General features: G+C 69.4%; 95 protein-coding genes and 2 tRNA genes (1 of these 97 cut by a window edge). 29 read left to right on the top strand and 68 right to left on the bottom strand.

Going from position 1 to position 115,343, the window contains the following annotated elements:
- Positions 1–24: 24 nt before the first annotated feature.
- The 22 genes from rbfA to tpiA form a co-directional block, all read right to left on the bottom strand.
- Positions 25–438, bottom strand: a complete 414-nt coding sequence (gene rbfA, locus RAB71_RS07495) for a 30S ribosome-binding factor RbfA (RefSeq protein ID WP_010344204.1) — start codon at positions 436–438, stop codon at positions 25–27.
- 112 nt (positions 439–550) lie between these two features.
- Complete coding sequence (gene infB, locus RAB71_RS07490) at positions 551–3,259, bottom strand: translation initiation factor IF-2 (protein ID WP_104609477.1); 2,709 nt, start codon at positions 3,257–3,259, stop codon at positions 551–553.
- A gap of 95 nt (positions 3,260–3,354) precedes the next feature.
- On the bottom strand, positions 3,355–4,866 hold the full coding sequence (nusA, locus tag RAB71_RS07485; protein ID WP_010343021.1) for a transcription termination factor NusA: 1,512 nt from the start codon (positions 4,864–4,866) through the stop codon (positions 3,355–3,357).
- Positions 4,863–5,468, bottom strand: coding sequence for a ribosome maturation factor RimP (gene rimP, locus RAB71_RS07480; protein WP_010343020.1), 606 nt, complete (start codon positions 5,466–5,468; stop codon positions 4,863–4,865). The genes nusA and rimP overlap by 4 nt, the downstream gene beginning before the upstream one ends.
- A 206-nt stretch (positions 5,469–5,674) precedes the next feature.
- Positions 5,675–5,751: transfer RNA gene (locus RAB71_RS07475), tRNA-Met, on the bottom strand.
- A gap of 207 nt (positions 5,752–5,958) precedes the next feature.
- Entirely contained in the window at positions 5,959–7,434 is a 1,476-nt protein-coding gene (gene nuoN, locus RAB71_RS07470) for an NADH-quinone oxidoreductase subunit NuoN (RefSeq protein ID WP_010343019.1), read from the bottom strand.
- Positions 7,435–7,470: 36 nt separating this feature from the next.
- Entirely contained in the window at positions 7,471–8,973 is a 1,503-nt protein-coding gene (locus tag RAB71_RS07465) for an NADH-quinone oxidoreductase subunit M (RefSeq protein WP_010343018.1), read from the bottom strand.
- Positions 8,974–8,993: 20 nt separating this feature from the next.
- Positions 8,994–11,195: an NADH-quinone oxidoreductase subunit L gene (gene nuoL / locus RAB71_RS07460; protein ID WP_010343016.1), complete on the bottom strand. Its 2,202-nt coding sequence runs from the start codon at positions 11,193–11,195 to the stop codon at positions 8,994–8,996.
- 7 nt (positions 11,196–11,202) lie between these two features.
- Entirely contained in the window at positions 11,203–11,508 is a 306-nt protein-coding gene (gene nuoK / locus RAB71_RS07455) for an NADH-quinone oxidoreductase subunit NuoK (RefSeq protein WP_010343015.1), read from the bottom strand.
- Positions 11,505–12,152: an NADH-quinone oxidoreductase subunit J gene (locus RAB71_RS07450; RefSeq protein ID WP_010343014.1), complete on the bottom strand. Its 648-nt coding sequence runs from the start codon at positions 12,150–12,152 to the stop codon at positions 11,505–11,507. Before RAB71_RS07450 ends, nuoK begins: the two co-directional genes overlap by 4 nt.
- Positions 12,153–12,161: 9 nt before the next feature.
- Positions 12,162–12,650, bottom strand: coding sequence for an NADH-quinone oxidoreductase subunit NuoI (gene nuoI, locus RAB71_RS07445; RefSeq protein ID WP_010343013.1), 489 nt, complete (start codon positions 12,648–12,650; stop codon positions 12,162–12,164).
- A 3-nt stretch (positions 12,651–12,653) separates the two neighbouring features.
- Positions 12,654–13,745, bottom strand: coding sequence for an NADH-quinone oxidoreductase subunit NuoH (gene nuoH, locus RAB71_RS07440; protein ID WP_010343012.1), 1,092 nt, complete (start codon positions 13,743–13,745; stop codon positions 12,654–12,656).
- Positions 13,742–15,991 carry an NADH-quinone oxidoreductase subunit NuoG gene (nuoG, locus tag RAB71_RS07435; protein WP_010343011.1) on the bottom strand — a complete coding sequence of 750 codons (2,250 nt, stop codon included), beginning with the start codon at positions 15,989–15,991 and terminating at the stop codon, positions 13,742–13,744. The genes nuoH and nuoG overlap by 4 nt, the downstream gene beginning before the upstream one ends.
- The gene (gene nuoF, locus RAB71_RS07430; protein ID WP_010343010.1) at positions 15,988–17,331 is read right to left on the bottom strand and encodes an NADH-quinone oxidoreductase subunit NuoF; all 1,344 of its coding nucleotides are present in this window, start codon (positions 17,329–17,331) and stop codon (positions 15,988–15,990) included. The genes nuoG and nuoF overlap by 4 nt, the downstream gene beginning before the upstream one ends.
- 5 nt (positions 17,332–17,336) lie before the next feature.
- Complete coding sequence (nuoE, locus tag RAB71_RS07425; RefSeq protein WP_010343009.1) at positions 17,337–17,864, bottom strand: NADH-quinone oxidoreductase subunit NuoE; 528 nt, start codon at positions 17,862–17,864, stop codon at positions 17,337–17,339.
- Positions 17,861–19,168, bottom strand: coding sequence for an NADH-quinone oxidoreductase subunit D (locus RAB71_RS07420; RefSeq protein WP_010343008.1), 1,308 nt, complete (start codon positions 19,166–19,168; stop codon positions 17,861–17,863). Before RAB71_RS07420 ends, nuoE begins: the two co-directional genes overlap by 4 nt.
- Positions 19,165–19,914 (bottom strand): NADH-quinone oxidoreductase subunit C, encoded by a 750-nt coding sequence (locus RAB71_RS07415; RefSeq protein WP_010343007.1) that lies wholly within the window; start codon positions 19,912–19,914, stop codon positions 19,165–19,167. Before RAB71_RS07415 ends, RAB71_RS07420 begins: the two co-directional genes overlap by 4 nt.
- A gap of 33 nt (positions 19,915–19,947) precedes the next feature.
- Entirely contained in the window at positions 19,948–20,502 is a 555-nt protein-coding gene (locus RAB71_RS07410) for an NADH-quinone oxidoreductase subunit B family protein (protein ID WP_010343006.1), read from the bottom strand.
- Positions 20,493–20,849 (bottom strand): NADH-quinone oxidoreductase subunit A, encoded by a 357-nt coding sequence (locus RAB71_RS07405; protein WP_010343005.1) that lies wholly within the window; start codon positions 20,847–20,849, stop codon positions 20,493–20,495. The genes RAB71_RS07410 and RAB71_RS07405 overlap by 10 nt, the downstream gene beginning before the upstream one ends.
- 107 nt (positions 20,850–20,956) lie before the next feature.
- A tRNA-Leu gene (locus RAB71_RS07400) sits at positions 20,957–21,041 on the bottom strand.
- Between the two features lie 50 nt (positions 21,042–21,091).
- Positions 21,092–21,517 carry a preprotein translocase subunit SecG gene (secG, locus tag RAB71_RS07395; protein WP_010343004.1) on the bottom strand — a complete coding sequence of 142 codons (426 nt, stop codon included), beginning with the start codon at positions 21,515–21,517 and terminating at the stop codon, positions 21,092–21,094.
- A 62-nt stretch (positions 21,518–21,579) separates the two neighbouring features.
- A complete protein-coding gene (tpiA, locus tag RAB71_RS07390) occupies positions 21,580–22,341 on the bottom strand; it encodes a triose-phosphate isomerase (RefSeq protein WP_010343003.1) in 762 nt (253 codons plus the stop codon).
- 112 nt (positions 22,342–22,453) lie between these two features.
- Between tpiA and RAB71_RS07385 the strand changes: the two genes are divergently transcribed.
- On the top strand, positions 22,454–23,263 hold the full coding sequence (locus RAB71_RS07385; protein WP_010343001.1) for an SDR family oxidoreductase: 810 nt from the start codon (positions 22,454–22,456) through the stop codon (positions 23,261–23,263).
- A gap of 96 nt (positions 23,264–23,359) precedes the next feature.
- Here RAB71_RS07385 and RAB71_RS07380 read toward each other — a convergent pair whose 3' ends face one another.
- From RAB71_RS07380 to trpB, 5 genes are all read right to left on the bottom strand, one after another.
- Positions 23,360–24,298 carry an isopenicillin N synthase family oxygenase gene (locus RAB71_RS07380; RefSeq protein ID WP_010342999.1) on the bottom strand — a complete coding sequence of 313 codons (939 nt, stop codon included), beginning with the start codon at positions 24,296–24,298 and terminating at the stop codon, positions 23,360–23,362.
- A 117-nt stretch (positions 24,299–24,415) separates the two neighbouring features.
- Positions 24,416–25,759, bottom strand: coding sequence for a phosphoglucosamine mutase (glmM, locus tag RAB71_RS07375; protein ID WP_010342998.1), 1,344 nt, complete (start codon positions 25,757–25,759; stop codon positions 24,416–24,418).
- Between the two features lie 124 nt (positions 25,760–25,883).
- A complete protein-coding gene (gene accD, locus RAB71_RS07370; protein ID WP_010342997.1) occupies positions 25,884–26,774 on the bottom strand; it encodes an acetyl-CoA carboxylase, carboxyltransferase subunit beta in 891 nt (296 codons plus the stop codon).
- A 332-nt stretch (positions 26,775–27,106) separates the two neighbouring features.
- On the bottom strand, positions 27,107–27,910 hold the full coding sequence (gene trpA / locus RAB71_RS07365) for a tryptophan synthase subunit alpha (protein WP_010342996.1): 804 nt from the start codon (positions 27,908–27,910) through the stop codon (positions 27,107–27,109).
- 146 nt (positions 27,911–28,056) lie between these two features.
- The gene (trpB, locus tag RAB71_RS07360; protein WP_010342995.1) at positions 28,057–29,274 is read right to left on the bottom strand and encodes a tryptophan synthase subunit beta; all 1,218 of its coding nucleotides are present in this window, start codon (positions 29,272–29,274) and stop codon (positions 28,057–28,059) included.
- Between the two features lie 97 nt (positions 29,275–29,371).
- On the opposite strand from trpB, the gene RAB71_RS07355 reads away from it, so the two are divergent.
- Positions 29,372–30,265: a LysR family transcriptional regulator gene (locus RAB71_RS07355; protein ID WP_010342994.1), complete on the top strand. Its 894-nt coding sequence runs from the start codon at positions 29,372–29,374 to the stop codon at positions 30,263–30,265.
- A 34-nt stretch (positions 30,266–30,299) separates the two neighbouring features.
- On the opposite strand, the gene RAB71_RS07350 is transcribed toward RAB71_RS07355, so the two are convergent.
- From RAB71_RS07350 to prmB, 7 genes are all read right to left on the bottom strand, one after another.
- On the bottom strand, positions 30,300–30,962 hold the full coding sequence (locus RAB71_RS07350) for a phosphoribosylanthranilate isomerase (protein ID WP_010342993.1): 663 nt from the start codon (positions 30,960–30,962) through the stop codon (positions 30,300–30,302).
- On the bottom strand, positions 30,959–31,732 hold the full coding sequence (gene truA, locus RAB71_RS07345) for a tRNA pseudouridine(38-40) synthase TruA (RefSeq protein WP_041500052.1): 774 nt from the start codon (positions 31,730–31,732) through the stop codon (positions 30,959–30,961). The genes RAB71_RS07350 and truA overlap by 4 nt, the downstream gene beginning before the upstream one ends.
- 211 nt (positions 31,733–31,943) lie before the next feature.
- Positions 31,944–34,046, bottom strand: coding sequence for a FimV/HubP family polar landmark protein (locus RAB71_RS07340; protein WP_104609476.1), 2,103 nt, complete (start codon positions 34,044–34,046; stop codon positions 31,944–31,946).
- 416 nt (positions 34,047–34,462) lie between these two features.
- Positions 34,463–35,488, bottom strand: a complete 1,026-nt coding sequence (locus tag RAB71_RS07335; RefSeq protein WP_010340528.1) for an aspartate-semialdehyde dehydrogenase — start codon at positions 35,486–35,488, stop codon at positions 34,463–34,465.
- A 100-nt stretch (positions 35,489–35,588) separates the two neighbouring features.
- Complete coding sequence (locus tag RAB71_RS07330) at positions 35,589–36,626, bottom strand: D-glycerate dehydrogenase (RefSeq protein WP_029561758.1); 1,038 nt, start codon at positions 36,624–36,626, stop codon at positions 35,589–35,591.
- Positions 36,619–37,722, bottom strand: coding sequence for a chorismate synthase (aroC, locus tag RAB71_RS07325; protein WP_010340525.1), 1,104 nt, complete (start codon positions 37,720–37,722; stop codon positions 36,619–36,621). The genes RAB71_RS07330 and aroC overlap by 8 nt, the downstream gene beginning before the upstream one ends.
- Before the next feature lie 10 nt (positions 37,723–37,732).
- Positions 37,733–38,659, bottom strand: a complete 927-nt coding sequence (prmB, locus tag RAB71_RS07320; RefSeq protein ID WP_010340524.1) for a 50S ribosomal protein L3 N(5)-glutamine methyltransferase — start codon at positions 38,657–38,659, stop codon at positions 37,733–37,735.
- A 79-nt stretch (positions 38,660–38,738) separates the two neighbouring features.
- Here prmB and RAB71_RS07315 point away from each other — a divergent pair, with 79 nt between their 5' ends.
- Entirely contained in the window at positions 38,739–39,389 is a 651-nt protein-coding gene (locus tag RAB71_RS07315) for an SCO family protein (protein WP_010340523.1), read from the top strand.
- Positions 39,386–40,231: an archaetidylserine decarboxylase gene (gene asd, locus RAB71_RS07310; protein ID WP_010340522.1), complete on the top strand. Its 846-nt coding sequence runs from the start codon at positions 39,386–39,388 to the stop codon at positions 40,229–40,231. The genes RAB71_RS07315 and asd overlap by 4 nt, the downstream gene beginning before the upstream one ends.
- A gap of 413 nt (positions 40,232–40,644) precedes the next feature.
- Here the strand turns inward: asd and RAB71_RS07305 are convergent, their stop codons facing one another.
- On the bottom strand, positions 40,645–42,243 hold the full coding sequence (locus tag RAB71_RS07305; protein WP_010340521.1) for a transglycosylase SLT domain-containing protein: 1,599 nt from the start codon (positions 42,241–42,243) through the stop codon (positions 40,645–40,647).
- Between the two features lie 334 nt (positions 42,244–42,577).
- Here RAB71_RS07305 and RAB71_RS07300 point away from each other — a divergent pair, with 334 nt between their 5' ends.
- Both RAB71_RS07300 and RAB71_RS07295 read left to right on the top strand, forming a co-directional pair.
- Positions 42,578–44,083 carry a helicase HerA-like domain-containing protein gene (locus RAB71_RS07300; RefSeq protein ID WP_010340520.1) on the top strand — a complete coding sequence of 502 codons (1,506 nt, stop codon included), beginning with the start codon at positions 42,578–42,580 and terminating at the stop codon, positions 44,081–44,083.
- A 124-nt stretch (positions 44,084–44,207) separates the two neighbouring features.
- Positions 44,208–44,594, top strand: a complete 387-nt coding sequence (locus RAB71_RS07295; protein ID WP_234006550.1) for a GFA family protein — start codon at positions 44,208–44,210, stop codon at positions 44,592–44,594.
- 129 nt (positions 44,595–44,723) lie between these two features.
- Here the strand turns inward: RAB71_RS07295 and RAB71_RS07290 are convergent, their stop codons facing one another.
- The gene (locus RAB71_RS07290) at positions 44,724–45,386 is read right to left on the bottom strand and encodes an NUDIX domain-containing protein (protein ID WP_234006549.1); all 663 of its coding nucleotides are present in this window, start codon (positions 45,384–45,386) and stop codon (positions 44,724–44,726) included.
- Positions 45,387–45,580: 194 nt separating this feature from the next.
- Between RAB71_RS07290 and RAB71_RS07285 the strand changes: the two genes are divergently transcribed.
- On the top strand, positions 45,581–46,861 hold the full coding sequence (locus tag RAB71_RS07285) for a membrane protein (RefSeq protein WP_010340517.1): 1,281 nt from the start codon (positions 45,581–45,583) through the stop codon (positions 46,859–46,861).
- 62 nt (positions 46,862–46,923) lie between these two features.
- On the opposite strand, the gene RAB71_RS07280 is transcribed toward RAB71_RS07285, so the two are convergent.
- Positions 46,924–48,363, bottom strand: a complete 1,440-nt coding sequence (locus RAB71_RS07280; RefSeq protein WP_010340516.1) for a rhomboid family intramembrane serine protease — start codon at positions 48,361–48,363, stop codon at positions 46,924–46,926.
- 108 nt (positions 48,364–48,471) lie between these two features.
- On the opposite strand from RAB71_RS07280, the gene greB reads away from it, so the two are divergent.
- Positions 48,472–48,978 carry a transcription elongation factor GreB gene (greB, locus tag RAB71_RS07275; protein ID WP_010340515.1) on the top strand — a complete coding sequence of 169 codons (507 nt, stop codon included), beginning with the start codon at positions 48,472–48,474 and terminating at the stop codon, positions 48,976–48,978.
- A gap of 42 nt (positions 48,979–49,020) precedes the next feature.
- Here the strand turns inward: greB and rimO are convergent, their stop codons facing one another.
- Positions 49,021–50,409, bottom strand: a complete 1,389-nt coding sequence (gene rimO, locus RAB71_RS07270) for a 30S ribosomal protein S12 methylthiotransferase RimO (protein WP_010340514.1) — start codon at positions 50,407–50,409, stop codon at positions 49,021–49,023.
- Positions 50,410–50,564: 155 nt separating this feature from the next.
- Between rimO and RAB71_RS07265 the strand changes: the two genes are divergently transcribed.
- From RAB71_RS07265 to RAB71_RS07255, 3 genes are read left to right on the top strand one after another with little or no spacing between them, the layout of a single operon-like run.
- Positions 50,565–51,227 (top strand): dienelactone hydrolase family protein, encoded by a 663-nt coding sequence (locus RAB71_RS07265; protein WP_010340513.1) that lies wholly within the window; start codon positions 50,565–50,567, stop codon positions 51,225–51,227.
- Between the two features lie 8 nt (positions 51,228–51,235).
- Positions 51,236–51,643, top strand: coding sequence for an HIT domain-containing protein (locus RAB71_RS07260; protein ID WP_010340512.1), 408 nt, complete (start codon positions 51,236–51,238; stop codon positions 51,641–51,643).
- A gap of 28 nt (positions 51,644–51,671) precedes the next feature.
- Positions 51,672–51,839: a LiaI-LiaF-like domain-containing protein gene (locus tag RAB71_RS07255; RefSeq protein WP_003467495.1), complete on the top strand. Its 168-nt coding sequence runs from the start codon at positions 51,672–51,674 to the stop codon at positions 51,837–51,839.
- 79 nt (positions 51,840–51,918) lie between these two features.
- Here the strand turns inward: RAB71_RS07255 and RAB71_RS07250 are convergent, their stop codons facing one another.
- The 3 genes from RAB71_RS07250 to apbC form a co-directional block, all read right to left on the bottom strand.
- Positions 51,919–52,446: an RDD family protein gene (locus RAB71_RS07250; protein WP_010340510.1), complete on the bottom strand. Its 528-nt coding sequence runs from the start codon at positions 52,444–52,446 to the stop codon at positions 51,919–51,921.
- 40 nt (positions 52,447–52,486) lie between these two features.
- Positions 52,487–53,059: a dCTP deaminase gene (gene dcd, locus RAB71_RS07245; RefSeq protein WP_010340509.1), complete on the bottom strand. Its 573-nt coding sequence runs from the start codon at positions 53,057–53,059 to the stop codon at positions 52,487–52,489.
- Positions 53,060–53,187: 128 nt separating this feature from the next.
- Positions 53,188–54,039, bottom strand: coding sequence for an iron-sulfur cluster carrier protein ApbC (gene apbC, locus RAB71_RS07240; RefSeq protein WP_010340508.1), 852 nt, complete (start codon positions 54,037–54,039; stop codon positions 53,188–53,190).
- Positions 54,040–54,804: 765 nt separating this feature from the next.
- Here apbC and RAB71_RS07235 point away from each other — a divergent pair.
- Positions 54,805–57,564: a TonB-dependent siderophore receptor gene (locus RAB71_RS07235; protein ID WP_010340507.1), complete on the top strand. Its 2,760-nt coding sequence runs from the start codon at positions 54,805–54,807 to the stop codon at positions 57,562–57,564.
- A gap of 312 nt (positions 57,565–57,876) precedes the next feature.
- On the opposite strand, the gene RAB71_RS07230 is transcribed toward RAB71_RS07235, so the two are convergent.
- A complete protein-coding gene (locus RAB71_RS07230; protein ID WP_010340506.1) occupies positions 57,877–59,442 on the bottom strand; it encodes a sulfotransferase in 1,566 nt (521 codons plus the stop codon).
- A 452-nt stretch (positions 59,443–59,894) separates the two neighbouring features.
- Between RAB71_RS07230 and RAB71_RS07225 the strand changes: the two genes are divergently transcribed.
- Together RAB71_RS07225 and RAB71_RS07220 are read left to right on the top strand one after the other, a co-directional pair.
- Positions 59,895–62,702, top strand: coding sequence for a TonB-dependent siderophore receptor (locus RAB71_RS07225; RefSeq protein ID WP_010340505.1), 2,808 nt, complete (start codon positions 59,895–59,897; stop codon positions 62,700–62,702).
- 79 nt (positions 62,703–62,781) lie between these two features.
- Positions 62,782–64,785 (top strand): S9 family peptidase, encoded by a 2,004-nt coding sequence (locus tag RAB71_RS07220; RefSeq protein WP_234006548.1) that lies wholly within the window; start codon positions 62,782–62,784, stop codon positions 64,783–64,785.
- Positions 64,786–64,913: 128 nt separating this feature from the next.
- On the opposite strand, the gene RAB71_RS07215 is transcribed toward RAB71_RS07220, so the two are convergent.
- On the bottom strand, positions 64,914–66,506 hold the full coding sequence (locus RAB71_RS07215) for an NAD(P)/FAD-dependent oxidoreductase (protein ID WP_010340503.1): 1,593 nt from the start codon (positions 66,504–66,506) through the stop codon (positions 64,914–64,916).
- Positions 66,507–66,708: 202 nt separating this feature from the next.
- Here RAB71_RS07215 and RAB71_RS07210 point away from each other — a divergent pair, with 202 nt between their 5' ends.
- Both RAB71_RS07210 and RAB71_RS07205 read left to right on the top strand, forming a co-directional pair.
- Positions 66,709–68,808 carry a M13 family metallopeptidase gene (locus RAB71_RS07210; protein WP_208625094.1) on the top strand — a complete coding sequence of 700 codons (2,100 nt, stop codon included), beginning with the start codon at positions 66,709–66,711 and terminating at the stop codon, positions 68,806–68,808.
- A 237-nt stretch (positions 68,809–69,045) separates the two neighbouring features.
- Complete coding sequence (locus tag RAB71_RS07205) at positions 69,046–71,058, top strand: M13 family metallopeptidase (protein WP_010341282.1); 2,013 nt, start codon at positions 69,046–69,048, stop codon at positions 71,056–71,058.
- A 135-nt stretch (positions 71,059–71,193) separates the two neighbouring features.
- On the opposite strand, the gene RAB71_RS07200 is transcribed toward RAB71_RS07205, so the two are convergent.
- The 6 genes from RAB71_RS07200 to RAB71_RS07175 form a co-directional block, all read right to left on the bottom strand.
- A complete protein-coding gene (locus RAB71_RS07200) occupies positions 71,194–71,850 on the bottom strand; it encodes a rhomboid family intramembrane serine protease (protein ID WP_010341283.1) in 657 nt (218 codons plus the stop codon).
- A gap of 788 nt (positions 71,851–72,638) precedes the next feature.
- On the bottom strand, positions 72,639–73,025 hold the full coding sequence (locus RAB71_RS07195) for an MGMT family protein (protein WP_010341284.1): 387 nt from the start codon (positions 73,023–73,025) through the stop codon (positions 72,639–72,641).
- On the bottom strand, positions 73,022–73,957 hold the full coding sequence (locus RAB71_RS07190; RefSeq protein WP_010341285.1) for a DMT family transporter: 936 nt from the start codon (positions 73,955–73,957) through the stop codon (positions 73,022–73,024). Before RAB71_RS07190 ends, RAB71_RS07195 begins: the two co-directional genes overlap by 4 nt.
- A gap of 88 nt (positions 73,958–74,045) precedes the next feature.
- The gene (gene gorA / locus RAB71_RS07185) at positions 74,046–75,407 is read right to left on the bottom strand and encodes a glutathione-disulfide reductase (RefSeq protein WP_010341286.1); all 1,362 of its coding nucleotides are present in this window, start codon (positions 75,405–75,407) and stop codon (positions 74,046–74,048) included.
- Positions 75,408–75,564: 157 nt separating this feature from the next.
- Entirely contained in the window at positions 75,565–76,788 is a 1,224-nt protein-coding gene (locus RAB71_RS07180) for a DUF418 domain-containing protein (protein ID WP_010341287.1), read from the bottom strand.
- Between the two features lie 160 nt (positions 76,789–76,948).
- The gene (locus tag RAB71_RS07175) at positions 76,949–77,428 is read right to left on the bottom strand and encodes a peptidylprolyl isomerase (RefSeq protein WP_010341288.1); all 480 of its coding nucleotides are present in this window, start codon (positions 77,426–77,428) and stop codon (positions 76,949–76,951) included.
- Positions 77,429–77,537: 109 nt separating this feature from the next.
- Here RAB71_RS07175 and RAB71_RS07170 point away from each other — a divergent pair, with 109 nt between their 5' ends.
- The 3 genes from RAB71_RS07170 to RAB71_RS07160 all read left to right on the top strand — a co-directional run bounded on the left by RAB71_RS07170 (position 77,538) and on the right by RAB71_RS07160 (position 80,051).
- A complete protein-coding gene (locus RAB71_RS07170; protein WP_010341289.1) occupies positions 77,538–78,080 on the top strand; it encodes a C40 family peptidase in 543 nt (180 codons plus the stop codon).
- A 107-nt stretch (positions 78,081–78,187) separates the two neighbouring features.
- Positions 78,188–79,021: a C40 family peptidase gene (locus RAB71_RS07165; RefSeq protein ID WP_010341290.1), complete on the top strand. Its 834-nt coding sequence runs from the start codon at positions 78,188–78,190 to the stop codon at positions 79,019–79,021.
- Between the two features lie 280 nt (positions 79,022–79,301).
- Positions 79,302–80,051: a nucleotidyltransferase domain-containing protein gene (locus RAB71_RS07160; RefSeq protein WP_010341291.1), complete on the top strand. Its 750-nt coding sequence runs from the start codon at positions 79,302–79,304 to the stop codon at positions 80,049–80,051.
- Positions 80,052–80,071: 20 nt separating this feature from the next.
- Here RAB71_RS07160 and RAB71_RS07155 read toward each other — a convergent pair whose 3' ends face one another.
- From RAB71_RS07155 to RAB71_RS07145, 3 genes are all read right to left on the bottom strand, one after another.
- Positions 80,072–80,551, bottom strand: a complete 480-nt coding sequence (locus RAB71_RS07155) for an acyl-CoA thioesterase (RefSeq protein WP_010341292.1) — start codon at positions 80,549–80,551, stop codon at positions 80,072–80,074.
- Between the two features lie 119 nt (positions 80,552–80,670).
- Positions 80,671–81,438 carry a class I SAM-dependent methyltransferase gene (locus tag RAB71_RS07150; protein ID WP_234006662.1) on the bottom strand — a complete coding sequence of 256 codons (768 nt, stop codon included), beginning with the start codon at positions 81,436–81,438 and terminating at the stop codon, positions 80,671–80,673.
- Positions 81,439–81,514: 76 nt separating this feature from the next.
- Positions 81,515–82,855: a dicarboxylate/amino acid:cation symporter gene (locus RAB71_RS07145; protein ID WP_010341294.1), complete on the bottom strand. Its 1,341-nt coding sequence runs from the start codon at positions 82,853–82,855 to the stop codon at positions 81,515–81,517.
- Positions 82,856–83,007: 152 nt separating this feature from the next.
- Here RAB71_RS07145 and RAB71_RS07140 point away from each other — a divergent pair, with 152 nt between their 5' ends.
- The 5 genes from RAB71_RS07140 (at position 83,008) to RAB71_RS07120 (ending at position 88,632) form a co-directional block, all read left to right on the top strand.
- A complete protein-coding gene (locus tag RAB71_RS07140) occupies positions 83,008–84,714 on the top strand; it encodes an alkaline phosphatase (RefSeq protein WP_010341295.1) in 1,707 nt (568 codons plus the stop codon).
- Positions 84,711–85,259 (top strand): WG repeat-containing protein, encoded by a 549-nt coding sequence (locus tag RAB71_RS07135; RefSeq protein ID WP_234006596.1) that lies wholly within the window; start codon positions 84,711–84,713, stop codon positions 85,257–85,259. The genes RAB71_RS07140 and RAB71_RS07135 overlap by 4 nt, the downstream gene beginning before the upstream one ends.
- Before the next feature lie 890 nt (positions 85,260–86,149).
- Complete coding sequence (tilS, locus tag RAB71_RS07130; RefSeq protein WP_244170790.1) at positions 86,150–87,466, top strand: tRNA lysidine(34) synthetase TilS; 1,317 nt, start codon at positions 86,150–86,152, stop codon at positions 87,464–87,466.
- A gap of 31 nt (positions 87,467–87,497) precedes the next feature.
- Positions 87,498–87,761, top strand: a complete 264-nt coding sequence (locus RAB71_RS07125) for an exodeoxyribonuclease VII small subunit (RefSeq protein ID WP_010344458.1) — start codon at positions 87,498–87,500, stop codon at positions 87,759–87,761.
- Entirely contained in the window at positions 87,751–88,632 is an 882-nt protein-coding gene (locus tag RAB71_RS07120; protein ID WP_010344459.1) for a polyprenyl synthetase family protein, read from the top strand. Before RAB71_RS07125 ends, RAB71_RS07120 begins: the two co-directional genes overlap by 11 nt.
- 190 nt (positions 88,633–88,822) lie before the next feature.
- On the opposite strand, the gene RAB71_RS07115 is transcribed toward RAB71_RS07120, so the two are convergent.
- Positions 88,823–90,379, bottom strand: coding sequence for a beta-xylosidase (locus RAB71_RS07115; protein ID WP_100224045.1), 1,557 nt, complete (start codon positions 90,377–90,379; stop codon positions 88,823–88,825).
- Between the two features lie 257 nt (positions 90,380–90,636).
- On the opposite strand from RAB71_RS07115, the gene RAB71_RS07110 reads away from it, so the two are divergent.
- On the top strand, positions 90,637–91,731 hold the full coding sequence (locus RAB71_RS07110) for a M35 family metallo-endopeptidase (RefSeq protein ID WP_010344461.1): 1,095 nt from the start codon (positions 90,637–90,639) through the stop codon (positions 91,729–91,731).
- A 93-nt stretch (positions 91,732–91,824) separates the two neighbouring features.
- Here RAB71_RS07110 and RAB71_RS07105 read toward each other — a convergent pair whose 3' ends face one another.
- From RAB71_RS07105 to pmbA, 4 genes are all read right to left on the bottom strand, one after another.
- A complete protein-coding gene (locus tag RAB71_RS07105; protein ID WP_010344463.1) occupies positions 91,825–92,958 on the bottom strand; it encodes a DUF1501 domain-containing protein in 1,134 nt (377 codons plus the stop codon).
- Between the two features lie 37 nt (positions 92,959–92,995).
- Positions 92,996–94,423 carry a DUF1800 family protein gene (locus RAB71_RS07100; RefSeq protein WP_010344464.1) on the bottom strand — a complete coding sequence of 476 codons (1,428 nt, stop codon included), beginning with the start codon at positions 94,421–94,423 and terminating at the stop codon, positions 92,996–92,998.
- A gap of 172 nt (positions 94,424–94,595) precedes the next feature.
- Positions 94,596–94,973 (bottom strand): DUF4870 domain-containing protein, encoded by a 378-nt coding sequence (locus RAB71_RS07095; RefSeq protein WP_010344465.1) that lies wholly within the window; start codon positions 94,971–94,973, stop codon positions 94,596–94,598.
- 312 nt (positions 94,974–95,285) lie between these two features.
- A complete protein-coding gene (pmbA, locus tag RAB71_RS07090; RefSeq protein WP_010344466.1) occupies positions 95,286–96,650 on the bottom strand; it encodes a metalloprotease PmbA in 1,365 nt (454 codons plus the stop codon).
- A 95-nt stretch (positions 96,651–96,745) separates the two neighbouring features.
- Between pmbA and yjgA the strand changes: the two genes are divergently transcribed.
- The gene (gene yjgA, locus RAB71_RS07085) at positions 96,746–97,342 is read left to right on the top strand and encodes a ribosome biogenesis factor YjgA (protein ID WP_010344467.1); all 597 of its coding nucleotides are present in this window, start codon (positions 96,746–96,748) and stop codon (positions 97,340–97,342) included.
- A 159-nt stretch (positions 97,343–97,501) separates the two neighbouring features.
- Here yjgA and tldD read toward each other — a convergent pair whose 3' ends face one another.
- From tldD to RAB71_RS07065, 4 genes are all read right to left on the bottom strand, one after another.
- On the bottom strand, positions 97,502–98,944 hold the full coding sequence (gene tldD / locus RAB71_RS07080; protein WP_104609472.1) for a metalloprotease TldD: 1,443 nt from the start codon (positions 98,942–98,944) through the stop codon (positions 97,502–97,504).
- A 184-nt stretch (positions 98,945–99,128) separates the two neighbouring features.
- Entirely contained in the window at positions 99,129–103,022 is a 3,894-nt protein-coding gene (locus tag RAB71_RS07075; RefSeq protein WP_104609471.1) for a YhdP family protein, read from the bottom strand.
- A gap of 157 nt (positions 103,023–103,179) precedes the next feature.
- Positions 103,180–104,670 carry a ribonuclease G gene (gene rng / locus RAB71_RS07070; RefSeq protein ID WP_010340444.1) on the bottom strand — a complete coding sequence of 497 codons (1,491 nt, stop codon included), beginning with the start codon at positions 104,668–104,670 and terminating at the stop codon, positions 103,180–103,182.
- Positions 104,670–105,236, bottom strand: coding sequence for a Maf family nucleotide pyrophosphatase (locus RAB71_RS07065; RefSeq protein WP_029561748.1), 567 nt, complete (start codon positions 105,234–105,236; stop codon positions 104,670–104,672). Before RAB71_RS07065 ends, rng begins: the two co-directional genes overlap by 1 nt.
- A gap of 132 nt (positions 105,237–105,368) precedes the next feature.
- Between RAB71_RS07065 and RAB71_RS07060 the strand changes: the two genes are divergently transcribed.
- From RAB71_RS07060 to RAB71_RS07050, 3 genes are all read left to right on the top strand, one after another.
- Positions 105,369–106,106 (top strand): SIMPL domain-containing protein, encoded by a 738-nt coding sequence (locus RAB71_RS07060; RefSeq protein WP_010340442.1) that lies wholly within the window; start codon positions 105,369–105,371, stop codon positions 106,104–106,106.
- Positions 106,107–106,409: 303 nt separating this feature from the next.
- Positions 106,410–107,081 carry an energy transducer TonB gene (locus RAB71_RS07055; RefSeq protein WP_010340441.1) on the top strand — a complete coding sequence of 224 codons (672 nt, stop codon included), beginning with the start codon at positions 106,410–106,412 and terminating at the stop codon, positions 107,079–107,081.
- 162 nt (positions 107,082–107,243) lie between these two features.
- The gene (locus RAB71_RS07050) at positions 107,244–110,006 is read left to right on the top strand and encodes a TonB-dependent receptor (protein WP_010340440.1); all 2,763 of its coding nucleotides are present in this window, start codon (positions 107,244–107,246) and stop codon (positions 110,004–110,006) included.
- A gap of 150 nt (positions 110,007–110,156) precedes the next feature.
- Here RAB71_RS07050 and rlmH read toward each other — a convergent pair whose 3' ends face one another.
- The 7 genes from rlmH to leuS form a co-directional block, all read right to left on the bottom strand.
- A complete protein-coding gene (gene rlmH / locus RAB71_RS07045; protein WP_010340439.1) occupies positions 110,157–110,627 on the bottom strand; it encodes a 23S rRNA (pseudouridine(1915)-N(3))-methyltransferase RlmH in 471 nt (156 codons plus the stop codon).
- 22 nt (positions 110,628–110,649) lie between these two features.
- Positions 110,650–111,804 (bottom strand): hypothetical protein, encoded by a 1,155-nt coding sequence (locus RAB71_RS07040; RefSeq protein ID WP_010340438.1) that lies wholly within the window; start codon positions 111,802–111,804, stop codon positions 110,650–110,652.
- Positions 111,797–112,216 (bottom strand): ribosome silencing factor, encoded by a 420-nt coding sequence (gene rsfS, locus RAB71_RS07035; protein ID WP_010340437.1) that lies wholly within the window; start codon positions 112,214–112,216, stop codon positions 111,797–111,799. The genes RAB71_RS07040 and rsfS overlap by 8 nt, the downstream gene beginning before the upstream one ends.
- Before the next feature lie 56 nt (positions 112,217–112,272).
- The gene (gene nadD, locus RAB71_RS07030; protein ID WP_081481885.1) at positions 112,273–113,010 is read right to left on the bottom strand and encodes a nicotinate-nucleotide adenylyltransferase; all 738 of its coding nucleotides are present in this window, start codon (positions 113,008–113,010) and stop codon (positions 112,273–112,275) included.
- Between the two features lie 53 nt (positions 113,011–113,063).
- Positions 113,064–114,098, bottom strand: coding sequence for a DNA polymerase III subunit delta (gene holA / locus RAB71_RS07025; protein WP_010340435.1), 1,035 nt, complete (start codon positions 114,096–114,098; stop codon positions 113,064–113,066).
- Between the two features lie 101 nt (positions 114,099–114,199).
- A complete protein-coding gene (gene lptE / locus RAB71_RS07020; protein WP_010340434.1) occupies positions 114,200–114,814 on the bottom strand; it encodes an LPS assembly lipoprotein LptE in 615 nt (204 codons plus the stop codon).
- 127 nt (positions 114,815–114,941) lie between these two features.
- A protein-coding gene (gene leuS, locus RAB71_RS07015; RefSeq protein ID WP_010340433.1) for a leucine--tRNA ligase crosses the window boundary here: on the bottom strand, positions 114,942–115,343 show its 3' end. It continues 2,241 nt past the right edge of the window; only the last 402 of its 2,643 coding nucleotides appear in the window; its start codon lies beyond the right edge, outside the window; it ends in the stop codon at positions 114,942–114,944.

Genomic DNA, 115,343 nt, shown 5'->3' with positions numbered 1-115,343 from the left:
GACGCCACGGCGTCGGCAGCGGACTCAGTCCTTGCGCGGCGCCGTGTCGCCGTCGTCGGCGGCATGGCCGTCGTCGTCCTGCGCCTGCTGCAGTTCCGGCATGTCGCGCAGCAGATTGTCGATGCGCTCGCCGCGATCGACCGAATCGTCGTAGTGGAAATGCAGTTCGGGCACGTGGCGCAGCTTCATCGCCCGCGCCAGCTCGCTGCGCAGCTGCGGCGCCAGTTCCTTCAGGCCCTTGACCGCCTCGGCCGAGCGTTCCTGCATCAGCGCGGTGACGAACACCTTGGCATGGGCCAGATCGCGGGTGACCTCGACATCGGACACGCTGACCGACGGCAGGCCATGATCGCGCACGGCCGCATGCACGATCGTGCCGAGGTCGCGCCGAATCTGCGCGGACACACGATCGGTACGGTGAAAGGATTTGGTGGGCATGACTGAAGCTCTCTCTTTTGCAAAGACCGGATCGGGAGAGACTCGCAAAAGCGGCACGCACGTGGCGCACCGCTTTTACGAATCCCCAATCCCGATTCCCGAATCCCAGCTCTTAAAGCGTGCGCTGCACTTCGATGCGCTCGAAGCACTCGATCTGGTCGCCGGCCTTGACGTCGTTGTAGGCCTTCACGCCGATACCGCACTCGGTGCCGTTGCGCACTTCGTCGACGTTCTCCTTGAAGCGACGCAGCGATTCCAGCTCGCCCTCGAACACCACGGTGTTGTCGCGCAGCACGCGGATCGGCTTGTTGCGCTTGACCACGCCCTCCACGACCATGCAGCCGGCGACGGCGCCGAACTTGGAGCTGCGGAACACGTCGCGCACCTGAGCGACACCGATGATCTCTTCGCGGATCTCCACGCCCAGCAGGCCGGACGCCACCTGCTTCACCTGGTCGATCACGTCGTAGATGATCGAGAAGTAACGCAGGTCGATGCCGTTGGTCTCGATGATGCGCCGCGCCGAGGCGTCGGCACGCACGTTGAAGCCGATCACCGTGGCCTTGGACGCCAGCGCCGAATTCGCATCGGACTCGGTGATGCCGCCCACGCCGGAGTGGATCACGTTGATGCGGATCTGCTCGTTGGACAGCGCGGTCAGCGACTGCTTCAGCGCTTCCACCGAACCCTGCACGTCGGCCTTGATCACCAGGTTCAGCGACAGCTGGCCTTCGCCCTTGCCGAGCTGCGACATGATGTCTTCCATGCGGCTGCCCGCCGAGGACACCAGGCGCGACTCGCGGCGCTTGGTCTCGCGCTGCTGCGCCACGTCCTTGGCCAGGCGCTCGTCGTCGACGACCACGAAGTCGTCGCCGGCATCCGGCACGCCGGACAGGCCCAGCACCTGCACCGGGATCGACGGACCCGCCGAATCGGGCTGCTTGCCGGTCTCGTCGAACAGCGCACGCACGCGGCCGTACTGGATGCCGCACACCAGGTAGTCGCCCTTCTTCAGCGCGCCCTGCTGCACCAGCACCGTCGCCACCGGGCCGCGGCCCTTGTCCAGCGAGGACTCGATCACCACGCCGCTGGCGCGGCCTTCGGCCACCGCCCGCAGTTCCAGCACTTCGGCCTGCAGCGAGATCGCGTCCAGCAGCACGTCGATGCCCTGGCCGGTCTTGGCCGAGAGTTCGACGAACTGGGTGTCGCCACCGAATTCCTCGGCGACCACGTCCTGCGCCAGCAGTTCGTTCTTGACCCGCAGCGGATCGGCGCCGGACTTGTCGATCTTGTTGACCGCCACGATCAGCGGCACGCCGGCCGCCTTCGCATGCTTGACCGCCTCGACCGTCTGCGGCATCACGCCGTCGTCGGCCGCGACCACCAGCACCACGATGTCGGTGAGCTTGGCGCCGCGCGCGCGCATCGAGGTGAACGCGGCATGGCCCGGGGTATCCAGGAAGCTGATGACGCCGCGGTCGGTCTCGACGTGGTAGGCACCGATGTGCTGAGTGATGCCGCCGGCTTCGCCGGAGGCGACCTTGGTGCGGCGGATGTAGTCCAGCAGCGAGGTCTTGCCGTGGTCGACGTGGCCCATGATGGTGACCACCGGCGGCCGCGGCAGCTTCTCGCCCTGCGCGTCCTCGGTGTGCGCCAGCAGCGCGTCCTCGGCGTCGGCACTGCCGGCACGCACCGGCTTGTGGCCGAGTTCCTCGGTGACCAGCGCGGCGGTGTCGTGGTCGATGGACTGGGTGATGGTGGCCATCACGCCCATCTTGAACAGCGCCTTGACCACGTCGCCGCCCTTCAGCGCGAGCTTCTGCGCCAGGTCGGCCACGGTGATGGTGTCGCCGATCGCCACTTCGCGCACCACCGGTGCGGTCGGACGTTCGAAGCCGTGCGCGCCGCCGCCGCTGCGCGACGGTTCGGCCTGGCGACGGCCACCGCTGTGGCTGCCGCCGCGCGGCTTGCCGCGCACGTTGGAACGGCGCGCGCGGTCTGCCGCGGACAGGTGCAACTGGCCGGCGAAGCGGCTGGTGCTGTCGTCGTCCTCGACCCCGGCGACCATCACGTGCGAGCCGCGGGTCTTGTGCTTGTTGGCAGCGTTGTTGCGATCGTCGCTGCGCGGCGCCGCCGGCTTGGCCGGATGCGCGGCACCGGCCGGACGCGGCGCCACGGCCGGGCGCGACGCGCGCGGCGCAGCGGCGGCGTTGCGGTCGGCGGCAGGCGCGGACGGGGCCGCGGCCGGCGGTGCCGACTCGGCTTCCAGCGCGGCCTGGGCCGCGCGTTGCTCGGCCTCGGCGCGCTCGCGCGCTTCCTGCTCGGCCTTGCGCTTGCGCTCGATTTCCTCGGCGCGCGCCCGGTCCTGCTCGGCGAGCTTCTGCTGTTCGGCCAGGTTGCGCTGCTTGGATTCCTCCAGCTTGCGCAGGATCTCGGCGCGCTCGTCGTCCACCCGTCCGCCCGCGGACGGCGCCGCACGCTCGGCGGCCAAGTCCTCGGCCGACTTCACGTAGGTGCGCTTCTGCCGGACCTCGACGTTGACCGTGGTCTTGCTGCGCCCGGCGCTGACCGTCACTTCCTGCAGCTTGCGCCGGTTCAGGGTGATCTTCTTCGGCGCCGCCTGAGCCTCTTCCTCGACCGGCTTGTCGGTCTTGCCGTGGGTACGGCGCAGGAAGCCCAGCAGCTTCATCTTTTCGGTGCTGGTGACGACCTGGTCGGGACCGCTGAACTTCATCCCGGCGTCGGCCAGTTGAACCAGCAGTTTCTCGACCGGCGTGTTCACCAGTTCGGCCAGCTTGCGGATGGTGGTTTGCTGCGACATTCGGATCCTATGATCTGGTTGGCGCCCCCTCGCCGCGTGCGAAGGTAGCGCGGATTCTAAGCCCTGATCGGGTCAGGGCGGCATTCATCGCTGACTCATTCGCCGCGCTCCAGGCGGGCGATCTCCTCGGCGCGGGCGGCCAGGATCAGGGCCGCGGCGCGGTCCTTGTCCAGGTCCTCGATGCCGAACTCGAGGATTTCGTCGGCAGCCAGATCCGACAGGTCCTCGCTGGTGCGCACGCCATGGCTGGCCAACGCGTAGGCGGTGCCCTCGTCCATGCCCGGCAGCGACAGCAGGTCCGCCGCCGGCACGCCGTCGTCGTCGCTCTCCTCGGCGGCCAGCGCCTCGTTGAGCAGCGCGTCGCGGGCACGCGCGCGCAGTTCCTCGACGATGTCCTCGTCGAAACCTTCCACCGCAAGCAACTCGCCGACCGGCACGTAGGCGATTTCCTCGACCGAGTTGAAGCCCTCGGCGACCAGGATCGCGGCGATCTCCTCGTCCACTTCCAGCTTGTCCATGAACAGCTGGCGGGCCACGGCCTGCTCGGCCTCGGACTTGGCCGCGACCTGCTCGGCGGTCATCACGTTGAGCTGCCAGCCGGTCAGGCGGCTGGCCAGGCGCACGTTCTGGCCGCCCTTGCCGATCGCCTGGGCCAGGCGGTCTTCCGCCACCGCCAGGTCCATCGAGTGCTTTTCTTCATCGACGATGATCGACTGCACCTCGGCCGGCGCCATCGCGTTGATGACGAAGTTGGCCGGGTTGTCGTTCCACAGCACGATGTCCACGCGCTCGCCGTTGAGCTCGTTGGACACCGCCTGCACGCGCGACCCGCGCATGCCGATGCAGGCGCCGATCGGATCGGTGCGGGTGTCGTGCGCCAGCACCGCGATCTTGGCGCGGTCGCCCGGATCGCGTGCGCAGGCCTTGATCTCGACCAGGCCCTGGCCCACTTCCGGCACTTCCAGCTTGAACAGCTCGATCATGAATTCCGGCGCGGCGCGGCTGATGAACAGCTGCGGGCCGCGCGGCTCCGAACGCACTTCGGCCAGGTAGCCGCGCACGCGGTCGCCGGCGCGCAGCACGTCGCGCGGAATGCCCTTGTCCTTGGGGATGAAGGCCTCGGCGTTGCCGCCCAGGTCCACGTAGATGTTGCCGCGCTCGGCGCGCTTGACCACGCCGGTGACCAGCTCGCCGACGCGATCCTTCCACGCGTCCACCACCTGCTGGCGCTCGGCCTCGCGCACGCGCTGCACGATCACCTGCTTGGCGGCCTGCGCGGCGATGCGGCCGAAGTCCGGATTCTCGATCTGCTCTTCGATGTAGTCGCCGACGTCCACGCCCTCGGCCTCGTCGACCGCGTCCATCAGGCGGATCTGCCGGTCGGGCGACTCCATCACCACGTCGTCGGCCACCACTTCCCAGCGCCGGAAGGTCTCGTAGGTGCCGTCCTTGTGGTCGATGGTGACGCGCGTCAGCACGTCCTGGTCGGGGTAGCGCTTCTTCGCCGCCGACGCCAAGGCGGCCTCGATCGCGTCGAAGATCACTTCGCGCGGCACGCCCTTCTCGTTGGCCACCGCGTCGACTACCAGCAACAGTTCCTTGCTCATTCTTTCGCTCCGCGCGCAGCCTCGTCGGCCGCCGGTTCGTTGGATGGTTTCTTATTGGATTTTGCGTTCTTGCCGGCCGGCTTCGGGCCCTTGCCCGGCTTGGTCGGCGCCAGACCCAGCGCCGCCCAGTCGGGCATGATCCGCGCCTTGTCGATGTTGTCGAAGTCCACCGCCAGTTCGGCGCCATCGACCTCGAAGGTGATGCGGCCGGCAGCGGCGTCGGCCTGCACGATGCGCCCCTGCAGGCGACGACGGCCCTGCTGCGGCAGCTTCAGCACCACCTTGGCCGATTCGCCGAGGTGGCGGGAAAACTGTTCGGCGCTGAACAGCGGCCGGTCCACGCCCGGCGAGGACACTTCCAGCGTGTAGTTGCCGCTGATCGGGTCTTCCACGTCCAGTTGCGCCGAGACCTCGCGGCTGACCCGCTCGCAATCGTCGATGTTGACCACGCGTTCGGGCTGCTCGGCCAGCGGCACGTCGATGTACAGGCGCAGCGTGGCGCCGCCGGGGGCCGGCAGGTATTCCGCGCCCAGCAGTTCCAGGCCCAACGCGTCCACGGTCGGGCCCAGCAGAGTCGCGATTTCGTTTGCCTTGTCGCTCACAGCCTGCCTTGCATCTGAAAGAGTTGAAGAGTCGTTGCGTGCATTTCCCGGACCCCGGAAACGACAAAGGGCCCTCTGGGCCCCTTGTCCGGTAAAACTCCGGTCACGCTGGATTCCGGTTGCGACGACGGGAACATGCGTCATCGCGAAGCCCAAACTTTCCTGCCGCAGACAACCGATGCACTGGTTGCCGCTGCAGACAAAGATGGTAGCGGGGGCAGGATTTGAACCTGCGACCTTCGGGTTATGAGCCCGACGAGCTGCCAGACTGCTCCACCCCGCAGCAGAAGCGGAATTATGAAGAATCAGTGCGTCGATTGCAAGCCCTGATTTTCATCTCGATGCGGTAGCGACGCTGCCGATCGAAGGACGCCATGATAACCGCACGCGATGGAAAACGAAACAGCAATCGCATCGCCAAATGCTAAAACGCCAACGCCGCCTTGCGGCGGCGTTGGCGGAAGCAGCGGGAAACCCGCGAATTTCGCGATCAGGCCAGGTGCGCGAAGGCGCGCTGACACCACGCCATCAGCGGGCTCCAGGCCAGACCGAAGGCCAGCAGGCCCAGCGCGTTTACGCCCAGCGCCACACCCAGCACGCGGTCGTCGTTGGCCGGCAGCGGCGTACCGACCGGCTCGTCGAAATACATCACCTTGATCACGCGCAGGTAGTAGAACGCGCCGATCACCGCGCACAGCACCGACAGCACGGCCAGGCCGGTCCACCACAGGTTCTGATCCGGCACCGCGACCACCGCGCCCAGCACAGCCAGCTTGGCCCAGAAGCCCAGGAACGGCGGCACACCGGCCAACGACGCCATGATGCACAGCACCAGCAGCGCCATCCACGGGTTGCGCGCGTTCAGGCCCTTGAAGTCGTCGATGTTCTCGGCCTCGAAGCCCTTGCGCGACAGCGCGATGATCGCGCCGAACGAGGCGGTGGACATCACCGCGTAGCAGATCGCATAGAACAGCGCCGCCGCATAGCCGCGCTCGCCGCCGCCGGCCACGCCGAGCAGCAGGAAGCCGATGTGCGAGACCGTCGAGTACGCCAGCATGCGCTTGAGGTTGCTCTGCGCCACCGCCATCAGGTTGCCGACCACCAGCGACAGCGCCGCCAGGCCGCCGATCACCCAGTGCCACTGCGCCGCCAGCGGACCCACGCCCACTTCCAGCAGGCGGTAGGCCATGCCGAACGCGGCCAGCTTGGAGGCCGAGCTGATGAACAGCGCGATCGGCGCCGGGGCACCCTGGTAGACGTCCGGCAGCCACATGTGGAACGGCGCGGCGCCGAGCTTGAAGGCGACGCCGGCGATCATGAACACGGTGCCGGTCAGCAGCAGCATGTGCTCGCGGCCGTTGCCGATCGCCTCGTGGATGCCGCTCAGGCTCAGTGTGCCGGTGGCGCCGTAGATCAGCGACATGCCGTACAGCAGCAGGCCGGAAGCCAGCGAACCGAGCACGATGTACTTCATCGCCGCTTCGGTGGCCATGCCGTTGTCGCGGTTGGAGGCCACCAGCGCGTAGGAGCACAGCGCCAGCAGTTCCAGGCCCAGATAGACCATCAGCAGGCTGCCGGCCGAGACCAGGATCATCATGCCGACCGTGGCGAACAGCACCAGCACCGGGATCTCGCCCTGGTACAGCTTGCGCTCGCGCAGGTAGCTCCAGCCGTAGATCAGGGTCAGCGCGCTGAGGCCGACGATCACCGTCTTCATCACGTCGGCGGCGGCGTCGCGCACGAACATGCCCTGGAACACCTCGCCCTGCCCGCCCACGCCGGCCAGCAGCATCGCGAACACCGCGATCAGGATCGCCACCGACACGATGTGGGTCCAGGCCTTGTTGCGCTCGCTGATGAACAGATCGAGCATCAGCAGGAAGAAGGCACCGGCGGTCAGCACCAGCTCGGGCAGCAGGGGCGGCAGGTCGACGGTGGTCAGAGGCAGCAGCGCAGGGGTGGTCATCATCAAATCTCTGGAATCAATACGCTCGACGGCCGCTTACAGCTTGCTGGTGGCGATCTGCGCCGCCAGCTTCGCGATCGAGGGCTCCATCAGGTCGGTCAACGGCTTCGGATACAGGCCCAGGGCCAGCACGCCGAGCGCGAACACGCCCAGCACCAGCGCCTCGCGGCCGTTGATGTCCTTCAGCTCGGCCACGTGCGCATTGGCGACTTCGCCGAAGAACACGCGCTTGTAGAGCCACAACGTGTAGGCCGCGCCGATCACCAGCGTGGTCGCCGCACCGAATGCCTGCAGCGGATGCGACTGGAAGCTGGCCAGGATCACCATGAACTCGCCCACGAACCCGCTGGTGCCCGGCAAGCCGGCATTGGCCATGAAGAACAGCATCGCGAACGCAGCGAACCACGGCATCACGTTGGCCACGCCGCCGTAGTCGGCGATGCGGCGGGTGTGCATGCGGTCGTACAGCACGCCCACGCACGAGAACATCGCGCCGGAGACGAAGCCGTGCGAAATCATCTGCACCATCGAGCCCTGCAGCGCCAGCTGCGCGGCGTCGCCGCTGCCGGATCCGACCAGGGCGAAGGCGACGAAGGCGCCGAGGGTGACGAAGCCCATGTGCGCGATCGACGAGTACGCGATCAGCTTCTTCATGTCGTCCTGGACCAGCGCGACCAGGCCGACGTAGATCACCGCGATCAGCGACAGCGCGATCACCAGCCACGCCAACTGGTTGCTGGCGTCAGGCAGGATCGGCAGGTTGAAGCGCAGGAAACCGTAACCGCCGATCTTCAGCGCGATCGCCGCCAGGATCACCGAACCGGCGGTCGGCGCTTCCACGTGCGCGTCCGGAAGCCAGGTATGCACCGGGAACATCGGCACCTTGACCGCGAAGGCGATCAGGAAGGCGAAGAACAGCCAGGTCTGCTCCTTGGACGTGAGCGAGAGCTGGTACAGGTCGGCGAGCTGGAAGCTGCCGCCCTTCAGGTACAGGTAGATCAACCCGACCAGCATCAGCACCGAGCCGAGGAAGGTGTACAGGAAGAACTTGACCGCGGCGTAGATGCGGCGTGGGCCGCCCCAGATGCCGATGATCAGGAACATCGGGATCAGCATCGCCTCGAAGAACACGTAGAACAGCATCGCGTCGGTGGCGGCGAAGATGCCGACGGTGACGCCTTCCAGGATCAGGAACGCCGCCACGTACTGGTTGACGCGCTTGTCGATCGAGGCCCAGGCGCCGATCAGCGCCAGCACCGTGATCAGCGTGGTCAGCACGATCAGCGCCACCGCGATGCCGTCGGCACCGAGGTTGTAGCCGATGTCGTACGCCGGGATCCAGGCGTGGGTCTCGACGAACTGCAGCGCGCCGCTGGTGTAGTCGAAACCGGTAAGCAGCGGCACGCTGAGCGCGAAGGTCAGCAACGCCACCAGCAGCGACGCCCAGCGCGCCGCACGCGCGTCACGCACGGCGAGCACCAGGGCGCCGCCGATGATCGGCAGCCAGATCAGGATGGAGAGTAGAGGCCAGTTCGACACGTGTTCTTATTCCGTACAGGTCAACGCCAGAAATGCATCAGCACGCCCAGCAGGGCAATGAGACCGACGATCATCGCGAAGGCGTAGTGATAGAGGAAACCGGATTGCGTGCGACGCAGCAGGTTGGCCGCCAGGTCGATCACGCGCGCGGTGCCGTTGACCATGACGCCGTCCACGACATGCGTATCCACCGCGCGCGACGCCTTGCCCAGGCGCACGCCGCCGCCGGCGAAACCGCCGATCCAGAGCTTGTCGAAACCGTACTTGTTCTCGAGGATCCACACCGGCAGCGAGAAGGTCTTGCGCGCCTTCGCCGCCAGTTCCGGCTTCCACAGGTACAGGATCCAGGCCAGGGCGAAGCCGGCCAGGGTCAGGAAGAACGGTACCTGGTAGAGGCCGTGCAGCGCGAACTTGATCGGGCCATGGAATTCCTCGGCCAACGCGCCGACGGTGTCGCGCGCCGGATCGTAGAAATCGACGATGCCGGTGAAGAAGCTGACCGCCTGGCCCTTGATCGCCACGGCGGCGTGGTGCCCTGCCCAGTCGGTGCCGAACAGCATCGGGCCGATGGTGAAGAAGCCGATCGCGATCGACGGGATCGCCAGCAGGATCAGCGGCACCGTCACCACCCACGGCGACTCGTGCGGTTCGTGCGCGCCATGATGACCATGGTGGTCGTCATGCGCATGCGCGTCGTGCGCATCGTGCGCGTGGGACTGCGCCTCGGCGTCGGTGTGGGCGCTGTCGTGGTGGGCGTGCACGTCATGCGCATGCGCGTCGCGGAAGCGCTCCTTGCCGTGGAAGGTGAGGAACAGCAGGCGGAAGCTGTAGAAGCTGGTGATCAGCACGCCACCCAGCACGGCCATGTAGCCGTAGTTGGCGATGCTCCAGAACGGGGCACCCTCGGCGTGGAGCTGGGCCGCCTCGATGATCGTGTCCTTGGAATAGAAGCCGGCGAAGAACGGGGTGCCGACCAGCGCCAGGGTGCCGATCACACTGGTCCAGTAGGTGATCGGCATGTACTTGCGCAGGCCGCCCATCTTGCGCATGTCCTGCTCGTGGTGCATGCCGATGATCACCGAGCCGGCCGCCAGGAACAGCAGCGCCTTGAAGAAGGCATGGGTCATCAGGTGGAACACCGCCGCCGAGTACGCCGACACGCCCAGCGCCACGGTCATGTAGCCCAGCTGCGACAGCGTCGAGTACGCGACCACGCGCTTGATGTCGTTCTGCACGATGCCGATCAGGCCGGTGAAGAAGGCGGTGGTGGCGCCGATGAAGAGCACGAAGTTCAGCGCGGTCTGCGACAGCTCGAACAGCGGCGACATGCGCGCCACCATGAAGATGCCCGCGGTGACCATGGTCGCGGCGTGAATCAGCGCCGAGATCGGGGTCGGGCCTTCCATCGAGTCAGGCAGCCACACATGCAGCGGCACCTGCGCCGACTTGCCCATGGCGCCGATGAACAGGCAGATGCAGATCATCGTCGGCACCGACCAGACCCACGGATCGGTCAGGTGGACGACCTCCGCACTGAACGGGACGGGGATGGAACCGGTCCACACGGTGATGGTACCGCCGACCATGCCGGTGGCATTGGCGAACACCATCGAGTAGTCGAGGGTGCCGAACACGTACAGCACCAATGCGATGCCGAGCAGGAAGCCGAAGTCGCCGACGCGATTGACCAGGAACGCCTTCATGTTGGCGAACACCGCGGTCGGGCGCTTGAACCAGAAGCCGATCAGCAGGTACGACACCAGGCCCACCGCTTCCCAGCCGAAGAACAGCTGCAGGAAGTTGTTGCTCATCACCAGGCTCAGCATCGAGAAGGTGAACAGCGAGATGTAGCTGAAGAAGCGCTGGTAGCCCGGGTCGTCGGCCATGTAGCCGATAGTGTAGATGTGCACCAGCAGCGACACGAAGGTCACCACCACCATCATCATCGCGGTCAGGCGGTCGACCATGAAGCCGACGTGGGCCGAGTAGTTGCCGACCTCGAAGAAGGTGTAGAGGTTCTGGTTGAACGGCGAAGCGCCCTGCCCGACCAGCTGGTACAGGGTCCAGCACGACAGCGCGCAGCTGACCGCAACGCCGAGGATGGTGGCGAACTGCGCGCCCTTGCGGCCGACCTGGCGGCCGAACAGGCCGGCGATGATGCTGCCGACCAGCGGGGCCAGCACCACCGCGATCAGCAGACTCTTGGAGAGCGTAATTTCCATCTGCAGGTCAGCCCTTCAGCGAATCGACTTCGGCCACGTTGATCGTGTGGCGGGTACGGAACAGCGTCACCAGGATCGCGAGGCCGATGGCGGCTTCGGCCGCGGCCACGGTCAGGATGAAGAACACGAACAACTGGCCGGCGGCGTCGCCGAGCTCGCGCGAGAAGGCGACGAAGTTGATGTTGACCGACAGCAGCATCAGCTCGATCGACATCAGCAACACGATGACGTTCTTGCGGTTGAGGAAGATGCCGGCCAGGGCGATGCAGAACAGCGCCGCGCCGAGCGCCAGCAGATGGCCTAGGGAGATCATGGCTGGCCCTCCTGCGATGCCGGCGGGGTGTGGAGCGTGGGCTTCTCGGCGTCCATCTTGATCATGCGCAGACGGTCGCTGGCCTTGACCCGCGACTGGTCGCCCGGGTTCTGGGTCTTGATGCCGGTGCGCTTGCGCAGGGTCAGCATCACCGCGGCCACGACCGCCACGGTCAGGATGATCGCGGCGAACTCGAACGGCAGCAGGAACTGGGTGAACAGGGTCTTGGCCAGCCAGGTGATGTTGGAGGTGTCGGCGGCCTGGGCCGCTGCGTTGTCGGCCGGGAACGGCGCGGCGCTGCGCGCCTTGACCCCGATCAAGGTGACCATCTGCACCAGCATCGCCACCGCGACCACCAGGCCGACCGGCAGGTAGCGCACCCAGCCTTCGCGCAGGCGGGCGGTGTCGATGTCCAGCATCATCACCACGAACAGGAACAGCACCATGACCGCGCCGACGTAGACCAGCACCAGGGTCACGCCAAGGAACTCGGCGCCCACCAGCAGCCACACGCAGGCGATGGAGAAGAACGTCAGGATCAGGCACAGCACCGCATACACGGGGTTGCGCACGCTGATCACCGCGCCGGCGGCGACCGCGGCGATGGTGGCGAAGATCCAGAAAGCGATATTGACCCAATCCATTTCGGAACCTCAGCGGAAGGGAGCGTCGGCAGCGCGGCGCTCGGCGATCTCGGCCTCGAGCCGGTCTCCGATCGCCAGCAACTGCGGCTTGGTGACGATGTTCTCGCCGCGCTTCTCGAAGTGGTACTCCAGCACCTGGGTCTCCACGATCGAATCCACCGGGCAGCTTTCCTCGCAGAAACCGCAGTAGATGCACTTGAACAGGTCGATGTCGTAGCGCGTGGTGCGGCGGGTACCGTCCTCGCGCTTGGTCGAGTCGATGGTGATCGCCAGCGCCGGGCACACCGCCTCGCACAGCTTGCAGGCGATGCAGCGCTCTTCTCCGTTGGGATAGCGGCGCAGCGCGTGCAGGCCGCGGAAGCGCGGCGACTGCGGGAACTTCTCCATCGGGTACAGCACGGTGTACTTGGGACGGAACGTGTACTTCAAGGTCAGCCACAGGCCGCCGAGCAACTCGAGCAGCAGCAGGCTCTTGAAGTAATGGGTGACTTTATTCATCGCTTACACACCCCTGTGGATCACACCGTAGAACACCATCAATGCCGTCACCGCGATCCACACGATCGTCAACGGAATGAACACCTTCCAGCCCAGACGCATGATCTGGTCGTAGCGGTAGCGCGGGAAGCTGGCGCGGAACCAGATGTACGCGCTGGCGAAGAACAGCACCTTCATCAGCAGCCACGGCCAACCGCCCTTCCACACCCAGTCGATCCACGGCGAGATGTCGGCGTTGACCAGCCCCTGGATCGGACTCAGCCAGCCGCCCAGGAAGAAGATCGAGACCAGGAAGCTGACCAGGATCATGTTGGCGTATTCGGCCAGGAAGAACAGCGCGAACGCACCGCCCGAGTACTCGACCATGTGACCGGCGACGATTTCCGACTCGCCTTCGACCACGTCGAACGGCGCGCGGTTAGTCTCGGCCACGCCGGACACCCAGTACACGATGAACAGCGGGAACAGCGGGATCAGGAACCAGTTGAGCAGGCCGTGCGAACCCGCCTGCGCCTGCACGATCGTGCTCAGGTTCAGGCTGCCGGCGGCGATCATCACGCCGACCAGGGCGAAGCCCATCGCGATCTCGTAGCTGACCACCTGCGCGGCCGAGCGCATCGCGCCAAGGAACGCGTACTTGGAGTTGGACGCCCAGCCGGCCAGGATGATGCCGTACACGCCCAGCGAGGTCATCGCCAGCAGATACAGCAGGCCGGCGTTGGCATTGGACAGCACCAGCTTGGCATCGAACGGCACCACCGCCCAGGCGGCGAAGGCCGGCGCCAGGGTAATCAGCGGCGCGATCACGAACATCGCCTTGTGCGAGCTGCTGGGCTGGATGATTTCCTTGAACAGCAGCTTGAAGACGTCGGCGAAGGCCTGGAAGATGCCCATGCCCACGTACATCGGCCCGTGGCGCACGTGCATCCAGCCGATCAGCTTGCGCTCCCAGACCACGTAGAACGCCACCGCGATGATCACCGGCATGGCGATCACCAGGATCTTCAGCACGATCCACAGGACCACGCCGAGGGCGCCCAGGCCGAGGAACCACTGGTGCAGCGGGTCGACCACGTTCAACAGCATCTCGTTCATGCAGCCACCACCGTCACCCGACCGGCGCCCAGCGGCGCGGTCGCGCCGTGGCCCGTTTCGATCCAGGCCGCGCCCGGCGCGACCCGCTTGTCCGTCGCCAGCGGCAACGTGGCGCTCCCCGCCGCGGTACCGACCTTGACCATCTGCCCGTCGCGCAGGCCCAGCCGCGCCGCCTCGTCCGGATGCACCGCTACGCCCGGCGCGCGGTTCAGCGGATGCTGCTGCAGCGCCTGCGCGCGGCGCACCACCGCATCAGTGCGGTAGATCGCCGGACTGGCGGCCAGTTCCAGGCCCTCGTCCTGGCGTGCCGGCTGCGCCGAGGTCGCCGCGGCGACCTCGCGCGGCTGCAGGCCATCGCGCAGCCCGGCCAGGTCGATGAACTCGAAGCCGGACAGGCCCAGTTCGCCGCCGAGCGCACGCAGCACGCGCCAGCCCTCGCGGGCCTCGCCCGGCAGCTTGCCGCCGGCGCGGGTGCGCTGCTCGCTGCCGTTGAGGTTGGTCAGCGTCGCTTCGATTTCCGGCAGCGCGCCGATCGGCAGGATCACATCGGCCACGTCGCGGGTGGAGGCGCAGGCGAAGTGGCTGAACGCCACCACCTTGGCACCGGCCAGCGCGCTGCGCGCGGCGGCGGCGTCGGCGAAGTCCAGCCCCGGCTCCAGGCCGTACAGCACGTAGGCGCTGCGCGGTTCGGCCAGCATCGCGGCGACGTTGCGGCCGCGCGGCAGCACGCCGTAGCGCGCCAGGCCCAGCGCGTTCGCGCCCTGCGGGATGCGGCACAGCGCCGCACCGGTGGCGGCGGCGAAGTCGCGTGCGGCGGCACGCAGCGCCGCGGCCTGCGGATGGTTCTCGGCCAGCGCGCCGACGATCAGCACCGCACGGACGGCGCCCTGCACCGCTTCGCGCAGCGCGGCGTCGGCCAGCGCTGCGGCGAACTTCGACGGCGCCACGATCTGGCGGCCGGCCTGGTCGAAGGCCACGTCGAAATCGACCGGGTTGATCGAATACACCTTGGTCTGGCGCTGCATCCGCGCCTTGCGCAGGCGTGCATGCAGCAGCGGCAGTTCATGGCGCAGGTTGCTGCCCAGGATCACCACCACGTCGGCCTGCTCGATCTCCGCCAGCGGCAGCGCGAACGGCTCGGCCAGCGCGGCATCGGAGAAGTCGCGGTTGTACACGCGGTGGTCGAGGTTGCCGCTGTCCAGGCCGTCGGCCAGGCGCGCCAGCAGCGCGCCCTCCTCGTTGGAGGTGGACGGATGCGCGAGCACGCCCAGCGCGTCGCCACGGTTGGCCTTGAGGATCTCGCCGGCGGCGGACAACGCTTCCGCCCACGACACCTCGCGCCACTGCCCGTCGACCTTGCGCATCGGCCGCAGTGCGCGGTCCTCGGCATACAGGCCCTGGTGCGAGTAGCGGTCGCGGTCGGACAGCCAGCACTCGTTGACCGCTTCGTTGTCGCGCGGCACGGTGCGCAGCACTTCGCCGCGGCGCACGTGCAGGAACAGGTTGGAACCCATCGCGTCGTGGTAGCCCAGCGACTCGCGCGCCACCAGTTCCCAGGGGCGTGCGCGGAACTGGAACACCTTGTTGGTCAGCGCGCCGACCGGGCACACGTCGACCACGTTGCCGGACAGCTCGGTGGTCAGCGGCTTGCCGTCGTAGGTGCCGATCTGCAGGTTCTCACCGCGATACATGCCACCCAGCTCGTAGGTGCCGGCGATGTCCGCGGTGAAGCGCACGCAGCGGGTGCACTGGATGCAGCGGGTCATCTCGGTGGCGACCAGCGGGCCGATGTCCTCGTCCGGCACCACGCGCTTGCGCTCGTTGAAGCGGCTGACCGAGCGGCCATAGCCCAGCGACACGTCCTGCAGTTCGCACTCGCCGCCCTGATCGCAGATCGGGCAGTCCAGCGGATGGTTGATCAGCAGGAATTCCATGACGCTGCGCTGGTACTTCAGCGCCTTGTCGCTGCGGGTCTGCACCTTCATGCCATCCATGACCGGCGTGGCGCAGGCCGGCGACGGCTTGGGCGACTTCTCGACATCGACCAGGCACATGCGGCAGTTGGCCGCGATCGGCAGCTTCTCGTGGTAGCAGAAGCGCGGGATCGGAATGCCGGCCTTGTCGGCCGCCTGGATGATCATCGAGCCCTTCGGCACGACCAGCGACTGGCCGTCGATCTCGACGGTCACATGGCCTTCCGGCACGACCGCGGGGGTCGCGCCGGGATTGTTGGGTTGCGCGCTCATGCGGCGGCTGCCTCCAGCTTCTTGCCGTCAACCATCGAATGACCGTTGACGATGTAGTACTCGAATTCGTCCCAGAACTGGCGCAGGAAGCCCTGGATCGGCCACGCCGCCGCTTCGCCGAAGGCGCAGATGGTGTGGCCTTCGATCTGCCCGGCGACGGTGCGCAGCTGGTGCAGGTCTTCCATCGTGGCCTTGCCGGCGACGATGCGCTCCAGCACGCGGTGCATCCAGCCGGTGCCTTCGCGGCACGGGGTGCACTGGCCGCAGGACTCCTTGTGGAAGAACTGCGAGATGCGGCAGGCGAACTTCACGCAGCAGACGCTGTCGTCCAGCACCACGATCGCGCCCGAGCCCAGGCCGGTGCCCAGTGCGCGCAGGGTGTCGTAGTCCATCTGCAGGCCCTTGAGCTGCTCGGCCTTCAGCACCGGCATCGACACGCCGCCCGGGATCGCGCCCTTGAGGGTGCGGCCCGGCTTCAGCCCGCCGGCCATTTCCAGCAGTTCGTCGAAGGTGGTACCCAGCGGCACTTCGAAGTTGCCGCCCTTCTGCACGCAGCCGGAGACCGAGAAGATCTTCGGGCCGCCGTTCTTGGTCTTGCTCAGACCCAGGAACCATTCCGGGCCGTTGCGGATGATCGCCGGCACCGAGGCGTAGGTCTCGGTGTTGTTGATCGTCGACGGCTTGCCGTACAGGCCGAAGTTGGCCGGGAACGGCGGCTTGTAGCGCGGCTGGCCCTTCTTGCCTTCCAGCGACTCCATCAGCGCGGTCTCTTCGCCGCAGATGTAGGCGCCGGCGCCCAGCGCGCCGTAGATGTCGATGTCGATGCCGCTGCCGAGGATGTCCTTGCCCAGCCAGCCATTGGCGTAGGCATCGGCCAGGGCCTGCTCGAAATGCTCGAACGGCTCGTGGTGGAACTCGCCGCGCAGGTAGTTGTAGCCCACCGTGGAGCCGGTGGCGTAGCAGGCGATGGCCATGCCCTCCACCACCGAATGCGGGTTGTAGCGCAGGATGTCGCGGTCCTTGCAGGTGCCCGGCTCGGACTCGTCCGAGTTGCACAGGATGTACTTCTGCGGCGCGCCCTTGGGCATGAACGACCACTTCAGGCCGGTCGGGAAGCCGGCGCCGCCACGGCCGCGCAGGTTCGACTGCTTGACCATCTCGATCACCTGCTCCGGCGGGATCTTCTCTTCGAGGATCTTGCGCAGCGCGGCGTAGCCACCGGTCTTCAGGTAGCTTTCGTAGGACCACGGGGTGTCGTAGTGCAGCGTGGTGTACACCACCTGGTGCGGCAGCGGCGCGGGACCGACCGGACCGGTGGGGGCGTGGGGATGCTGTGCCATTGCCGTTACTCCAACCCGTCCAGCAATTCGTCGACCTTGTCCTTGGTCAGATGCTCATGGTAGTGGCCGTTGATGACCATCATCGGCGCGCCGGCGCAACCGGCCAGGCACTCTTCCTCGCGCTTGAGGTAGACGCGGCCGTCGGCGGTGGACTGGCCCAGCTTGCAACCGAGCTTCTTCTCGGCATGCGCGACCAGGTCCTCGGCGCCGTTGAGCCAGCAGCTGATGTTGGTGCAGAACGCGACGTTGTTGCGGCCGACCTTCTCGGTCTCGAACATCGAGTAGAAGCTGGCGACCTCGTAGGCCCACACCGGCGGCAGTTCCAGGTACTTGGCGACGCCGGCGATCAACTCGTCGGTCAGCCAGCCCTGGTTCTGTTCCTGCGCCGCGTGCAGGCCCTGCAGCACCGCCGAACGCTTGCGGTCCGGCGGGAACTTGCTCAGCCAGTGATCGATGTGCGCGCGCGTCTTGTCGCTCAGCACCACCATCGGATCGACGTCGCGCGCCGCTTCGAAATTACCTGTCGCCTTCATCGGTCGACCTCACCAAACACCAGATCATAGGTACCAATCATCGCCACCACGTCGGCCAGCATGTGGCCGCGCACGATCGCGTCCATCGACGACAGATGGGCGAAGCCCGGCGCGCGCAGGTGCACGCGGAACGGCTTGTTGGCGCCGTCGGACATCAGGTAGCAACCGAACTCGCCCTTAGGCGCCTCCACCGCGCAGTAGGTCTCGCCTGCCGGCACGCAGTAGCCTTCGCTGAACAGCTTGAAGTGGTGGATCAGCGCTTCCATGTCGTCCTTCATCTCGGCGCGCTTGGGCGGCGCCACCTTGAAGTTCTCGACCATGACCGGGCCCGGGTTGGCCTTGAGCCACTGCACGCACTGCTTGATGATGCGGTTGGACTGGCGCATCTCGGCCACGCGCACCAGGTAACGGTCGTAGCAGTCGCCGTTGGTGCCGAGCGGGATGTCGAAATCGACGCTGTCGTACTTGGCGTAGGGCTGCTTCTTGCGCAGGTCCCAGGCGATGCCCGAGCCGCGCAGCATGGCGCCGGTCATGCCCCAGGCGTAGGCCTGTTCCGGGGTGACCACGCCGATGCCGACGGTGCGCTGCTTCCAGATGCGGTTGTCGGTGAGCAGGGTCTCGTACTCGTCCACGCGCGCCGGGAAGGTGTTGGTGAACTCCTCCAGGAAGTCCAGCATCGAGCCTTCGCGCGCGGCGTTGAGCCGCTTCAGCGCATTGCCCTTGTGCCAGCGCGATTCCTGATACTTGGGCATGCGGTCCGGCAGGTCGCGGTAGACGCCGCCCGGGCGGTAGTAGGTCGCGTGCATGCGCGCGCCCGACACCGCCTCGTACACGTCCATCAGTTCTTCGCGCTCGCGGAACGCGTACAGCATCACCGCCATCGCGCCCAGATCCAGGCCGTTGGACCCGACCCACATCAGGTGGTTCAGGATGCGGGTGATCTCGTCGAACATGGTGCGGATGTACTGCGCACGCTCCGGCGCCTCGATGCCCATCAGGGTCTCGATCGCGCGCACATAGGCGTGCTCGTTGCACATCATCGACACGTAGTCCAGGCGATCCATGTAGCCGATCGACTGGTTGAACGGCTTGGACTCGGCCAGCTTCTCGGTGCCACGGTGCAGCAGGCCGATGTGCGGATCGGCGCGGACCACGGTCTCGCCGTCCATCTCCAGGATCAGGCGCAGCACGCCGTGCGCGGCCGGATGCTGCGGGCCGAAGTTCATCGTGTAGTTGCGGATTTCCTGCTTGGCTTCGGCAGGATTGCTGGCGAACCCGTCGTGCGCCTGGTGGTACTCGCTCACTTGGCGGACTCCTTCTGTGCTTCGCCCGCCGCGGTCTGGTAGCGCGCATCGTCGCGGATCACGCGCGGCACGCCCACGCGCGGTTCCACCGAGGTCACCGGCTCGTAGATCACGCGCTGCTTCTCTTCGTCGTAGCGCACTTCGACGTTGCCGATCAGCGGGAAATCCTTGCGGAACGGATGGCCGACGAAGCCGTAGTCGGTGAGGATGCGGCGCAGGTCCGGGTGGCCGGAAAACACCACGCCGAACAGGTCGAACGCCTCGCGCTCGAACCAGTTCGCGCCCGGCCAGATGTCGGTGACCGAGGCCACCACCGGCAGGTCTTCGTTCGGCGCGTAGCAGCGCACGCGCAGGCGCTGGTTGTGGCGGTAGGAAATCAGCTGCGCCAGCACCGCGAAACGCTGCTGCGGCACCGGCATCGGCTGCACGCCGGCGCTGGTCTCGGCGCTGGGGAACTCGCCCCAGGCGAAACGGCCCACGGCCTTGCCTTCGACACCGCGGCTGAAGCCGTGCGAGGACACGTCCGAGGTATCCCACTCGTCGCTGCCGTAGCCCAGGTAGTCCACGCCGCACAGGTCGGACAGCTGTTCGAAACCGAACTCGTCGCGCAACGCCAGGCAGGTGGCGTGCCAGGCGTCGGCCGGCACTTCCAGGGTGACTTCGCCGCGCGGAAGGGCCACGAAGACCTGGCTGCCGGGGAAACGGGCGCCGAGTCGGTCGCTAAAGGAAGATGCTTGCTCTGCCATGGGGGCTTGGCGTGCTCTCTGAGGAAAGAGGAATCAGCGCGCGATGGTCTGGGTTCGCCAGATCTTCTTCTGCAACTGCAGGATGCCGTAGACCAGGGCCTCGGCGGTCGGCGGGCAACCGGGGACGTAGACGTCCACCGGCACGATGCGGTCGCAACCGCGCACCACCGAATACGAGTAATGGTAGTAGCCGCCGCCGTTGGCGCAGCTGCCCATCGAGATGACCCACTTCGGGTCCGGCATCTGGTCGTAGACCTTGCGCAGCGCCGGGGCCATCTTGTTGACCAGAGTGCCGGCGACGATCATCACGTCGGACTGGCGCGGCGACGGGCGGAACACCACGCCGTAGCGGTCCAGGTCCAGGCGCGCGGCGCCGGCGTGCATCATCTCGACCGCGCAGCAGGCCAGACCGAAGGTCATCGGCCACATCGAGCCGGTGCGCGCCCAGTTCAGCAGCGCATCGACGCTGGTGGTGACGTAACCCTTCTCCAGCAGCGGGTTCTCGCCTTCGGGACGCAGGATGTCGTCCACCCGCCCTTCCGGGATCGGGTTGGTCATCAGGCGATCCAGGGTCTGAATCACTCCCATTCCAGCGCTCCCTTCTTCCACACGTAGACAAAACCGAGGAACAACATGCCGACGAACAGGCCCATGGTGACCAGGGAGCGAGCGCCCAGGTCCATGAACACCTGCGTCCACGGCACGATGAAGATGATTTCCAGATCGAAGACGATGAACTGGATGGCGATCAGGTAGTAGCGCACGTCGAACTTCATGCGCGCGTCCTCGAAGGCCTCGAAGCCGCACTCGTACGGCGAGAGCTTCTTCAGGTCGGGACGCCGGGGACCGAGGAACCGCCCCACCAGCATCAGCGCGACGCCGATACCGGTGGCCACGATCAGAAACAGCAGGGTCGGCAAATATTCGGCCAGCACTCGCGATTCTCTCTTGCCTGTGCCCGCGCGCGTGCCGCGCAGGCATGGGATAGACGATTCTCCGGGCGAGGGCGTGATGCCTTCGCGCAGAAACCGTAGCCAAACAATGGTGCCCAAGAGGGGACTCGAACCCCTACGACCTAAGTCGCTACCACCTCAAGGTAGTGCGTCTACCAATTCCGCCACCTGGGCTTGCGTAAAACCGCGCGGCAATCCCGCCGCGCAGCATATTGTAACCGCCTTCAGTCTTTCTGCGACGGGGCAGGCGACTTTTCTTGCGCTTTTTCCGGCGCCTGCTGGGCGGCCGGGGCGGCGGCGGGCGCAGCCGGGGTGGCCGACGGCGCCTGCGGCACCTGCAGCTCGCCGGCCGGCGCGGCCGGAGCCGGGGTGGCCGACTGCGACATCACACCCAGGTTGGCATCGGCCGGACGCGCGCTGTGGCCGGCGTACCAGGCCATGAACAGGCTGATGGCGAAGAACACCACCGCCAGCCACTTGGTCGACTTGGACAGGAAGTTGGACGCGCCGCGCGATCCGAACACGGTGCCGGACGCGCCTGCGCCGAACCCGGAACCCGCCGCCGCACCGGCGCCGCGCTGCATCAGGATCAGCGCGATCATCGCGATCGCCACCAGCACGTAGACCACATTGAGGATGACCATCAGCATTTCGAAATCCGTCCGGACAGTACGACTTGGGGGACGAGCGGCCGCCAGCGGCAGCCGTTCGCTCAACAGGTGGCCGCCGCTCGCACGATGGCCAGGAATTCCGCGGCGACCAGCGAAGCGCCGCCCACCAGCCCGCCATCGACATCCGGCTGCGCGAACAGCTCGGCGGCGTTGTCGGGCTTGACGCTGCCGCCATACAGGATCGGCAACGAATCCGCGATTCTAGCATCGCGCGCCGCCACTTCGCCACGGATGAACGCGTGCACCGCCTGCGCCTGGGCCGGGCTGGCGGTGCGGCCGGTGCCGATCGCCCAGACCGGCTCGTAGGCCACCACCGCCCGGACGAAGCCGTCGGCGCCGACCAGGTCCAGCACCGGCGCCAGCTGCGCGGCGATCACCGCCTCGGTCCGCCCGGCCTCGCGCTGCTCCAGGGTCTCGCCCACGCACAGGATCGGGACCAACCCGGCGTGCAGGGCGGCGGCGAACTTGCGCGCCACCAGCTCGCTGCTCTCCTGGTGGTACTGGCGCCGCTCCGAATGCCCGACCAGGCCATAGTCGGCGCCCACGTCGACCAGCATCGCCGCCGACACCTCGCCGGTGTAGGCGCCCTTCTCGTTGCTGCTCACGTCCTGCGCGCCGAAGCGCAGCAGCCGGTCCTCGAAATGCTCGATCAGGTCGCCCAGGTACGGCAGCGGCGGCAGGATCACCACCTCCACGTCGTGATCGGCTTCGTGCAGCCCGGCAACGATCTCCCGCATCAGGTCGGCGGCGAAGTGGCGGGTTCCATGCAATTTCCAGTTTCCGGCTACGATCTTGCGTCGCATCGGCGCATCTCCGGCGAAAAAGTGCCGAGAGGATAGCCGATGCGCCGCCAAGGGCCGGCATCGTCCCCGCCGTTCCACCCTCCCCCGCCCCGCTCCACGCGCAGAGACCGCCATGACCCAGCTCCCCGGCTACGCCCTGATCACCGGCGCCTCCAGCGGCATCGGCCGCGAGATCGCCCGCGAGTACGCCCGCCGCGGCGTGCCGCTGATCCTGAGCGCGCGCCGCGAGACACAGCTGCAGGCGCTGGCCGCCGAACTGCGGCCGCAGGTGCCGGTGGAGGTGCTGGTCGCCGACCTGGCCGATCCGGTCGCGCCAGCCGCACTGGTGGCCGAGATCGAACGGCGCGAGCTGGCGGTGCGGATCCTGGTCAACAACGCCGGCTACGGCGTGCCCGGCCGCTACATCGCCCAGGACTGGGCGGTGCACGCGGCGTTCCTGCAGGTGATGGTCGGCGCGGCCTGCGAGCTGACCTGGCGGCTGCTGCCGGCGCTGCGCGCCAGCGGCCACGGCCGCATCCTCAACGTCGCCTCGTTCGCCGCCCTGGTGCCCGGCGCCGACGGCCACACCCTGTACGCGGCGGCGAAGAGCTTCATGCTGCGCTTCAGCGAATCGCTGGCGCTGGAGAACGCCGACCGCGGCGTCGGCGTCTGCGCGCTATGCCCAGGCTTCACCTGGTCCGAGTTCCACGACGTCACCGGCACCCGCGAACAGATGAACGCCCTGCCGCGCTGGATCTGGCTGCAGACCGCCGCGGTGGCCCGCGCCGGCATCGACGGCGCCGAACGCGGCAAGGTCCGGGTGGTCCCCGGTGCGGTCTACCGCGCCCTGCTCGGCCTCACCGCGCTACTGCCCAATGCCTTGCTGCTGCGCCTGATGGGGCGCGGCTCGGGACGGATTAGAAGTACTGGGATTGGGGATTAGGGATTGGGGATTCGTAAAAGCGGGGTTTGCGCGGGGTGACAGATCGCGGGCATGCCGCTTTTGCCAATCCCCAATCCCGACTCCCGAATCCCCGCCTCACTTCAGCTTGATCTCCCGCAACCGCTCCTCCAGATACCCCTGCGCGGTGATCGGCTCGGGATAGCGGCTGGGGTTGTCGGCGCTGACGCAGGACGGCAGCACGTCGATCACGAAGTCCGGGTTCGGGTGCAGGAAGAACGGCACCGAGTAGCGCGGCTGGCGTGCCTGCTCGCCCGGCGGGTTGACCACGCGGTGGGTGGTCGAGGGATAGACGTGGTTGGTCAGGCGCTGCAGCATGTCGCCGATGTTGACCACGATGGTGTCGGCGTCGGAGGTGAACGGCACCCACTCGCCCTGCTTGGACTTCACTTCCAGGCCGGCGGCGCTGGCGCCGACCAGCAGGGTGATCAGGTTGATGTCCTCGTGGGCGCCGGCGCGCACGTTGGGGATGTCGTCGGCGGTGATCGGCGGGTAGTGGATCGGGCGCAGGATCGAGTTGCCCGAATCGGTCTTGTCGACGAAGTAGTGCTCGGGCAGGCCGATGTGCAGGGCCAGCGCCGACAGCACGCGCGCGCCGAGCTGGTCCAGCGCCTGGTACAGGCCGTAGCCGTGGGCGCGGAAGCCGGGCACTTCGCTCGGCCATAGGTTTGGCGGCATCACCGCGCGGTAAGGGGAGTCGTCGGAAATCTCGCGACCGATGTGCCAGAACTCCTTCAGGTCGAAATGCTTGGAGTCCTTGGCGGTCTCCACGCCGAAGGCGGTATAGCCGCGCGCGCCGCCGCTGCCGGGCAGGTGGTACTTGCGCTTGGTCTCCTCGGGCAGCGCGAAGAACGCCTTGAACACGTCGTAGGCCGCGTCGATCTGTGCCTGGGCGATGCCGTGGTTGCGCATGCCGGCGAAGCCCCACTCGCGGTAGGCCGCGCCCAGCTCGGCGACGAAAGCCTCGCGGTCGGTGTCGAAACGGGTGATGTCGAGGGTGGGAATGCGCGCAGTCATGGCAGGAACCGTCATCTCGTGAGAGGAAGCAAACGCCGCGCTCAGCGCAGCAGGCGATACAGCAGGTAGAACGTGACCGCCTTGGCGACGATCACGAAGAGGGCAATGGCGATCGACTCACGCCGCGTCACGGACCGCCTCGGCCAGGGCGTCGAGGGTCTGCCGCATCAACGCGGCATCGTCGGCCTCGACCGTGACCCGCACCACCGGTTCGGTGCCGGAGGCGCGCAGGAAGGCGCGCCCGCGCCCCTGCACCGCCGCCTGCGCCGCGGCCAGCGCGGCCTTCACGGTATCGGCCTCGAGCGGGCGCACGCCCGGCTGCAGGCGCACGTTGACGGTCTGCTGCGGCACCTTCTGCAGGCCGGCCAGCGCCTGGCGCAGGGTCTGCCGCGAGCGCTTGAGCACTTCCAGCACCTGCAGCGCGCTGACGATGGCGTCGCCGGTGGTGGCGCGGTCCAGGCACAGCATGTGCCCGGAGGCTTCGCCGCCAAGCACCCCGCCCTGTTCGACCAGCGCCTGGTGCACGTAGCGGTCGCCGACTTTGGCGCGCAGGAACGGCACCTGCAACGCGGCCAGCGCCCGTTCAAGGCCGTAGTTGGTCATCAGCGTGCCGACCACCGGGCCGTGCAGGCGCCCGCTGGCCTGCCAGCCGCAAGCCAGCACGTACAGCAGGCCGTCGCCGTCGACCGGATTGCCCTGGTCGTCGGCCATCAGCACGCGGTCGCCGTCGCCGTCGAAGGCGATGCCCAGGTGCGCGCCGTGCTCGCGCACGTTGGCGGCGAGGGTGTCGATGTGCATCGAGCCGACGCCGGCGTTGATGTTGAGCCCGTCCGGCGCCGCACCGATCGCGATCACCTCCGCGCCCAGTTCGCGGAACAGCAGCGGCGCGATGTGGTAGGTCGCGCCGTGCGCGCAGTCCAGCACCAGTTTCAGCCCGCGCAGGTCGAAGCCGCGCGGCACGCTGGCCTTGCAGAACTCGATGTAGCGGCCGATCGCCTCGCGCGCACGCATCGCCTTGCCCAGCCGCTCGGACTCGACCGTGGCGAACGGCGCGTCCAGCGCGGCCTCGATCGCCTGCTCGGTGGCGTCGTCGAGCTTCTCGCCGTGCGCGGAAAAGAACTTGATGCCGTTGTCGTAGTGCGGATTGTGCGAGGCGCTGATCACGATGCCGGCGTCGGCGCCGAGGGTGCGGGTCAGGAACGCCACCGCCGGGGTCGGCATCGGCCCGAGCAACTGCACGTTGGCGCCGGCCGCGACCAGCCCGGCCTCCAGCGCCGACTCGAACATGTAGCCGGAGATGCGCGTGTCCTTGCCGATCACCACGGTCGGCCGCGCGGTGCCGCCGGCGACCAGCACGCGGCCCAGCGCGTTGCCCAGGCGCATCACGAAATCGGCGGAAATCGCCCCCTGCCCGACCCGGCCACGGATGCCGTCGGTGCCGAAGTATTTGCGTTGGCTCATTGGAACGGGATTCGGGATTCGAAATTCGGGATTCGTTCAACGCACGGCATCCGAGCGACCTCGGCGACCCGGGCACGCGCGGCGCCACGCATCCCCAATCCCGAATCCCGAATCCCGGCGCTGGTCACGCCAGCGCCTCGCTCTTAGCCGGGGCCGGCTGCCGCATCATCAGCGCCAGCAGTTCGGAGAGACGATCGCGCAGTTCGCGGCGGTCGCAGATCTGGTCGATGGCGCCGTGTTCCAGCAGGAATTCCGAACGCTGGAAGCCTTCCGGCAGGGTCTCGCGCACGGTCTGCTCGATCACGCGCGGGCCGGCGAAGCCGATCAGCGCGTACGGCTCGGCGATGTTGATGTCGCCAAGCATGGCGAAGCTGGCCGAGACGCCGCCGGTGGTGGGATGGGTCAGCACCGATACGTACGGCAGGCCAGCCTCGCGCAGGCGACCCAGCGCGGCCGAGGTCTTGGCCATCTGCATCAGCGAGAACAGGCCTTCCTGCATGCGCGCGCCGCCGCTGGCGGAGAAGCACACGAACGGCGCACCGATCTTCAGCGCGGTTTCCGCGGCCAGCGCGAAACGCTCGCCGACCACCGAGCCCATCGAACCGCCCATGAAGGCGAAATCGAACGAGGCCGCGACCAGCGGCTGGCCCTTGAGTAGGCCCTGCATCGCCACCAGCGCGTCGTATTCGCCGGTGCTCTTCTGCGAGGCCTTGATGCGCTCGCCGTACTTCTTCTGGTCCTTGAACTTGAGTGCGTCTGTCGGGCCCAGGCGCGCGCCGATCTCGGTCGGCGCGGTGTCGGCGTCGAACAGCGCGGCCAGGCGCGCGCGCGCGCGGATCGCCATGTGGTGGCCGCACTTCGGGCACACCTCCAGGTTCTCCTCCAGCTCCGGCCGGTACAGCACGGCGCTGCAGTTGGGGCACTTCTCCCACAAGCCTTCGGGAACGCTGCGCTTCTTGCTGGGCGTGCTGTCGGTGCGAATGCCCGAAGGCATCAATTTGCTGAGCCAACTCATGCGATGTGACGATCCATTGGGCGGCCGCGAGAGCCGCAGAGGGGCGACAGTCTAACTCGGTCCCCCGGTGGCCTGCAGACGGTGGCGCATGGAGCGGCGGGCCGGCCGGTACCGCGCGGCCGCCGCCAGGACGCCTGCTGCGGCCGCGCAACGCGGGACATGCGGCATCGCCGCCACCCCGCATCGCCGACACGCAAGCGGGGCAGCGACGGCGCGCGCCGTCCGACCAACAATGCATGTACCGCATCCTCCGCACGCACCGCGTTTGCGGCAGTGCGGCAAAACGCGAACGCCCGCGCAAGGCGGGCGTTCGCAAACACACCAGGCGTGCCTCAGCCCGCGTCCAGCGCCTGCCGCAGCGGTGCCAGGAACGCCAGGACCGCCTCGCGCGCGGCCTGCGGGCTGCTGGCCTCGGCCAGCGCCGCGACCAGTGCGCTGCCGACCACCACGCCGTCGGCATCGGTGGCCATGGCCTTGGCGCTGGCGGCGTCCTTGATGCCGAAGCCCGCCACCACCGGCACCGGGCAGCGCGCGCGCAACTGACGCAGGCGATCGCCGGCGGCGCGGGTATCCAGCCGGTCGGCGCCGGTGACGCCGGCGAAGCTGACGTAGTACAGATAGCCGCGCGCCGCCTCGCACAACAGGGCGATGCGCGTATCGCTGGTGGTCGGCGAGGCCAGCACGATCAGGTCCAGGCCGGCGTCGGCGAAGACCGTCAGCGTCTCGGCCGACTCCTCCGGCGGCAGGTCGACCAGCAGCACGCCGTCCACGCCGGCCGCCACCGCCTCCTCGGCGAAGCGCGCGGTGCCGTGGATCTCCACCGGGTTGAGGTAGCCCATCAGCACCACCGGCGTGGTGGCGTCGTCGCGACGGAACGCACTGACCGTCTCCAGCACGTAACGCAGGCCGGCGCCACGCGCCAGCGCGCGCTCGGAACTGCGCTGGATGGTCGGGCCATCGGCCATCGGGTCGGAGAACGGCACGCCCAGCTCGATCACGTCGGCACCGGCCTCGACCAGCGCATGCATCGCCGGCACGGTCGCCTCCAGCGACGGATCGCCGGCGGTAAGGAAGGGGATCAGGGCCTTGCGGCCTTGGGCATCGAGTCGGGCGAAGGTATCGGCGAGGCGGTTCATGGGGGACCTATGCGCCCCTCTCCCACCGGGAGAGGGGTTGGGGTGAGGGGAAGAGGCGAAGCGGTGCGGAATGTGAGTACGGGGCTGCGCCCGCACCCTCATCCGGCGCTCCGCGCCACCTTCTCCCGAAGGAGAAGGACAAAGCGTTACAGCGTCAGCCCCTCGCGCGCAGCGATGGTGTGCACGTCCTTGTCGCCGCGGCCGGACAGGTTGCACAGCACCAGCGCGTCCCTGGGCAGTTCGCGCGCGAGCTTGATCGATTGCGCTACGGCGTGGCTGGACTCCAGCGCGGCGAGGATGCCCTCGGTATGCGCCAGCAGATGGAACGCGGCCAGCGCCTCGTCGTCGGTGATGCCCTGGTAGGTGGCGCGGCCGCTGTCGGCCAGGAACGCGTGCTCCGGCCCCACGCCGGGGTAGTCCAGGCCGGCGGACACCGAATGGGTCTCGATGATCTGCCCGTCGTCGTCGCAGATCACATAGGTTCGGTTGCCGTGCAGCACGCCCGGCCGGCCGGCGGCGATCGAGGCGGCGTGGCGGCCGCTGCCGATGCCGTCGCCGGCGGCCTCGGCGCCGTAGATCTTCACCGAGGCGTCGTTGAGGAAGGCATGGAACAGGCCGATGGCGTTGCTGCCGCCGCCGACGCAGGCGCTGATCGCATCCGGCAGGCGGCCGTAGTCGGCCAGCATCTGCGCGCGCGCCTCGCGGCCGACGATGGCGTTGAAGTCGCGCACCATCCGCGGGTACGGATCGGGGCCGGCGACGGTGCCGATGATGTAGAAGGTGTCCTGCACGTTGGTCACCCAGTCGCGCATCGCCTCGTTGAGCGCGTCCTTGAGCGTGGCCGAACCGGAATGCACCGGCACCACCGTGGCGCCGAGCAGCTTCATCCGGTAGACGTTGATCTTCTGCCGCTCGATGTCGGTGGCGCCCATGTACACCACGCACTCCAGGCCCAGCCGCGCGGCCACCGTGGCGCTGGCCACGCCGTGCTGGCCGGCGCCGGTCTCGGCGATGATGCGGGTCTTGCCCATGCGGCTGGCCAGCAGCGCCTGGCCGATGGTGTTGTTGATCTTGTGCGCGCCGGTGTGGTTGAGGTCCTCGCGCTTGAGCAGGATCTGCGCGCCGCCGACTTCGCGGCTGAGCCGCTCGGCGTGATAGATCGGGCTGGGCCGGCCGACGTAATGGGTCAGGTCCTTGTCGTAGGCGGCGATGAAGGCCGGATCCTGGCGCGCGGCGTCGTAGGCGGCCGCCAGCTCCTGCAGCGGGCCGATCAGGGTCTCGGCGACGAAACGGCCGCCATAGCGGCCGAAATGGCCGGCGGCGTCGGGATAGGCGTGGAAGTCGCTGACGGGAACAGAGGACATGGCGCAACCGGGGGCAACAGGACAGGCCTGCACTTTAGCGCACACGTCGGCGCACAAAAACCGATAAAGTCTGACACGACCCGTCAGGAAAACTCACATGACCAGCCTGCGCCGCCTGCCCTCGCTCAACGCCTTGCGCGCGTTCGAGGCCGCCGCGCGGCTGCGCGGCGTCGGCGCCGCGGCGGCGGAACTGCACGTGACCCATGGCGCGGTCAGCCGCCAGGTACGGCTGCTGGAGCAGGAACTGGGGCTGCCGCTGCTGCAGCGCGACGGCCGCGGCATCCGCCCGACCGCGGCCGGCACGCGCTTGTGCGAGGCGGCCGGCGCGGCGTTTGCGCAATTGCACGAAGCGGTGGCCGAGTTGCGCCGCCCGGCGCGCCCGGCCGCGCTGGTGCTGGGCTGCCCCGGCAGCATCCTGGCCCGCTGGATGATCCCGCGCCTGCAGGCGCTGCAGCGCGACCTGCCGGCGCTGACCCTGCACCTGTCCGCGCACGAAGGCGACTTCGCCGCCGACCTGGACGGCCTGGACGCGGCGCTGCTGCTGGGTCAGGCGCCGTGGCTGGCGGACTGGCAGGTCCGGGTGCTGGCGCCGGAGCGGATCGGCCCGGTACTCAGCCCCGCCCTGCCGCAGGCCCCGGCTCTGGCTGCGGCCGCGCCGGCGGCACTGCAAGGGCTGCCGCTGCTGCATACGGTGTCGCGTCCGCAGGCCTGGCCGGCCTGGGCCGAGGCGCAGGGGCTGGCACCGGCGCAGTTGCGCTACGGCACCGGCTTCGAACACCTGTACTACCTGCTGGAGGCAGCGCTGGCCGGGATCGGCGTGGCGATCGCGCCGCAGCCGCTGGTCGCCGACGACCTGGCCAATGGCCGCCTGCTGGCGCCGTGGGGCTTCGTCGACACCGGCGGGCAATGGGCGCTGTGCACGCGCCGCGAGGCGCAGGATCCGCGGGTCGACGCGCTGGCGCAGTGGCTGACGCAGGAACTGCAGCGCTGACCGCGGCGACGCCGGCGATTGCGCCGCATCGCGCTCAGCAGTTGGTGTTCAACTCGTGGCAGTCGGCGCGGCGCACTTCCTCGACGAACTTGCGCATCTTGTGGCCGTCCTTGATGCCCGGCTGGCTCTCGATGCCGCTGGACACGTCCACGCCCCACGGCAGGGTGCCGATGATCGCGTCGAATACGTTGTCGCCATTGATGCCGCCGGCGAGCAGGAACGGCCGGTGCAGGCCGGTCGGCAGCCGCGACCAGTCGAAGGTCTTGCCCGAGCCACCGCTCTCGCCGGGCGCGTGGCTGTCGAACAGGAAGCCAGCCGCGTTCGGATACTGCAACTGCAGGGTGCGCGCATTCACCTCGCCGCCGCCCATCGGCACCGCCTTCAGGTACGGCAGATTGAAGCTGCGGCAGAAGCCGTCGTCCTCGTCGCCATGGAACTGCAGCAGGGTCGGACGCACCGTGCGCAACACCTCGCGCACCTCGTCCTTGGGGTTGTCGCGGAACAGCGCCACCACGTCCACCATCGGCGCGGCGGCTTGGCGCATGGCCCGCGCTTCGGCCGGCGCCACGCGCCGCGGGCTGCCATGGGCGAACACGAACCCGATCGAGTCCACGCCCAACTCGCCTGCCAGGCGGATGTCGCCGGCGCGGGTCATGCCGCAGAACTTGATGCGGGTGCGATACAGCGTGCGATTCATAGCGTGACCTCGTCCGGAAGCGTCCAATGGGCGGGATAGAGGGGACCGACGAACACCAGGCCCTGCGGCGGCGCCGTCGGACCGGCGACGCGGCGGTCGCGTCCCGCGAGCAGTTCGCCAATCCAGGACACCGGCTTTTCGCCCGATCCCACCATGACAAGGGAACCAACGATATTGCGCACCATGTGATGAAGGAATGCATTGGCCTGGACCTGGATCTCGACCAGTTCGCCGCTGCGGGTCACCGCGATCGACTGCAGTTCGCGGCGCGCGTGCAGCGCCTGGCACTGCACGCTGCGGAAGGCACTGAAGTCCTGCTCGCCCAGCAGCGCCTGTGCCGCCACGTGCATGGCCTCGGCCTGCAGCGGCCGCCGCTCCCAGCTCAGGGTCTGCCGGTACAGCGCCGGGCGCACCTGGCGGTTGAGCAGGCGGTAGCGGTAGCGCCGGGCGCGGGCCGAGAAGCGCGCATGGAAGTCGTCGGCCACCGGCACGCACCAGCGCACGCACACCGAGGGCGGCAGCCGCGCGGTGGCGCCCAGCATCCAGCCGCGCGCCGGGCGCGGCGCGTCGCAATCGAAATGCACCACCTGGCACTCGCCGTGCACACCGGCATCGGTGCGGCCGGCGCAGATCACGCTCACCGGGGCGTCGGCCACCGACGACAGCGCCGCCTGCAGCGTCGCCTGCACGCTGGGGCCGCCGCTCTCGCCGAGCTGCTGCCAGCCCTGGAACTCGCTGCCGTCGTACTCCACGCCTAGCGCGTAGCGCATGGCGACCTCCGTTGCAGTGCGGCGCCGGCGCGCGCTGCGGCCGACGCGTGCATGGGCCAACGTGGGGCGCCAGCAACGCCGCCGCACTGCATCTGCCAGGCCGGGAACGCGCCTTCGGCGTGCGCCCGCCGCCCAGGGACACGCTGCCGCAGGGCCGCCCCGCTCCAGGCCGGACGGCCGCGGCGAGCGCGCCGCGCGCCGCCTGCTGCCATCAGTCCAGCCGTCCCAGCAACTGCAGCGCCTCGGCGCGCGCGGCCGGATCGCCGCTGGCCGCGACCTCGGTCAGCAAGGTGCGTGCGGTCTCGTTGTCGCCCAGATCCATGTAGGCCACCGCCAGTTCCAGGCGCTCGCGGCCCGCCGGTGGATACGGCGACGGCGCTTCGGCCGGTGCCGATGCGGGTGCCGGCACAGGCGCGACCGGCTGGTGCCAGGTCGGCTCCTGGCGGCCACCGCCGGCATCGCTGTCGGCACGGGCGTCGCTGGTCGGCACTGCGACCACCGGCGACGGCGACCTCCAGGCCGCCTCGGCCGCGGACTCGACGGCCGGGACGACCTCCGGATGGGCGTCGGACACGTCGGCGGAATGGACGTCGTCGTTGTCCGCGGATAGCCGCGCATCGGCCGGCGCCTGGCGCAGCGACTGCTGCGCCAGCACGCGCTCGAAGGCGTCGTCGTCGAGCGCGGTGTGGTGATCGGCGTGATCGGCGTGATCGGCGGCAGCGTGGTCGAGATGGTCGGCGCGCTCCCAGTCCTCCAGCGCCTCGTGGTCGCGAGCGACCGCCTCCTCCTCGGCCAGCGGCTCGGCCGGTTCCAGCGGCGGCAGTTCCGGCGCATCGACATCGCGGTGCGCGACCACCGGCACCGCGGCGCTCGCCGCCAGCGCGGCATCGTCGTCGCGTGGCAACGGAGGCAGCGGCGAAGGCTTGCGCCGGCGCGACAGCAGCCAGGCACCGACGCCCAGCACCAGCAGGCTCAGCCCGCCCCACAGCCACAGCGGGAACCCGTCATTGGCCGGAGCTTGCGCGGGCGCGGCCGCTGGCGCCGCCTTCCCGGCCTGGGCCAGGCGCTTCTGCGCCGCGGCCAGGTCGCTGTCCTTCAGCGCGATCAGTTGCTGCTGCTGGGCCTTGAGCTTTTCGAGCTGCTCCACCCGCGAGCGCAGTTCCTGGACCTCGGCATCGCGTGCCGCGAGGTCTTCGCGCGCCTGCTGCAATTGTTGGGTCGCCACCATGTCTCCTTCGTCGCCGGCACCGGTGCCGGACTTGGTTCCCGCCTCGCGGCGCGTCGCCGGCACCGCCGGCGCGATTTCCAGGCGCGCGCCGGACGCGGCCGCTGGCGCCGTGGCGGCCGGCTTGGCGGCGGCCTGCGCCGTCGCCGCGTCCTGCTGCGCCTGGGCCGGCTGCGGCACCGGCGCGCGCGCCTGGCGCCATTGCGCCGCCTGCTCGCGCACCACGGCCTCGGCCGCGGCGGCATCCAGGCTGGCCAGGTCCTCCTCACGCGGGGTGCGCAGCACCGCGCCCTGTTTGAGCAGGTTGAGATTGCCGCGGATAAAGGCATCCGGATTGGCGCGCAACAGCGCGACCATGGTCTGGTCCAGCGAATGGCCGTTGCCGCGCGCCAGTTGCCCGGCGATCTGCGACAGGGTCTGCCCGGCGCGCACCGGCGCCAGCGCATCGCCGGGTGCGGCCGTGGGGGCCGGCGCCGGACGCGGCGCAGCGGCGGGCCTGGCACTCGGCGTCGCCGGCGTCGCGGCGGCGGCAGGCACTGGCGCCGCGGTGGACGTTTCGCGGGCGATACGGTCGGACGGCTGCGCCGCGGCCGGCGCATCGATCGCCGGCGCGTCGATCGCCGCGGCGGTATTCGGTGCGTCGATCAGCGCGGAATACTCGCGGATCAGCCGCCCCTGGCCCCAATCGACCTCGATCAGGAAGCTCAGCGAGGGCACGTCGACCGGCATGCGGCTGCTGACCTGGATCACCGCGCGGCCCTTGCGGGTCTGGGTGAAACGGAACTGCAGATCGCTGACCAGGCCTTGCGGGCGCTCCAGTCCGACCCGCGCGAAGGTCGCCGGCGAGGCCAGCGCCACCCGCGCCCGCTCCAGTTCGCCCGGCTCGTTGGAGATCACCGGGATCTCGGCCAGGAACGGCTCGCCCGGCTTGGACAGCACGCGAATATCGCCCAAGCCCAGCGCCAGCGCGGCCTGGCTGCAGGCCAGCAGCAGCAGCGCCGCGGCGGCGCGACAGACATGGCGCAGCCCGCGCGCGGCGGACACCGCAGCGTCGCTGCGGCAATGGAACACACGTGGTTGTAGGCGCATCCCGCCCCTGCCCCTTGGAGTCATGTCCATCAATATATATGAAGCGGGGATTTGGGATTTGGGATTGGGGATTCGTTGCGGGCATTGCAGCGGCGGGGCATGCGCTCGCGGGTACGCGAGCGGCTTGCGGGATCAGTGACCTGCAAGTACTGCAACGCCCCTTGTCCTGTAGGAGCGGCTTCAGCCGCGACGGCTTTCCCGGGAACGCTGCGTCGCGGCTGAAGCCGCTCCTACGGGGGGCGCCGGTCATCATCACCCGCGGTGCTGTCTTCGCAACACGATGCGGGACGCCGGATACGACAACGGCCAGGGCATGTGCCGCTGGCCGTTGCGTGATTGCCTGGAGATACCGCGCCCCGCAGCGCCGAAACGGCGCTGCGGGGCTCTTACGAATCCCCGATCCCGACTCCCGAATCTCAGCCCTCCTGGGCAACCAGCTCGGCCAACTGCACCGCATTGAGCGCGGCGCCCTTGCGGATGTTGTCGGCCACCACCCACAGGTTGAGGCCGCGCGGGTGCGAGAAGTCCTCGCGGATGCGGCCGACGAACACCGGGTCCTTGCCCGAGGCATGGGTCACCGGGGTCGGATAGCCGCCGGCCTTGTGCTCGTCCACCACTTCCACGCCGGGCGCCTGGCCCAGCAGGGCGCGCGCCTGCTCGACGGTGATCTTGCGCTTGGTCTCGATGTTGACCGCCTCCGAGTGCCCGAAGAACACCGGCACGCGCACCGCGGTTGGGTTCACCAGGATGCTGCTGTCCTCGAGGATCTTCTGCGTCTCCCACACCAGCTTCATCTCTTCCTTGGTGTAGCCGTTGGGCTGGAAGTCGTCGATGTGCGGGATCAGGTTGAAGGCGATCTGCGCCTGGAACTTCTGCGGCTCGATGTCCTGGAACGCCAGCAACTGCGCGGTCTGCTTGCCCAGTTCCTCCATGCCCGAGCGGCCGGCGCCGGATACCGACTGGTAGGTGGCCACGTTGATGCGCTCGATGCCGTATTCCTTGTGGATCGGCGCCAGCACCGGCATCAGTTGCATGGTCGAGCAGTTGGGATTGGCGACGATGCCGCGCGGACGGTTCTTCAGCGCGTGCGGATTGACCTCCGACACCACCAGCGGCACGTCGTCGTCGTAGCGGAAGGTCGAGGAGTTGTCGATCACCACCGCGCCGGCCGCGGCGAACTTCGGCGCGTATTCCTTGGAGATGCCGCCGCCGGCGGAGAACAGCGCGATGTCCACGCCGCTCGGATCGAAGGTCGCCAGGTCGAGCACGGTGACCTTCTGGCCCTTGAACTCGACCTGGCCGCCGGCCGAGCGCTCGGAGGCCAGCGGGTACAGCGTGGCGACGGGGAAATCGCGCTCGGCGAGGATGCTCAGCATGGTTTCGCCGACGGCACCGGTGGCGCCGACGACGGCGACGTTGAAACGACGGGTTGCATTGCTCATGGAAGATTCGATCCGCAGAAAAAGAAGGGGAGGAACAGCCGCACTGCCACGTGGATTCGGGGAACCTGCCGTGCGCGTCGCGCGCGGCGCCGCAGGCTCCCTATCGTTTTTTGTCCGCGATCGCCCGCGCGCCGCCACCGGCCGCGGCGATCGCGTCCAGGTTCAGCGCATTGGGCGGGCGTCCGGCGTCGGCGCCGATGCCCAGCGCGGCGAGCAGGTTGTCCACCGCCAGCGCCACCATCGCACGGCGCGTGGCCACGCTGGCGCTGCCGATGTGCGGGGTCAGCACCACGTTGCGCAGCGCCAGCAGCTCCGGACGGATCGCCGGCTCGCCTTCGAACACGTCCAGTCCGGCGGCGGCCAGGCGCCCATTGGCCAGCGCGTCGGCCAGTGCGACTTCATCGACCAGGCCGCCGCGGGCGATGTTCACCAGCGTCGCGGTCGGCCGCATCTTCGCCAGCGCCGCGGCGTCGACGATGTGGTGCGATTGCGCGCTGTACGGCAGCACCAGCAGCAGGTGGTCGGCGCGTGCCAGCAACGCGTCGAAGCCCACGTACTCGGCGCGATGCGCGCGTTCCACCTCGTCCGGCAGACGACTGCGGTTGTGGTACAGCACGCGCATCGAGAAGCCGGCGGCGCGGCGCGCGATGGCCTGGCCGATGCGACCCATGCCAAGGATGCCGAGCGTGCTGCCGTGGACATCGGCGCCGAGCATGGTCTGGAACGACCACTGCTGCCACTGCCCCGCACGCAGCCAGCGCTCGGCCTCGCCGACGCGCCGCGCGGCGGCCATCAACAGGGCGAAGCCGAGATCGGCGGTGGTCTCGGTGAGCACGTCGGGGGTGTTGGTCGCGACGATGCCGGCCGCGCTGAGCGCGTCCAGGTCCAGATTGTTGTAGCCGACGCCGACGTTGGCGATGGCGCGCAGCCGCGGCGCGCCGGCGATCTCGGCGGCGCCGATGCGTTCGTTGAGGGTGACGAGGGCGCCGTCCAGCGGCGCCAGTGCGGCGGCCAGATCCTGCGGCGAATACCGGGTCACGTCCGCGGTGGTGGTCAGCGCGCAATACTCGCCGAGCCGTGCGACGACGTCGTCGAACAGCGGCTGGCTGACCCACACCCGCGGCAGTGACTCAGCCATCGCCACCGCCGGGGATGCGCGGGGTCACCGTGCCGACGTCGCCGCATTGCGCGCGGTGGCGCAGCGCCTGGTCCATCAGCACCAATGCCATCATCGCCTCGGCGATCGGGGTAGCGCGGATGCCGACGCAGGGGTCGTGGCGGCCGGTGGTGATCACGTCCACGACCTGCCCGTCCACGTCCACCGTGGCGCCAGGCAGGCGCAGGCTGGAGGTGGGCTTGAACGCCACCGAGACGACGAGGGGCTGGCCGGTAGCGATGCCGCCGAGCACGCCGCCGGCATGGTTGGACTGGAAGCCGTCCGGCGCGATCAGGTCGCGGTGCTCGGTGCCCTTCTGGGTCACCGCGGCGAAGCCGTCGCCGATCTCCACGCCCTTGACCGCGTTGATGCTCATCATCGCCGCGGCCAGTTCGCCGTCGAGCTTGCCGTAGATCGGCTCGCCCCAGCCGGCCGGTACGCCGTCGGCGACCACGGTCACGCGCGCGCCGATCGAATCGCCGGACTTGCGTAGCGCATCCATGTACGCCTCCAGCTCCGGCACCTGCGGCGCGTGCGGCCAGAAGAACGCGTTGTCCTCCACCGCGTCCCAGGCGAAGCCCTGCGGCAGCAGCGGCCCGAGCTGCGACAGGTAGCCGCGCACGCGCACGCCGTAGCGCTGCGCCAGCCACTTCTTGGCGATGACGCCGGCGGCCACGCGCATGGTGGTCTCGCGTGCCGACGAGCGCCCGCCGCCACGCGGATCGCGGATGCCGTACTTCTGCCAGTAGCTGTAGTCGGCATGGCCAGGGCGGAACTGCCGGGCGATGTCGGTGTAGTCCTTGCTGCGCTGGTCAGTGTTGCGGATCAGCAGGCCGATCGGAGTGCCGGTGGTGCGGCCTTCGTAGACCCCGGACAGGATCTCGATGGCGTCGGCCTCGCGCCGCGCCGAGGTGTGCCGGCTCTTGCCGGTGGCGCGGCGCTGCAGGTCGTGGGCGAATTCGCTGGCGTCCAGCTCCAGCCCGGGCGGGCAGCCATCGACCACGCAGCCGATCGCCGGCCCGTGCGATTCGCCGAAGGTGGTGACGGTCAGCAGCTTGCCGAAACTGTTCGCGCTCATATCGCTTGCGTCACCGGTCCGCGGCCAGCGCGGCGATGCGCGCGTGGTGCGCGAGCAGTTCGCTGCGCTCCACCGCGAAGATGCCCATCTGCCCGACCTTGAACTCGACCCAGGCGAAATCCACTTCCGGCAGCAGCTGCGCCAGCGCGCGCTCGGACTCGCCGACCTCGCAGATCAGCAGGCCGTCCTCGCTCAGGTGCGCCGGCGCATCGCGCAGGATCTTCAGCGCCAGGTCCAGCCCGTCGTCGCCCGCGCGCAGGCCCAGCTCCGGCTCGTGCGCGTACTCCGGCGGCAGCGCGTCGGTCTCGGCGTGGGTGACGTAGGGCGGATTGGTCACGATCAGCTCGTAGCAGCGCCCGCCTAGGCCGGCGAACAGGTCGGACTTGACCAGTTCGACGTTGTCGGCCAGCAGACGCTCCTTGTTCTCGGCGGCCAGGCTCAGCGCCTCGTCGCTGATGTCGACCGCGTCCACCTGCCAGTTCGGGTTGTAGTGGGCCATGGCGATGGCGATGCAGCCCGAGCCGGTGCACAGGTCCAGTGCGCGCTCGACCGGGCGTCCGGCCAGCCACGGCTCGAAGCCGGCCTCGATCAGCTCGGCGATCGGCGAACGCGGCACCAGTGCGCGCGCATCGCTCTTGAAGCTCAGCCCGGCGAACCAGGCCTCGCCGGTGAGGTAGGCGGCGGGGATGCGCTCGGCGATGCGGCGCTCGAACAGCGCCAGCACCTGCGCCTTCTCCGGTGTGGTGACCCGCGCGCTGCCGTAGGCCGGGCCGAGGTCGTGCGGCAGGTGCAGCGCGTGCAGCACCAGCTGCGTGGCCTCGTCCAGGGCGTTGTCGTAGCTGTGGCCGAAGCTCAGCCCGGCGGCGTTGAAACGGCTGGTGCCGTAGCGGATCAGGTCGATGATCGTGTGGAGTTCGGCGGCCGCGTCGGCAGTCATGGCAACAGGCAAGGCAATTCGGCCCCCGATTATAGAGGCCCGGCCGCTATGATGAGCGTTCGTTGCATGGGAAATCAGTATGTTCAACCGCACCTTCGGCATCGTCCTGGTGGTTGCCCTGGCCGCCGGCCTGGGGCTGCTGCTGGCCCAGAAGTACTTCGGCGGCAGCGCCGCCCCGGCCTGGCCGGAGACCCGCACGGTGCGCATGTACCCGCAGCCGCGGCCCCTGCCCGACTTCCATCTGCGCCAGACCGACGGCACGCCGCTGGTGCCGGGTGAACTCAAGGGCCACTGGACCCTGGTGTTCCTGGGCTTCACCGCCTGCCCGGACGTGTGCCCGACCACCCTGGCCGACCTGGCGCGCGCGCAGAAGCAATGGGAGACGCTGCCGGACACGCTGCGCCCGCGCGTGTTGTTCGTCTCGGTCGACCCGCAGCGCGACACCCTGCCGCGGCTCGGCGAATACGCGCACGCCTTCCACAAGGACACCATCGCCGCCACCGCCGACGTGCCCGAGCTGGAGCGCTTCGCCACCGCGCTGGGCTTCGTGTTCCAGAAGGTGCCGGGCAAGCATTACGCCGAGAACCCCAACGACTACAGCATGGACCACTCCGCCGCGATCGCGGTACTCGATCCGCAGGGCCGCCAGGCCGGGCTGATCCGCCCGCCGTTCGATGCCGCCGCGATCGCCGCCGACCTGCAGGCCCTGACCAAGGCCACCGCCCCATGAGCCTGACCACCCGCCTGACCTACGTGCTGCCGCACCGGCTGCTGTCCTCGCTGGCGCGGCGCCTGGCCTATTCGTCGCGGCCCGGACTGAAGCAGTGGCTGATCGACACGGTGGTGCGCCGCTTCGGCGTGGACCTGAGCGAGGCGGCGCAATCGGACGCGACCGCCTACCCGACCTTCAATGCCTTCTTCACCCGAGCGCTGAAGCCGGGTGCGCGCGTCGCCGATCCCGACATGCAGACGCTGCTGATGCCGGCCGACGGGCGCATCAGTCAGCTCGGCCGGATCGAGGACGGGCGCATCTTCCAGGCCAAGGGCCAGTCGTTCACCGCCGCCGAACTGCTCGGCGACGACGCCGCGGCGGTGCCGTTCGCCAATGGCCTGTACGCCACCGTGTACCTGTCGCCGCGCGACTACCACCGCGTGCACATGCCGTGGACCGGCACCCTGCGCGAAACCGTGCACGTGCCGGGACGGCTGTTCAGCGTCGGCACCGACGCGGTACGCAGCGTGCCGCGCCTGTTCGCGCGCAACGAGCGCCTGGTCTGCCATTTCGACACCGACTTCGGCCCGATGGTGTCGGTGATGGTCGGCGCGCTGCTGGTATCCGGCGTGGAAACCGTGTGGAGCGGCGTGGAGATCCCGCGCTACGCCGACCGCATCACCCGCAAGGATTGGCGCGGCAAGGGCATCACCCTGCAGCGGTTCGAGGAGATGGCGCGCTTCAACTATGGCTCCACGGTGATCGTGCTGCTGCCGCCGGGCGTGGCCGCGTTCGACCCGGCGCTGAAGGCGGAATCGCCGGTGCAGCTGGGGCAGGCGCTGGCGCGGTTGGTGCGCTGAGGTGCGCAGGGCCGCGCTGCGGCGCTTTGTGTAGAGACGCCCTTGTGGGAGGGACTTCAGTCCCGACGCATTGGCGCTGAGAGACCGCGAGCTCGCGATGGATGTCTGAAAAAGCCGCGCGCCTCGGCACTGCGGCTACCGCACCCTCATCCGGCGCTACGCGCCACCTTCTCCCGTGGGGAGAAGGGATTGGTCAGCGCTTGTCCTCACAGCCAGTGCTGCGGCGACCGCCCCACTGTGGGAGGGACTTCAGTCCCGACGCATGGACGGTGGCAGACCGCCGACTCGCAATGGATGACTGAAAAGCCACGCGCTCAACACCGCGGCAGCCGCACCCTCATCCGGCGCTTACGCGCCACCTCCCCCCCGAAAAGGGGGCCATGGTCCCGGAGGGAGAAGGGAGCGTCTGTGCCTTACTTCTCGCAGCCCACCAGCTTCAACGACTGCCCCGGCTTCAGCGCATAACCCGGCGCACGCAAGCCATTCGCCTTGGCCAGCTCCTTCAGGTCGCAATCGTGGCGGTCGGAAATCCGGCCCAGGGTGTCACCCTTGGCCACGCGGTAGTTGCGCACCTGCTTCTGCTTGGGCTTGGCCGGCGCGGGACGGCCGGTGGCCACCGTGGTCGGCACGCCGGCGACCGGGCTGACGTCGCCCACCGCCACGTTGCCGGTGAGGTCGGCGGCCGGCGCCGGGCTGCCGCTGCGCACCGCGGCGGTGACGTCGGCGGTGATCAGCGCGCGCGCCAGGTCGGCGCGCGGGCCGCTGACGCAGTAGCGGTTGTACAGGCCGACGATCTTGGTGGTGGCGTTGATGGTCACCCCGGCCGGGATCCAGCCGTCCGGCTCGTAGCGCGGGTTGAGGTTGCGCAGCGCGCGCATGTAGCCGTCGCGGGTGCCGTCGCTGCCCAGGCAGATGGTCAGTTCGTAGATGGTGGTGGACTTGGCCAGGCGCAGCGTGGCCGGCTGCGCATTGATCTTGGGGAAGGCCACGCCGTACTGCTGCGGGTGCAGGAAGATCCACGCCGCGGCGATCACCATCGGCACGTAGTCCTTGGTCTCGGCCGGGAACTGGTTGTACACCGATGCGTCCCAGAAGCTGCGGCCGGGCATCTGGTTGAACACGCGCGCGGCGCGGCCTTCACCACCGTTGTAGCCGGCCAGGGCCAGTTCGACGCTGCGGTTGAGTTCGGCCATGCGCTCGTTGATGTAGACCGCACTCGCTTCGGCGGCGCTGCGCGCGTCGTAGCGGGTGTCGAAGCCGGTGCCGTCCGGGCCCAGGCCGAAGCGGCGCCCGGTGGCCGGCATGAACTGCATCAGCCCGGCGGCGCCCACCCGCGAATTGGCGTGCACGCGGCCGTTGGATTCCTTGGCGATGATGCCGAACAGCAGCGCTTCCGGCAGGCCGCGTTTCTCCCACTCCGGCCACATGACCGCGCGCAGGTTCTGGTAGTTCTCGTAGCTGCTCATCAACGCCGGGCGCATGTCGGTGAGCCAGCGGCGGATGCCGGCCTGCACCGCCGGGTTGTACTCCACCATCGAATCGAAGGCGTGGCGCTTGTCGTTGAGCAGGCGTGCCGCGCGCGCCGCTTCCGGTACGTCGGCGGCGAGCGGGCTGATGTGGTCGGGGTCGGCCTGCAGCGGCGCCGAATCGTCGTCGGCGGCATCGGTGTCGCTGGCCTGGCCCTGCGCATCGGCCTTGGCCTTGAGCAGGCGCTTGTACGCACCCAGGTAGGTGCCGACCTCGCAGCCGCGCTGCTTGATGCAGGCCTGGATCACGTCCTCGATGTCCTCCAGCGCGGCGTCGCTTTCCTGGGTGCCCTTGGGGTCGCTGTTGCCGACCAGCACCATGGCGTCGTTGTAGCGCTTCTCGGCGGCGGCCAGGCGCTGGTCGAGGACGGCGATGGCGGCCTGGTCGCGGGCGGACACGCGGGCATGGGCGGCAGGAGCGGTGCAGGTCAGCGCCACGGCAGCCGCGACGGGCCACGCGTGGGTGAAGCGGAACGGAAGGGGCATGGTGGGACGCGGCGACGGAAAGGCCGCAGGGTAGCCCCCGCCGTCACATTGCGGCAAGGTCGCCGCGGCCGCGACCCGGCCCGCGGCGGGCCGACGTTCATGGCCGACGGGCATCCCGCGCTGCAGCACGGGGCATCGCGTGCGAACCCGGGCGACGCTGTTTGCGGCGGCACGCGTCGGCGCTGCCGCTGCGAACGGCCGGACACGGCAAAGACCGCTTTTGGCGGCGATGCCGGCCTTTATACGGCGGCGCGGGCGCGCCCAGGACAACGCGCACGCGTTCGGCTATCCCGCGGACGCTCTAGAATCCAGGCATCTCATTGCGGACCCCGATATGGACCCGATCCTGCTAGGCAAAGGCGTGACCGACGACATCGCGGTGCTGCTGCAACCGCGCCTGGGCAATCGCCACGGCCTGGTCGCCGGCGCCACCGGCACCGGCAAGACCGTGACCCTGATGACCCTGGCCGAAGGCTTCTCGCGGATCGGCGTGCCGGTGTTCCTGGCCGACGTGAAGGGCGACGTGGCCGGCCTGGCGATGCCCGGCGACGGCAGCGAGAAGGTGCTGCAGCGCGCCAGGGACATCGGCGTGACCGACTACGCGCCGGCCGCCAACCCGGTGGTGTTCTGGGATCTGTACGGCCAGCTCGGTCATCCGGTGCGCACCACCGTCAGCGAGATGGGCCCCACCCTGCTGGCGCGCGTGCTGGAACTCAACGACACCCAGGCCGGCGTGCTCGACATCGTGTTCAAGCTGGCCGACGACCGCGGCCTGCTGCTGCTCGACCTGGACGACCTGCGCGCGCTGCTGGCGCTGGTGGTGGAAGAGCGCAAGGACATCTCCACCGAATACGGCCTGGTCAGCGCGCAGTCGGTGGCGGCGATCCAGCGCGCGCTGCTGCGCCTGGCCCAGGACGGCGGCGAAGGTTTCTTCGGCGAACCGGCGCTGGACCTTGCCGAACTGATGCGCACCGCGCCCGACGGCCGCGGCACCATCAACATCCTCGCCGCCGCGCAACTGGTGCTCAAGCCGCGGCTGTACTCGACCTTCCTGCTGTGGCTGCTGTCGGAACTGTTCGAGCAACTGCCGGAAGTGGGCGACCTGGACAAGCCCAAGCTGGTGTTCGTGTTCGACGAGGCGCACCTGCTGTTCGACGATGCGCCGCCGGCGCTGGTGCAGCGCATCGAGCAGGTGGTGCGGCTGATCCGCTCCAAGGGCGTGGGCGTGTACTTCTGCTCGCAGTTCCCCGACGACGTGCCCGACAGCATCCTCGGCCAGCTCGGCAACCGCGTGCAGCACGCGCTGCGCGCCTACACGCCGCGCGACCAGAAGGCGGTGCGCACCGCCGCCGAGACCTTCGTGGCCAATCCCAAGCTGGATGTGGCCAAGGCCATCTCGCAGCTCGGCACCGGCGAGGCGCTGGTGTCCACGCTGCAGGACAAGGGCGTGCCTTCGCCGGTGCAGCAGACCCTGATCGCGCCACCGCGCTGCCGCATGGGCGCGATCACCGAGGCCGAGCGCGCGCAGGTGCGCGCCGGCAGCCCGGTCGGTGCGCGCTACGACACCCCGGTCAATCGCGAATCGGCGGCGGAAATGCTGGCGCGTCGCGTCGAGCAGAGCGCCGACCGCAGCGCCGCGCCGCCGGCACGCACCCGCGAACAGGACGAGGCGCAGGACAGCGGCTTCGGCCAGGCGGTCAAGGACGCAGTGTTCGGTACCAAGCGCCGCCAGGGCATGCTGGAGGCGATGGCCAAGCAGACCTCCCGCACCATCGGCAACCGCATCGGCCAGCAGATCGTGCGCGGCATCTTCGGCAGCATCTTCGGCGGAAAGCGCTGAGCGCGGCCGACGCCAAAGGAAGCTCCAGCATGGACAGGAACGCGATGGGCCCCTTGCAATGATGTCGCGGCCAGACAAGCTCACAACGCTCCATGGAAGCTGCCACTGCGGCTGCCTGGCCGTTGTGTTCTCGACGGATCAAGCGGCCGGGGACATCCATCCGCGCGCCTGCGACTGCAGCTTCTGCCAGAAGCATGGTGCGGCATACGTTTCCGATCCCGCCGGCACACTGCGACTGACGGCCATGCACGCCGAGGCCGTGCATCGCTATCGGCAGGGCGCAGAGGCCGCCCAATTCCAGTTGTGCCGCCAGTGCGGGGTGCTGGTCGCGGTCACGTTCGAACACCAGGGGCGGCTTTACGGTGCCGTCAATGCCGGCTGTCTGAACAAGACGCCGGCGTTGGGGGCTTCAGTCCCGGTGTCCCCGCAATGGCTGGACGCCGAGGCAAAAATGGCCCGATGGCGGCAGGCGTGGGTGCCGGACGTGCAATGGGTCATCGCTGACACCTGAGCATGCCTGGCGCACACCGTCGTCACCAGTGATCGACAGGCCCAACGTGCAGAACGCTGGATGCGCGGGGACGCGCGGTCTTCGATCCAGGCGATGCCACGCGCAGAGACAAGAACCGACAACGCCACACTAGGCCAGCAGCCCGTGCAGCTTGGCGTACTGCAACAGCATGATGGTCTTGGCGTCGGCGATCTCGCCGCTGCCGATCATCGCCAGCGCGGCATCGAGCGCCAGCTCCAGCACCTCGATCTCCTCGCCCTCGGCGGCCACGCCGCCACCGGCGCCGACCTTGTCGCGGTCGACGTATTCGCCGACGAAGAAGTACAGCCGCTCGGTCACCGAACCCGGGCTCATGAACGCCTCGAACACCTTGCGCACGTTTTCGATCCGGTAGCCGGTCTCCTCTTCGGTCTCCTTGCGGATGCAGGTCTCCGCATCGTGGCGATCGAGCAGCCCGGCGCAGGCCTCGATCAGCATGCCGTCGGGGTTGCCGTTGAGCAGGGTCGGCAAGCGGAACTGGCGGGTCAGCATCACCGTGCCCTTGGCGCGGCTGTAGAGCAGGATGGTCGCACCGTTGCCGCGGTCGTAGGCCTCGCGGGTGAGCGCCTGCCAACTGCCGTCGTGGCGCTGGAAATCGAAGCTGACCTTGCGCAGCACGTACCAGTTGTCCGACAGCACCTCGATGTTGGTGACGCGCACGCGCGGGTTGATGGAAACGAAGGAAGAATCCAAGCGAAGCTCCAAAGGGAAATGGGGATGCGCAGCGCGTGTGCAGGACCATCGGCCTGGCATCGCGCTGTCCACGTTCGGGCGCAGTGTAGCGAGCCGGCGCACGGCGACGGCGGGGCGGAACGCGCGTTGCGCAGTCGACCACACAATGGCTGCAGGCAACCCACGGGCCCCACTAGAGGTTTGCCCGGCGGCCCCCGATTGCGCGCGTCGCGGCCGACCCGCACAATCGTCTCACTTCGTAGACAGGGGGCGTCATGGAAGATCGTCGTCGCGTGGGCGCGAGCCACGCACACCGCAGCACACCCGAACCGTTCTGGGCGCGCACCCGCGCCATCGCGCTGTATCCGCTGCGTGGCGGCGCGCTGTACGCGCTGATCGCGCTGACCCTGTGCAGCCTGCTGGGCCTGCTGCCCGGCATCGGCTGGATCCTGGGCATCATCACCACCCTGGCGATCTACAAGTACGCCTTCGAGATCCTGCGGCACACCGCCGACGGCTACCTGGACGCGCCGGAACGCGGCTTCGATGTCGGCGACGGCGTGGTGCTGCGGCTGCTGGCAATGATGATCCTGCTCGGCGTGGCGGTGTTCGCGGCACTGATGCTGGCCGGGCCGGTCGGCGGCCTGCTGATGCTGCTGGCGGTGGTGCTGCTGCAGCCGGGCATCCTGATTTCCCTGGCGATGGACGGCAGCCTGCGCCGTGCGCTGAACCCGGCTGTGTCGATCGGCCTGGCGCTGCGCATCGGCTGGCCGTACCTGGCCGCGTTCGGCCTGCTGTTCGTGATCCAGGCCAGCGCGCTGAGCGCCGCGGCCTGGCTGCAGCGCGCCCTGCCGCCGCTGGTCGCCGACCTGGCGGTCACCGTGGTGACGATCTGGGGCCTGTTCGCGGCCTTCCACCTGATGGGCTATCTGGTCTACCAGTACCACGCCGTGCTGGGCTACGAACCGGCCGCCGCTGCGGCCAACGCCTTCGCCCGCCACGACCCGGACCAGCGCGTGCTCGACGAGGCCGAACAACTGGTGCGCGACGGCCACACCGACGACGCGCTGCAGGTGCTGCGCAGCGAAGTGCGCACCCGCGCGCTGAGCCTGGGCGTGCACGAGCTGTACCAGCGCCTGCTGCGCGGCAGTGCGCGTCACGACGAACGCCGCGAGCATACCCGCCAGTACATTCACCGGCTGCTGCAGGAAAAGCAGGAACGCCGGGCGCTGGCGCTGCAGCGCGAAGCGCTGGACACCGATCCCGACTTCGCGCCGCTGCTGCCGGAACAGGCCACGCTGCTGGCCGAACGCGCACAGCTGGCCGGACAGTTCCGGCTCGCCGCCGACGGCCTGCAGGCCGCGCTGCGTGCCTGGCCGAAAGCGCCGGAACGCAGCGCCTGGTCGCTGCAGGCGGCGTTGCTGCTGGCCGAACGCTTCGGCGAAGACGCGCAGGCCCGCGAGCTACTGGAGGACGCACTGAACCGCTGCGACGATGAGGTACAACGCGGCAAGCTGCAGGCGGCGTTGCGCGCGGTGACGATCGCGCCGGTCTAGCGTGGGTCGTGCGCGGCGCGGGGGCATGCTGACGTGCCCCGCTTCCGCGCCCGGCAGCGCCCTCACGCGTTGGCGAGCAGGAACCGCGCCTTGTCCGCCTGCGGCAGGTCCGGGTAACGCGCGACCAGCGCCTCCAGCACGCGCCGCCACTCCGTCGTGGCCTGGCGTTCGCCGTGGCCCAGCGCCAACCGGAACCAGGCCTGCGCCTGCTGCTCGCGTGGCGAGACCGCATCCTGCGCCAGCAGCGTCTCCGCCTCGGCCAGCAGCCCCAGCGCCATCCAGCGCGCGAACAACGCCGCACGCGTCGGCGCATCCAGATCACCGGCCGCCTGCAGCACCGCGGCCTGCTGCCGCGCCTCCTGGGGGGAAGCCGCCGACAGGCGCAACACCTCCAGCGCCCGCGCCCGCGCCGACGCGGCCTGGCCGGCATTGGCGGCCAGGCGATAGCGCGCCAGCGCCACATCGAAGCGCTGCGGCGCTTCCGCAGCCAGCGCGTCCAGCAACGCGCCGGCCTGGAGGTGTTCCATCCGCCCCAGATGCGTCTGCGCGCGGTCCCAGCGGTCGTCGGCCGGCATCCCGTCATCGTCGCGCAGAAACGCCTCGTGCGTCTGTCCGGTGGCCACCAGCACCGCGCCGAGCAGTGCGCCGACCACCAGCCCGCCGGCATGCGCGTCGAAGCCGATGCCGGCATCGCCGTTGAGCAGCAGGTTGTACAACTCCCAGCCCAGCCACAGCGGCAGCAGCACGATGGCCGGGGCGCGCACGTAGTCGAACAGCACCGCCGCCCAGTAGAAGAAGCGCACCGGGCGCCGCCCCCAGACCACGCAGAACGCGCCCATCAGCGCGGCGATGGCCCCGGAGGCGCCGAGACCGGCGCCGGCCTCGCCCCAGCGCCACCACAGGCTGGCCGCGCTGGCGCCGAATGCACCGAGCAGGTACACCGCCAGGAACCGCCAGCCGCCGATCGCGCCTTCCAGCAAGGTGCCCAGCGCCAGCAGGAACACCATGTTGCCGATCAGGTGCATGGCGTCGGCGTGCAGGAACGCGGCGCTGAGCATGCGCGCCGGCGCCCATTCGGAACTGCGCTGTACGTGGCGCAGGGTGAACACGCGCTGCAGCAGCGTGTCGTAGCGCGCGCGCAGCGGCGCCCAGGCCTGCCGTGCATCGGCGTCAGCGAAGGCGCTGCCGTCGCGCATGGCCTGCACGAACCGCACGTCGTGCAAGGTGGCGGCACCGACGAACGCGGTCCGCTCCGCCGCCGGCACCTGCTGCAGCCGTGCCAGCGCATCGCGCTGACCGCTGCCCTCCAGATAACGCGCATAGGCCGGCGCTTCCAGCGCGCCGAGCCCGGAGTCCAGGTAAACGCGCAGCGCCTGCCGTAGCGGCGCACCGTCGTGGCGCTGCCAGCCGACGTAGACCGCGACGTTGAGCAGGATCAGCAGCAGCGTGACCAGCGGAAAATTCTCCCGCGACAGCGGCTTGTGCAGCGGCAGGATCAGCATCGGGCGACGTTCGTGTGCGGGGCGGCGCCAGCTTCGGCGATCGCCTGCGGGTGCGCAAGCCGCAGCCACGCGCTAGCATCGCCACCCCGCTCCACCGCAGTCGTACCGATGAGCCGTTGGCGTCCCCCTGCCGAAAAAAGCACCGCCCTGATCACCCCGGAAGGCCATGCCCGGCTCAAGGCCGAGCTGGACGAGCTGTGGCGGGTGCGCCGCCCAGAAGTGGTCAAGGCGCTGGCCGCGGCAGCGGCCGAGGGCGACCGCTCGGAGAACGCCGAGTACACCTACCGCAAGAAGCAACTGGGCGAGATCGACCGCCGCGTGCGCTACCTGAGCAAGCGCCTGGAAGCGCTGCGCGTGGTCGCCGAGGCGCCGTCCGACCCGCAGGCGGTGTTCTTCGGCGCGCACATCGAACTGGAGGACGCCGACAGCGGCGAACTGCGCCGCTACCGCATCGTCGGCCCGGACGAGACCGACGCGGTGCGCGGCTGGATCAGCATCGATTCGCCGCTGGCGCGGGCGCTACTGAAGAAGCGCGTCGACGACGAAGTGGAAGCGCAGCTGCCCGGTGGCCGCCACAGCTTCGTGGTGGTGGCGGTGGACTACGCCACGCCGTGAGCGCGCGGCGCCACGGCGCCACGCGTGCCGCCGTCTGCGGCCTCAGAGCACCCGCAGATCCAGCGGCGTTGCCGACGACGCCTGCGCCGGCAGCCCATCGCCGAACAGGTCGTGCTCGTCGCTGTCGGTGATCTCGACCTGCACCAGGTCGCCCGGCTTCAGCCCGAGCTCGCCGCCGTTCTGGATATGCACCAGGCCGTCGATCTCCGGCGCATCGGCCTTGGAGCGCGCCACCGCGATACCGTCTTCCAGCAGATCGACCAGGCATTCCTGCACGCTGCCGATCTTGGCTTCCAGACGCGCGGCGGAAATCGCCGCCTGCCGCTCCATGAAGCGCGCCAGCCGTTCCTGCTTGACCGCTTCCGGCACCGGATCGGGCAGCGCGTTGGCGCTGGCGCCGTCCACCGGCGAATAAGCGAAGGCACCGACGCGATCGAGCTGCGCCTCGTCGAGAAAATCCAGCAACTGCTCGAACTCGGCGTCGGTCTCGCCGGGGAAGCCGACGATGAAGGTCGAACGCAGGGTGATCTCCGGGCACAGCGCACGCCAGCGCTGCACGCGCTCCAGGGTGCGCTCGACCGCGCCCGGCCGCTTCATCAGCTTGAGGATGCGCGGGCTGGCGTGCTGGAAGGGGATGTCCAGGTACGGCAGCAGCTTGCCCTCGGCCATCAGCGGGATCACGTCATCCACGTGCGGGTACGGATACACGTAATGCAGGCGCGCCCACGCGCCCAGTTCCGACAGACCCTCGCACAGCGCCTTCATCCGCGTCTGGTAGCTGCGGCCACGCCACTCGCGCTCGGCGTACTTGAGGTCCACGCCATAGGCCGAGGTGTCCTGCGACACCACCAGCAATTCGCGCACCCCACCCTTGACCAGACGCTCGGCCTCGCGCAGCACCTCGTCGACCGGGCGCGACACCAGGTCGCCGCGCATCGACGGAATGATGCAGAAGCTGCAGCGGTGATTGCAGCCTTCGGAGATCTTCAGGTAGGCGTAATGCCGCGGCGTCAGCTTGACCCCGATGTCGTCCTCGGCGCCCCGCGCCCGCGGCAGCAGGTCCACGAACGGATCGTGGCGCGGCGGCAGCGCCGCATGCACCGCTTCCATCACGCTCTGGTAGTCCTGCGGACCGGAGACCGCCAGCACGTCCGGATAGGCCGCGCGGATCTGCTCCGAACGCTTGCCCAGGCAGCCGGTGACGATGACCTTGCCGTTCTCGGCCATGGCCTCGCCGATCGCCTCCATCGACTCGGCCACCGCCGAATCGATGAAACCGCAGGTATTGACCACCACCACGTCGGCCGCGTCGTAGCTGGGCACGATCGCATAGCCCTCCACGCGCAGTTGGGTGAGGATGCGTTCGGAATCGACAAGGGCCTTCGGGCAGCCGAGGCTGACGAAGCCGACTTTGGGGGTCGCGAGAGACATTGGGGCCGGGGTCCGGGGGCCTGGGAGAAAAACAGCGCGCGAAGTATACCGGGCCGGGGCCGCCGACGCGGCCCGGCCGGTGTGCGCCCGCTCACCCCGGCTTAGCCTGGGCCATGGATAATCCGCCGCTTCCCCCACGCCACAGGAACGCCGCTATGGGCCACTGGACCACGCTCGATACCGCTCACGGCCAGGTTTCCGCCTGGCACGCCCTGCCCGAGGGCACGCCGCGCGGCGGCCTGGTCGTCATCCAGGAAATCTTCGGGGTGACCGACTACATCCGCGAGGTCGCCGACCGCTACGCCGCCCACGGCTACGAGGTGCTGGCGCCGGCACTGTTCGATCCGGTCGAGAAGGACGCGCAGCTGGCCTACGACCAGGACGGCGTGCGCAAGGGCCTGGAGCTGGTCGGTGCGCTGGGCTTCGATCGCGCCCTGGACATCGTGCAGGCGGCCGCGCAGGCGCTGGCCCCGGCCGGCAAGGTCGGCACCCTGGGCTACTGCTGGGGCGGCAGCGTCGCGCTGCTGTCGGCGCTGCGCCTGGGCCTGCCGTCGGTGAGCTACTACGGCGGCCGCAACACCCAGTTCCTGGACGAGACGCCGAAGGCGCCGGTGCTGTTCCACTTCGGCGCGCAGGACGGCAGCATCCCGGCCGAGTCGATCCAGCAGCACCGCGAGAAGCTGCCGCAGATGCAGACCTTCGTCTACCCGGCCGGGCACGGCTTCGACCGCCATGTGGATCCGAACCACTACGACGCCGACAGCGCCGAACTCGCCCGCGAACGCAGCCTGGCGTTCCTCGCCGAGCACGTGGGCTGAGCCGCGGCATGACCGACTTCGTCCTCGACCCGCGGCTGCAGGCCGACAGCGCGTTCGTCGCCGACGGGCCGCTGTCGCAGGTGCGGCTGATGGACGACGCCCGCTTCCCGTGGCTGCTGCTGGTGCCGCGGGTGGCCGAGGCCAGCGAGTGGATCGACCTGGACGGCGGCCAGCAGCGCCTGCTGCTGGCCGAGATCAACCAGCTCTCGCAGTTGCTGCGGCAGGAGCCGGGCGTGCACAAGCTCAACATCGGCGCACTCGGCAACGTGGTGCGGCAACTGCACGTGCACGTACTGGGGCGGCATCCGGGCGATGCCGCCTGGCCCGGCCCGGTGTGGGGCAACGGCACCGCACAGCGGCTGCCTGCCGAAGAACTGCAGGCGCGTGTTGCGGCGTGGCGCCAGCGGCTACGATAGGCGCCCTTTTTACGGAAGCCGCGCCTCCATGAAATCCAATGTGATCGCCGCCATCGTGCTGATCGTGATCGGCCTGGTGTTCCTGGCCAACAACCTGGGCTGGACCAACCTGAGCCTGGGCCGGCTGATCGCCACCTGGTGGCCGGCGATCCTGGTCGCGGTCGGCGTCGGCATGCTGTTCGGCCGCGGCAAGTAGGTGGAGCCGGGATTGGGGATTTGGGAGTGGGGATTCGCCTGGGCGATCCCCACCCCGCTATTGCATCGCGATCGCCCGCTCAGCGGCGGACGTTGACCACGCGGGTGCCGGCAATCAGGTCGTGCAGGCAGCGTTTGTCCTGGCGGAAGATGAACAGCGTGTCCACCAGCACATAGATGCTGCCCACGATCGGCACCAGCGAGATCGCCTGGGTCGGCAGGTAACGCAACGCGATCAGACGCCAGAACAGCGGCTGCCCGCCGTCCAGGTCGGCGATGCGGATCCACAGCAGCTTCTTGCCCCAGGTCTGGCCGCTCTTGGCCAACGGGTAGCCCTGCACCAGCAGGAAGATCACCATGCCCAGCACGCCGTAGCCGAACGTGGTCAGGAACGGCAGCTGCACGCCGCTGCGCGCGGCCTCCATGATCTTGCCGAAGTAGCCGGTCAGCGCCGCCACCGGCAGAAACGTCGCCAGCGAGATCACGCCGTCGATCAGCGCCGCACCGAGGCGCTCGCCACGGCCGGCGAGGACCTCGCCGCCGGCGGTGCCCGGCAGCGCGGGCGGCAATGCCGCGTCGGGGGCCTGGTAGGGATTGGGGTCGTTCATTGCGCGCTCCTTGTGCTGTGGGAAAGATCGGGTCGGGCGGTCAGGTCTTGGGCAGGGTCACGCCGGTCTGGCCCTGGTACTTGCCGCCGCGATCCTTGTAGCTGGTCTCGCAGACGTCGTCGGCATCGGACTGGAAGAACAACATCTGCGCCACGCCTTCGTTGGCGTAGATGCGCGCCGGCAACGGCGTGGTGTTGCTGAACTCCAGGGTCACGTGGCCTTCCCACTCCGGCTCCAGCGGGGTCACGTTGACGATGATGCCGCAGCGCGCATAGGTGCTCTTGCCCAGGCACACCACCAGGGTGTCGCGTGGGATGCGGAAGAACTCCACCGTGCGCGCCAGCGCGAAGCTGTTGGGCGGGATGATGCACTCGTCGGCCTCGATGTCGACGAAGCTCTTGGGATCGAAATGCTTGGGGTCGACGATGGTCGAGTTGATGTTGGTGAACACCTTGAACTCGCGCGAGCAGCGCACGTCGTAGCCGTAGCTGGAGGTGCCGTAGCTGACGATGCGCTGGCCGTCGACCTGCTTGACCTGGCCCGGCTCGTAGGGCGCGATCATGCCGTGCTGTTCGGACATGCGGCGGATCCAGCGGTCGCTCTTGATGCTCATGGGGGTTCCTGATGCGGTGGCGGCGGCCGCAGCCTGCGCGCCGGGAGCGCGGCCGACCGATGGGGCCGGCCGCAATGACCGGCGATTCTACCGGTCGCGGGGCGTTCGCGGCAGGCGCCGCGCGCCGCTCAGCGCAAGGCCGCGGAGATCGGGATGGCGGCGCGCGGGCGCTTGCGCAGTTCCTCGGTCAGGCGCTGCGCGGTGGCCAGGTAGGCCTGCGCCGCGGCCGACTCGGGCGCCGCCGCCACCACCGGGGTGCCGGCGTCGCCCTGCTCGCGGATTGCGATCGCCAGCGGCAGCGACCCCAGCAGCGGCACACCGTACTGCTGCGCCATGCGCTGGCCGCCGCCCTCGCCGAACAGGTGCTCGACATGGCCGCACTGGCTGCAGGTGTGCACCGCCATGTTCTCGACGATGCCCAGCACCGGCACCTCGACCTTCTCGAACATCTTCAGCGCCTTCTTCGCATCCAGCGTGGCGATGTCCTGCGGGGTGGTGACGATCACCGCACCGGCCACCGGGATCTTCTGTGCCAGGGTCAGCTGGATGTCGCCGGTGCCGGGCGGCAGGTCGATCAGCAGGTAGTCCAGGTCGTCCCACAGGGTATCGGCGAACAGTTGGGTCAGCGCCGAGGTCGCCATCGGACCACGCCAGATCATCGGCGTGTCCTGGTCCACCAGCAGCCCGATCGACATCGCCTCGATGCCGAAGGCGCGCATCGGCTCGATGCTCTTGTCGTCCGGACTGTCCGGGCGCCCGCTCAGGCCGAGCATGGCCGGCACGCTGGGGCCGTAGACGTCGGCATCCAGCACGCCCACGCGCGCGCCCTGGCGCTGCAGGGCCAGGGCCAGGTTCACGGCGGTGGTGGACTTGCCCACCCCGCCCTTGCCGGAGCCGACGGCGATGACGTTGCGGATGCGCGGATGCGGGGCGAGCTTGGGCTGGACGGCGTGGGCGGGGAGACGCGGGCGTTCGGTCATCGGGAAACTCAACAGGAAGCGTCGGCAGCGCACACGGGCATGCGCAGGACAGAAAGGAACATGGACCGCGGCAGGAATGCCGCTGGCAGCGGCAGCGGCGCGGGCCGCACAGACATGACTATACAAGTGCCTCGCCACACGGTCCCGCGCCGCCGCCGGCGCGTGCGCCGGCCGATCTTGCGCAAATGACGCCCGGCACCGGCGGCCACCGGACTTTTTCGCCCCTGACCATGCTCGCCACGGACACCGGCCCGCACAGGCACAGGATCGTCGCGCACGATGCCGGCGCCCCCGGCGCGCCCATCCCACGCCCCACGATGGCGAATCGCGCTCACCGAAATGGTGCATCAGCGGCATCGCCTCCCTGGCGACGATGCCGACACTCTCCAGTCGGCACGGGCCTTCCGGGGCCCGACCGGCTCCGAGGCGCCAACGTTCAGCAACCTGCACAGCAAACGCCCCGCAATGGTGCATAGCAGCGCGAAATTTGTCTACGCAGGTGCCAGGGGCCGGCGTTCGCCGACATTTCCCGCCTGATCGCGGCACTTTTCGCCTGTAGACGAAAAAAGTGACACCCATGTACAAACGGTGTTAAGTCCGTGTTACGTTTGGGTTGGTCGCAGGATGCGATCCCACTTTCAAGGCACATGTCGCGGCACGAGGCCCCTCGCCTTATCGATTGATTTTCGGGGATAGAGAAAGATGACTGCTCGTCATACTCGTAGTTTCAAGCACAGCCACCTGAGTGCCGCACTGGCCTCCGCCATGCTTGTCCCGGCCGCGTTCGCCGCCTTTGCGCAGGACGCCTCGACCGATGGCAAGACCGACAAGGCGACGGATCTGGAAAAGATCACCGTCACCGGCTCGCTGATTCCGCAGACCGAGATCGAGACCGCCACGCCGGTCACCACGATCAATGCCGAAGAGATCAAGGCGCGCGGCTTCAGCACCGTTGCCGACGTGCTGCAGAAGAGTTCGTTCGCCACCGGCGGCGTGCAGGGCGGGCAGACCTCGGGCACCTTCACCCAGGGCGCGAAGACGGTGAGCCTGTTCGGCCTGCCGCCGGGCTACGTGAAGTACCTGATCGACGGCCGCCCGATGTCGAACTATCCGGCGCTGTACAACGGCAGCGACACCTTCAACAACATCAGCGGCATTCCGATCGACCTGGTCGACCGCATCGAAATCCTGCCGGGCGGCCAGTCGTCGCTGTACGGCTCCGACGCGATCGCCGGCGTGATCAACGTCATCCTCAAGAAGAAGATGGACGGCGCGGTGTTCAGCATCCGCGGCGGCGGCTACTCCGAGGGCGGCGGCAGCAACTTCCGCGCCACCTTCGCCGACGGCTGGACCTCGGCCGACGGCCGCACCAGCGTGCTGGGCGGCCTGCAGTACGAAGAGAAGGATCCGATCTGGGGCTACCAGCGCGACCTGACCAAGCAGTTCAACACGCAGGGCTACACCGCCCAGCTGCCGAGCCGCGACTTCCTGGTATACAGCCCGTTCACCAGCTACAAGTTCCTGGATCCGAACAACTGCAACAACCTGTCCGGCCTGTTCGGCGGCACCATCGCCAAGCAGCAGCGCCCGGGCTTCGGCGACACCTACTACTGCGGCTCCAAGTACACCCCGGGCTACCGCACCCTGGACAGCGGCAACAAGTCGCTGCAGGCCTACGTGCACGCCACCCACGACCTCAACGACAACGTGCAACTGTACGGCGACGTGCTCTACAGCCACGACGAGGTCAAGTACCACTCCGGTTCCAACTACCTGTGGTGGGGCACCAGCGCCGACTTCGGCTACTACTACGATCCGAACGTGGGCGACCTGCTGAACCTGCAGCGCTCGTTCGCGCCGGAAGAAATGGGCATCAACGGCATCAAGGACACGATGAGCCGCGACAAGAGCGACTCGGTGCGTGTGACCTTCGGCGCCCAGGGCCAGCTCGGCCAGTCGAGCTGGGACTACGATGCCGGCGTCACCTACACCCAGTACAAGCTGCAGGAGCGCAGCTTCGTCCGCTACAAGAACGCAGTGGACCAGTTCTTCATCAATAAGGTGCTGGGCCCGCAGCTCGGCCTGGATCCGCTGTACGACACCTATCCGGTGTATGCGCCGAACTACGCCGCGTTCTACTCGCCGATCACCCAGGCGGAGTTTGCCAGCTTCACCGGCCATGCCACCAACAAGAGCAAGACCTCCGACGGCATGATTCGCGTGCAGGCCACCAACGGCAAGCTGTTCAGCCTGCCCGGCGGCGACGCGGGGCTGGCCGTGGTCGGCGAATACGGCAAGCAGAAGTGGGACTACGATCCGGACCCGGCGATCCTCAACGGCGAAGTCTGGGGCCTGACCTCGGTGGCCGGCGGCGGCCAGCGCGACCGCTACGCGCTGACCTCGGAACTGCGCATGCCGGTGTTCGACCCGCTGACCATCACCCTGGCCGGTCGTTACGATGCGTTCAAGGCCAGCGGCCGCACCATCGACAAGCCGACCTACAGCATCTCGCTGGAGTACCGTCCGTTCGAGACCCTGCTGCTGCGCGGCAAGTACGGCACCGCGTTCCGCGCACCGACCCTCTCCGACCTGTACCAGGGCCAGAGCGGCTACTACAGCAGCGTCATCGACTACTACCAGTGCGCGCGTCGCGGCTATCTGCCGGGCAACACCGACAACTGCCCGGCCGCGTACTCCAACCGCCAGTTCCGTGGCGCGCAGTCCGGTAGCCTGGACCTGAAGCCGATCAACGCCGACGTGTGGAGCGCGGGCTTCGTGTGGTCGCCGGTGGACCGCATGGCGCTGACCGTCGACTACCTCAACTGGGACATCAGCGATGAGGTCACCCAGCAGAGCGCCAATGCTCTGAGCCTGCAGGACTACCGCTGCCGCGCCGGCATCGACGATGCCAACTCGGCGCTGTGCCAGGCCACGTTCGCCCAGGTCACCCGCAATGCGGCCGGCCAGATCACCAACATCTACACGCCGAAGGTCAACGTCTCCAACCAGAAGCTGGAATCGGTCACCGCCTCGTTCCGCTATGGCTACGACTTCGGCCGCTGGGGCGACCTGAGCACCATCGCCAGCTACAGCGAGAACCTGCGCCACAAGTACGTGCGCTACGCGGGCGACACGCCGGTCGACCTGCTGAACGATCCGTACTGGAGCACCGACCCGAAGCGCAAGGCCGACGCGTCGCTGACCTGGGACATCGGCAAGTTCTCGACCACCTGGTACGCGAGCTGGTTCGACAAGACCCCGAACTACGCCGCCACGATCAGCGCCGATGGTTATGCGGCTCCGCGCGCCGGCAAGCTGCCGTCGCACATCACCCACAACGCCAGCGTGACCTACAAGGCGTTCGAGGGCATGGAGCTGTCGCTGATGGTGACCAACGTGTTCAACAAGATGCCGCCGTTCGACGCGTCCTACCCGGGCAGCGCGCAGTGGGCGTACAACGAATACAACTTCGATGTGTACGGCCGTGCGTACTACCTGGAAATGCGTTACTCGTTCGGCAAGTAAGAACGCGCGCATGCAATGAAAGAACCCACCCGCAAGGGTGGGTTTTTTTATGCACGATCGTGGAACGGCGGCCCTTCCCTCGCATGCCGCAGCCGGCAGGCAGCGCGATCGCCGCGATCGTCACGCCGCGGCATCACTCCGGCGCGTCGGCGCCATGGATTGGACGCGGCCTCGCTCATCCAACCGCATGCGTGACGAACGAATCACGCGCCCCATGCTTGCGTCAGCACCGGTGCGCGACAAGCCACGCGCAGGCATCGCGATGCGCGTCCAGGACAGTGGCGAGCAACCGCACGCCGGGCCGCCGCGACGCTACGGATAGAACCCCGACAACAGCGCCTTCAACTCGTCCAGATCCTCGCCATAGCGCTGCCAGCGCCCCATGTAGGAACGCGTCATCGACGTGCGCACCTGCACCACGCTGGCGGTGGCCACCGGCGCCTGGTTCTGCTCGAAATGCAGGCAGGCGTCGTCCCACGGCAGGCCGCAGAACTCCAGCAGGCGGCGCGTGGTCGGCTCCTGTGCGGTCACCAGATCCTCGTAGTCGACCTGCAGAATGCGCTGCGGCAGCACCGCGTTCCAGTGCGCCATCAGCCGGTCGAACATCAGAAAGTAGCGACCGACGTCCATCAGGTCGAAGGAATAGTCGTAGTACGGCGAGGACAGCGCGAACAGCTGGCGGAAGTTGCTCAGGCAGGTATCCATCGGATCGCGCCGCAGGCACACGATCTTCGCCTTCGGCAAGGCCCGCGCGATGTGGCCGGCGTAGAGGAAGTTGTGCGGCAGCTTGTCCACGAAGCGTGGCTTCAGCGCGGTGCCGGGGCGCGTGGATTCGACATAGCCACGGCCGAGCGCGCGCCAGTCCAGTCCCTGCACCTGGCTCAGTGTGGCGACGTCGAGGATCTCCGGCGACGGCGTGCCGGTCAGGCGCTTGAGCACCACCGAGAAGTTCTGCAGTTCGCCCGCCGAGTGCACCTGCGGATGGCTGGACAGGATCCGGTCCACCAGGGTGGTGCCGCTGCGCGGCATGCCGATCACGAAGATCGGCTCCTCGCTGTCGAAGCCCGTTACGGGTGCGTCATCGGCGCGGAAGCTCCGCTCCAGCGCATCGAACAGGCGCGCATCGCGCTCGGAGGTGTAGCCGCGCGCCCGCTTGTGCACCGACTTGCCCTGCACATAGCCACGGAAGGCCGCGCGGTAGTCACCCAGATCCTCGTGCTCCTTGGCCAGCGCAAGGTTCAGGTACAGCACCGCATTGGGATCGTCGCCGGCCGACGCCAGCGCGGCCTCGAGCAGGGCCAGGTTGTTCTCTTCCGGCGTCCACTTGCGCAGTTGCGACAGCGACAGATACACCTTCCAGTAGCGCGGCTCCAGCGCCAGGCAAGCGCGGTACTCGGCCTCGGCCTCCTGCAACCGACCGGAGAACAGCAACGAGGTCCCCAGGTTGTAGCGGAAGCTGGCCTGCTGCGGCGCCGCCTGCACCGCACGCGTGAACGCCTGCAACGACGCAGCGTGTTCGTTGACCTGGCTGTAGACCACGCCCAGCGTGTCCAGGGTGTGCGCATCGGTGGGCTGCAGCGCCATCGCATGATCGGCGAAACGGTGCGCATCCTGCAGGAACCGACCCATCGCCAGCACCCGCGCCAGTTGCGCCGCGTAGTCGGCGCGTTCGGGATTGAGGGTCGCGGCCTGGTGCAGGTGCATGGCCGCGACCTGCATCTGCTGCAGTTCCAGCGCCGCCACGCCAGCGACGAAATGCACACCCGGATGCTGCGGCAAGGCTTGCAGCAGCAGCTGCGCGATCCGCTGCGCCTGTGGCCAGTCGCTGCGGTTGAGCGCGGCGATGGCTTGGTTGTAGAGCTGAACCTGTTCGCTCATGGATGCGCCCGATCTCCCCTGGAAGGCTGGCCGCGGCGCATGCAGGCACGCACGGCGGTCTCCGATTATGACTGCAGCGCAGCATTCGCGTGCATGCGCAGCGGTCGCCGCCGACCGCCTGTGCGCAGCCGAAGCGCTGGCGAACAGGATGCGAGCCGGCGCGAGCAAGCCGAAACAGCACCGTGACAATGAGTTACGGGGAAGCGTCGCAGCGGAAGGCCACGCGGACGCGTCTTTTACAGCAAGTCGGCTGCGCCCACATGTCATGTAACGAGAATTTTTCGTTACTTTTCCGATTTGTTCATGCTACGGTCAAGAAACGTGAAACGGACCTCACGCTCTCTACACGTACCTGTCCAGGAAGGGACCTGGGTACTGCACATGCATCTAGGGGAAATTTGTCAATGTCAGTCAAAGCACCGACTCCCAAGCGGAGTCTTCTGGTCGTTGCTGTGTCCGCCATTCTGGCCCTGCCCGCCGCATCGGCGCTGGCGCAAAGCCAGCCCGCGAGCGAGGAATCGGAGACCGAACAACTGACCGAGGCCACCGGCGCCAAGGCGCGCACCCTCGAGAAGGTGACGGTGACCGGTTCGCGCATCCAGCGCACCGAGGTCGAGGGCCCCTCGCCCGTCACCATCATCTCCGCCACGCAGATCGAGCGCGAAGGCTTCAACACGGTGTTCGACGCGCTGAGCACGCTCACCCAGGCCTCCGGCTCCACCCAGAACGAGCTGTTCCAGGGCGGCTTCACCCCCAACGCCAGCGTGATCAACCTGCGCGGTCTCGGCCCCGGCCGCACCTTGCTGCTGATCAACGGCCGCCGTGCCGCGGATTACCCGCTGCCCTATAACGGCCAGAGCAACTTCGCCAACTTCGGCAACATCCCGGCCGCGGCGGTCGACCGCATCGAGATCCTCGCCGGCGGCGCCTCGGCCATCTACGGCTCCGATGCGGTCGCCGGCGTGGTCAACGTCATCCTCAAGACCAACTACGAGGGCGACCTGGTCAAGCTGCGCGGCAGCACCCTGACCCGCGGCGGCGGCGACACCGGCGACTTCCAGTGGATCGGCGGCAAGACCGGCGACCGCTGGAGCCTGACCTATGCCTTCGAGTACACCGCCGGCGAGCCGCTGTTCGCCTACCAGCGCGACTTCATGGATTCGTCGCTGGACAACCCGTTCCCGCCGGCCTTCGTCGGCATCCAGCCGACCGGCACCATGCGCGTGCGCCGCCGTACCGGCTCGACCACCAACTCCTACTTCGCACCGCCGGCCGGCGCCTGCGAGCAGTTGGGCGACGAGTGGGTGCGCTGGAACTACCGCACCGCCAGCGCCAGCGGTGCCATCACCAACCTCGGCCAGGCCTGCGGCACCTTCAAGGACCCGGCCTACCAGACCATCCGCAACCAGAACAACGACCTGTCCGGCTATGCCTACGGCACCTTCGATTTCGAAGGCGGCATGCAGGGCTGGGCCAGCCTGCAGGCCTGGTCCTCCGAGTCCAAGTACACCGCGGGCACCCAGTTCTGGTCCGGCCGCACCAATGGCGCGCTGTGGTTCGATCCCGGCTTCAACGCGCTGGTCGACGCGCAGCGCGTGTTCGCGCCGCAGGAAGCCGGCGGCGTCGAGCACCTGATGGCGCGCAACAAGGAGAAGTCCTACGACTTCGCCGCCGGCCTGCGCGGCAAGCTGGGCGAGCGCTTCGACTGGGACCTGACGCTGTCGCGCGCCGAGTACAAGGTGAAGGTCGATCGTCCGCGCCTGATGGCCTCGGCGGTCAACGACTACTTCCTCGGCCAGCAGCTGGGCACCCGGGTGGTGGGCGGCGTCACCTATCCGGTGTATCGCCTGAACCAGCAGCGCTACTACAGCGCACTGACCCCGGACCAGTTCGCGGCGCTGAGCACCACGGTCAAGACCGACGCCAACTCGCACGTCAACCAGGGCAGCTTCGTGCTCTCCGGCGACCTGTTCGAACTGCCGGCCGGCGCGCTGGGCTTTGCCGGCATCGTCGAAGCCTCACAGCAGGAGTACAAGCTCAACGCCGACCCGCGCATCCTGCCCGACTACACCGGCACCGATCGTCCGTATAACCTCACCGGCACCGGCGGCGGCGGCAAGCGCGACCGCTACGCGCTGGGCGTGGAGCTGTCGATTCCGATCCTCAGTTCGCTGAAGGCGCACCTGGCCGGACGCCTGGACAAGTACGACGACGTCACCGCGGTGGACGACGCCAAGACCTGGAACGCTGGCCTGGAGTGGCGCCCGCTGGACAGCCTGCTGCTGCGCGGATCCTACTCCACCAGCTTCCGCGCACCGGACCTGCACTACGTGTTCGCCGATCGCAGCGGCTCGTTCACCAGCATCTTCGACACCCGTCGCTGCCTGGAAAGCGGCCGCGCCGCGGCGCAGTGCCCGACCTCCGACACCACGGTGAACTACACCGCGTACGGCGTGCGCCAGGGCACCACCGACCTGTCCGAGGAAACCGGCACGTCGTGGACCGCTGGCTTCGTGTGGGACGTGCTCGACGGCCTGTCGGTCACCGCCGACTACTACGACATCCGCCTGAAGAACGTGGTGGCCGACATCACCTCCACCTACATCCTCGACGGCGAAGCCGGCTGCGTGACCGGGCTGACCCGCAACCGCAACCCGTTCACCCTGGGTGCGCCGGGCTCGGCGTTCTGCAACGACATGCTGTCGCGGGTGACCCGCCTCAGCGCGCCGGGCACGCCGAACGACGGCCAGATCACCGAGATCCGCCGCGGTCCGATCAACCGCGCCTTCCTCGGCACCAAGGGCATCGACGCGTCGCTGGACTACCGCCTGGACACCGACCGGCTGGGCGACTTCCGCTTCCAGGTGGGCTACTCGCATACCCTCGAGCAGAAGTCGGCCGAGTTCAAGGGCGACCCGGTCCTTGACTACCGCGACGACCTGAGCAACTTCGACTTCCGCAGCCGCATCCGCACCACCGCGACCTGGCAGCGGAACGACTGGCAGGCGGCGGTGTTCATGCTCCGCTACGGCAGCCTGCCGAACTGGCAGGAGACCGGCCGCATCGCGCCGTACTTCATCTGGAACGCCAACGTGGGCAAGAAGCTGACCGACAAGCTGACGGTCAACTTCTACGTCAACAACGTGTTCGACAAGACGCATCCGAAGGACAGCGGCTACAACACGTATCCGTACTTCTGGCGTGCCTACAGCCCGTACGGCCGCGAAGTGGCGGCGGAGTTCCAGTACCGCTTCCGCTGAGCCGCGGCACGCGCACTGGAGGTCAGCGAGAGCCCGGCATCGGGCTCTCGCTGTGTGCAATCACGCAAAAAGGATGCTCGTGAAACGACTCGTTGCTTTCTGCGCGCTGGGGCTGTGCCTGCACGGCAGTGCCGCCGCGGCCGCGCCCCCGCCCATTGCGGATTTCGTCAAGCGCCCCACCTACAGTGCGGTCAAGATCTCGCCGGACGGTGAGTACCTGGCGCTGACCGTGGACCGCGGCGAACAGGACGTGCTGACCGTGCTCGGCACGCGCGACCTCAAACCGATCAAGGTCAATGTACTGCCCGACGGCAAGAGCGTCGGCGCGTTCTACTGGACCGGCCGCAAGCGGCTGCTGTTCACCGCAGTCAAGAAGGTCGGCGCGTTCGAGCGGCCGATGGGCACCGGCGAATGGTTCGCGGTCGACGCCGACGGCGGCCAGCCGCGCACCCTGATCGAATATGGCACGCAAGGCGTCACCCAGCGCGGCAAGAGCGTGGGCCGCGAATCCTTCGCCCTGCTCGACACCCTGCGCGACGACGAACAGAACGTGGTCATGCAGGTGCGCTACCCGCGCTCCTCGGAGGGTGCCGGCACCGAGGTGGTGCTGATCGACACCCTCAGCGGGCGGCGCAAGTCGCTGGGCCGTGCGCCCAAGGCGAACTGCTCCATCGCCCTGGACGCCGCCAAGCAGCCCGCCTTCGCCACGTGCCAGAGCGACAAGGATGAGGACACCGGCTACGACAGCCACAGCGAGGTGTACGCGCTGAAGGACGGCAAGTGGGAACTGATCAACGCCAGCAAGGCCGACGGCGCGCGTCTGGACATCGCCTGGTCCACCGCCGACGGCCGCGTCTATGCCACCCGCGACGACGGCAAGGCACCCGGTGCGTTCGGCTATCTGGATCCGCAGAACGGGCGTTTCGTTTCGCTGTTCCAGGACGCCACCAGCGAGGTCGCGCGCACTATCACCGCCACCGACGGCTCGGACACCGCATTGGCCGTCGTCACCGAGGCCGGCGCACCGCAGGTCAGGCTGATCGACGAGGCGCATCCGGACGCGACGCTGTACGCCAGCCTGGCCGCGGCTTTTCCGGGACAGTACGTCGACTTCGCCAGCGCCACCCGCACCGGCGCCACCATCGTGGTCAGCGTGCGCAGCGATCAGAACCCGGGCGAGCTGTACCTGTACGAACGCGCCACCGGCAAGGCGCGTTTCCTGATGAAGAGCCGGCCGTGGATCGATGCGGCGAAGATGGCCACGGTCATGCCGATCCAGTTCACCGCCCGCGACGGCCTGCGCATCCACGGCTACCTCACCGTGCCGGCCGGGGCCCAGGCGAAGCAGCTGCCGCTGATCGTCAACGTGCACGGCGGGCCGATGGGGCCGCGCGACAGCTGGGGCTTCCATTCCGAGGCGCAACTGTTCGCCAGCCGGGGCTATGCCACATTGCAACTCAACTACCGCGGCTCCGGCGGCTTCGGCAAGGCGTTCATGGACCGCGCCTACGGGCAGTGGGACGGCGGCATCATCAACGACATCGTCGACGGTACGCAGTACGCGATCCAGCAGGGCCTGGTCGACAGATCGCGCATCTGCATCTACGGCGGCAGCTTCGGCGGCTACGCGGCGATGATGGCGCCGGTGCGCGCGCCCGGCCTGTTCCAATGCGCGTTCGGCTATGTCGGCATGTACGACGCCAAGATCCAGCTGCGGCTCAGCGACACCAGCAAGAGCGAGAGCGGCAGGCGCTATCTGCTGCGCGCCTTCGGCAGCAGCGCCGCCGAGCAGGAACGGATGTCGCCGATCAACCACGTGCAGGCGCTCACGTTGCCGATCTATCTGGCCGCCGGCGCCCGCGATGATCGCTGCCCGCCGGAGCACACCGAAGCGCTGGCCAAGGCGCTGCAGGCTGCCGGCAACCCACCCGAAGGCATGATCGTGCAGTCCGGCGAAGGCCACGGCTTCTACAAGGAAGACAACAACCTCAACCTCTACACCAGGATGCTGGCGTTCTTCGACGCGCATCTGGGCGGTCGTGCGGCACAGGCCGGCGCATCCACGCAGGCCGGCGCGCCCTGACCCTCCAAGCAGACAACGCCACGGCGCGCCGCCGTGGCACGCGCGGCGCACTGCACGCGCCGCGCCTTTCCCTCGCCCTGGTCGCCATGCCAGGGTTCTTTTTTCTTGCCGCTACCGTCCGCCGCCGCTCACCCGCGCAACAGCGCCATCGCCGCATTGTGGCCGGGCGCGCCGGTCACGCCGCCGCCGGGATGGGTGCCGGAGCCGCACAGGAACAGACCGGGAATCGCACCGCGGTACGCCGCCTGGCCGAGCATCGGCCGTGCGCTGAACAACTGGTTGAGGCTCAGCGCGCCATGGAAGATGTCGCCGCCGATCAACCCGAGGGTGCGCTCCAGGTCCAGCGGGCTGAGCACCTGCCGGCCCAGCACCGAAGCGGCGAAGCCCGGCGCGTAGCGCTCGACGGTGGCGATCATCAGGTCGGCGACCTCCTCGCGGTGCGCGTCCCAGCTGCGCCCGTCCGGCAACTGCGGCGCCACGTGCTGGCAGAACAGGCTGGCCACGTGCTGGCCAGGCGGCGCCAGGCCGTCGTCCAGGGTGCTGGGAATCAGCAGTTCGACGATCGGTTCGCGCGACCAGCCATGTCGGCGCGCGTCCTGGTAGGCGCGGTCCATGTAGTCCAGGCTCGGCGCCAGCACGATGCCGGCGGTGAGATGGTCGCCCGGCCCCGGCAGCGCGCTGAAGCTGGGCAAGCGAGACAGCGCCACGTTCATGCGGAACGTGCCCGACCCGCAGCGCCAGTGCGCCATGCGCTCACGCGTGGCGGCCGGCACATGCGCCGGATCGAGCAGGCGTTCGTACAGCAGCTTGGGGTTGACGTTGGCGACCACGTGCCGTGCCCGCAGCCGCTCGCCCTGCTCGGTGACCACGCCGACCGCGCGCCCGTCCTCGACCAGGATCTCGCGCACGCCGGCATCGGTGCGGATCTGCGCGCCGGCGGCGGTCGCGGCGCGCGCCATCGCCTGGGTGATCGCGCCCATGCCGCCCAGGGCATGGCCCCAGGCGCCCTTGACCCCGTTGCTCTCGCCGAACACGTGGTGCAGCAGCACGTAGGCCGAGCCCGGCGTGTACGGGCTGGCGTAGTTGCCGACGATGCCGTCGAAGCCGAACAGCGCCTGCGCCGCATCGCTCTCGAACCAGCGCTGCAGATACTCGGCGGCGGAGATGGTGAACAGGTCCAGCAGGTCCTGGCGCAGTTCCGCGTCCAGCGCGTGCAGGCGGCGGCCGAGACGGCCGGCGCGCAGCAGTTCGGGCAGCGCCTGCAGCCAGCCGCCGTCGGTGACGTTCGGCGGCGGCTGCAGCGCCAGCGCGCGCAGCACGTCGGCGATGCCCTCCAGCCGCGCTTCGTAGGCCGGCAGGCGCGCGGCATCGCGCGTGGAGAACTTTGCCAGTTCGGCCTGGGTGTGGCCGGCACCGGTCAGCAGATAACGTCCGTCCGGCAGCGGCAGGAAGTTGTTGCGCCGGCGCGGCACGATGCGCAGGCCGTGGCCGGCCAGATCCAGGTCGGCGATCACCTTGGGCTGCAGCAGCGACACCGTGTAGGACGCCACCGAGTTGCGGAACCCAGGGTGGAACTCCTCGGTCACCGCGGCGCCGCCGACCACGCCGCGCCGCTCCAGCACCGTCACCTTCCAGCCGGCCCGCGCCAGGTAGGCGGCGCAGACCAGGCCGTTGTGGCCGGCGCCCACGATCAGGGCATCGCATGGCGATTCACGGGTCATGGCTGCATGGTAAGCCAGCGCCGGCGGGCCTGCCGACCGGCAGGCGACGTGGCCGTCCCACGGCCCAACGCGCGCGGCCGCCCATGACCTTCGACACCCCTGAAACCTCCCGCGGCGGCGTAGAGTCTCGCCACGGCCCGGACGGGCCACCTTTTTATCCACGTCGGCCTGGAGCCTGCCTGTGACCCTTCGCAATCCCAAGATGCTGCTGTTGACCCTGGCCGTGAGCGCCGCGCTGACCGGCTGCAACAAGCCCGAGAGCGCCGCGCCCGCCGCCGACGCCGCCAAGCCCGCGCCGGCCGCCGCCCCGGCCGCGGCGCCCGCCGAGCTCAAGCTCGACACCAGCAAGCTGCCGGCCTACAACGCCTTCAGCATCAACGATCTGGACGCCGGCAAGAACGCCTGCGACGACTTCAACGGCTACGTCAACGGCAAGTGGCTGGCCGCCAACGAGATTCCCAAGGACCGCAGCAGCTGGGGCGCGTTCTCGATCCTGGACGAGCGCTCGGTGGCCGTGCAGCATCAGTTGGCCGAACAGGCCGCTGCCGCCGCCAACCCGCAGGGCGTGGAGAAGATCGTCGGCGACTTCTGGTCCTCGGGCATGGACGAAGCCAAGATCAACGCCCAGGGCATCGAGCCGCTGAAGGCCGACCTGGCCGCGATCGACGGCCTCAAGGACGGCCCGGCGATCGCCGAGTACCTGCGCCAGAGCGCGGCCAAGGGCGAGAACGGCCTGTTCGGCTTCGGTGCGGAAGCCGACTTCAAGAATTCGACGATGAACATGGCCTACGCCATGCAGGGCGGCCTCGGCCTGCCCGACCGCAGCTACTACGTCGACGCCGACAAGCAGGACAAGCTCAAGGCCTACCAGGCGCACGTGGCCAAGGTGCTGGAGCTGGCCGGCGTGCCGGCCGCCGACGCGGCCAAGCAGGCGCAGGACGTGGTGGCGCTGGAAACCCGCCTGGCCAAGGTGTCCAAGTCCAGCGAGCAGCTCTCGCGCGACGCCGAGCTGGCCTACAACCCGGTCACCCCGGCCGAGGCCGACAAGCTGACCCCGAACTTCCCCTGGACCAAATTCTTCGAATCGCAGGGCGTGGCCGTGCCGGAGAAGTTCTCGCTGGCGATCCCGGCCTTCCACCAGGAAGTGAGCAAGGCGCTGGGCGACACCGACCCGTCGGTGTGGCGCGCCTATCTGCGCTTCCACACCGTGGACAGCGCCTCGCCGTATCTGAGCGATGCCTTCGCGCAGGAAAACTTCGCCTTCTACGGCAAGGAACTCAACGGCCAGGCCGAGATGAAGCCGCGCTGGAAGCGCGTGCTCGGCAGCATCGAGAACGGCGCCGGCGAGGCGATGGGCCAGATGTACGTCAAGGTCGCGTTCTCGGCCGACGACAAGGCCAAGATGCAGCAGCTGGTGGAGAACCTGAGCCAGGCGCTGAAGGCGCGCCTGGAGAAGCTGACCTGGATGAGCGAGGAAACCAAGGCCAAGGCCCTGGAGAAGTGGAAGACCTTCACCCCGAAGATCGGCTACCCGGACAAGTGGCGCGACTACAGCAGCCTGACCACCAAGCGCGACAGCTACCTGGACAACGTGCGCGCCGCCACCGCGTTCAACTACAAGTACAACCTGAGCAAGATCGGCAAGCCGGTGGACAAGACCGAGTGGGGCATGACCCCGCAGACGGTCAACGCCTACTACAACCCGCTGCAGAACGAGATCGTGTTCCCGGCGGCGATCCTACAGCCGCCGTTCTTCGACCCCAAGGCCGACGACGCGTTCAACTACGGCGGCATCGGCGCGGTGATCGGCCACGAAATGACCCACGGCTACGACGACCAGGGCGCGCGCTTCGGGCCGACCGGCAACTTCGAGAACTGGTGGACCCCGGCCGACGCGAAGAAGTTCTCCGCGCTCACCGGCAAGCTGGTCCAGCAGTTCGACGGCTACGAGGTCGACGGCAAGCACGTCAACGGCAAGCTGACCCTGGGCGAGAACATCGCCGACCTGGGCGGCATCACCACCGCCTATGACGCCATGAAGAAGGCCACCGAGGGCAAGGACGACCCGAAGGTCGGCGGCATGAGCCGCGACCAGAACTTCTTCATCAACTGGGCCACCGTGTGGCGCACCAAGTACACCCCGCAGAACGCGATGGTGCGCCTGACCACCGACCCGCACGCCCCGGCGCAGTTCCGCGCGATCGGCGCGCCGTCGAACCTGGAGGCCTTCGCCACCGCGTTCCAGTGCAAGCCGGGCGCGCCGATGGTGCGCAGCGGCGACAAGCGCGTGGTGATCTGGTAAGCGGCAGCGTCACCGCCGTCCCGCGAAAAGGCCCGGCATGTCCGGGCCTTTTCTTTGCGTGGCGGCCGGCCTGAGACAGTGGCGGCGCTGCCGATTGCCCCGTGCGGCCAGCGCCGCCCGTGCTTGCCAGCGTCGCTCGCTGAATCCGGTGGGGACGCCGTCGCACGTCATCGCCACAGTTGCACACCGCGGCTTGTTAAACTCCGCCGACTTTAATCCTGACCGGATGCGTTCCCGATGCCCAATGCCCGTCCGCTTGCCCTCGCCGTCGCCCTCGGCCTGATCGCCCTCGCCTCCGCCGCCGATGCCGCGCCCAAGAAGAAGCGCGCCGCCGCGCCCAAGGCCCCGCCGATCAGCGCCGCCTGCAGCGACTTCTACGACGATGCCAACGCCGACTGGCTGAAGCAGAACCCGGTGCCGCAGACCGGTGCGGTCACCGCGCTGGGCCAGCTCGCCGAGCGCGCGCAGCAACAGCAGCGCGACCTGCTCGATGCGTCCATGCAGTCGCCGCAGAACGCGGTGCAGAAGGCGCTGGGCGACTTCTGGGCCAGCGGCCTGGACGAGGCCGCCGTCGAGAAGGACGGCTCCAACCCGATCGCGCCACTGCTCGGCCGCATCGATGCGATCAAGAAGGCCAAGGACGTGCCGGCCTCGATCGCCGCGCTGCACCAGATCGGTATCCCGGTCGCGTTCAACTTCGGCGCCGACGTCGACCTGAAGGCGCTGGACCGCCACATCGGCTACTTCATGCAGGGCGGCATGGGCCTGCCCGACCCGGCCTTCTACACCCGCACCGACGCCGACACCATGGCGCTGATGGGCCGCTACCGCACCTACGTCAAGCAGATCCTGACCCTGACCGGCACTCCGGCCGACCGCCTCGAGGCCGATACGCAATCGGTGCTGCAGATCGAGACCGCGCTGGCGCGCAGCGCCAAGTCGCTGGCCGGCATCAACAACCCGTTCAACAACTACGCGCCGATCTCCACCAAGGAGTTGAACAAGCAGTACCGCAACCTGCAACTCGACGCCTTCCTCAAGGCCCAGGGCGTCAACGACGACCTGGTGTCGATGGCCGACCCGGACATGTTCAAGCAGCTCGACGGCATGATCGTCAGCATCAAGCCCGAGCAGTGGAAGGCCTACCTGCGCTGGCGCGTGGGCGATGCGATGGCGCCGTACCTGTCCAAGAGCTTCCGCGACGCCAGCTTCGAGTTCCGCGGCCGCGTGCTGCAGGGCCAGGTCGCACCGCCGCCGCGCTGGGCGCAGGTGCTGGACGCGATCAACGTCGCCGCCGGCCCCATGCTCGGCCGCGAGTACGTGGCCCGCTACCTGTCGGCCGACACCCGCCGCCAGGCCGAGACCATCGCCGACCAGGTGCGCGACGCGCAGATCGCCGCGGTCAAGCGCAGCACCTGGCTGAGCGAGCCGGCGCGCACCGAGGCGCAGGCCAAACTGGCCGCGATGAAGATCGAAGTCGGCGCGCCGCGCCGCGACCTCGACTACACCCTGCAGCCGATGGGCCGCGGCAGCTTCGGCGGCAACATGCTGATCGCCTCCACCTGGCGTCACCGCGAGGAGATGAAGCGCATCGGCAAGGGCAATGCCGACCGCCGCTGGGACGTACTGCCGCAGCAGCCGGCGCTGACCTACGACATCGCCCAGAACCGCCTGATCGTCACCGCCGCGGTGCTGCAGCCGCCGGTGTACGCGGCCGGCGGCGACGCCGCGGCGCTGTACGGCGCCTACGGCGCGATGGTCGCGCACGAGCTGATCGGCGCCATCGACAGCAAGGGCAGCCAGGTCGACGCACAGGGCCAGTTGCGCAACTGGTGGACCCCGGAAGACAAGAGCGCCTGGAACGCGCTGGCGGCCCGCACCGCCGCGCAGTACGGCACCTACGACTTCCCCGGCGTGAAGGGCGCCAAGGTCAACGGCGCGCTGACCCAGGACGAGGACCTGACCGACATCGGCAGCGTCGAACTGGCCTGGCAGGCCTACAGCGCCGCGCAGCCGACGGCCAACGAGACCAGCAAGCAGGCGTTCTACAAGGCCTGGGCCGGCCTGTGGGCGCAGCAGCTATCGCCGAACGAAGCCGTGCAGCGGGTCACCGCCGACGTGCACGCGCCGGGCCGCTGGCGCACCAACGGCGCGCTGGCCAACCTGCCCGCCTTCGCCGCGACCTTCACCTGCAAGCCGGGCCAGCCGATGGTGCGCAGCGAGGCCGAGCAGATCCACCTGTGGCCGTGAGCCGGTGCCGGCGCTAGGCGCCGGCCAGGCACACAGCAAGACGGCGCGGGCAACCGCGCCGTCTTGCGTTCAGGGGTCTGAAAACGTGTCGCCGCCAGCGCTGCGCTTGCGGCGCGCAGCGGCAGGCGTTTTCGCTCAGCGCACGATGCGCGGACGCGGCGGCTTGCGCTTGCCGAACGGCGGCTGGCCGCGCCAGTAGCGGATCATCAGCCAACCGAACAGCATGCCGCCCAGATGCGCGAAATGCGCCACGCCCGGCTGCCAGCCGGTGAAGCCCATCAGCAGTTCCAGCGCGCCGAACACGATCACGAAGGTGCGCGCCTTCATCGGGATCGGCGGGAACAGCAGCACCACCCGCTGGTTCGGAAACAGCATGCCGAAGGCCAGCAGCAGGCCGAAGATGCCGCCCGAGGCGCCCAGGGTCGGATACGGCGCGTTGCCGTTGCTGAGCATCCACCAGCCGACCAGCAACTGGCACAGGCCGGCGCCGACCACGCAGACCAGGTAGTAGGTCAGGAAGCGCTTGTTGCCCCAGGTCTGCTCCAGCGGTCCGCCGAACATGTACAGCGCCAGCATGTTGAACAACAGATGCGAGAAGCTGCCGTGCAGGAAGCCGTAGGTCAGCAACTGCCAAAGCTGGAAGTTCTCCCCGGGCGAGAACGCGTCGAAGGCACCGATGGGCCACAACATGAAGGGCGAGAAGGTGTCCATGCCGAACAGCATCTGCAGCAGGAACACCACGACGTTGCCGATCAGCAGCGCTTGGGTGACGGGCGGAAGTCTGGGAAACATGGTCGGGTCCGTGGCAACTGCCCCCATCATAGCCGCTCGCTGGAGGCTGAACTCCAACCAGCGTGGCTGGCATTCCACGACCAATGCTCCTCTTCCAAGAAATTGCGAGCGCGGTGCGCCGAAGAGACGGATGAGGGCGCGGGAGAAGCCTCGCGCAATCAACATGCAGCATGCGCTTCGCGCCCGTACCCTCACCCCAACCCCTGCTCCACGCCCCGGCCCGCGCTTGCGGCGCGGGCGCTCCAGGGCACGCGCGCCAGTGGCGCGCACGCCGTGCCCTGTCGCCCCGCAGGGAGAGGGGCTTGGCGTTCCCTTCTCCCTCCGGGAGAAGGTGCCCCGAAGGGGCGGATGAGGGTTCGGGCGCAGCCTCGTGGAGTCGAAACACCACATGCGCTTCGCGCCCCTACCCTCACCCCAACCCCTCTCCCGAAGGGAGAGGGGCTTAGCATTCCCCTCTCCCCTTGGGAGAAGGTGCCCCTAAGGGGCGGATGAGGGTTCGGGCGCAGCCTCGTGGAGTCGAAACACCGCATGCGCTTCGCGCCCTACCCTCACCCCAACCCCTCTCCCAGAGGGAGAGGGGCTTGGCATTTCCTTCTCCCTCCGGGAGAAGGTGCCCCGAAGGGGCGGATGAGGGTACGAGCGCAGCCTCGTGCAGTTCAAACACCACATGCGCTTCGCGCTCCTACCCTCCCCCAACCCCTCTCCCGGGGGGAGAGGGGCTACGCCATTCACAGCCGGCCTCTTCTCCTCTTTGAGACAGGGGCCGCCACAGTTCTCTTAAGGTGTCGCTACCTAGGCCCCCACACCTCGGCATCGAGATCCCGCGCCGGCTTAGGCGCACGTTTCACCCGCCCGCCCTGCACCACCACGCCTTCGGCGCGCAGGCGCTGGCATTGTTCGCGATGGCCACGCGAGCCTTCGGGGAACGCGATGCGGCCGTCGCTGCGCAGCACCCGGTGCCAGGGCAGCGCAGCGTCGGTGTTGCCGCCGAGCAGGCGCGCCACCAGGCGCGCGCGTCCCGGCAACCCGGCCAGCATCGCCACCTCGCCATAGCCGCGCACCTGGCCCGGCGGGATCGCCCGGATCGTCGCCAGGATCCGCGCGTGCGCCTCGGCGGCCGCCGTCGTCTCGGCCGGCGCCGCTGCCGTCGCTGCAAGCGGCCGCCGCGGGCTCATGCCGGCCCCGCCCGCGCCGGCCGCGACACCAGCAGCACGCCGCCCAGCACCAGCACGGTGCCGGCGATCTGCCACGGCCCCATCGCCTCGCCCAGCAGCAGCACGCTGAGCACGATGGTCGAGACCGGGCCGAGCATGCCGATCTGCGACGCCAGCGCCGAGCCGATGCGCTGCACCGCCAGCATCGTCGCCAGCACCGGCACCGCCGTACACAGCGTGCCGTTGAGCAGCGACAGCGCGTACACCGGCGCCGGCAAGGCCAGCGCGTGCAGCGGCCGCAGCAGCAGGAACTGGGCGATACACAGCGCGCAGGCGACCAGGCTGGCGTAGGCGGTCAGCCGCACCGCGCCGACCCGCGCCACCAGTTGGCCGCTGCCGACCAGGTAGGCCGCATAGGCCAGCGCGCTGCCAAGCACCAGCAGGCTGCCCCAGGCAGTGCGCGCGCCGCCGATGCGCAGGTCGTGGCCGAACGCCAGCAGCACGCCCAGATAGCTCAACGCCAGCGCCCACAACTGGCGCCGCTGCGGACGCCGCCGCCACAGCAGCACGCCGATCAGCAGCACCAGGGTCGGGGTGAGATAGAGGATCAGCCGCTCCAGGGTCGCGGTGATGTAGGCCAGGCCGAGGAAATCCAGGAAACTGGCCAGGTAGTAGCCGAGCACACCCAGCGCGACGATCCGCCAGCGGTCGCCGGGCTGCAGCGGCGGCGCGCGGCGCGCCGCCCACAGCGCCATCGCCGCGAAGCACGGCAGCGCCACCAGCATGCGCAAGGCCAGCAGAGTCACCGCATCGACGCCATAGCGATAGCCCAGCTTGACGATGATGGCCTTGCCGGAAAACGCGATCGCGCCGCCCGCGGCGAGCAGCACGCCACCGAGGCTGGCCTGGGTGGCGGAGGAAGCGACGGGGGCGGACGTGCCGGGCGCGCTCATCGCGCAGCGCCGCGGCAGGGAGAAGAGGACACGTGCATGCCGCCATTCTACGGCGCGACGGCCAACCCGCCGTCGGATCGCCGCGGCTTCAGCGCATCAGCACCACTTCCTCGGCCGAGGTCGGATGGATCGCCACGGTGTCTTCCAGTTGCTGCTTGGTCACACCCAGCTTCAACGCCACCGCGAAGCCCTGCAGGATTTCGTCGGCACCATCGCCGAGCAGATGGACGCCGACCACGCGTTCGTCGGCGCCGACGCACACCAGCTTGAACAGGCTGCGCTGCGGCGAATCGGCCAGCGCCTGCAGCATCGGCCGGAAGTTGCTGCGGTACACGGTCACCGCGTCGGCGCCGTAGCGAGCGCGCGCCTGCTCCTCGCCCAGTCCCACCTGGCCCAGCGGCGGGTGCGAGAACACCACGCTGGGCACGTTCTCGTAGTCCAGCCGCGCCTGCGGCCGGTCGCCGAACACGCGATCCATCAGCTTGCGCCCGGCGGCGATCGCCACCGGGGTCAGGCCGACCTTGCCGGCCACGTCGCCGATCGCGTACAGCCCCGGCACGTCGGTGTTCTGGTAGTCGTCCACGACGATCTCGTGCTTGTCGCCTAGGCGCACGCCCAGCGCTTCCAGGCCCAGATCGCGTGTGTTGGGCCGGCGCCCGATCGCGAAGAACACCTTGTCGACGGTCTCGCCAGACTGCCCCTGCGCGTCGACCACGCACAGGCCCTCGCCACTGCGGCGCAGGGCGCTGGCGCGATAGCCGAAATGCAGGCGCACGCCCTGGTGGCGCAGATTGTCGGCGAGCTGCCGGGCCAGTTCCGCATCGAACCGCTCCAGCAGGCGCTCGCCCTGCACGTACAGCTCCACCCGGCTGCCCAGCGCCTGCAACAGCCCAGCCAGTTCCACCGCGATGTAGCCGCCGCCGACGATCGCCACCCGCGGCGGCGCCTCGCACAGGTTGAAGAAGTCGTCCGAGACCAGGCCCAGTTCGGCGCCTTCGATGTCCGGCCGCAGTGGATGCGCACCGGTGGCGATCACCACGTGCTTGGCGCTGACCCGCACGCCGTCGTCGCATTCGACGGTGTGCGCATTGACCAGTCGGCCGCGCCGCGGAATCAGCACCACGCCATCGGCATCCAGGCGCCGCCGGTAGCTGGCGTGGATGTTGCCGATGTAGCCCTGGCGATGCGCCACCAGTTCGGCCCAGGACAGCGTGGCCTCGGGAATGGCGAAACCGACCGCGCGCGCCAGGTCGATGCGCTCGACCAGTTCCGCCGCCAGCCACATCGCCTTCTTCGGCACGCAGCCGACATTGACGCAGGTGCCGCCGAGCGCGCTCGGCTCCAGGATCGCCACCCGCGCGCCCTGGCTGGCGGCGCGGAACGCGGTGGCCAGGCCACCCGAACCACCACCCAGCACCAGCAGGTCGTAATCGCGGATCGGCCCGCTCACGGCGCACGCTCGGCGCGCGGTGCAGTGGCGTCGCTGGCGAACCCGTCTCCACTTCTCACATCGTCCATCGGCTGTCCTGTCGCATGTCTCGGTCGCCGCGGAGCATGCCATGGGCGGCCGCGCGGCAGATGTGAGGACGCCGCCACAGCGCCTGCGCTCAGGCCGCGTCGCGGCGGCGCATCGGCTGCCAGCGCAGGTAGCTGGCCGACCGCCACAACCACTCCACCGGGCCAAAGCGGAACCGCTGCAGCCACCAGTGCGACAACGCCACCTGCAGCGCGAACAGCACGACCACGAACGGGATCTGCCAGGCGCGCGGCAGTTGTTCGAAATAGCCGAACCCGTAGCCGTAGAACAACGTGGTGCACACCAGCGACTGCAGCAGATAGTTGCTCAGCGCCATGCGTCCGGCCGGCGCCAGCCACTGCAACGCCGGTGCGGCGCGCACCAGCCAGGCCGCGTAGCCCAGTGCCATCAGGCCGCTGGCGACGCTGGCCAGGGCGTAGGCAAACGTCAGCCGCAGATCCAGCCGTGCCGGGTCCATCCACGGCTCCAGCCGGAAGCTCAGCAGCATCAGCGCCAGCCCCAGCGGCAGCACGCCCCAGCGCAGTACCGCGAGCAGCCGCGGGAAGCGCTGCGGTTGCGCGGTCAGTCCGCTGCGCACGCACCAGGCGCCGAGCAGGAACATGCCAAAGATGGTCGGCGCATTGAACAGCAGCCCGCTCAACGATTCGACCAGGTCGCGCGCGCGCTGCGCGGTGGCCTGGGCGTAGCTGCCGTGGCCGAACACCTCGCGCTGCTGCGCCAGCGCCGCCGCGCCGTGCTGCGCCTGCTCGGCCATGTCCCGGTGCCACTGCACCGCACCGTGCAGATCGGCCTGCGCCGCCCAGGCGGCGGCGCCGATCAACAGCCACAGCGCCGGCGCGAACAGGTACACCACCAGCGCCATGCCGGGCAGCCAGCGCGTGGGCGCCTCGCGGAACGCCAGCAGCATGAACGCCAGCAGCGCGTAGCTGACCAGGATGTCGCCGGACCACAGCAGCACGGCATGCAGCAGGCCGATCAGCAGCAGCCCCGCGCTGCGGCGCAGGAAGAAGCCACCGAACGGCCGCCGCGCGATCTCGGCGCGCTGCGCCATCACTGCGAAGCCCATGCCGAACAGCAGCGAGAACAAGGTGTAGAACTTGCCCTGCACCAGGATGTAGACCAGCGCATCGGCGATGCGGTCGGCGCCGCGCAGCGTCGGATCCAGGCCGGTCATCGCCGCGTCCAGCGGACCGACGAAGCCCTCGATGTTCATCAGCAGGATGCCCAGCAGGGCGAAGCCGCGCAGCACGTCCAGCGTGGCGATGCGCTCGGCGGGCGCGACGGGCTGCAACACGGGGGCGGAGGAAGCCAAGGCGGGCACCGGACGGAAGGCCGGCGAATGTCCCCTCGCCGCGATCAAGAAGGCCGCCGGCGTCCGCGGCGGCGCGACGGCGCCGCTGTACGCGACGCCGAGGCTGGCGGCACCGGTGCGACCGGTACCGCCGCCAACGCACTCAGTGGTGGTGACCGCCGTCGCCGTGCACGTGGCCGTGCTCGATCTCTTCGGCGCTGGCTTCGCGCACGTCGACGATCTCCACGTCGAAGTGCAGGTCCTTGCCGGCCATCGGATGGTTGAGGTCGACGTCGACCACGCTCATGCCGACCTTCTGCACGGTGACCGCGCGCGGGCCGAAATTGGTCTGCAGCACCACCTGGCTCCCCGGCTGCAGCTTGGCCGTGCCGAAATGCTTCTTCGGCACGCGCTGGCTCAGGCCCTCGCGGTACTCGCCGTAGGCGTCCTTGGCCGCCACGTCGACGCCGAAGCTGTCGCCGGCGGCCTTGTCCATCATCGCGTTCTCCAGGCCCGGGATGATGTTGCCGTGGCCGACCAGGATCACCAGCGGATCGCGGTCCTTGGAGCTTTCGATCGGCTCTTGACCGACTTCCGAAACGGTGTAGTGGAAACGGACGACGCGGTCTTTTTCGATCTTCATGTGCACTCTGCGCTGTGGCTGCCGGGGGCAGACGGGATGGGCGGCTTGTCGGCCGCCGGGAGCGCCGCCATGATGGCGGCCTTCTGAGGTCGCGCATTATCCCGGCTCCATGCACAACACGCCAGTTTCGCCGCGCGGCCGCCGCGCGTTCCCGTGGTGGCTTCCGCTGCTGTGCGCCGCGGCGCTGGCGGCCTGCGGACGCCACGAGGTCCGCCACACCCGGCCGGCACCGGTGACCGTGCGCGAGTGGCCGCAGGTGGCACCCGCCGACCCGGGCGCGGCCAACGCGGTGCTGATGCGCGCGCTGGGCCTGGTCGGCACCCCCTACCGCTACGGCGGCAACACCCCCGAATCCGGCTTCGACTGCAGCGGCCTGGTCGCCTACGTCTATCGCGACATGCTCGACCTGCGGCTGCCACGCACCTCGCGCGAACTGGCCGCTGTACAGGGGCCGCGGATCGATCCGCAGCGCCTGAGCACCGGCGACCTGGTGTTCTTCGGCAGCGCCGGGAATGTGACGCACGTCGGAATCTATGTCGGCGAAGGCCGCTTCGTGCATGCCCCCAGCACCGGCGGAACCGTCCGCCTGGATTCACTGGATGGGGCCTACTGGCGGGACCATTACACGGGCGCAAAGCGGGTTTTGCACTGAATTGTGATTTCACCCACATTCATAATTACGAAATTTTAACCTTATTTGAACTTCCTATTTCTGTCTACAAGGCATGATCCCCCATCGTTTTATTTTGTGATCCAAGCGTGACGACCGAAGCCCAGACCTCTCCAGGCAAGCCCGCCGTTCCCCGCCGGACCGCTTTCCGCCTCTTCTGCACCGCCTCGCTCTGTTTCTCGGCCCTCCCGGCCCTGGCCCAGACCGCTCCCGCCGACACCGTCGTCCCGGAAGCGATCGCGACCGTCGCTCCCGCTCCGGCCCAGGTTGGCGCCACCGCGACCACCGCACCGGCGACCGCGCAGACCTCCACTCCCGTCGCCTCGGCCAAGCCGGCCGTTGCCCAGGCCCCCGCGCCGACGCGCAGCAAGGCCGACGCCGCCGCCAGCGCCACGCTGGCCGCCCTGCTGCCGCACCTGGCCGCCAACGACACCATTCCGCTGATGGACCGCTCGGCGATGTTCGCCGGCGACATCAGCCGCCTGCTGGCCAATTACGACGTATCCCAGCCGGTCCCGCGCGAAGGCGTGGTCCCGGGCGGCGACAAGGTCCAGTCCGTGCTCAAGCGCGCCATGGCGCTGCTGGGCACCCCGTACCGCTGGGGCGGCGAGGACACTGAAGGCTTCGACTGCAGTGGCCTGGTCGGCTACGTGTTCCGCACCGCGCTGGGCATCGAACTGCCGCGCGTGTCGCGCGAAATGGCCCGCGAGGCCAACGCCCAGCTGATCAAGGACCGCGACGCGCTGGCCCCGGGCGACCTGGTGTTCTTCGGCCGCAAGGGCCGCGTCGACCACGTCGGCCTGTACGTCGGCGAGGGCCGCTTCCTGCACGCCCCCAGCCGCGGCAAGGACGTGCGCGTGGACACGCTGACCTCCGGCTACTGGGGCGAGAAGTTCGTGCAGGCGCGCCGCGTGGCGATGTAAGCCACCCCCGTCTGTGCGCAATGCGAAGAAAGGCCGCTGGCGACAGCGGCCTTTTTTATTGCGCCCGGGTGTCGCCGGATTGCCGCTGCGATGCCGCGCTGTCCACCTGCTGCGTCATCGCCGCCACCCGCCCTGCCCGACGGCACGCTACGCTGGCCCGCCTCGATCGCGTCACCGGAATGTCGATGACACCACCTGCCTCGCCCGCCCTGCTCCCCTGCCATGCCCATGACCACCGTCGCCGGGTTGCATCCTGGCCGCACCGGCAGGCGCTGCGCTGATGTTGCTCACTCCCGCCCAGCCCACGCCCGCCCAGGCACTGGCGATCGCGCAGTCGCTGCTGTCCACCCGCTATGCCGGCGCGGCCTTCGGCTTCGCCGCCGGCTCGATCCTGCGCGGCGAAGGCACGCGCTTGTCCGACATCGATCTGGTGGTGGTCTACGACAGCCTGCCGGCGGCACGTCGCGAATCGTTCCTGGCCGAGGGTGTGCCGGTCGAGGCCTTCGTGCACGATCCGGGTACGCTGGCCTGGTTCATCGATGACGATGCGGCCCGCGGCCGTCCCAGCCTGCTGCACATGATCGCCGAGGGCACCATCGTCGGCACCGCGACCGACGCCGCACGTGCCCTGCAAGGCCAGATCGCCGCGCGACTGCAGGCCGGGCCGCTGCCACTGACGCCGGCGCAACGGGACGCGCTGCGCTACGAGATCACCGACCTGGTCGACGACCTGTGCGGAGAGCGCAGCACCGCCGAGATCGTCGCGATCGGCGCCCTGCTGCATCCGCGCCTGGCGGAACTGGCACTGCGCGGGCGCGGCCATTGGTACGGCAGCGGCAAGTGGGTGCCGCGCCTGCTGGCACGGATGGATCCGGCGGTGGGCGCGCGCTTCGAGCAGGCCTTCGCCACGCTGTTCGCCAGCGCCGACTGCGCGCCGGTGCTGGCGCTGGCGCAGCAGGAACTGGCCGCGCACGGCGGCCGCCTGTTCGATGGCGACTGCCGCACCGCGCCGGCGGACTGGCGCGCCTGAGCCAGCGCGGGCGCGCGCCCTCAGCCGTGGTAATGCGCGATGGTGTCCTCGATGCCCTTGCTCAGTTCCATCACCTTCTGCGCGTACTCGGCCAGGCGATGGTCTTCCGGGGTGTCCGGATGCCAGGCCGGGACCGCGGTCGGGCGGCCTTCGACGCCGTCCAGGGCCACGAACACGATGATGCAATGCGTACACAGGCGCGGCTCGCCGCCCATCGGATCGCGGGCGCGCACCTCGATGGCGAAATGCATGCTGCTGGTGCCGGTGTGGACCAGCTTGGCGCTGACCGTGACCATGTCGCTGATGCGGATCGGCGACACGAAGCGGATGCCGCCCACCGCCACGGTCACGCTGTAGTGGCCGCTCCAGCCCACCGCGGCGGCGTAGCCGACCTGGTCGATCCACTTCATCACCACGCCGCCGTGGACCTTGCCGCCGTAGTTGACGTCGATCGGTTCGGCCAGGAAGCGGAAGGTCAGTTCGCGTTGCGTGCCGCTCATCGGGAATCCATGCAGGGGAAGGAGGCGGCAGTCTGCCATGCGCCGACGCCGCCAATCGCAATGGCGCCGCAATGGCCTGCGGCCACGGCGGCGCTGTGCCGGCCGGCCGATGGGGTCGACTACGCCGCGGCCAGCGCCAGGTTGTCGCGCTTGCGGATGCACAGCCACGGGAAATGCGGCTGGCGCCAGCGCAGCGCGCGCAGGCAGCGTACCGACAGCCGGCGGGGGTCGAACAACCGGCGCAGCACGATGCCGTCCAGCACTGCGTCGGTATGCTGGTGGTACTGCTGCGCCAGTTCGGCGCAGCCCAGGTCGCTGAAGTAGCGCAGGCTGCGCGCGGCGCTGGCCCGGGCCTGCTCGGCGTCGGCATAGAACGGGCTGTCGAGGATGTGCAGCTCGCCATCGTGCTGCAGCAGCCGCAGCAAGCGTGCGATCAGCGCGCGCGGATCGGCGAAGTACTGGATGCAAGCCGGCACCACCACGACATCGAACCGCTGGGACGGCAGCGGCAGACGCAGGATGTCGCCGGCGACGAAGCTCAGCTGCGGCGCGTCGGCGAACACCCGCGCCGCCTGGGCAAGTTCGGTGCGATTGACGTCCACGCCGCAGACTTCGCGCTGCAGGCCGCTGGCCAAGCGATGCGACAGCCAGCCGTTGCCGCAGCCCAGTTCCAGCAGCGGCCCGTCGCCGCCGCGCGCACGCAGGTGGCGCAACAGGCGCCGGCACGATTCGGCACGCACCCGCCATTCGTGACTGGCGCCGAGCGCGCCGGGCGGCTGCGGCAGCGTGCGCACCTGCGCGTCGCTGTAGAGGCGGCCTTCGCGGCGGCGCACCTCCAGATAGCGCTGCTCGAATGGGTCGTCCGGCAGCGCGTCGTGCACCAGCACCCCCTCGCGCAGCGTCAGCCCCGGCAACTGCCGCAGCTGCGCGCGCAGGCTCTCGGCGGCCGTGCTCACCGGAGCATCAACGGACCTGGCCGGAACCGTCGACCGGCGGATCTTCCAGGCCGACATTGCTCGAGGCGGCCTCGTAGATGCCGCGGTCGAGCAGGCCGGTTTCCTTGGCCACCAATACCGGCACCAGCATCTGCCCGGTCACGTTGGTCATGGTGCGCATCATGTCCAGCACGCGGTCGATGGCGTACAGGTAGCCGATCACCTCCAGCGGCAGGTTGGCCGCACTTAGCACCACCGTGGCCATCACCACCGCGGTGCCGGGCACGCCGGCGGTGCCGAAACTGCCCAGCACCGAGGCGATCAGCACCACGAAGTACTGGTTGGCGGTCAGCGGCACGCCGGTGTACTGGGCGATGAACACCGCGCACAGCGCCGGGAAGATCGCACCGCAGCCGTCCATCTTGATGCTGGCGCCCAACGGCACCGCGAACGCCGCGTAGTCCTTGTTGACGCCGAGGTTGTGGGTGATCGAGCGCAGCGCCACCGGCATCGCGGCGAAACTGGAGGAGCTGACGAAGGCCACCTGCATGCCCGGCGCGGCGCCGCGGAAGAACTTCCACGGGTTCAGCCCGTGCACCAGCAGCAGGCTGCTGTAGACCACCACGATGTGGATCGCGCAGGCCAGGTACAGCGCCAGCACGAAATTGCCGAACGGCAGCAGCTTGCCGAAGCCGTAGCCGCCGACCAGCGCGGCGATCAGGCCGAAGGTGCCGAGCGGGGTCATCTCCAGCACGAAGCGGGTGACCTGGATCATGATCTCGCTCATCTGCTTGGTGAGCTTGCGCGCCTCGGCCACGCGCTCGCCGAGCTTGACCATGGCAAAGCCGAGCAGCGCGGCGAAGAAGATCACCGGCAGGATCGAACCGCGCCCGGCCGCCAGCACGGTCTCGCCGGCGGCGTTGGTCTTGGTGCCGATGCCGGTGAGCGCATAGAACGGATTGGACGGCACCACGTCCAGCAGCACCTGCACCGGGCTGGGCACGTCGCGCGGGGTCCAGGCGCTGTCCACGCGCAGGCCCAGGTGGCCGGCGCCCGGCTGCAGCACGGTGCCCACGGCCAGGCCGACGCCGACCGCCAGCGCCGCGGTGACCACGAACCACAGGAAGGTGCGCCCGCCCAGCTTGGCCACCGACTGCTGCCCGTGCAGCGCCGAGATCGCATTGATGACCGCGAAGAACACCAGCGGCACCGCGATCATCTTGATCAGGGTGACGTACAGGTCGCCCAGCGGCTTGAACCAGGTCTCCGCGGTCGGGCCCAGCGCCCAGCCGGCCAGGGCGCCCAGCAGAAAGCCGGCGACCACGCGCTGCCAGAACGGAATGCGTAACCAGGCCGTCACCAGTTTCATCGACGCTGTCCAGAGAGATCGGGGGGTTTCGCACGATAGCGCACCCCGGCAGCAGCGACGACGCCATGGCTGGAAAGGCGCGATGTCATCGGCGTGCCTTGTCGCAGCCGGCATAATGCGGGGGACTTCGTTGTTCAGGACCCGTTCTGCGTATGCGCCTTCCCGTTTCCGCTCTCGCCGCCGCCTCCACCCTGCTGCTGGGTGCCTGCGCCAGCACGCCGCACGCGCCGGCCGCCAGCGCCAACGTCGCGCCGATAGTCGTCCCCGCCGTGGCCCATCCGGCCGGCGAGACCCCGGCCTGGTGGTACCGCAGCGGCGCGGCCAAGGCCGCCAACAACGGTGCGATGCGCGGCAAGGCCAAGAACGTCATCCTGTTCCTTGGCGACGGCATGAGCCTGACCACGGTCGCCGCCGCGCGCATCCTCGACGGCCAGCGCAAGGGCGCTTCCGGCGAGGAGAACCAGCTGTCGTGGGAGGCGTTCCCGGCCACCGCGCTGAGCAAGACCTACAACACCGATTCGCAGACGCCGGATTCGGCCGGCACCATGAGCTCGATCACCACCGGGGTGAAGACCCACATGGGCGCGATCGGCGTATCCGCCGGCAAGCGCGACGCCTGCGCCGACAGCCTCGGCAAACAGTTGCTGAGCTGGCTGGAACTGGCCGACAGCGCCGGCATGGGCACCGGCATCGTCACCACCACCCGGCTGACCCACGCCACCCCGGCCGCGACCTACGCGCACGTGCCCGAGCGCAACTGGGAAAGCGACGCCGACCTGCCGGAGAAGGCGGTGGCCGAAGGCTGCCGCGACATCGCCCAGCAGATGGTGAGCGCGCGCTTCGGGCGCGGCCCGCAGGTGATGCTGGCCGGCGGCCGCGGCCAGTTCACCACCGTCGAGCAGCGCGACCCGGAGTACGACGACAAGGTCGGCTTGCGCCTGGACGGCCGCGACCTGGTCGGCGAATGGCGCCAGCGCCATCCGCAGGGCGCCTACGTGTGGACCCGCGGACAACTGGAAGCGGCGCAGAACGCGCCGGCGCTGCTGGGCCTGTTCGAGCCGGACCACATGCAGTTCGACCATGATCGCGACCGCAGCGCCAATGGCGACCCGAGCTTGGCCGAGATGACCAAGGCCGCGATCCGCACCCTGTCGCAGGACAAGAACGGCTATGTGCTGATGGTCGAAGGCGGCCGCATCGACCACGCGCACCACGCCGGCAACGCCTACCGCGCGCTGGACGAGACCATCGCCCTGTCGCAGGCGGTGCAGGCCGCGGCGGACGCGACCTCGGCCGAGGACACGCTGATCATCGTCACCGCCGACCACTCGCACACGCTGAACTTCGTCGGCTACCCGCAGCGCGGCAACCCGATCCTGGGCAAGGTGCGCGGCACCAGCGGCGAGGACGCCAACACCGGCGACCTGGCACTGGACGGCAACGGCCAGCCCTACGCCACGCTCAGCTACGCCAACGGCCCCGGCTACACCGGCGCCAGCAACCAGCAGCCGGCCGGGATCAAGACCTTCCCGCATGCGCCGAGCAATTTCGAGCCGGCCAACGGCCGTCCCGACCTGACCCACGTCGACACCGAAAGCCCGGACTTCATGCAGGAAGCGCTGGTGCCGACCAAGGCCGAGACCCACGGCGGCGACGACGTCGGCATCTGGGCGCGAGGCCCCGGCAGCAATGCGTTCCGCGGCAGCCTGGAAGAGAACGTGATCTACCACGTGATCGTGCAGGCCACGCCGACCCTGCGCGCACGGCTGTGCCAGGCCGGCACCTGCAACAGCGATGGCGTGCCGGTGGAACTGCCCAAGCCGGCGGCGTTCATGACGAGCGCTGCGACCGCGCAGTGAGCCGATTGCTGCCCCGGCCGTGGCGCCGTGGCCGCGTGCATGCGGCAGCGGCGTTGCTCGCGCTGTCGGCAACCACAGTTGCTGTGCAGGCACAGGCGCAGCCCGACGGCGCCTGCCGGCTCGGCGATCCGAACACCGACCGCGACGTCGTGCCGGGCTGCAAGCTCGGCGCCGACGGGCGCCTGGCGCTGACGCCGCAGGCGCTGCGGCGCCTGCACTTCGATCGCGACGGGCTGGCGTTGCTGAGCGTCGGCGCGCGCTTTTACTACGTCCGCGCCGATGGTCGCAGCCTGCCGGTGATCACCTGGGACAACGGCCCGGATGGCTTCACGGAAGGTCTGACCCGCGGCATTTTGAATGGCCGGATCGGCTTCTACGACCGGCAACTGCGCGAGGTGATCGCGCCGGTCCACGACTTCGCCTGGCCGTTCGAGCACGGCGTGGCCGCGGTCTGCGACGGCTGCAGCGCGGGCACGCCCGACGCCGATGGACACACGCCGATGCAGGGCGGCCGCTGGTACTCCATCGATCGCCACAACCGCTAGGTGCCGGCGCCCAAGCGCTGAGCCGATGATCGTGTGCGGCATGGCTGCGTTGTCGCAGAAGCGCCGACATGGCTGGTCCTCTGTGACGCGTCCCTTTTGAATCTCCCCCGATATCGCGGGAAGCGCACCCCCGAAGTGAGACATCCCCGCGTCGGGACTGAAGTCCCTCCCACATGACGCTAGCCAACGCTTGCGCTGCTTCAGACCTCGTCGCGTGCTGGCCACAGGCCGAGCGTCGCGTGCTAGAGGCCAACATCGAGCGGGCACCGGGTTGACCAAGCATCCGGGACAGCCCCGAGTGCCGACACCTGCCCTTGTGGGAGGGACTTCAGTCCCGACGCGACTAGCTGAAAGGCATCGGGACTGAAGTCCCTCCCACATGACGCTAGCCAACGCTTGCGCTGCTTCAGACCGCGTCGCGCGCTGGCCACAGGCCGAGCGTCGCGTGCTAGCGGCCAACATCGAGCGGGCACCGGGCTGAGCAAGCATCCGGGACAGCGCCGAGTGCCGATACCTGCCCTTGGAGGAGGCACTTCAGTCCCGACGCGATTAGCTGAAAGGCATCGGGACTGATGTCCCTCCCACAGAGGGCCAACTCACGTTGCGCGGCTTCAAGCGCCGTCGCGCGCTGGCGGCAGGCCAGTCGTCGTGCGCCGGCGGCCAACATCGAGCGGGCACCGGGCTGAGCGAGCATTTGGGACAGCCACGAGTGCCGATACCTGCTCTTGTGGGAGGGACTTCAGTCCCGACGCGATTAACTGAAAGGCATCGGGACTGAAGCCCCTCCCACAACGCTGCTCAGGCGCGAAGACCTCGCCATGCCACGTTTCGCGCTGACCTGCGCTTGCGTCTACAGTGACGCGATGCCGCCGCATGCCTCTCCGTCCCCGTTGTCCGCACTCGCCGCCGCACTGCCCGATCCGGCGCCGGCGCCGCTGCTGCTCGGCCTCAGCGGCGGGCTGGATTCGACCGTGCTGCTGCACCTGCTCGCGCAACAACCGTCCTACCGTGACGCCGGCCTGCGTGCGCTGCACGTGCACCACGGCCTGCATGCCGATGCCGATGCCTGGGCCGCGCATTGCGCAACCGTGTGCAACGCGCTGGCGGTGCCGCTGCAGGTGGTGCGGGTGCAGGTGCCGCGCGACAGCGGCGATGGCCTGGAGGCGGCGGCGCGGCAAGCACGGCGCCAGGCCTTCGCGCAGGCGCTGCAGCCCGGCGAATGGCTGGCGCTGGCGCAACACCGCGACGACCAGGCCGAGACCTTCCTGCTGCGTGCGCTGCGCGCGTCCGGCCCGGATGGCCTGGCGGCGATGCAGGCGCTGTCCGATTTCGCCGGCAGCCGCCTGTGGCGGCCGCTGCTGGCGCAGCCGCGCACTGCGCTGCATGCCTATGCGCAGCAGCACGGCCTGCAGTGGATCGACGATCCCAGCAATGCCGACCCCGGCTTCGACCGCAATTTCCTGCGCCTGCAGGTGTTGCCGTTATTGCGGCAGCGCTGGCCGCATGCCGACGCCGCCCTCGCCCGCAGTGCGCAGCTATGCGCCGATGCCAGTGCACTGCTGGAGGCGGACGACCGCGCCGCGCTCGATGCGCTGCAGGACGCCCCGGGCGCTCCGCTGCCGCTCGCCCCGCTGCGCGCCCTGCCCGCGGCGCGGCGCGCGCGCGTGCTACGCCACTGGGTCGCGCAGGCCGGCCTGCCGCCGCTGCCGGCGGCCGGCCTGGCCGCGATCGAACGCGACCTGCTGCAGCCGCGCGCCGACGCCGCGGCGCAGTTCGCCTGGCATGGCGCCTGCGTGCGCAGTTGGCGCGACATGCTGTACGCCGAGCGCGACCTCGCGCCCTGGCCGGCCGACTGGCAGGCGCACTGGGACGGCCGCGCGCCGCTGCCATTGCCCGATGGCCGTCGCCTGCACCTAAGCGCCGACAAGCCGCTGGCCTTCGACACGCCGCTGTTGGTGCGCGCGCGCCGCGGCGGCGAACGCCTGCGCCTGCCCGGACGCACGCAGTCGCAGTCGCTCAAGCACCTGCTGCAGGCGCAGGCGCTGCCGCCGTGGCAGCGCATGCGCCTGCCGCTGCTGTTGGATGCCACGCAACTGCTGGCCGCCGGACCGGACCTGCTGGCCGCGCCACTGCATGACTGGCTGCAGGCGCACGCCGCACGCCTGGAACTGGATCCGCTGCCGGCGCCGGCACGCGCCTCGCATTGACCCTGCTGCCGCCGCCGCGCACACTTTCGCCATGCCCAAGAAGCCCCAAGACGATGCCTCCCCGGTCGCCCGCTTCGAGCAGTCGCTCGAGGAACTGGAAGTGCTGGTGGAGAAGATGGAAGCCGGCGACCTGAGCCTGGAACAGTCGCTCAGCGCCTACGAGCGCGGCGTGGGCCTGTACCGGCAATGCCAGCAGGCGCTGGAGCAGGCCGAATTGCGCGTGCGCCTGCTCAGCGATCCCGAGCAGCCCGACAGCGCCGAACCCTTCGACTCCGTGCCGCCCCATGGCGGCTGAGGCGGCGTTCGCGCACTGGCGCGAGCGGGTGGAAGCCGGGCTACAGGCGCAGTTGCCGGCGGCCACGCTGGCGCCGCAACGCCTGCACGCGGCGATGCGCCACGCCACCCTCGGCGGCGGCAAGCGCATGCGCCCGCTGCTGGTCTACGCCAGCGGCGCGCTGTTCGGCGCCGACGCCGCGCGCCTGGATGCACCGGCGCTGGCGGTGGAATTGATCCACGCCTATTCGCTGGTCCACGACGATCTGCCGGCGATGGACGACGACGCCCTGCGCCGCGGCCAGCCGACCGTGCACATCGCCTTCGACGAAGCCACCGCGATCCTCGCCGGCGACGCGCTGCAGAGCCTGGCGTTCGCGTTGCTGGCCAATGCCGAGGACGCGGCGGCACCGCTGCGCGTGCAGTGGCTGCAGACCCTGGCCGAGGCCGCCGGTGCGGCCGGCATGTGCGGCGGCCAGGCATTGGACATCGACGCCACCGGCCGCGTGCAGGCCTTGGCCGACTTGCAACGCATGCATGCGCTGAAGACCGGCGCGCTGATCCGCGCCAGCGTGCGCCTGGGCGCACTCGGCGGCGGTGCCGATGCCGATGCGCTTGCGCAGCTGGACACGTTCGCCAATGCGATGGGCCTGGCCTTCCAGGTACGCGACGACATCCTCGACGTCGAAGCCAGCTCCGAACAGCTCGGCAAGACCGCCGGCAAGGACGCGGCGCAGGCCAAATCCACCTACCCGGCCCTGCTCGGCATGGACGGCGCCAAGGCCAAGCTGGCCGAACTGGCGCAGGCGATGCGCGACAGCCTGCACGGCTACGGCGACGCCGCCGATGCGCTGGCGGCACTGGCGCGGCTAGCGGTCGATCGCGCGCACTAGCCACTGCGCCGGCACGCGCGCCGGCGTGCGACACGCGCAAGCCGCTCGGACGCACACGACGCCAGCAGGCTGCTGTGCCGGCGGAGCGCAGCGCACGCCCACGCCACAAATGCGTGGCTGCAAGCGCGGCCGAGGCTGCTCCCGCGCCAATCGGCGCACGCACCGTGCCCACGACAGACAGGGCACGCGCTCAGCGCGGACGCAGCTCCAGCAGCACCACATCGTTGGCACGCATCGGCACATCAAGCTGCGCGCGGCCATCGCGGCGCACCCGCAACTGTCGCAGCGCCGGCGCATCGGCAGTCAACGCCTGCAAGCGCCCTAGCTGCGTCGCGCTCAGCGTCGTCGGCGCGCCCATGCGCAGGTAGGCGCTGTAGGCATCGTTGGCGTCGAAACCGGTGCGACGGATCGCCACGCGATAGGCGCCCGGCGCCAGCCCGCGCAATTGCAGGCGAAGCGGCGGCGCCGGCGCGGCCGGCAGCACCTGGGTGAAATAGGGGCGATTGCTCTTGTCCTGATGCGGCGCGACGAACTCCCAGGCCAGCACCTTCAGCACGCCGTCGTCGTAGGTCGCGTAGCTCTGCGGGTCGGCATTGCGCAATTGACGTTCGCCCAGTGCGTTGAGATACCGGTAGGCGAAGTACGCCGGCTTGCGCAGGCCCTGCGGGTTGAGCAGGCCGAACCCGCCCTGGAACGGCGCTGTGGGCGGCCCCGGTTCCTCGAAAAGATCGCTGTAGGTCCAGTAGCTCATGCCCTGCACCAGTCCTTCCACCGCGCGCAGCTTGCTCAGGATGTAGGCCGCGCTCAGGTAGCTATCGTGCACCGGATCGCGTGGCGTGTAGCTGCTGCTCCATTCGGTGAAGTACAACGGCAACCCGGGCATCGCCGAGTGCTGGATCTGCGCACGCACGCGGCGCACGTCGCCGCTGATCGCATCCGGTGCAGGCGACAGTTTGGTGTCGCTCTGGCCCTGCTCGTCCAGGAAGCCGCCGTCCACGCCATAGGTGTGGGTGGTGATGAAGTCCACTGGCGTGCCCGCCGCATGCGCCTGGGCGATGAAGGCCGGCACCCAGTCCGCGCCCGCGGTGGCCGGGCCGCCCACCCGCAACTGCGGATCGATGTGCTTGAGCGTGCGCGCAGTCGCCGCGTACAGCGCGAAATAGGCGGATTGATCGGCGCCTTCCCAGAATCCGGCCAGATTCGGCTCGTTCCAGACCTCGAAATACCAGCGGCGCACTTCGTCCTCGCCGTAGCGCTGGCGCAGGTGGCGCACGAAGGCGTCCACCAGCCCGGTCCACCGGTCCAGCCGCGGGTGCGAGGTGTTGCCCTTCCAATAGAAGATGTGTTGGTCGGAGGTCTTCATCGCCTCCGGAGTGAACCCCAGTTCGACGAACGGGCGGATGCCCATGCCGAGCAGGCGGTCGTACAGACGATCGATCCCGCTCCAGTCGTAACGCGGCTGTCCGTCGACCTCGCGGTAGGTGCCCAGCACATCATGGAAGATCGCGTGGAAGCGCACGTAGCGGAACCCCAGTTCGTTCCGCGCGGTGCGCAGCTGCGCCAGGCTGTCCTCGCGCTGCAGCGTGCCCGGATAGTCCGCGCCGACCGACAGATCGTAGAAGCGATCGCGCGGTGTGGTCGGCCCCTGCACGTCCAGCACGATCGCGCGCGGCGTGACCGGCGTGGCGAAGGCCACGCACGACCACGCTGCCACCATAATGGCCGAGAGCAGGCGCAGACATCGCATGGCGGTTCCCCTGCATGAGGTGGACGCCGACTCTAGCATCGCCGCGACGGTGCGTTCATCGACGCTCAGGCAACGCGTCATCGCGATGCATCGGACGTGGCGCCGCGTACCTCGGTGACGCCGATATTGAGACCTGGCGCGCGCTTCGCTGGACGAAATCGAAGACAAACGCGCGTTGGGCGCGCACGCGCGCGGCACCGGGCTAGTTTGCTTCGGCCCCTGTCATGGGGCGCCCACTTTCGACGGAGAGAGACTGCATGAAACACGCATCCCGGATCTCGGCAGCGATCGGCTTCAGCCTGGTCGGCATCATCTCGGCAGCCACCGCGCAATCGCAACTCACGCGCACGCCCGCACCGCTGCAGGTCGAACTGACCCCGGTCGCCGACGCCGACGGCCAGCAGCGCGGCCAGATGGCGGTGACCGTCCGCAACACCGGCGCGCAGGTCGCGCGCGTGCCCAAGTGGGAACTGCCGCTGGGCGATCTCGACAACGCGCTGTTCCAGGTCCAGCGCGACGGCAAGCCGGTGGATTACGTCGGGCGTCTGGTCAAGCGCGCCGCGCCGCGCGCCGAAGACATGGTGGTGCTGCAGCCGGGCGAAACGCGCCAGGCGCAGATCGATCTCGGCCAGGCCTACGACCTGACCCGCAGCGGCACCTACAGCATCCGCCTCAACGCGCCGCTGCAAGGCGCCGCGTTCGCCGATGGCGCGCGCATGCTGCGCGCCGACGGCGAGCCGCAGACCCTGTCCAGCGCGCCGCTGACGGTGTGGCTGGACGGCGGCCGCGGCCGCGCCGTGCGCAACGACCTGATGGCCGGCCCGCAAGCGGTGGTCAACGGCATCAACTACGCCTCGTGCAGCACCAGCCAGATCAGCACCATCGGCAGCGCGGTGAGCGCGGCGCGTACCTACTCGCAGAACGCCAAGACCTACCTCAACGGCGGCAGCACCGGCGCGCGCTACACCACCTGGTTCGGCGCCTACAACGCCAGCCGCTACAGCACCGCCACCTCCAACTTCGTCAACATCGATTCGGCGATCGACCAGAACAACGGGCAGATCACCATCAACTGCGGCTGCAGCGACAGCTCCTACGCCTACGTGTACCCGGATCAGCCGTATCAGATCTACGTGTGCAATGCGTTCTGGAGCGCGCCGGTGACCGGCACCGACTCCAAGGCCGGCACCCTGATCCACGAAATGAGCCACTTCAGCGTGGTCGCCGGCACCCAGGACTACGCCTACGGTCAGAGCGCGGCCAAGAGCCTGGCCACCAGCAATCCGGCGCGCGCGGTGAAGAACGCCGACAGCCACGAGTACTTCGCCGAGAACAATCCGTCGCAGAACTGAGTCCGCTGCGCCGGTGAGTGCCCGGGCGCCGACCCGTCGTCGGCGCCCGGTTCGCGTGCGGCCCGTGCCGCACGCCTTGGTGGCCGGGGTGGCCTAGGCCACCAATCCTTCCAATCTCGACAATCCCGCACTGCCGGGAAACACCTGGGTGTCCAGCGCGCGCTCGGACACGCCCAGATGCGCAGCGAGCACGTGCCGGAACAGGCTGCGCAGGTCGCTGGTGGCACGCAGATCGCGGCCCTGGTTCAAGGCCCGCGGCGACAGGCCGGGCCAGTCTCCCGCGATGCGCCCGCCACGCACCGCGCCGCCGGCTAGGAAGGCCACGCCGCCAGTGCCATGGTCGGTCCCGCCGGTGCCGTTCACCGCCGCGGTGCGGCCGAACTCGGTCACCACCGCGACCACGCTGCGCGACCAGCAGGCCTGCGCGCCATCGTGGAACGCGCGCAGCCCCGCATCCAGTTCGCCCAGCTTGCGCTGCAGCACCGCGGCCTGGTTGCCGTGGGTGTCCCAGCCGGTATCCTCGACGAAGCCGATCCGCGGCCCGTCGGGCTTGGCCATGAAGCTGGCCGCCGCGCTCATCGCCTGCGGCAGTTGCCCGCCCTTGACGCTGTCCACCTGCATGCCCTGCTCGCGCAGCGCGCGCGCGAAATCGCCGGCCAGCTGCGGATCGGCGGCATACAGCGGCTGCAGGCGCTGCAGCAGGATCGGATTGACCACGCTCGGCAGCGGCGGCGACCAGCTGGTGACCGCGCCCGGGCCGCGCATGATCAGCGGCGTCACCGCGCTCACCGACACCGCCTCGGCGCCGTGCAGGGCCAGCGCGCAGCGGTTGAGCCAGCCGCTGGAGGCACCGCTGGGCCGCGCGGTGCCGTTCTCCAGGCAATCCTGCGCCTCGAAGTGAGAGCGCTCGCGGTACGGCGGTGCCACCGCCACCACCGGCAGCCATTGCTTGCGCGCGTACAGCGCGTGCGCGAACGCCAGCGCCGGGTGCAGCGCGAAGCTGCCGTCCAGGGCCAGGGTCTGCTGCGGCGCCAGTGCGCCGCGCAGGCGTGCGTAGTCGGGATCGGCGGTCGGCACCAGCGCGTGCAGCCCGTCCAGCGCGCCGCGCAGCAGCACCACCAGCAGGCGCGTATCGGCGCCCGGCGCGGCCAGGCCGCTGCCCGACCACAGGCTCAACACGGTGGCCGCACCGCTGGCGGCAAGGAAACGACGGCGTGTCAGTAGCATCGGAGCTTCTCCCATCGCGGATCGGACCGCGCGTCTCTCAGGCGCGCCATTGAAAGGCCGGGCTGGCCAGCAGCACCGCCACGCCTTCGCGCGGCGATTCGGCACGCCGCACCGCGGTCAGCGTGTCCGTATCCGGACCGTCGCCGAACGCGGTCGCGGCCAGCGTCAGCGGATCGCCCGGAGCCATCCCGGCGAGCGCCTCGGCGGCCTGCACGCGCTTCCACAGCGCGTCGGCGCCGCTCCATTCCGCTGCTACATCGGCATAGCCGGCCGGCGAGCGCGGGGTGAACGGCGGCTGCCCCATCCGCGCCAGCAGAGTCAGCACGGTCTTCTGCTGCGGCGGCGCCTCGGGCCAGATACCTCCGGCGCGCAGTGCCGACACCACGAAATCCTGCGGCGGTTTGAACTTGCGCGCCTGCGCGTCCCAGGCCTCGGGGCTGTCGATCAGGGCGCGGTAGACGTGGCGCAGGTCGCCATCGCTGCGCCGCCACGCGTCGGCCATGCGCTGCACCAACGCTGGCGGCGGATCGTCGCGGACGAAGTGCCGGGCCAGCTTGAACGAGACGTGCTGCGCGGTGGCGGGATGCCGCGCCAGCGCGGTCAGGATCGCTTCGCCCTGCGCCACGCCGTCCTCGGCATAGCGCCGGCCCAGCACCAGGCGGCTGCCGGCGGCATGCGCCGGCGCGCGGAACACGAAGGCGGTCTCGGGCATGCCCTGCTCGACATCGCGCGGGGCCGGCACACCCCAGCCGGTGATCGCACGCGCCAGTTCGGTGACGTCGGCCTGGGTATAGCCGCCGTCCACGCCGAGGGTGTGCAGTTCCAGGATCTCGCGCGCCAGGTTCTCGTTGAGCCCCAGGCGGCGCGCCGGGCGTTCGGGATCCATGCGCATGGCCCGGCGCTGCGCGCGTTGCGCCAGCAGCGAGTCGGGGCCGACCGAATTGGCGTTGTCCAGGTAGCGCAGCATCGCCGGGTGCCGCTCCACCGCCAGCAGCAGGTCGGCGAAGCGGCCCATGCAGTGCGGGCGGATCACCTCGCGTTCCATCGGCGCCGCGTACAGCGCGGCTGCACGCTTGTCGACCGAGACCGCGAAATGATTGGACCAGAACTGCACCAGGCGCTCGGCGAATCCGGCCGGGGTGACCACTGCGACCCGGTAGCGCGCCGCCAGTTCCTGCGCCTGTGCCTGCCGGTACAGCCCGCGCGCGGCCTGCTGCGCCTGCAGGGCGGCCTGCTGCGGATCGCCGGCCGCCTGCTGCCGCGCCTGGCGGCGCTCGCGCTGGTAGTCGGCCTCGCGGCGCAGGTAGGCCAGGCTGTCGGGCAGGCGCTGCAACTCCGCCGCCAGCGGGGGCGACTGCAACTGCGCGGCGAGCCAGTCGCGCGGCTCGCCCATGGCGACCAGTTCCCCGGGACGGGCACCCAGACCGAAGCGGTTGGCGGCGCTCAAGCTCTCGCGGCGGATCATGCGGCGCTCCGGTGATGGCGACAGCCTTGCAAACGCACCGCTCTGGCCGCGGTTGACCGGCCGGCGGCGGCGTGACGCTTGGCCGCCCTGCGCTCTCCCGCCGGAGCGCAGTGCGGGCACAAAAAAGGCCCGGCGCAACGGCCGGGCCTTCGGAGATGCCTCGCAGGTGCGCTTACTTGATCAGGCGCAGCGCGAACGGGTAGCGGTAGGCGACACCTTCGTTGGCCTTGATGCCGGCCAGGATGCAGAGCACCAGGTTCACCACCCACACCACCGGCGCGAGCAAGCCGCCGATGATGATCACGCTGAGCACCATGCAGATCACGTAGGCGATGGCGATGGTGATCTGGAAATTCAGCGCTTCCTTGGCCTGATCGTTGAGGAAGGACTTGGCCGGGTTGTCCTTGTTCACCAGCCAGATGATCAGCGGCACGATGAACCCGAGGAGGATCCCCGACAGATGGGTGATCAGCGCGACCGTGCGGTCTTCCTGGGGGCCTGCCGAGGCCGGCGGCGGCGGCGGGGCGGTGACGTTGTCGAATTCGCTCATCGGTATTCCGTTCCTTTGGTGGTGAGGGGACAAGACGTTTGGCGCGTCACTCTCGGCGGCCCGCGCAGCGCTGTCAAGCGAGGCCGGCACAGCGGGACGCGCGCCACGCCGGGCGCCGCGCCGGTCCATCGGCCCATACGGCAGCGGATCGCGCTCGCCCCATCACAGCGTCGGGGCGATCGGGCCAGCGCATCGCCATGAGCCACAGGTGCAGTGCGGCCAGCGCCTGCGGCGCCAGCGCGTAGGGGCGATGCCCAGGCCCCGCGCGTGCGACGTTGCTGCCGTCACCTTCCACGGCGCGTGTCGCGGCCCTCAGTCGTTGCCGGCCACCGTCATCCGGCCGACCAGCACTGCACCGATGTGCACGTGCGAGCGCACGTCGATGTCGGCACCCACCGCCTCGATGTCCTGGAACATCTGCCGCAGGTTGCCGGCGATGGTGATCTCGTCCACCGGATAGGCGATTTCGCCGTTCTCGATCCAGAACCCGCCAGCGCCGCGCGAGTAATCGCCGGTGACCGGGTTGACGCCGTTGCCCATCAGGTCGGTGACCAGCAGGCCGCGCGGCAGGCCCTTGAGGATGGCCTGCAGGTCCGCCGCGTTGGCCGCCACCTGCAGGTTGTGCACGCCGCCGGCATTGGCGGTGGTCTGCAGGCCCAGCTTGCGCGCCGAATAGCTGCCCAGCACGTAGCGCTGCAGCACGCCGTCGCGCACCAGCGGCGCCTCGCGGGTGGCCACGCCCTCGCCGTCGAAGGCGGCCGAGCGCAGGCCGCGGCGCAGGTGCGGCCGCTCGTCGATCGCGAACCACTCGGGGAACAGGCGGGTGCCGGCGCTGTCGAGCAGGAAGCTGGCGCGGCGATACAGCGCGCCGCCGGACACGGCGCCGAGCAGATGCCCGATCAACGAGCGCGCCATTTCCGGCGCGAACAGCACCGGCACCTCGCCGGTCGGCAGCGAGCGTGGCTGCAGCCGCGCCACGGTGCGCTCGGCGGCGCGGCGGCCGATCGCCGACGCGCGCTCCAGGTCCTCGCGCGCCAGCGCGCTGCTGTACCAGCCGTCGCGCTGCATGCCGTCGCCCTGCCCGGCGATCAGCGTGCAGGCGAGCGAATGGTGGGTGCTGCGCTCGCAGCCGATGAAGCCATGCGAATTGGCGTACACCGACAGGCTCTCGCTGGTGCCGGCCGAGGCGCCGTCGGAGTTGCTGATGCGCGCATCGGCATCGCGGCCGGCGGCCTCGCAGGCCAACGCCAGATCGATCGCCTCTTCGGCCTGCAGCGGCCACGGATGCCAGCGGTCGAAATCCGGCTGCTCGCGCGCCATCAGTGCCGCCTCGGCCAGGCCGGCCGCCACATCGTCCTCGGTGTAGCGGGCGATGGCGCAGGCCTGGGCCACGGTGGCCTCCAGGCTGGACTCGTGCAGGTCGGCGGTGCTGGCGCTGCCCTTGCGCTGGCCGAAGTAGACGGTGACGCCGATGCCGCGGTCGCGGGTGGATTCCACGGTCTCCACCGCGCCCAGGCGCACGTTGACGTCCAGCCCGCGGTCTTCGCTGCAGCTGACCTCGGCCTGGCTGGCGCCGAGCGCGCGGGCGCGCGCCAGCAGTCGCTCGGCGATGTCGGACAGGCGCTCCAGGCGCTGCTGGCTGTCGTCGCGGTGCAAATCGGGGGTGATCGCGTTCAATGCTTTATCCTTGTTGTGCGAATCCCTTCGCCCCTGTCCGGCCGTCCTGGCCGGATGTGTTGATTTGATTTCCAGCCCGATCGAGTAGTACGAGCATGCGCGGACGCGACGAAGACACCGGTGAATTCCGCGGCGAAAGCCGCAGCCAGCAACGCCGCGAGGCGCTGGAAGTGCTGAGCCTGGGCGAGAAGCTGGTGGCGCTGACCCCGGCGCAGCTGGCCAAGCTGCCGGTGCCCGAATCGCTGCTGCCGCACATCGCCGAGACCAAGCGCATCACCTCGCACATCGCGCACAAGCGGCAGTTGGCGTTCCTGGCCAAGCAGATGCGGCGCGAGGACGAGGCGGTGCTGGAGGCGATCCGCGAGGCGATGGACGTCAACAGCGACAGCGCGCGCCGCGAAGTGGCGGCCATGCACCGCGTCGAGGACTGGCGCGAGCGGCTGCTCGCCGAAGGCGACACCGCGCTGGCCGAACTGCTGGCCGAACACCCAGACGCCGACCGCCAGCGACTGCGCCAGCTGGTCCGCAACGCCAAGGACGAACGGTTGAAGAACAAGCCGCCGCATGCCTATCGCGAGTTGTTCCGAGAGTTGCGCGAGCTGATCCTGGGTGGTGCGTCGGGAATGGGGAATGGAGAATCGGAATCCGAAGAAGCCGACGACGACGCGGCGTTCGACGACACGCGCGACTGAAGGACGGCAGCGTCGGCTGCCGCGCACAACGGCCGACGCACTCCCAGCCCAGCAACGAGCGCGGCGCGCGATGGACCTACCCGTCAGGCCGGCACTTCCGCAGCGCACCGCGGCGCCCGCTTTACCGATTCCCGATTCCCGAATCCCCACTCCCGGCCCCTAAGCCGTCCCGCCCACGGTCAGCCCGTCGATCAGCAGCGACGGCTGGCCCACGCCCACCGGCACGCTCTGCCCGTCCTTGCCGCAGACGCCGACGCCTTCGTCCAGCGCCAGGTCGTGGCCGATCATGCGCACCTTCTGCATGGTCTCCGGGCCGTTGCCGATCAGGGTGGCGCCCTTCACCGGCGCGGTGACCTTGCCGTCCTCGATCAGGTAGGCCTCGGTGGCCGAGAACACGTACTTGCCGCTGGTGATGTCGACCTGGCCGCCGCCGAAGTTGACCGCGTACAGGCCCTTCTTCACCGAACGGATCATCTCCTCGGGATCGTGCTGACCGGCGCGCATGTAGGTATTGGTCATGCGCGGCATCGGCAGGTGCGCGAACGATTCGCGGCGGCCGTTGCCGGTCGGCGCCACGCCCATCAATCGCGCGTTGAGGGTGTCCTGCATGTAGCCGACCAGCACGCCGTCCTCGATCAGGGTGGTGCAGTTGGTCGCGGTGCCCTCGTCGTCGACGTTGAGCGAGCCGCGACGGCCGTCCAGGGTGCCGTCGTCGACGATGGTGACGCCGGGCGAGGCCACGCGCTGGCCGATGCGGCCGGCGTAGACGCTGGTGCCCTTGCGGTTGAAGTCGCCTTCCAGGCCATGGCCGACCGCCTCGTGCAGCAGCACGCCGGGCCAGCCCGGACCCAGCACCACCTGCATCACCCCGGCCGGCGCCGGCACTGCCTCCAGGTTCACCAGCGCCTGGCGCAAGGCCTCGCGGGCGAAGGCTTCCGGACGCCCGTCGGCGAACAGCGTGGTGTAGTCGTAGCGGCCGCCGCCGCCGGCATAGCCGGATTCGCGGCGGCCCTGCTGTTCGACGATCACCTGTACGTTGAGCCGCACCAACGGGCGCACGTCGGCGGCGAGCACGCCGTCGCTGCGCGCCACCAGCACCGTGTCCACGCCGCCGGACAGGCTGACCATCACCTGCTGCACGCGCGGGTCGGCGGCGCGCAGGTACTGGTCGAGCCGCCGCAGCAGTTCCACCTTGTGCGCGTTGTCCATCGCGTCCACCGGGTCCAGCGCCGGGTACAGCGCGCGGCCGCCGCCGCGCTGCAGCGCGTGCGCCGGCTGCGCGCCGCCGTCGCGGGAGATGGCCCGCGCCGACTGCGCCGCGGCCAGCAGCGCGTCGCGGTGGATGTCGTCGGAATAGGCGAAGCCGGTCTTCTCGCCGGAAATCGCACGCACCCCGACGCCCTGCTCGATGGAGTGGGCGCCGTCCTTGACGATGCCGTCCTCCACGCTCCAGCTCTCGCGCCGCGAATGCTGGAAATACAGGTCGCCGAAGTCGATGCCGGGGCCGAGCAGCGTGCCGAAGGCGCGCTCCAGGCTGGTGGCATCCAGGCCGGCGGGAAGCAACAGGCGGGTTTCGGCGAGGCTCAGGGCGTGATCGTTCATGGGCTCAACATGGGGGAGGAAGGCGCGCAGCGCAAGCGGCGGGCGGCACCGCACGGGATGGACAGCGCGCTGTGGGTCTATGTGCGGTCACCCCTATCGCCTCGTAGGAGCGGCTTCATCTGCGACGGGCCTTAACGGTAACGCCCCATCGCGGCTGAAGCCGCTCCTACGGACGGCGCGTGATCTAGGGCGTACCCGACGGCGCCGGCGGCCGCGCCGATTCGCGCTCGATCACGTCCACCTTGGGATCCTTCCACGGCCCGGTGACCCGGTAGGTGCGCGCGCCGATGTTGCCCAGCGGCTTGCCCAACACCGCGTTGGCGGCGGCGCCGACCGCCGCGCCGACCGGTCCGCCGGCCACCGCACCGACCACGGTCAGCAGGTTGCCGGACTTGGGATTGACGTCGATGGTCTGGTCGAACTGCTGCGTGCGCAGGTCGGCCGCGCCGCGGACCTTGATCTCCGCGGCCGGGCCATCGATGACCAGGTTGTCGCTGCGCGCCATGCCGTCGCCGAAGCGGATCTGGCCGTCGATGCGGTTGAAGGCGAAACCCTTGGAGAAGAAGTCGCGGAAATCGAACATCAGCCGCCGCGGCAACTGCGCCACGCTGAGCAGGCCGAGCACGCGCCCGGCGCCCGGGTTCAGTTCCAGCAACTGCCCATTGCGCGCGGCCACGTCGAGCTGGCCCTGCACCGTGGCCAGTTGCAGGCCGGACGGCGTGCCCGGCCAGGCGGCGCTGAGCGTCAGTTGGCCTTCGCCGCCGCGCACCTGCCCGCCGAAATCCAGGTTCTGCATCAACTCGCCCAGGTCGCGGCTGTCGACGTTGGCGTTGAGCCGTGTGCGGGCGGTGGCGCCCTTGCCGCGCCAGTCGCCGCTGATGTCGATCTTCTGCTTGTCCGAGCGCAGGTGCAGCTGGTCCACCTGCATGCCGTCGGCGAGCTTGCGCGTACGCAGCGAGGCCGCGCCGAGCGTCATCGCGCCGAAGCGCAGGTCGTCCACGTCCAGCGCCAGCGCCGGGATGGAGCCCGGGTCCAGGCTGTCGGCGAACGGGCCGGCCGGGACCGGGCCGGCGCTGCCGGCCACGCCGCTGTCGGCGGGCGTGGCGACCACCGCGGTCGGCGTGCCGTCCGCCGCCGGCAACGCGGCCGTGGCCGAGCGCCAGTGCACCCGCGCCAGGCGCCCGCCGAGCACGCCGCCGTCCTTGGTCGGCACGCTGAGGTCGCCGGCCAGGGCCGGGCCATCCAGGTGCACGTCGATGCTGTCGGCCTGCGGCAGCAGGCGCAGGCGGGTGCTGTCGAACACCCCGCCCAGCAACAGCAGATGGTCGGCGAGGATGTCGATGCGGCGCAGCGGCATCGGGTCTTCGCCGCCGTTGGCCGCGGCGGCGTTCGGATCGGGGCGGCTGACCACGCCGATCCAGTCGATGGCGTTCAGCGCCGCGGTGCGCCCGCTCACCACCAGGCCGCTGGCCGGCGGTTCGTCGGCAACGTGATCGTTGCCCATCACCACGCGCACGCCAGTCTTGCCGCCCTGGCTGCGCGCGGCCAGCGCCATCAGCTTGCCGAAGGCCACCTCGATGCGGCCGCTGCCGACCGGCAGCGGCACGTTGACCGAGGTCGCCAGCGGCGTCGCCGGCGCCTTGTCCATCGGCGCCGGCATCAACAGCTCGGTGCCGACCAGGTCCGAGCGCAGTTGCAGCCGCGTCGGCGGCTGCGCGCCGCCGTCGGGCGTCTTGGGCAGGCCGACGCCGATGTTCCAGCGCGAGCGGCCCTGCACGTAGGGCTTGAGCCAGGCCATTTCCGGCACCCGGTCGAGCAGCTCGTTGGCGTCCAGCGCCGCGCTCAGCGCCGCCTCGAAGGCTTGCTGCGGATCCTGCACGCCGTCGCCGGCACGCAGCGCCAGTTCGCCCTGATGGCCCTGGTAGGCCACGCTCAGCTTCTGCGCGGCGAATCCGGTATCGCTGTAATCGGCGCTGCCGCGCATGTCGTCGAAAGCCAGGTCCCAGCGCTTGTCGGCGATGTGCGCGCCGAGCAGGTCGACCGTGCCGCGCAGGTGGTGGGTGCCGACACCGGCACGCAGCGGCTGCAGCAGGTCGAAGGTGACATCCGCCGGGCCCGAGGCGCTGAGCGCATCCAGGGTGTCGCCGTAATGGGCGTGCAGCGGACTCTGCCGCAGCATCGCCAGCAGCTTGCTGGTCTCGGCGCGGGTGCTGGCCAGCACGCTGAGCTGGCCTTCCTTGTAGTCGGGCAGCGCCGCCGACAGCTGCTCCACTGGCACCCCGCCCATGCTGCCGCGGCCGTGCACCTCGAAGCCGTTGCCGATGAAGGCGACGCTGGCGTCCACGTTCTCCACCGCCGGCCAGTCGTGCTGGAAGCGCACCTTGGCGTCCTCCAGCCGCGCGGTCGCCTCGAAGCGGCCGTTGTGGTCGGCGAACGGCCAGTCGTCCAGATCGCCGGAGACCAGCGCATGGCCGTCGCGCAGGCGCCCGCCCTGCAACGCGGCGTCCAGCCAGTCGGTGGCGGCCTTGCTCATCTTGGAATGGACCCAGAACTTCTTGGCCGCCACCACCGGCGCGTCCTGCAGGTCGGCGGCCAGATCGATCCATGGCCGCGAGCCGTCGTCCTGGAAGCGCAGCCCGCCGCGCACATCGGCGCCGTAGTCGCTGCCCTGCACGCGCAACCCCGGGGTCGCCACGCGCAGGCCGTCGCCGTCGCGGAAGGCGACGATGCGCCCGGCCAGTTGGACCTGGTGGACCACGCCGAAGCCGCTGGGCCAGTCGACGCGGACCGGGCTGCCGGCCTCCAGCGCCAGTTCGCCGGCCTGCGCATCGCCGTCGAAGCGGCCGCGCAGCCCGCTCACACCGGGCGCGCCGCCGGCCGGCGCGAATGCCAGCTCGGCCAGCCGGCCCTGGCCGTACAGCGGACCGCCCGGCACCCCGCTCACCGCCACCTGGGTCAGTTGCAGGCGCGGCTTCGCCACCGCCAGCCAGCTGCGCAGGCTGGGCGAAAGGCGGTCGCTGAGCCCGGCCACCGCGATCAGCGGCGCCACGTCGAGATGGTCGCCGAACAGGGCGAAACGGCGCCCGCCGGCCACGGTCAGCCCATCCAGGCGCTGCAGCGGCTGCCCGGCCTGGCCGAACTGCAGCTGCGGCGCATCCAGCCGCCAGCCGCCGTCGATCTGGCGCCAGCGCGCCGTCGCACGGAAGGTGGTGAAGGCCAGCGACGGCCGGGTGCGGCCGTCGGCCAGCGGCGCGCCGCGCAGCCGCAGATCGCGCAGCGTGGCCTGCACGGTCACCCCGGCGACACGGTGCTGCTGCAGGTCCAGCCAGCCCTGGACCTCGCCGACGCCGCCCTGCAGTTCGATCCCGGCGGCATGCAGCAGGCCGGCCCAGCCGGCCAGCTCCGCCGGGCGCACCGCCAGATAGGCCTGGCCGTCGCCGCTGTGTCGGTCCAACTCCAGCACCGCGGTCAGCGGCGCCTGTTGCAGATCGCTCCAGCCCTGCACGCCGACCTGCAGGCGCTCGCCGTTCACGCGCATCCGCAGGTCGATCTTCGGCACCTGCGCTTCCAGGCCCAGCGACGGGGCGTGCACGCGCAGGCGGCCATCGATGACCTGCAGTTCGCCCAGCCCCTGCAGCGCATCCAGCGGATCGCCGCCCTGCCCCGAGGTCGGCAGGCCCTGCACGCTCCAGTTGCCGTCGTCGGCGCGCAGCAGGGTCAGCGCCAGCCCGCGCAGGCGCAGCTCGGTGAACGAGCGCCCGGGCAGCAACCCCGCGTACATCGACACCAGCACCTCGGCCTGGCCGATGCGCACGCCCTCGCCGGCGCCGATGCGCAGGCCGTCCAGGCGCAGCAACGGACCGCGCCGGGTCCAGGCGGTCTCCAGCCGGTCGAAGCGGATCGGCCGTCCGGCGCGTTCGCTCAGCCACGCCGCCACCTGTTGCGGATGCTGCTCTACGAACGGCAGCGCCTGGCTCAGTGCTCCCACCGCCAGGGCCACGCACACCAGCCCGATCGCCACCGCATAGAACGCGAAACGGCGAGCCAGGCGCAGGCGGCGGCGCAGGGGGGGATGCATCAGATGCGGGGAATGGGGAATCGGGAATGGGGAATCGCAAAAGCAGCACGCGAACCGCTCATTGCCGTGTGAAATTCGGCCAAGGAATCCAGGGACGCGTCAGCGCCAACGGCGCGCTCTTCCCCCATTCCCCATTCCCGATTCCCCACTCCCAGCCTCACAACAACACCACGTCGAACTGCTCCTGCAGGTACTGTTCGTCGGCCTGGAAGCGGATGGTCTTGCCGAGGAATTCCTCCAGCTCGGCCACGGCCGCCGATTCCTCGTCGGTGATGCGCGCCACCACCTTGGTCGAGGCGATCACCAGCAGCCGCGCCGCGTCGAACTGGCGCACCGCGCGGGTGATCTCGCGGAAGATCTCGTAGGTCACGGTCTCGGCGGTCTTGATCGAGCCGCGCCCGCTGCATTCCGGGCACGGTTCGGACAGCTGCCGCTCCAGGCTCTCCACGGTGCGCTTGCGGGTCATCTCCACCAGGCCCAGCGGCGAGAACTCGTACACCGTGGTCTTGGCATGGTCGCGCGAGAGCGCCTTCTCCAGCGTGCGCAGCACCTGGCGGCGATGCTCGGCGTCGTCCATGTCGATGAAGTCGATGATGATGATGCCGCCTAGATTGCGCAGCCGCAGTTGCCGCGCCACCGCCTGCGCCGCCTCCAGGTTGGTGCGGAACACCGTCTCCTCAAGGTTGCGCTGGCCCAGGAACGAGCCGGTGTTGACGTCGATGGTGGTCATCGCCTCGGTCTGGTCGATGACCAGATAGCCACCGGACTTCAGCGGCACCTGCTTGTCCAGCGCGCGGGCGATCTCGTCCTCAACCCCGTACAGGTCGAAGATCGGGCGGTCGCCGGTGTACAGCTCCAGGCGCTCGGCCAGCACCGGCATGTACTTGGCGACGAAGGCCTGCAGCCGCTCGAAGGTCTCGTGCGAATCGACCTTGACCTTCTCCACGTCCTTGCGGATCAGGTCGCGCACCGCGCGCAGCGGCAGGCTCAGGTCCTCGTAGATGATGCTGGCCGGGGCGCCGTCGCGGCCGCGCCGCTCGACCACGTTCCAGACCCGCGACAGGTAGGCGATGTCCTCGGCCAGCGCCTCGGCCGGCTGGCCCTCGGCATTGGTGCGGATGATGTAGCCGAAGCCGCCGTGGCTGGCGGCCAGGTCGGCGACCAGGGTCTTCAGGCGCTGCCGCTCGGCCTCGTCCTCGATCCGCGCCGACACCCCGATCACCCGCGACTGCGGCAGCAGCACCAGGTAGCGCGAGGGAATGCTGATCTGCGTGGTCAGCCGCGCGCCCTTGCTGCCGATCGGGTCCTTGACCACCTGCACCACGATGTCCTGGCCGTCGCGCAGCAGTTCCACGATCGGCACCGCCGCCGACACCGGCAGCGGCGTCGCCTCCTCGGTGTCGCCGTTGCCGACCGGCGCCGGCCGCACCACGTCGTTCGCGTGCAGGAACGCCGCGCGCTCCAGCCCGACCTCGACGAAGGCCGCCTGCATGCCCGGCATCACCCGCTGCACCCGGCCCTTGTAGATGTTGCCGACCACCCCGCGGCGCCAGCCGCGCTCGATGTGCAGCTCCTGCAGCATGCCGTTCTCGATGACGGCCACCCGGGTCTCGCGTGGTGTGACGTTGACCAGGATCTCTTGCGACATCACAGCACTCCGAAGGTGCGCAGCAGGTGGTGGGTCTGGTGCAGGGGCAGGCCCATCACCCCGGAATAGCTGCCGTCGAGACGGCTGACGAAGCGTTCGGCGCCGCCCTGGATCGCGTACGCACCGGCCCGCCCCATCGGCTCGCCGCTGGCCACGTAGTCGGCGATGTCGCGCGCGGACAACTCGGCGAAGGTCACCGCCGTCGGCACCAGCAGCACCTCCTCGCGGCCGGCGGCGACCAGCGCCACCGCGGTCATCGCCTGGTGGGTGCGCCCGGACAGGGCCGCCAGCATCGCCGCGGCGTCCCCGGCATCGGCCGGCTTGCCGAACACGCGCTCGTCCAGCACCACTTCGGTGTCGGCGCCGAGCACCACCGCATCGGCGGCATCGGCCAGTTGCGCCCACCCGGCGCGGGCCTTGTCCAGCGCCACGCGGCGCACGTAGGCCTGCGCCGACTCGTCGGCCGCGCGCAGTTCCGGCACCTCGAGATCGAGGATCCGGAACGGCACGCCGAGGCGGGTCAGCAGTTCGTTTCTGCGAGGGGAACGGGACGCGAGATACAGCATGGCCGAAGGATAACCCGAGCGGACTGGCTGAACGAACGCCGATGGCGTGACGATCGCTTCAACCCCGGTGAAGATCACGACGCGTTCATCGTCGCGGCAACACCCTCGCCCCATTCTTCAAGGAGAACCCCGATGCGCGCATTGTCCGTCCGCCCGCTGCTGCTGGCCCTGTCCCTCGCCTTAGGAGGCACGATGACCGCCCACGCCCAATCCGCCGCGCCCGGCTATGCCGTGCCCGCCGACGGCACCCTGCTCAACATCGCCGCGCAGGCCGAGGCCAAGCGCGCGCCCGATGTGGCCGCGATCTCGGCCGGCGTGGTCACCCAGGCCACCGACAGCGCCGCGGCGATGCGACAGAACGCCGAGCAGATGACCAAGGTGCTCGCCGCGATCCGCGCCGCCGGCATCGCCGACAAGGACGTGCAGACCAGCGGGGTCAGCCTCAACCCGCAGTACAAGTACGCCGAGAACCAGGCCCCACAGATCATCGGCTACCAGGCCAGCAACTCGGTCAACCTGAAGGTGCGCGACATCGCCAAGCTCGGCAAGGTGCTCGACGCGCTGGCCGCGCAGGGCGCCAACCAGATCAACGGCCCCACCTTCGAGATCGACGACCCCGAACCGCTGTACGACCAGGCCCGGGTCGATGCGCTGAAGAAGGCGCAGGCGCGCGCGCAGAGCTACGCCAAGGCGCTTGGCCTGCGCGTGCGGCGCATCGTCAGCATTTCCGAGGGCAGCAGCGGCGGCGTGCGCCCGCCGATGCCGATGATGCGCGCAATGGCGATGAAGGCCGAGGCCGACACCCCGGTCGCCGCGGGCGAGAGCAGCGTCTCGGTCAACCTGGACGTGGTGTTCGAACTGGGCAAGTAAGCGGGCTTACCAGGCAACACCTCGCGACGGCGCCTGCGGGCGCCGTCGTCGTGTCCGGCTGCGGCGGCCCCCTGCTCTCGTCGCGATCGCGCCCAGCGCTGGCCCTTGCCCCTCTTGCCAAAGCCACCGCGACCGGCGCACTGTCGAAACGCGGACGGGCGCGCTGACCCCATCCGCCGCGCCCGTGCGTTCAGAGTGGCTGACAAAACGTCGCGAGCAGCCGCCTGGCGGCTGCGCAGTAGGTTTGTTAGCCGCTCTTAGCCGTACCGCAGTCCACGACACTCCTATCGCAGAGGTGGATCCATGGTTCGCACGCAACTCCCCGCCCCGTCCTTCCGCATCGACCTGTCCCGGGTCCTGGCCTACAGCACCGCGATCGCCCTGCACGTGCTGGCCGCCCTGTTGCTGCTGCTTCCGCTCTCGCACGTGACCGCGCCACCGGAACCGGCGCAGGTGCAGCCGCCCTGGCAGCAACCGGTGGTGGTCAAGGTCACGCCGCCGCCGCCGACCATTCCCAATGCCGAGAAACAGGTGCCGACGCAGCCGCGCACGCCCACTGCAGTGCCGGTGCCGACCTCGACGCCGGCGCCAGCGGCCGACAGCAGCCCGGTGGTGCTGGACAGCGCGCCCAATGTCGACCCCACGCCCAGCATCGCCGCGCCCAGCCTGCCGCCGGCGAGCGCGAGTGCGCCGGTGGACGGCATGCAGTTGCAGTACCTGCGCGCGCCGGCCCCGCCGTATCCGCGCGACGCGCTGCGCGATCGCCTGCAGGGCAGCGTGCTGCTGCGGGTGCTGGTCGGCACCGACGGGCAGCCGCTGCAGGTCAGCATCGAGAAGAGCAGCGGCCACCGGGTGCTGGACCAGGCCGCCCGCGACCAGGTGCTCAAGCGCTGGGCGTTCAAGCCGGCGCTGCAGAACGGCACGCCGGTGCAGGCGTACGGGCTGGTGCCGGTCGATTTTTCGATGGACCGCTGAGGATGGCGATGTGCGCGGCCGGGTCTACTCGGCCGCGCGCATTTCGCAAAAATTCACTATTTGTTCACGATAGATACACCTAGATGGGAACCAGCCGGCCGTCAAAAGGTCGGCACTTTCGTCAGAAAGACACAATCTGCGTTTCCAGTTAGGAGAGAAACTGTGAACATTTCGACCCAACGGCGTGCAACCCGCCGTACGCTGCTGTGTGCCTCCGTCGCTGGCGTGCTCGCCGCCCTCGCAGGCCCCGCCGCCTTCGCCCAGGAAGCGGCCACCAATCTCGACCGGATCACGGTCACGGGCTCCAACATCCCGCGCACCGACACCGAGACCCCGTCGCCGGTGCAGGTAGTCACCCGCCAGGAAATCGACCGCACCGGCAAGACCTCGCTGGCCGAGTACCTGCAGACCCTGACCGCCGACGGCGCCGGCTCGATTCCGAAGACCTTCGGCAACGGTTTCGCCGGCGGCGGCGCCGGCATCTCGCTGCGCGGCCTGGGCGCCGGCTCCACCCTGGTGCTGTTGAACGGGCGGCGCATGGCCACCTACGGCCTGGCCGACGATGGCCAGAAGGTCTTCACCGACCTGAGCACCATCCCGCTGGACGCGGTCGAGCGGGTCGAAGTGCTGAAGGACGGCGCCTCGGCGATCTACGGCTCCGACGCCATCGCCGGCGTAGTCAACATCATCCTGCGCAGCGACTTCCAGGGCGCGATCCTGCGCGGCTCCTACGGCCTCTCCGGCGATGGCGACGGCGATGCGCGCAAGGCCACCCTGACCGCCGGTACCGGCGACCTTTCCAGCGACGGCTGGAACGCGTTCTTCAGCCTGGACGTGGGCAAGACCGACGCGATCAAGATCAGCGACCGCAAGGACCGCAAGTGGATCGGCACCGGCGACATCCGCCGCTGGGGCTATGCGGCACAGGACGCGCAGTTCCTCGGCGGCGCCTACCTCAGCGGCGGCACCGCCGGCGGCAGCGGCCCCAATGGCTCGGTGTTCAACACCGCCGGACAGCTGGTCGCCCTCCCCGGCTGCGCCGGCCTGACCACCATCCCGGGCCAGAGCGACGCCACCGCGCAGGCGCAGGGCTGCCTGTGGGATCCGGCGCAGCAGTTCCGCGATCTGACCCCCGAGGAGAAGTACGTCAACGTGTTCGGCCGCGCCAGCTTCGCCTTCGGCGAGGGCGGCGAGATCTACACCGAGATCGGCTACTCGAAGAAGAACACCGTGTTCTCCAATACCCCGTCCGGCGTATCCGGCGGCTGGGGCTACCCGGGCGGCCCGGTCAACGCCAACAGCGGCGCCGGCGCCACCGTGCTCTACGCCGGCCATCCGGACAATCCGCTGCCATACGCCGCGCGCCTGCGCTACAGCGCCTGGGACGTGGGCCCGCGCGTCACCGACAACACCAACGAGTTCAATCGCTTCCTGGTCGGCGTGAAGGGCAACTGGGGCGAGTGGAGCTACGACACCGGCTACCTGCACTCCGGTACCAATCTGATCAACAAGCGTACCGGCTACCTGCGCTACAGCGCCGTGCGCTGCGTGCTCGGCAACCCGGCCTGCCCTGCCGGCACCTGGCGCATCGGCGACAACGCCAACCTGAACTCGCAGGCGCTGTACGACTACATCTCGCCGACCATCAGCGCGCGCGCCAAGTCGGAACTGGACATGTTCGACTTCAACGTCTCGCGCAGCCTGGTCGACCTCAAGGGCGGCCCGCTGGGCCTGGCGATGGGCGCGGAATGGCGCAAGACCAGCAACAGCCTGACCCCGCAGACCTACACCGACATCGGCGACATCATCGGCCTGGGCTACTCGGCCTACGACGGCACTCAGAACGTCTATGCTGCCCACGTAGAGCTGTCCGCGCCGGTGCTGGAGCAACTGGAACTGTCGGCGGCACTGCGCTACGACAAGTACGACGGCGGCGACGGCAAGGCCACCCCGAAGCTGGGCGTGAAGTGGACGCCGGCCAACTGGATCGCGCTGCGCGCCAGCTATGCCGAAGGCTTCCGTGCGCCGAATCCGGCCGAGAACGGCGACGGCGGCCTGGCCGCGTTCTCCAACGCCCGCGATCCGGTGCGCTGCGCGATCGATCCGGCCAACGAGTGCACCGCGCGCTCGGTGGCGATCATCACCCGTCCGAACCCGGCGCTGAAGCCCGAGGAATCCAAGAGCTACTCGGTGGGCTTCGTGCTGCAGCCGACCTCGACGACCTCGTTGACCGTGGACGGCTGGGAGATCAAGCGCACCAACGAGATCGCCCAGGGCAGCACCGCCGACGCGATCGCTGCCGGCAATGTCCTGCGCGACAGCAACAACATCGGCGGCGTCGCCAACAGCGGTACCATCCTGGCGGTCAATACCGGCTACGTGAACGCGAACTCCTCGCGCGTGCGCGGCATCGACACCGACATCCGCCAGACCTTCGAGATCGGTCCGGGTCAGTTGGAGCTGGATGCGCAGTGGAGCCACCTGCTCAAGTTCGAGCGCACCGAAGGCGACACCACCGTCGACTACGTGGGCACGCACGGCAACTGCGACGTGACCAACTGCATCGGCACCCCGCAGGACCGCATCAACTTCGGCACCACCTGGAAGCAGGGCAGCTGGAGCGTGAGCGGCGTGGTCAACTACATCGACAGCATCGAGAACAAGGATCGCCGCGGTGGCGACTACCAGGCCTTCTACGCCGACGGTACGCCGGTCAAGAAGATCGCCTCGTTCACCACCTTCGATCTGTCGGGCCGCTGGAACATCACCGAGGCGTTCGAACTGAACGCGTCGGTGCAGAACGTGTTCGACCGGATCGCCCCGCTGGATCCGACCACCTACGGTGCGGTCAACTACAACCCGCTGCACTTCAGCGGCGCGATCGGCCGCTACTTCACGGTGGGCGCGAAGTACACGTTCAACTGATCGCGAGCGTCGCACAGCGATAAGAAAAAGCCCGGGCGCAAGCCCGGGCTTTTTTGTTGCCTGAGCGGCGCGCAAGTTTCGGCATCACGCACGCCTTGCCGCCGCGCACACGCGATCAGCGATCCGCGATCCGCGATCCGCGATCCGCGATCAGGCGCGATGGTAGGGATGATTGGCCAGCATCGCCGCCGCACGGTACAACTGCTCGGCCACCACCAGCCGCACCAGCATGTGCGGCAGCGTCAGCGGCCCCAGCGACCAGGATTCGCTGGCCACCGCCAGCACCTCTGGCGAGTGGCCCTCGGGACCGCCGATCAGGAACGCCAGATCGCGTCCCTGTCCGCGCCAGTGTTCCATGCGCTGCGCCAGTTGCTCGGAGCTGTGCTGCTTGCCGGGCACGTCCAGCGCCACCACCAGGGCATTCTTCGGCAGCGCCGCCAGGACCCGGCGGCCTTCGTCCTCGATCGCGCGCTGCGCATCGCGGCCCTTGCCGCGCAGGCCGGGTTCGATCTCGACCAGGTCCAGCGGCAGCCAGTGCGAGAGCCGCTTGCGGTACTCGGCGAAGCCCTGCGCCACCCAGGCCGGGGCGCGCTCGCCGGTGGCGATGAGGCGCGCCTTCATCGCGTCGGCCGCCGCGCGCGCATCATCCGCGCTCCGCCATGAAAGCAGTCTCGGCGGCGTCCTGCGCCTCGAGCGCCGCACGCTGCTCGCGCAACCACTGCTTGAGAGTGGACGGCTGCTGCAGCGCGCGCCGGTCCTCGTCGAAATACGCGATCTCGTCCTGCAACTGGCGCTTGATCTGCGCCATCAGCGCATCCAGGCGCCGCGGCTGCGGGCGGCGCTCCAGGGCCAGCCCGTAGTCGGCCACGAACGCATCGACCACCTGCGCCAGCTCCCGCTCGACCTGCTGCAGTTGCGTGGCGAACATCGCGGCGTAGTCGCCGATCCGCTCCTCGGCCATCGCCGCGATCCCGGCGTGATCCAGCTGGCCGATCTCCAACTGCAGTTCAAGCAGGCCCAGCAGATCGTCCTGGCGATAGACACGGTTGAGTTCCTGCATCAGCGCGGTCTTGCGTTCGCGTTGCCGCGCATCGGGCTCGCGGTCCGGGTGCAGCGCCGCGACCAAGCTGCGGTACAGCGCGCGCCGCGCCTGTTGCGGATCGAACTCGCTCGCGGCGGCAGGGCCCGCGCCGGCACGGCGGCGCTTGGCATGCCGTTGCGCGCGTCCGTCCGTATGCGCCCGCTGCTGGTGCTGGCGCTGCTGCAGTTGCGCGTACAGCGTTTCCGGGGACGGCAGGTGCTGCAATTCTTCGATGGTCAGGCCGAACTCGGCGGCGAGCGCCGCCTGCATCGCGGCGTCTTGCATGATGTCGCCGCCCTCGCCTTGCGCGCCGCGGTGGCGTGCATGGATCGGCTTCAGCGCCTCGAACTCCGGCTGTTCCAGCAGCGGCGCGGCCAGCGCGCATAGCGTCTCGGACAAGTCCGCACGCTCGCGCTTGCCCAGCTTGTGCATGGCATGCGCGGCGTCCAGGTCGTGGACCAATTGCGCCTGCGCCGCATCGCGCGCCTGCAGCAGCGGCTCGACCTGCGCATGGAAGCGCTGTTCCCAGCGCGGCAGCGCCTCGCGCCAGTCGCGCAGTTCCTCGCGGGTCCGCTCCAGGCGTTCGATCAGCGCATCGAAGCGTTTGCGCGCCGGGGTGGCCAGCGGCTGTGCAGCGGTGTCGGAACCGGCGCGGAGCCGTGCGGACGGCGCCAGATCGGACGCGGCCGCAGGCACGCCGGCCTGGCGCTTAGGCATCGCGTGCCGAGTCGTCGCCGTCGTCGTCGCCCGGCGGCTGGTCGCCGACCGTCCACAGCCGCTCCAGCGCATAGAACTCGCGCACCCGCGGCAGCATCACGTGCACCACCACGTCGCCGAGATCGACCAGCACCCACTCGGCCTCGCGCTCGCCTTCCACGCCCAGCGGCATGACGTCCAGGCGCTTGGCGTACTTGATGACTTCGTCGGCGATCGACTTGACGTGACGGGTGGAGGTGCCGGAGACGATCACCAGGTAGTCGGTGACGCTGGACTTGCCGCGCACGTCGATTTCCGCCACGTCCTTGGCCTTGAGTTCCTCGACTGCCTCGCGGACGTGGGCGAGCAGGACCGGCAGCGGCGGCGGCGGATTGGGGACTTGGGTCTTGATGACGTGGGCTTGACTGGACAAAGCGGCGAACTCGATGGAATGGGGCGAATTATAGGCGACCCCGGCAGGACGCGTATTCAGCCAGCGGGACCGGTGCCCGACGCATACAGGCCGTGGTCGCGGATATAGGCCGCCACCGGTGCCGGCAGCAAGGCCGCCCAGTCCTCGCCGGCGGCGATCCGCGCCCGCACCAGACTGGCCGATTCGCTGCGCAGCGGCTGCCGCAAGCACCACAGCCGGCCGCCCGGCGCGCGGGTCAGCGCCTGCGGCGTGTCGGCCCAGCGCCCGGCCACCGCCTGCGCCAGTTCCGCCGGCACCGCCCGCTCCCAACCGCTGCCGGCGCGGTCGGCGACGATCAGGTGCGCCGCCTCGAGCAACGCCCGCCACTCGCGCCAGCCGTTGAAGCCGACGAAGCTGTCGCTGCCGATCAGCAGCGCCAGCGGCGCGTCGGCGCCGAGCTCGGCGCGCAGCTCGCGCACCGTGTCGATACTGTAGGACGCCACGCCCGGCCGGGCCTGCGCGCGCCGCACTTCGTGCAGGTCCAGCACCAGCCCCGGCGTGTCGGCGATGGCCAGCGCCAGCATCGCGCAGCGCTGCTGCGCATCGGCGCCGGGCGCCGGCCGATGCGGCGGATCGGCCGCCGGCATCATCCGCACCGGCACCCCGACCGCATCCCGCGCCGCCCGCGCGATCGCCAGGTGGCCGTTGTGGATGGGATCGAAGGTGCCGCCGTAGATGAGGGTGAGAGGCCGAGATTCGGGATTGGGGATTGGGGATTCGCCAACGGCGGGGCTTTCTTCTCGCACATCCGGCATCGCCGGATCGCCGCTGTTGCCAATCCCCAATCCCGAATCCCCAATCCCGGCCGTCATACCACCAACAACCGCACCGCCCGCGCCTCGGCGATCGCCAGCAGCAGGCGCTCCAGGGCGATCCAGGCGTCGCCGTCGGCGCGGCCCTTGGCGATGCGGTCGATACGGCCGGCCTCGGCGGCGAAGCGTTCCCAGCGGCGCGGTTCGGCGTGGCGCTGCAGGGCGCGCTTGAACGGCGCCTGCCGCGATTCCCAGATGCCCTGCCCCTTCATCTCCGCGGCCAGGTTGCCGCCGGCGGCCTGCACCTTGGCCAGCGCCGCGGTGCGCAGCAGTTCCTTGATCAGGATCGGCAGCAGCGCGGCCACCGCTTCGCCCTCGGCGCGCAGGCCGGCGAGCATGCGCCGCACCGCCGGCGCCTGTCCGGCGAGGGTCGCCTCGGCCAGGCGGAACACGTCGTAGCGGGCGGCGTCGGCGACCAGCGACTCCATCGCCGCCACGTCCAGGCCCTGGCCGTCGGCCAGCAGGGCCAGCTTGTCGATCTCCTGCGCCGCCGCCAGCAGGTTGCCCTCCACCCGCTCGGCCAGGCGCTGCACCGCGCCGGCATCGGCGCGCAGGCCCTTGCTGCGCAGGCGCCGCTCGATCCAGTCGCCCAGTTCGTGCGGCTTGATCGCCCAGGCCACGGCGATGGTGCCGATACGGCCGACTGCGTCGGCCCACTTGCCCTGGTGGGCCTTGCTCCATTCGTTGCAGGTGATCAGCAGCACCACGTCCGGCGGCGGATCGGCGCAGAACGCGCTGATGACCTCGCCGCCCTCCTTGCCGGGCTTGCCGCTGGGCAGGCGCAGTTCGATCAGCCGCTGCGCGCTGAACAGGCTGGGTGCGTTGAAGCTGGAATACAGCTGGCCCCAGTCGAAGTCGCGGCCATCGGCGTCGAACACCTCGCGCTCGCCGATGCCGGCGGCGCGTGCGCGAGCGCGGACCGCGTCGGCGGCTTCGAGCACGCGCAGGGTTTCCGGACCGGCGATCAAGTAGACCGGCTGCAGCGGCTGCGACGCCGGCTGGGTGGCGAGTTGTTCGGGACGCAGTTCCATGGCGACAGCCTACGCTGCTGCAGGCGGATGCGGCCAACGCCGCGCGCCTGCGGCGAACGGCGCGGCCGCCGCATGCGGCGGCGAAGGCAGCAGGGCGAGGCTCAAGGCTGCGGCGTGGTCGCCGGCTTGTCTGCGGCCGGCGTGGCGTCGGCCGGCTTGCCTTCCACCGGCGTGCCGTCGGTCGACGGCGGCGCGGCGTTGACGTCCTTGCCGTCGCGCACCTGCGCGCGCACCACGCTGTCGATCCGGCGCAGCATCGACGCCGACATCTCGCGGCGCAATTCGTCGGCCAGGATCTCGCGCTCGGTGGAGGTACCGGTGGCGTCGGTCGGCGGCGACACGTAGTCGCGCGACAGCTCGATCACCTGCTGCGGCACCAGCACGCTGCCGTCGGCGCGCCGGAACACGAAGATCGCGGCGTAGCGCAGGCTGTATTCCTGGGCGCGGCCTTCGGCGTCGAGCGCGATCGGCAAGTCGCCCCAGCGCTCGGACAGCACTTCCAGGCGGGCCACGCCGGTGTTGACGTCCTTGGGCGCGATCTGCGCGCCGGCTGCGCGCAGGCCGCGTTCGAGCAGCTTGGCCAGCTCGCTGTACGGCGCCGAGGACACCACCTTCACCGACGGCGTATCGGCCGGCAGGGTCAGCTTGTTGCGCAGGTGGAAACCGCAGGCGGTCAGGGACGCCGCGAAGACGAGAGCGAGCAGGAGTCGGGTCATGGACACAGTCTGGAGGAGCCGGCTGGGCGCGGCAACAGGCCGCTAGCCTGCCGCACGTCGCGTGAACGCGGGTTGAGACCTGATGCCGCACCGCGCGGCCGCGCTGCGGCCGCCGCGGCGCGCCGGCTCACGCCGCCACCAGGTTCACGATCTTGCCCGGCACGATGATGATCTTGCGGATGCTCAGGCCTTCCAGGAACTTGGCCGCATTCGGCTCGGCCTGGGCCAGCGCCTCGATCTGCTCGCGCGGAGTGTCGGCGCCGACCTCGATGGTGCCGCGCAGCTTGCCGTTGACCTGCACCGCCAGGGTCACCGCGTCGCGCACCAGCGCGGCCGGGTCCGGCTGCGGGAACGGCACGTCTTCCAGCAGCGTCGCCGGATGGCCCAGCGCCTGCCACAGCGCGTGGCTGGCGTGCGGGGTGATCGGGTTGAGCAGCAGCACCGCCGCTTCCAGCGCTTCCTGGCGCACCGCGCGGCCCTGATCGCCGGCGTCGTCGAACTTGGCCAGCGCGTTGGTCAGTTCCATCAC

The organism is Xanthomonas sacchari (genome assembly GCF_040529065.1).
Lineage (GTDB): Bacteria > Pseudomonadota > Gammaproteobacteria > Xanthomonadales > Xanthomonadaceae > Xanthomonas_A > Xanthomonas_A sacchari.
Note: the sequence above shows the minus strand (reverse complement) of the source record. Positions and strands in the feature narration are given on the sequence as shown.

Coding starts and splice junctions, on each gene's coding strand:
- asd (WP_010340522.1), top strand. CDS start 39,386: ATGAGCCTGACCACCCGCCTGACCTACGTGCTGCCGCACCGGCTGCTG.
- nuoI (WP_010343013.1), bottom strand. CDS start 12,650: ATGAATAAAGTCACCCATTACTTCAAGAGCCTGCTGCTGCTCGAGTTG.
- trpA (WP_010342996.1), bottom strand. CDS start 27,910: ATGAACCGCCTCGCCGATACCTTCGCCCGACTCGATGCCCAAGGCCGC.
- rimO (WP_010340514.1), bottom strand. CDS start 50,409: ATGTCTCTCGCGACCCCCAAAGTCGGCTTCGTCAGCCTCGGCTGCCCG.
- RAB71_RS07300 (WP_010340520.1), top strand. CDS start 42,578: ATGGACCCGATCCTGCTAGGCAAAGGCGTGACCGACGACATCGCGGTG.
- RAB71_RS07175 (WP_010341288.1), bottom strand. CDS start 77,428: ATGAAGATCGAAAAAGACCGCGTCGTCCGTTTCCACTACACCGTTTCG.
- RAB71_RS07040 (WP_010340438.1), bottom strand. CDS start 111,804: ATGCCTAAGCGCCAGGCCGGCGTGCCTGCGGCCGCGTCCGATCTGGCG.
- prmB (WP_010340524.1), bottom strand. CDS start 38,659: ATGACTGCCGACGCGGCCGCCGAACTCCACACGATCATCGACCTGATC.
- RAB71_RS07410 (WP_010343006.1), bottom strand. CDS start 20,502: ATGGGAGTGATTCAGACCCTGGATCGCCTGATGACCAACCCGATCCCG.
- RAB71_RS07380 (WP_010342999.1), bottom strand. CDS start 24,298: ATGACTGCGCGCATTCCCACCCTCGACATCACCCGTTTCGACACCGAC.
- RAB71_RS07060 (WP_010340442.1), top strand. CDS start 105,369: ATGCGCGCATTGTCCGTCCGCCCGCTGCTGCTGGCCCTGTCCCTCGCC.
- RAB71_RS07450 (WP_010343014.1), bottom strand. CDS start 12,152: ATGGATTGGGTCAATATCGCTTTCTGGATCTTCGCCACCATCGCCGCG.
- aroC (WP_010340525.1), bottom strand. CDS start 37,722: ATGAGCGCGAACAGTTTCGGCAAGCTGCTGACCGTCACCACCTTCGGC.
- RAB71_RS07160 (WP_010341291.1), top strand. CDS start 79,302: ATGTTGCTCACTCCCGCCCAGCCCACGCCCGCCCAGGCACTGGCGATC.
- RAB71_RS07230 (WP_010340506.1), bottom strand. CDS start 59,442: ATGAGCGAACAGGTTCAGCTCTACAACCAAGCCATCGCCGCGCTCAAC.
- RAB71_RS07315 (WP_010340523.1), top strand. CDS start 38,739: ATGTTCAACCGCACCTTCGGCATCGTCCTGGTGGTTGCCCTGGCCGCC.
- greB (WP_010340515.1), top strand. CDS start 48,472: ATGAGCCGTTGGCGTCCCCCTGCCGAAAAAAGCACCGCCCTGATCACC.
- nuoG (WP_010343011.1), bottom strand. CDS start 15,991: ATGAGCGCGCAACCCAACAATCCCGGCGCGACCCCCGCGGTCGTGCCG.
- RAB71_RS07075 (WP_104609471.1), bottom strand. CDS start 103,022: ATGCATCCCCCCCTGCGCCGCCGCCTGCGCCTGGCTCGCCGTTTCGCG.
- secG (WP_010343004.1), bottom strand. CDS start 21,517: ATGCTGATGGTCATCCTCAATGTGGTCTACGTGCTGGTGGCGATCGCG.
- RAB71_RS07200 (WP_010341283.1), bottom strand. CDS start 71,850: ATGTTTCCCAGACTTCCGCCCGTCACCCAAGCGCTGCTGATCGGCAAC.
- rbfA (WP_010344204.1), bottom strand. CDS start 438: ATGCCCACCAAATCCTTTCACCGTACCGATCGTGTGTCCGCGCAGATT.
- accD (WP_010342997.1), bottom strand. CDS start 26,774: ATGAGTTGGCTCAGCAAATTGATGCCTTCGGGCATTCGCACCGACAGC.
- truA (WP_041500052.1), bottom strand. CDS start 31,732: ATGCGCTACGCGCTAGGCGTGGAGTACGACGGCAGCGAGTTCCAGGGC.
- RAB71_RS07280 (WP_010340516.1), bottom strand. CDS start 48,363: ATGCTGATCCTGCCGCTGCACAAGCCGCTGTCGCGGGAGAATTTTCCG.
- nuoE (WP_010343009.1), bottom strand. CDS start 17,864: ATGAAGGCGACAGGTAATTTCGAAGCGGCGCGCGACGTCGATCCGATG.
- nuoF (WP_010343010.1), bottom strand. CDS start 17,331: ATGGCACAGCATCCCCACGCCCCCACCGGTCCGGTCGGTCCCGCGCCG.
- nadD (WP_081481885.1), bottom strand. CDS start 113,010: ATGCCGGATGTGCGAGAAGAAAGCCCCGCCGTTGGCGAATCCCCAATC.
- RAB71_RS07065 (WP_029561748.1), bottom strand. CDS start 105,236: ATGCTGTATCTCGCGTCCCGTTCCCCTCGCAGAAACGAACTGCTGACC.
- RAB71_RS07255 (WP_003467495.1), top strand. CDS start 51,672: ATGAAATCCAATGTGATCGCCGCCATCGTGCTGATCGTGATCGGCCTG.
- RAB71_RS07335 (WP_010340528.1), bottom strand. CDS start 35,488: ATGAGCAATGCAACCCGTCGTTTCAACGTCGCCGTCGTCGGCGCCACC.
- RAB71_RS07125 (WP_010344458.1), top strand. CDS start 87,498: ATGCCCAAGAAGCCCCAAGACGATGCCTCCCCGGTCGCCCGCTTCGAG.
- RAB71_RS07340 (WP_104609476.1), bottom strand. CDS start 34,046: ATGCGCCTACAACCACGTGTGTTCCATTGCCGCAGCGACGCTGCGGTG.
- RAB71_RS07350 (WP_010342993.1), bottom strand. CDS start 30,962: ATGAATCGCACGCTGTATCGCACCCGCATCAAGTTCTGCGGCATGACC.
- glmM (WP_010342998.1), bottom strand. CDS start 25,759: ATGAGCCAACGCAAATACTTCGGCACCGACGGCATCCGTGGCCGGGTC.
- RAB71_RS07265 (WP_010340513.1), top strand. CDS start 50,565: ATGGGCCACTGGACCACGCTCGATACCGCTCACGGCCAGGTTTCCGCC.
- RAB71_RS07330 (WP_029561758.1), bottom strand. CDS start 36,626: ATGGCTGAGTCACTGCCGCGGGTGTGGGTCAGCCAGCCGCTGTTCGAC.
- RAB71_RS07120 (WP_010344459.1), top strand. CDS start 87,751: ATGGCGGCTGAGGCGGCGTTCGCGCACTGGCGCGAGCGGGTGGAAGCC.
- RAB71_RS07170 (WP_010341289.1), top strand. CDS start 77,538: ATGCACAACACGCCAGTTTCGCCGCGCGGCCGCCGCGCGTTCCCGTGG.
- RAB71_RS07385 (WP_010343001.1), top strand. CDS start 22,454: ATGACCCAGCTCCCCGGCTACGCCCTGATCACCGGCGCCTCCAGCGGC.
- RAB71_RS07260 (WP_010340512.1), top strand. CDS start 51,236: ATGACCGACTTCGTCCTCGACCCGCGGCTGCAGGCCGACAGCGCGTTC.
- RAB71_RS07285 (WP_010340517.1), top strand. CDS start 45,581: ATGGAAGATCGTCGTCGCGTGGGCGCGAGCCACGCACACCGCAGCACA.
- RAB71_RS07095 (WP_010344465.1), bottom strand. CDS start 94,973: ATGAGCGAATTCGACAACGTCACCGCCCCGCCGCCGCCGCCGGCCTCG.
- nuoN (WP_010343019.1), bottom strand. CDS start 7,434: ATGACCACCCCTGCGCTGCTGCCTCTGACCACCGTCGACCTGCCGCCC.
- nuoK (WP_010343015.1), bottom strand. CDS start 11,508: ATGATCTCCCTAGGCCATCTGCTGGCGCTCGGCGCGGCGCTGTTCTGC.
- dcd (WP_010340509.1), bottom strand. CDS start 53,059: ATGAGCATCAAGAGCGACCGCTGGATCCGCCGCATGTCCGAACAGCAC.
- RAB71_RS07205 (WP_010341282.1), top strand. CDS start 69,046: ATGCCCAATGCCCGTCCGCTTGCCCTCGCCGTCGCCCTCGGCCTGATC.
- rlmH (WP_010340439.1), bottom strand. CDS start 110,627: ATGAAGGCGCGCCTCATCGCCACCGGCGAGCGCGCCCCGGCCTGGGTG.
- apbC (WP_010340508.1), bottom strand. CDS start 54,039: ATGACCGAACGCCCGCGTCTCCCCGCCCACGCCGTCCAGCCCAAGCTC.
- RAB71_RS07290 (WP_234006549.1), bottom strand. CDS start 45,386: ATGCCAGGCCGATGGTCCTGCACACGCGCTGCGCATCCCCATTTCCCT.
- RAB71_RS07100 (WP_010344464.1), bottom strand. CDS start 94,423: ATGATCCGCCGCGAGAGCTTGAGCGCCGCCAACCGCTTCGGTCTGGGT.
- RAB71_RS07305 (WP_010340521.1), bottom strand. CDS start 42,243: ATGCCCCTTCCGTTCCGCTTCACCCACGCGTGGCCCGTCGCGGCTGCC.
- tldD (WP_104609472.1), bottom strand. CDS start 98,944: ATGAACGATCACGCCCTGAGCCTCGCCGAAACCCGCCTGTTGCTTCCC.
- trpB (WP_010342995.1), bottom strand. CDS start 29,274: ATGTCCTCTGTTCCCGTCAGCGACTTCCACGCCTATCCCGACGCCGCC.
- RAB71_RS07155 (WP_010341292.1), bottom strand. CDS start 80,551: ATGAGCGGCACGCAACGCGAACTGACCTTCCGCTTCCTGGCCGAACCG.
- tpiA (WP_010343003.1), bottom strand. CDS start 22,341: ATGCGACGCAAGATCGTAGCCGGAAACTGGAAATTGCATGGAACCCGC.
- holA (WP_010340435.1), bottom strand. CDS start 114,098: ATGGAACTGCGTCCCGAACAACTCGCCACCCAGCCGGCGTCGCAGCCG.
- RAB71_RS07195 (WP_010341284.1), bottom strand. CDS start 73,025: ATGAGCCCGCGGCGGCCGCTTGCAGCGACGGCAGCGGCGCCGGCCGAG.
- nuoL (WP_010343016.1), bottom strand. CDS start 11,195: ATGGAAATTACGCTCTCCAAGAGTCTGCTGATCGCGGTGGTGCTGGCC.
- nusA (WP_010343021.1), bottom strand. CDS start 4,866: ATGAGCAAGGAACTGTTGCTGGTAGTCGACGCGGTGGCCAACGAGAAG.
- RAB71_RS07105 (WP_010344463.1), bottom strand. CDS start 92,958: ATGCTACTGACACGCCGTCGTTTCCTTGCCGCCAGCGGTGCGGCCACC.
- rng (WP_010340444.1), bottom strand. CDS start 104,670: ATGTCGCAAGAGATCCTGGTCAACGTCACACCACGCGAGACCCGGGTG.
- infB (WP_104609477.1), bottom strand. CDS start 3,259: ATGTCGCAGCAAACCACCATCCGCAAGCTGGCCGAACTGGTGAACACG.
- RAB71_RS07215 (WP_010340503.1), bottom strand. CDS start 66,506: ATGACCCGTGAATCGCCATGCGATGCCCTGATCGTGGGCGCCGGCCAC.
- RAB71_RS07110 (WP_010344461.1), top strand. CDS start 90,637: ATGAAACACGCATCCCGGATCTCGGCAGCGATCGGCTTCAGCCTGGTC.
- RAB71_RS07250 (WP_010340510.1), bottom strand. CDS start 52,446: ATGAACGACCCCAATCCCTACCAGGCCCCCGACGCGGCATTGCCGCCC.
- RAB71_RS07415 (WP_010343007.1), bottom strand. CDS start 19,914: ATGGCAGAGCAAGCATCTTCCTTTAGCGACCGACTCGGCGCCCGTTTC.
- RAB71_RS07210 (WP_208625094.1), top strand. CDS start 66,709: ATGCTGCTGTTGACCCTGGCCGTGAGCGCCGCGCTGACCGGCTGCAAC.
- RAB71_RS07145 (WP_010341294.1), bottom strand. CDS start 82,855: ATGAAACTGGTGACGGCCTGGTTACGCATTCCGTTCTGGCAGCGCGTG.
- nuoH (WP_010343012.1), bottom strand. CDS start 13,745: ATGAACGAGATGCTGTTGAACGTGGTCGACCCGCTGCACCAGTGGTTC.
- lptE (WP_010340434.1), bottom strand. CDS start 114,814: ATGACCCGACTCCTGCTCGCTCTCGTCTTCGCGGCGTCCCTGACCGCC.
- RAB71_RS07140 (WP_010341295.1), top strand. CDS start 83,008: ATGCGCCTTCCCGTTTCCGCTCTCGCCGCCGCCTCCACCCTGCTGCTG.
- RAB71_RS07115 (WP_100224045.1), bottom strand. CDS start 90,379: ATGCGATGTCTGCGCCTGCTCTCGGCCATTATGGTGGCAGCGTGGTCG.
- RAB71_RS07190 (WP_010341285.1), bottom strand. CDS start 73,957: ATGAGCGCGCCCGGCACGTCCGCCCCCGTCGCTTCCTCCGCCACCCAG.
- RAB71_RS07355 (WP_010342994.1), top strand. CDS start 29,372: ATGACCAGCCTGCGCCGCCTGCCCTCGCTCAACGCCTTGCGCGCGTTC.
- yjgA (WP_010344467.1), top strand. CDS start 96,746: ATGCGCGGACGCGACGAAGACACCGGTGAATTCCGCGGCGAAAGCCGC.
- RAB71_RS07055 (WP_010340441.1), top strand. CDS start 106,410: ATGGTTCGCACGCAACTCCCCGCCCCGTCCTTCCGCATCGACCTGTCC.
- RAB71_RS07235 (WP_010340507.1), top strand. CDS start 54,805: ATGCTTGTCCCGGCCGCGTTCGCCGCCTTTGCGCAGGACGCCTCGACC.